The organism is Pseudomonas sp. AC242, from assembly GCF_979258655.1.
This window is the reverse complement of sequence record NZ_OZ409873.1, coordinates 5,014,133-5,129,475: the sequence shown is the minus strand read 5'-3', so window position 1 is coordinate 5,129,475 and position 115,343 is coordinate 5,014,133. Positions and strand designations below refer to the sequence as shown.

General features: G+C 58.8%; 95 protein-coding genes, 3 tRNA genes and 2 rRNA genes (1 of these 100 cut by a window edge). 45 read left to right on the top strand and 55 right to left on the bottom strand.

All coding sequences use genetic code 11. The features are described from left to right. Positions 1–158 precede the first annotated feature (158 nt). The 8 genes from ACZZ0A_RS23045 to ACZZ0A_RS23010 form a co-directional block, all read right to left on the bottom strand. Positions 159–788 (bottom strand): glutathione S-transferase, encoded by a 630-nt coding sequence (locus ACZZ0A_RS23045; RefSeq protein WP_123375961.1) that lies wholly within the window; start codon positions 786–788, stop codon positions 159–161. Positions 789–997: 209 nt separating this feature from the next. Further along, the gene (locus tag ACZZ0A_RS23040; RefSeq protein WP_007910007.1) at positions 998–1,177 is read right to left on the bottom strand and encodes a hypothetical protein; all 180 of its coding nucleotides are present in this window, start codon (positions 1,175–1,177) and stop codon (positions 998–1,000) included. Further along, complete coding sequence (locus tag ACZZ0A_RS23035; protein WP_150693795.1) at positions 1,174–2,304, bottom strand: PepSY-associated TM helix domain-containing protein; 1,131 nt, start codon at positions 2,302–2,304, stop codon at positions 1,174–1,176. The genes ACZZ0A_RS23040 and ACZZ0A_RS23035 overlap by 4 nt, the downstream gene beginning before the upstream one ends. Positions 2,305–2,378: 74 nt before the next feature. Further along, entirely contained in the window at positions 2,379–4,805 is a 2,427-nt protein-coding gene (locus tag ACZZ0A_RS23030; protein ID WP_463543774.1) for a TonB-dependent siderophore receptor, read from the bottom strand. Between the two features lie 231 nt (positions 4,806–5,036). Then, positions 5,037–6,011 (bottom strand): FecR domain-containing protein, encoded by a 975-nt coding sequence (locus ACZZ0A_RS23025; protein WP_007910012.1) that lies wholly within the window; start codon positions 6,009–6,011, stop codon positions 5,037–5,039. Then, the gene (locus tag ACZZ0A_RS23020) at positions 6,008–6,484 is read right to left on the bottom strand and encodes an RNA polymerase sigma factor (RefSeq protein ID WP_007910013.1); all 477 of its coding nucleotides are present in this window, start codon (positions 6,482–6,484) and stop codon (positions 6,008–6,010) included. Before ACZZ0A_RS23020 ends, ACZZ0A_RS23025 begins: the two co-directional genes overlap by 4 nt. A 338-nt stretch (positions 6,485–6,822) precedes the next feature. Further along, positions 6,823–7,530, bottom strand: coding sequence for a 3'-5' exonuclease (locus ACZZ0A_RS23015; protein WP_123375963.1), 708 nt, complete (start codon positions 7,528–7,530; stop codon positions 6,823–6,825). Continuing rightward, on the bottom strand, positions 7,527–9,461 hold the full coding sequence (locus tag ACZZ0A_RS23010) for a putative nucleotidyltransferase substrate binding domain-containing protein (RefSeq protein ID WP_414915571.1): 1,935 nt from the start codon (positions 9,459–9,461) through the stop codon (positions 7,527–7,529). Before ACZZ0A_RS23010 ends, ACZZ0A_RS23015 begins: the two co-directional genes overlap by 4 nt. Before the next feature lie 257 nt (positions 9,462–9,718). Here ACZZ0A_RS23010 and ACZZ0A_RS23005 point away from each other — a divergent pair, with 257 nt between their 5' ends. Further along, positions 9,719–10,165 carry a response regulator gene (locus tag ACZZ0A_RS23005; protein WP_007910016.1) on the top strand — a complete coding sequence of 149 codons (447 nt, stop codon included), beginning with the start codon at positions 9,719–9,721 and terminating at the stop codon, positions 10,163–10,165. Positions 10,166–10,358: 193 nt separating this feature from the next. On the opposite strand, the gene ACZZ0A_RS23000 is transcribed toward ACZZ0A_RS23005, so the two are convergent. Then, positions 10,359–12,536, bottom strand: coding sequence for a malate synthase G (locus tag ACZZ0A_RS23000; protein ID WP_414915569.1), 2,178 nt, complete (start codon positions 12,534–12,536; stop codon positions 10,359–10,361). A 504-nt stretch (positions 12,537–13,040) separates the two neighbouring features. Between ACZZ0A_RS23000 and ACZZ0A_RS22995 the strand changes: the two genes are divergently transcribed. Beyond that, entirely contained in the window at positions 13,041–13,559 is a 519-nt protein-coding gene (locus tag ACZZ0A_RS22995; RefSeq protein WP_007910018.1) for a glycine cleavage system transcriptional repressor, read from the top strand. Between the two features lie 223 nt (positions 13,560–13,782). On the opposite strand, the gene rarD is transcribed toward ACZZ0A_RS22995, so the two are convergent. The 5 genes from rarD to ACZZ0A_RS22970 all read right to left on the bottom strand — a co-directional run bounded on the left by rarD (position 13,783) and on the right by ACZZ0A_RS22970 (position 19,636). After that, entirely contained in the window at positions 13,783–14,670 is an 888-nt protein-coding gene (rarD, locus tag ACZZ0A_RS22990; protein ID WP_007910020.1) for an EamA family transporter RarD, read from the bottom strand. A 160-nt stretch (positions 14,671–14,830) separates the two neighbouring features. Next, positions 14,831–15,805 (bottom strand): serine/threonine protein kinase, encoded by a 975-nt coding sequence (locus tag ACZZ0A_RS22985; protein ID WP_463543773.1) that lies wholly within the window; start codon positions 15,803–15,805, stop codon positions 14,831–14,833. Between the two features lie 170 nt (positions 15,806–15,975). After that, a complete protein-coding gene (locus ACZZ0A_RS22980; protein WP_463543772.1) occupies positions 15,976–17,877 on the bottom strand; it encodes a PhoX family protein in 1,902 nt (633 codons plus the stop codon). A gap of 70 nt (positions 17,878–17,947) precedes the next feature. Continuing rightward, positions 17,948–18,712, bottom strand: a complete 765-nt coding sequence (locus ACZZ0A_RS22975; protein ID WP_095112728.1) for a TOBE domain-containing protein — start codon at positions 18,710–18,712, stop codon at positions 17,948–17,950. A 189-nt stretch (positions 18,713–18,901) separates the two neighbouring features. After that, positions 18,902–19,636: a phosphoribosyltransferase family protein gene (locus tag ACZZ0A_RS22970; RefSeq protein ID WP_463543771.1), complete on the bottom strand. Its 735-nt coding sequence runs from the start codon at positions 19,634–19,636 to the stop codon at positions 18,902–18,904. 91 nt (positions 19,637–19,727) lie between these two features. On the opposite strand from ACZZ0A_RS22970, the gene bioB reads away from it, so the two are divergent. The 10 genes from bioB (at position 19,728) to ACZZ0A_RS22920 (ending at position 32,125) form a co-directional block, all read left to right on the top strand. Continuing rightward, a complete protein-coding gene (gene bioB, locus ACZZ0A_RS22965; protein ID WP_007910031.1) occupies positions 19,728–20,783 on the top strand; it encodes a biotin synthase BioB in 1,056 nt (351 codons plus the stop codon). Between the two features lie 130 nt (positions 20,784–20,913). Further along, a complete protein-coding gene (gene bioF / locus ACZZ0A_RS22960; protein ID WP_463543770.1) occupies positions 20,914–22,092 on the top strand; it encodes an 8-amino-7-oxononanoate synthase in 1,179 nt (392 codons plus the stop codon). Next, entirely contained in the window at positions 22,085–22,816 is a 732-nt protein-coding gene (locus ACZZ0A_RS22955; RefSeq protein WP_463543769.1) for an alpha/beta fold hydrolase, read from the top strand. The genes bioF and ACZZ0A_RS22955 overlap by 8 nt, the downstream gene beginning before the upstream one ends. Next, the gene (gene bioC, locus ACZZ0A_RS22950; RefSeq protein WP_007910042.1) at positions 22,809–23,618 is read left to right on the top strand and encodes a malonyl-ACP O-methyltransferase BioC; all 810 of its coding nucleotides are present in this window, start codon (positions 22,809–22,811) and stop codon (positions 23,616–23,618) included. Before ACZZ0A_RS22955 ends, bioC begins: the two co-directional genes overlap by 8 nt. Next, a complete protein-coding gene (gene bioD / locus ACZZ0A_RS22945) occupies positions 23,615–24,295 on the top strand; it encodes a dethiobiotin synthase (protein ID WP_007910044.1) in 681 nt (226 codons plus the stop codon). The genes bioC and bioD overlap by 4 nt, the downstream gene beginning before the upstream one ends. Before the next feature lie 107 nt (positions 24,296–24,402). Next, positions 24,403–24,699, top strand: a complete 297-nt coding sequence (locus ACZZ0A_RS22940) for a hypothetical protein (RefSeq protein ID WP_007910046.1) — start codon at positions 24,403–24,405, stop codon at positions 24,697–24,699. Positions 24,700–24,974: 275 nt separating this feature from the next. Further along, a complete protein-coding gene (locus ACZZ0A_RS22935) occupies positions 24,975–26,780 on the top strand; it encodes a phenylacyl-CoA dehydrogenase (protein WP_095112722.1) in 1,806 nt (601 codons plus the stop codon). Between the two features lie 192 nt (positions 26,781–26,972). Continuing rightward, entirely contained in the window at positions 26,973–28,262 is a 1,290-nt protein-coding gene (locus tag ACZZ0A_RS22930; RefSeq protein WP_007910051.1) for a GGDEF domain-containing protein, read from the top strand. A gap of 91 nt (positions 28,263–28,353) precedes the next feature. Beyond that, positions 28,354–30,150 carry an acyl-CoA dehydrogenase C-terminal domain-containing protein gene (locus ACZZ0A_RS22925; RefSeq protein ID WP_463543768.1) on the top strand — a complete coding sequence of 599 codons (1,797 nt, stop codon included), beginning with the start codon at positions 28,354–28,356 and terminating at the stop codon, positions 30,148–30,150. Between the two features lie 196 nt (positions 30,151–30,346). Next, on the top strand, positions 30,347–32,125 hold the full coding sequence (locus tag ACZZ0A_RS22920) for an acyl-CoA dehydrogenase C-terminal domain-containing protein (RefSeq protein WP_007910055.1): 1,779 nt from the start codon (positions 30,347–30,349) through the stop codon (positions 32,123–32,125). A gap of 227 nt (positions 32,126–32,352) precedes the next feature. On the opposite strand, the gene ACZZ0A_RS22915 is transcribed toward ACZZ0A_RS22920, so the two are convergent. Then, a complete protein-coding gene (locus ACZZ0A_RS22915; protein WP_463543767.1) occupies positions 32,353–33,267 on the bottom strand; it encodes a LysR family transcriptional regulator in 915 nt (304 codons plus the stop codon). A gap of 169 nt (positions 33,268–33,436) precedes the next feature. On the opposite strand from ACZZ0A_RS22915, the gene ACZZ0A_RS22910 reads away from it, so the two are divergent. From ACZZ0A_RS22910 to ACZZ0A_RS22895, 4 genes are all read left to right on the top strand, one after another. Beyond that, positions 33,437–34,720, top strand: a complete 1,284-nt coding sequence (locus tag ACZZ0A_RS22910) for an aspartate aminotransferase family protein (protein ID WP_463543766.1) — start codon at positions 33,437–33,439, stop codon at positions 34,718–34,720. A gap of 253 nt (positions 34,721–34,973) precedes the next feature. Then, on the top strand, positions 34,974–35,330 hold the full coding sequence (locus ACZZ0A_RS22905; RefSeq protein WP_095112718.1) for a type II toxin-antitoxin system RelE/ParE family toxin: 357 nt from the start codon (positions 34,974–34,976) through the stop codon (positions 35,328–35,330). Next, positions 35,323–35,643: a helix-turn-helix domain-containing protein gene (locus ACZZ0A_RS22900; protein WP_007910062.1), complete on the top strand. Its 321-nt coding sequence runs from the start codon at positions 35,323–35,325 to the stop codon at positions 35,641–35,643. Before ACZZ0A_RS22905 ends, ACZZ0A_RS22900 begins: the two co-directional genes overlap by 8 nt. Positions 35,644–35,752: 109 nt before the next feature. After that, entirely contained in the window at positions 35,753–35,911 is a 159-nt protein-coding gene (locus ACZZ0A_RS22895; RefSeq protein ID WP_003228885.1) for a YqaE/Pmp3 family membrane protein, read from the top strand. Between the two features lie 111 nt (positions 35,912–36,022). Here the strand turns inward: ACZZ0A_RS22895 and ACZZ0A_RS22890 are convergent, their stop codons facing one another. The 17 genes from ACZZ0A_RS22890 to rpsU all read right to left on the bottom strand — a co-directional run bounded on the left by ACZZ0A_RS22890 (position 36,023) and on the right by rpsU (position 58,233). Next, positions 36,023–37,834, bottom strand: coding sequence for a S9 family peptidase (locus ACZZ0A_RS22890; RefSeq protein ID WP_463543765.1), 1,812 nt, complete (start codon positions 37,832–37,834; stop codon positions 36,023–36,025). Then, entirely contained in the window at positions 37,800–38,960 is a 1,161-nt protein-coding gene (gene pqqE / locus ACZZ0A_RS22885) for a pyrroloquinoline quinone biosynthesis protein PqqE (RefSeq protein ID WP_447787346.1), read from the bottom strand. The genes ACZZ0A_RS22890 and pqqE overlap by 35 nt, the downstream gene beginning before the upstream one ends. After that, positions 38,932–39,207, bottom strand: a complete 276-nt coding sequence (gene pqqD / locus ACZZ0A_RS22880) for a pyrroloquinoline quinone biosynthesis peptide chaperone PqqD (protein WP_007910068.1) — start codon at positions 39,205–39,207, stop codon at positions 38,932–38,934. Before pqqD ends, pqqE begins: the two co-directional genes overlap by 29 nt. Next, entirely contained in the window at positions 39,204–39,956 is a 753-nt protein-coding gene (pqqC, locus tag ACZZ0A_RS22875; protein WP_007949605.1) for a pyrroloquinoline-quinone synthase PqqC, read from the bottom strand. Before pqqC ends, pqqD begins: the two co-directional genes overlap by 4 nt. Before the next feature lie 134 nt (positions 39,957–40,090). Then, the gene (gene pqqB / locus ACZZ0A_RS22870; RefSeq protein ID WP_077574781.1) at positions 40,091–41,002 is read right to left on the bottom strand and encodes a pyrroloquinoline quinone biosynthesis protein PqqB; all 912 of its coding nucleotides are present in this window, start codon (positions 41,000–41,002) and stop codon (positions 40,091–40,093) included. An 81-nt stretch (positions 41,003–41,083) separates the two neighbouring features. Further along, positions 41,084–41,158 (bottom strand): pyrroloquinoline quinone precursor peptide PqqA, encoded by a 75-nt coding sequence (gene pqqA / locus ACZZ0A_RS22865; RefSeq protein ID WP_003422658.1) that lies wholly within the window; start codon positions 41,156–41,158, stop codon positions 41,084–41,086. A 156-nt stretch (positions 41,159–41,314) separates the two neighbouring features. Then, positions 41,315–43,729, bottom strand: coding sequence for a pyrroloquinoline quinone biosynthesis protein PqqF (gene pqqF / locus ACZZ0A_RS22860; RefSeq protein WP_463543764.1), 2,415 nt, complete (start codon positions 43,727–43,729; stop codon positions 41,315–41,317). Positions 43,730–43,767: 38 nt separating this feature from the next. After that, positions 43,768–44,562, bottom strand: a complete 795-nt coding sequence (locus ACZZ0A_RS22855; RefSeq protein ID WP_463543763.1) for a carbon-nitrogen hydrolase family protein — start codon at positions 44,560–44,562, stop codon at positions 43,768–43,770. 12 nt (positions 44,563–44,574) lie between these two features. Continuing rightward, positions 44,575–46,257 (bottom strand): flavin monoamine oxidase family protein, encoded by a 1,683-nt coding sequence (locus tag ACZZ0A_RS22850; RefSeq protein WP_463543762.1) that lies wholly within the window; start codon positions 46,255–46,257, stop codon positions 44,575–44,577. Between the two features lie 223 nt (positions 46,258–46,480). After that, positions 46,481–46,942, bottom strand: a complete 462-nt coding sequence (locus ACZZ0A_RS22845; protein ID WP_007910086.1) for an Lrp/AsnC family transcriptional regulator — start codon at positions 46,940–46,942, stop codon at positions 46,481–46,483. A 145-nt stretch (positions 46,943–47,087) separates the two neighbouring features. Then, entirely contained in the window at positions 47,088–48,182 is a 1,095-nt protein-coding gene (ptaA, locus tag ACZZ0A_RS22840) for a pyoverdine biosynthesis transaminase PtaA (protein ID WP_007910087.1), read from the bottom strand. 176 nt (positions 48,183–48,358) lie between these two features. Further along, entirely contained in the window at positions 48,359–49,459 is a 1,101-nt protein-coding gene (locus ACZZ0A_RS22835; protein ID WP_463543761.1) for an acyltransferase family protein, read from the bottom strand. Positions 49,460–49,690: 231 nt separating this feature from the next. After that, a tRNA-Ile gene (locus ACZZ0A_RS22830) sits at positions 49,691–49,767 on the bottom strand. 15 nt (positions 49,768–49,782) lie between these two features. Next, positions 49,783–53,529 (bottom strand): bifunctional diguanylate cyclase/phosphodiesterase, encoded by a 3,747-nt coding sequence (locus ACZZ0A_RS22825; RefSeq protein ID WP_095112714.1) that lies wholly within the window; start codon positions 53,527–53,529, stop codon positions 49,783–49,785. Between the two features lie 126 nt (positions 53,530–53,655). Continuing rightward, positions 53,656–55,500, bottom strand: a complete 1,845-nt coding sequence (gene rpoD, locus ACZZ0A_RS22820; protein ID WP_007949604.1) for an RNA polymerase sigma factor RpoD — start codon at positions 55,498–55,500, stop codon at positions 53,656–53,658. A gap of 67 nt (positions 55,501–55,567) precedes the next feature. Next, a complete protein-coding gene (gene dnaG, locus ACZZ0A_RS22815; RefSeq protein ID WP_007910094.1) occupies positions 55,568–57,532 on the bottom strand; it encodes a DNA primase in 1,965 nt (654 codons plus the stop codon). A gap of 485 nt (positions 57,533–58,017) precedes the next feature. Then, positions 58,018–58,233, bottom strand: a complete 216-nt coding sequence (rpsU, locus tag ACZZ0A_RS22810) for a 30S ribosomal protein S21 (RefSeq protein ID WP_002551877.1) — start codon at positions 58,231–58,233, stop codon at positions 58,018–58,020. A gap of 199 nt (positions 58,234–58,432) precedes the next feature. Between rpsU and tsaD the strand changes: the two genes are divergently transcribed. Then, positions 58,433–59,458: a tRNA (adenosine(37)-N6)-threonylcarbamoyltransferase complex transferase subunit TsaD gene (tsaD, locus tag ACZZ0A_RS22805; protein WP_007910097.1), complete on the top strand. Its 1,026-nt coding sequence runs from the start codon at positions 58,433–58,435 to the stop codon at positions 59,456–59,458. A 23-nt stretch (positions 59,459–59,481) separates the two neighbouring features. On the opposite strand, the gene plsY is transcribed toward tsaD, so the two are convergent. Further along, positions 59,482–60,051 (bottom strand): glycerol-3-phosphate 1-O-acyltransferase PlsY, encoded by a 570-nt coding sequence (gene plsY, locus ACZZ0A_RS22800; protein WP_463543760.1) that lies wholly within the window; start codon positions 60,049–60,051, stop codon positions 59,482–59,484. Positions 60,052–60,125: 74 nt separating this feature from the next. On the opposite strand from plsY, the gene folB reads away from it, so the two are divergent. Further along, the gene (gene folB, locus ACZZ0A_RS22795) at positions 60,126–60,482 is read left to right on the top strand and encodes a dihydroneopterin aldolase (protein ID WP_007910104.1); all 357 of its coding nucleotides are present in this window, start codon (positions 60,126–60,128) and stop codon (positions 60,480–60,482) included. After that, a complete protein-coding gene (gene folK / locus ACZZ0A_RS22790) occupies positions 60,473–60,988 on the top strand; it encodes a 2-amino-4-hydroxy-6-hydroxymethyldihydropteridine diphosphokinase (protein ID WP_007910111.1) in 516 nt (171 codons plus the stop codon). The genes folB and folK overlap by 10 nt, the downstream gene beginning before the upstream one ends. Positions 60,989–61,077: 89 nt before the next feature. On the opposite strand, the gene ACZZ0A_RS22785 is transcribed toward folK, so the two are convergent. The 11 genes from ACZZ0A_RS22785 to ACZZ0A_RS22735 form a co-directional block, all read right to left on the bottom strand. Continuing rightward, positions 61,078–62,301: a multifunctional CCA addition/repair protein gene (locus ACZZ0A_RS22785; protein WP_095112711.1), complete on the bottom strand. Its 1,224-nt coding sequence runs from the start codon at positions 62,299–62,301 to the stop codon at positions 61,078–61,080. Between the two features lie 63 nt (positions 62,302–62,364). Beyond that, on the bottom strand, positions 62,365–63,927 hold the full coding sequence (locus tag ACZZ0A_RS22780) for a SpoVR family protein (RefSeq protein ID WP_007910113.1): 1,563 nt from the start codon (positions 63,925–63,927) through the stop codon (positions 62,365–62,367). Then, positions 63,924–65,195, bottom strand: coding sequence for a YeaH/YhbH family protein (locus ACZZ0A_RS22775; protein ID WP_007910114.1), 1,272 nt, complete (start codon positions 65,193–65,195; stop codon positions 63,924–63,926). Before ACZZ0A_RS22775 ends, ACZZ0A_RS22780 begins: the two co-directional genes overlap by 4 nt. 121 nt (positions 65,196–65,316) lie before the next feature. Continuing rightward, complete coding sequence (locus tag ACZZ0A_RS22770; protein ID WP_007910115.1) at positions 65,317–67,239, bottom strand: PrkA family serine protein kinase; 1,923 nt, start codon at positions 67,237–67,239, stop codon at positions 65,317–65,319. 297 nt (positions 67,240–67,536) lie between these two features. Further along, positions 67,537–67,866, bottom strand: a complete 330-nt coding sequence (gene glpE / locus ACZZ0A_RS22765) for a thiosulfate sulfurtransferase GlpE (protein ID WP_016983139.1) — start codon at positions 67,864–67,866, stop codon at positions 67,537–67,539. Between the two features lie 33 nt (positions 67,867–67,899). Further along, positions 67,900–68,781 carry a symmetrical bis(5'-nucleosyl)-tetraphosphatase gene (locus tag ACZZ0A_RS22760; RefSeq protein ID WP_007910125.1) on the bottom strand — a complete coding sequence of 294 codons (882 nt, stop codon included), beginning with the start codon at positions 68,779–68,781 and terminating at the stop codon, positions 67,900–67,902. Next, positions 68,781–69,161, bottom strand: a complete 381-nt coding sequence (gene apaG, locus ACZZ0A_RS22755) for a Co2+/Mg2+ efflux protein ApaG (RefSeq protein WP_007910127.1) — start codon at positions 69,159–69,161, stop codon at positions 68,781–68,783. The genes ACZZ0A_RS22760 and apaG overlap by 1 nt, the downstream gene beginning before the upstream one ends. Before the next feature lie 113 nt (positions 69,162–69,274). Beyond that, entirely contained in the window at positions 69,275–70,093 is an 819-nt protein-coding gene (gene rsmA / locus ACZZ0A_RS22750) for a 16S rRNA (adenine(1518)-N(6)/adenine(1519)-N(6))-dimethyltransferase RsmA (RefSeq protein ID WP_463543759.1), read from the bottom strand. Next, positions 70,090–71,079, bottom strand: a complete 990-nt coding sequence (pdxA, locus tag ACZZ0A_RS22745) for a 4-hydroxythreonine-4-phosphate dehydrogenase PdxA (protein WP_463543758.1) — start codon at positions 71,077–71,079, stop codon at positions 70,090–70,092. The genes rsmA and pdxA overlap by 4 nt, the downstream gene beginning before the upstream one ends. Next, entirely contained in the window at positions 71,076–72,392 is a 1,317-nt protein-coding gene (gene surA / locus ACZZ0A_RS22740) for a peptidylprolyl isomerase SurA (RefSeq protein ID WP_045121567.1), read from the bottom strand. Before surA ends, pdxA begins: the two co-directional genes overlap by 4 nt. Continuing rightward, the gene (locus ACZZ0A_RS22735) at positions 72,373–75,168 is read right to left on the bottom strand and encodes an LPS-assembly protein LptD (RefSeq protein WP_463543757.1); all 2,796 of its coding nucleotides are present in this window, start codon (positions 75,166–75,168) and stop codon (positions 72,373–72,375) included. The genes surA and ACZZ0A_RS22735 overlap by 20 nt, the downstream gene beginning before the upstream one ends. A 130-nt stretch (positions 75,169–75,298) precedes the next feature. Here ACZZ0A_RS22735 and ACZZ0A_RS22730 point away from each other — a divergent pair, with 130 nt between their 5' ends. Genes ACZZ0A_RS22730 through ACZZ0A_RS22720 form a run of 3 tightly spaced genes read left to right on the top strand, consistent with a single transcriptional unit; the run spans position 75,299 to position 77,755 of the window. Beyond that, on the top strand, positions 75,299–76,318 hold the full coding sequence (locus ACZZ0A_RS22730) for an aminoglycoside phosphotransferase family protein (RefSeq protein WP_414915554.1): 1,020 nt from the start codon (positions 75,299–75,301) through the stop codon (positions 76,316–76,318). Further along, positions 76,315–76,986: an N-acetylmuramate alpha-1-phosphate uridylyltransferase MurU gene (murU, locus tag ACZZ0A_RS22725; protein ID WP_007910138.1), complete on the top strand. Its 672-nt coding sequence runs from the start codon at positions 76,315–76,317 to the stop codon at positions 76,984–76,986. The genes ACZZ0A_RS22730 and murU overlap by 4 nt, the downstream gene beginning before the upstream one ends. Before the next feature lies 1 nt (position 76,987). Then, positions 76,988–77,755, top strand: a complete 768-nt coding sequence (locus tag ACZZ0A_RS22720; RefSeq protein ID WP_007910140.1) for a TerB family tellurite resistance protein — start codon at positions 76,988–76,990, stop codon at positions 77,753–77,755. Positions 77,756–77,877: 122 nt separating this feature from the next. On the opposite strand, the gene ACZZ0A_RS22715 is transcribed toward ACZZ0A_RS22720, so the two are convergent. Further along, the gene (locus tag ACZZ0A_RS22715) at positions 77,878–78,867 is read right to left on the bottom strand and encodes an alpha/beta hydrolase family protein (RefSeq protein WP_095112707.1); all 990 of its coding nucleotides are present in this window, start codon (positions 78,865–78,867) and stop codon (positions 77,878–77,880) included. Between the two features lie 73 nt (positions 78,868–78,940). On the opposite strand from ACZZ0A_RS22715, the gene ACZZ0A_RS22710 reads away from it, so the two are divergent. The 10 genes from ACZZ0A_RS22710 to trpE all read left to right on the top strand — a co-directional run bounded on the left by ACZZ0A_RS22710 (position 78,941) and on the right by trpE (position 91,496). Next, entirely contained in the window at positions 78,941–81,337 is a 2,397-nt protein-coding gene (locus tag ACZZ0A_RS22710) for a PAS domain-containing sensor histidine kinase (RefSeq protein ID WP_007910147.1), read from the top strand. Between the two features lie 84 nt (positions 81,338–81,421). Then, positions 81,422–82,051, top strand: coding sequence for a response regulator (locus ACZZ0A_RS22705; protein ID WP_007910149.1), 630 nt, complete (start codon positions 81,422–81,424; stop codon positions 82,049–82,051). A 348-nt stretch (positions 82,052–82,399) separates the two neighbouring features. Continuing rightward, complete coding sequence (locus tag ACZZ0A_RS22700) at positions 82,400–83,524, top strand: ABC transporter ATP-binding protein (RefSeq protein ID WP_007910151.1); 1,125 nt, start codon at positions 82,400–82,402, stop codon at positions 83,522–83,524. A gap of 48 nt (positions 83,525–83,572) precedes the next feature. Next, the gene (locus ACZZ0A_RS22695) at positions 83,573–84,616 is read left to right on the top strand and encodes an ABC transporter substrate-binding protein (protein WP_038363355.1); all 1,044 of its coding nucleotides are present in this window, start codon (positions 83,573–83,575) and stop codon (positions 84,614–84,616) included. A 200-nt stretch (positions 84,617–84,816) separates the two neighbouring features. Then, positions 84,817–86,064 (top strand): ABC transporter permease, encoded by a 1,248-nt coding sequence (locus tag ACZZ0A_RS22690; protein WP_273916165.1) that lies wholly within the window; start codon positions 84,817–84,819, stop codon positions 86,062–86,064. A gap of 12 nt (positions 86,065–86,076) precedes the next feature. Then, positions 86,077–86,901 carry an ABC transporter permease gene (locus ACZZ0A_RS22685; protein WP_008084123.1) on the top strand — a complete coding sequence of 275 codons (825 nt, stop codon included), beginning with the start codon at positions 86,077–86,079 and terminating at the stop codon, positions 86,899–86,901. Between the two features lie 289 nt (positions 86,902–87,190). Beyond that, positions 87,191–88,339: an iron-containing alcohol dehydrogenase gene (locus ACZZ0A_RS22680; protein WP_007918817.1), complete on the top strand. Its 1,149-nt coding sequence runs from the start codon at positions 87,191–87,193 to the stop codon at positions 88,337–88,339. A gap of 114 nt (positions 88,340–88,453) precedes the next feature. Beyond that, positions 88,454–89,128 carry a ribulose-phosphate 3-epimerase gene (rpe, locus tag ACZZ0A_RS22675; RefSeq protein WP_007918813.1) on the top strand — a complete coding sequence of 225 codons (675 nt, stop codon included), beginning with the start codon at positions 88,454–88,456 and terminating at the stop codon, positions 89,126–89,128. After that, the gene (locus ACZZ0A_RS22670; RefSeq protein WP_095112703.1) at positions 89,125–89,943 is read left to right on the top strand and encodes a phosphoglycolate phosphatase; all 819 of its coding nucleotides are present in this window, start codon (positions 89,125–89,127) and stop codon (positions 89,941–89,943) included. The genes rpe and ACZZ0A_RS22670 overlap by 4 nt, the downstream gene beginning before the upstream one ends. 71 nt (positions 89,944–90,014) lie before the next feature. Further along, on the top strand, positions 90,015–91,496 hold the full coding sequence (trpE, locus tag ACZZ0A_RS22665; RefSeq protein ID WP_095112702.1) for an anthranilate synthase component I: 1,482 nt from the start codon (positions 90,015–90,017) through the stop codon (positions 91,494–91,496). Between the two features lie 100 nt (positions 91,497–91,596). On the opposite strand, the gene estP is transcribed toward trpE, so the two are convergent. After that, on the bottom strand, positions 91,597–93,504 hold the full coding sequence (gene estP, locus ACZZ0A_RS22660; RefSeq protein WP_007918807.1) for an esterase EstP: 1,908 nt from the start codon (positions 93,502–93,504) through the stop codon (positions 91,597–91,599). A gap of 408 nt (positions 93,505–93,912) precedes the next feature. On the opposite strand from estP, the gene ACZZ0A_RS22655 reads away from it, so the two are divergent. The 4 genes from ACZZ0A_RS22655 to ACZZ0A_RS22640 all read left to right on the top strand — a co-directional run bounded on the left by ACZZ0A_RS22655 (position 93,913) and on the right by ACZZ0A_RS22640 (position 97,235). Next, entirely contained in the window at positions 93,913–94,506 is a 594-nt protein-coding gene (locus ACZZ0A_RS22655; protein WP_007918806.1) for an aminodeoxychorismate/anthranilate synthase component II, read from the top strand. Between the two features lie 9 nt (positions 94,507–94,515). Further along, positions 94,516–95,565, top strand: coding sequence for an anthranilate phosphoribosyltransferase (gene trpD, locus ACZZ0A_RS22650; protein ID WP_007918805.1), 1,050 nt, complete (start codon positions 94,516–94,518; stop codon positions 95,563–95,565). After that, on the top strand, positions 95,562–96,398 hold the full coding sequence (gene trpC / locus ACZZ0A_RS22645) for an indole-3-glycerol phosphate synthase TrpC (protein WP_463543756.1): 837 nt from the start codon (positions 95,562–95,564) through the stop codon (positions 96,396–96,398). Before trpD ends, trpC begins: the two co-directional genes overlap by 4 nt. A 135-nt stretch (positions 96,399–96,533) precedes the next feature. Continuing rightward, the gene (locus ACZZ0A_RS22640; RefSeq protein ID WP_007918880.1) at positions 96,534–97,235 is read left to right on the top strand and encodes a lipoate--protein ligase family protein; all 702 of its coding nucleotides are present in this window, start codon (positions 96,534–96,536) and stop codon (positions 97,233–97,235) included. Positions 97,236–97,244: 9 nt separating this feature from the next. On the opposite strand, the gene crp is transcribed toward ACZZ0A_RS22640, so the two are convergent. Beyond that, positions 97,245–97,889: a cAMP-activated global transcriptional regulator CRP gene (gene crp / locus ACZZ0A_RS22635; protein WP_007918881.1), complete on the bottom strand. Its 645-nt coding sequence runs from the start codon at positions 97,887–97,889 to the stop codon at positions 97,245–97,247. A gap of 236 nt (positions 97,890–98,125) precedes the next feature. Here crp and ACZZ0A_RS22630 point away from each other — a divergent pair, with 236 nt between their 5' ends. Together ACZZ0A_RS22630 and speD are read left to right on the top strand one after the other, a co-directional pair. Next, the gene (locus ACZZ0A_RS22630; RefSeq protein WP_003228794.1) at positions 98,126–98,548 is read left to right on the top strand and encodes an OsmC family protein; all 423 of its coding nucleotides are present in this window, start codon (positions 98,126–98,128) and stop codon (positions 98,546–98,548) included. A 237-nt stretch (positions 98,549–98,785) separates the two neighbouring features. Next, positions 98,786–99,580: an adenosylmethionine decarboxylase gene (gene speD, locus ACZZ0A_RS22625; protein ID WP_007918883.1), complete on the top strand. Its 795-nt coding sequence runs from the start codon at positions 98,786–98,788 to the stop codon at positions 99,578–99,580. Positions 99,581–99,691: 111 nt separating this feature from the next. Here speD and coq7 read toward each other — a convergent pair whose 3' ends face one another. The 6 genes from coq7 to hemJ all read right to left on the bottom strand — a co-directional run bounded on the left by coq7 (position 99,692) and on the right by hemJ (position 104,269). Continuing rightward, positions 99,692–100,339, bottom strand: a complete 648-nt coding sequence (gene coq7, locus ACZZ0A_RS22620) for a 2-polyprenyl-3-methyl-6-methoxy-1,4-benzoquinone monooxygenase (RefSeq protein WP_007918889.1) — start codon at positions 100,337–100,339, stop codon at positions 99,692–99,694. 200 nt (positions 100,340–100,539) lie between these two features. Then, positions 100,540–100,878, bottom strand: a complete 339-nt coding sequence (locus tag ACZZ0A_RS22615; protein WP_003228789.1) for a histidine triad nucleotide-binding protein — start codon at positions 100,876–100,878, stop codon at positions 100,540–100,542. A gap of 81 nt (positions 100,879–100,959) precedes the next feature. Then, positions 100,960–101,748, bottom strand: a complete 789-nt coding sequence (locus tag ACZZ0A_RS22610) for an SDR family NAD(P)-dependent oxidoreductase (RefSeq protein WP_095112697.1) — start codon at positions 101,746–101,748, stop codon at positions 100,960–100,962. 61 nt (positions 101,749–101,809) lie between these two features. Further along, entirely contained in the window at positions 101,810–102,760 is a 951-nt protein-coding gene (locus tag ACZZ0A_RS22605; RefSeq protein WP_007918894.1) for a DUF805 domain-containing protein, read from the bottom strand. Between the two features lie 78 nt (positions 102,761–102,838). Continuing rightward, positions 102,839–103,807 carry an NAD(P)H-dependent flavin oxidoreductase gene (locus tag ACZZ0A_RS22600; RefSeq protein WP_095112696.1) on the bottom strand — a complete coding sequence of 323 codons (969 nt, stop codon included), beginning with the start codon at positions 103,805–103,807 and terminating at the stop codon, positions 102,839–102,841. A 33-nt stretch (positions 103,808–103,840) separates the two neighbouring features. Continuing rightward, a complete protein-coding gene (gene hemJ / locus ACZZ0A_RS22595; RefSeq protein WP_007918898.1) occupies positions 103,841–104,269 on the bottom strand; it encodes a protoporphyrinogen oxidase HemJ in 429 nt (142 codons plus the stop codon). A 133-nt stretch (positions 104,270–104,402) separates the two neighbouring features. On the opposite strand from hemJ, the gene argC reads away from it, so the two are divergent. Both argC and erpA read left to right on the top strand, forming a co-directional pair. Further along, on the top strand, positions 104,403–105,437 hold the full coding sequence (argC, locus tag ACZZ0A_RS22590; protein ID WP_007918900.1) for an N-acetyl-gamma-glutamyl-phosphate reductase: 1,035 nt from the start codon (positions 104,403–104,405) through the stop codon (positions 105,435–105,437). 168 nt (positions 105,438–105,605) lie between these two features. Next, positions 105,606–105,956, top strand: coding sequence for an iron-sulfur cluster insertion protein ErpA (gene erpA / locus ACZZ0A_RS22585; RefSeq protein ID WP_007918905.1), 351 nt, complete (start codon positions 105,606–105,608; stop codon positions 105,954–105,956). A gap of 73 nt (positions 105,957–106,029) precedes the next feature. Here the strand turns inward: erpA and ACZZ0A_RS22580 are convergent, their stop codons facing one another. Together ACZZ0A_RS22580 and ACZZ0A_RS22575 are read right to left on the bottom strand one after the other, a co-directional pair. Next, on the bottom strand, positions 106,030–107,121 hold the full coding sequence (locus ACZZ0A_RS22580) for an anhydro-N-acetylmuramic acid kinase (protein ID WP_095112695.1): 1,092 nt from the start codon (positions 107,119–107,121) through the stop codon (positions 106,030–106,032). A 3-nt stretch (positions 107,122–107,124) separates the two neighbouring features. Then, positions 107,125–108,543 carry a peptidoglycan DD-metalloendopeptidase family protein gene (locus ACZZ0A_RS22575; protein WP_095112694.1) on the bottom strand — a complete coding sequence of 473 codons (1,419 nt, stop codon included), beginning with the start codon at positions 108,541–108,543 and terminating at the stop codon, positions 107,125–107,127. Between the two features lie 212 nt (positions 108,544–108,755). Here ACZZ0A_RS22575 and tyrS point away from each other — a divergent pair, with 212 nt between their 5' ends. The 5 genes from tyrS to ACZZ0A_RS22550 all read left to right on the top strand — a co-directional run. Next, positions 108,756–109,955, top strand: coding sequence for a tyrosine--tRNA ligase (gene tyrS, locus ACZZ0A_RS22570; RefSeq protein ID WP_463543755.1), 1,200 nt, complete (start codon positions 108,756–108,758; stop codon positions 109,953–109,955). A gap of 496 nt (positions 109,956–110,451) precedes the next feature. Continuing rightward, positions 110,452–111,988: ribosomal RNA gene (locus ACZZ0A_RS22565) — 16S ribosomal RNA — on the top strand. Positions 111,989–112,069: 81 nt separating this feature from the next. Then, positions 112,070–112,146, top strand: a tRNA-Ile gene (locus ACZZ0A_RS22560). Between the two features lie 30 nt (positions 112,147–112,176). Beyond that, positions 112,177–112,252, top strand: a tRNA-Ala gene (locus ACZZ0A_RS22555). 247 nt (positions 112,253–112,499) lie between these two features. Continuing rightward, positions 112,500–115,343 (top strand): 23S ribosomal RNA (locus tag ACZZ0A_RS22550) (it continues 50 nt past the right edge of the window). Together the 16S and 23S rRNA genes with 2 tRNA genes alongside form the textbook arrangement of a ribosomal RNA operon.

Here is a 115,343-nt window from a genome sequence, read left to right as displayed (position 1 = left end):
ACGCGGATTATCGGGTTTTTGCCTGTGGAACCGAGTGGGTGCCATCGCTGGCAAGCCAGCTCCCACAATGAGTTCGGTGATGACATAAATCCCCGATCTACCACAAATCCTGTGGGAGCTGGCTTGCCAGCGAAGAGGCCGGAACAGGCGCCGCCGATTTAAGGCTTGGGCATCGTGGCGATCATGGACGGTCGCTGACTCACCTCAAAGTACCAGTTGGCCAGTTGCGGGTTGGCATCACGCCAGCCCAGGTCCGGGAAACGCAGATCGAGATAACCCAGCGCACACGCCACGCTGATCGCCGCGACATCGAAATGGCTGGTCAGCTCGGCAATGGCATCTTTTTCCAACACCGCGAGGGCACGGCGGATCTTGTCGCGCTGCGCTTCGAGCCATTCGTCCCAATGTTTTTCCGGCGCGCGCAGGACCATTTCATAACGCACCATCACCGACGCATCCATGATCCCGTCGGCCATCGATGCCAGGGTCAGACGCCGCCAGCGAGCCGCGCCTTCGCGGGGGATCAGCGGATTGCCGACGTGCTGCTGGTCGAGGTATTCGAGGATCACCCGGCTGTCATGGATGACGTTGCCGTCGGCCAGACGCAGGGCGGGAATCTTGCCCAGCGGGTTATCGGCATTGAGCTCGGCACTCGGGCTGACCGGGCTGAGCACACAGTCTTGCAAGGCGACGCGATCCTGCTGGCCGGTTTCGTGCAGCAACACCATCACTTTGCGCACAAACGGAGAGAGCGTGTTGTGGTACAGGGTCATGCTGGGGGCAGACATTGGCAAACCTCGGTAATCGTCGAAGAGCAGGTGGTTAGCCTAGTCAGAACCGCGATGGCTGGCGAGGGAATTTATGGCGCCCATCCGGCCGCCATCGCTGGCAAGCCAGCTCCCACAGGTTTTTGCAGTGAACACACATTTCAGGCCCAGCAGAGATCCTTGTGGGAGCTGGCTTGCCAGCGATGAGGCCATCACCGACAGCACAAAAACTACCTGCGCAGCAACAATCCCCTGATCGCCAGAAATGCCGGAACACCCAGCCCAACCCAGCTCAACACATCCCAAATCCCATCCCCAAGCAACGCCGCAAACAACCCCGCTGCACTCAGCAACGCAATCACGATCGGCGTGCTGAACACCTTCCAGAAATTCGACTGACGCGGCTTCATGCAGACGCCTCCGCCGTTTCCAGCAGGGGTTTGGCCGCTTTGCGCCGCACCACCCACAGATAAACGCCACTGCCGAGCACAATGATCGTCAACACATCGAGCGTGGCCCAGAGGATTTTCATCGGCATGCCGCCGTAATCACCGAAGTGCAACGGTTGCGACATGCCCATGGCGTCCATGTACCACGGCCGTTCGGCCACGGCGGTAACCTGCAGAGTGGTCGCATCGATCAGCACCGGCGTCAGCAGATGCGAGGTCAGGTGCGTGCCGCCCTTCATGAACACCGAGTAATGGTGTTCGCTGGAAAAGCGTGTGCCGGGAAAGGCAATGAAGTCCGGTTTCATCTCCGGCGCAACTTCAGCAGCGATATCGAGCAAACGCGTGGCCGGCGCCAGGTGCGTCAGCGGTGGCGCATCGCGGTAAGGTTCGATCAGCGCAGTCAGTGCGTCATTGCGCCAGGCGGCGATCAGCAGGTCGGCGCAGGCGCTGATCACACCGGTCACGCCGACCACCAATGCCCAGGTCAGGGTGACCACGCCAATCAGGTTATGCAGGTCGAGCCAGCGCAGCCGTGTCGACTTGTCCTGACGCACCGTGCCGAACTTTAAACGGCGCATGAACGGCAGGTACAGCACCGTCCCGGATACGATGGCCACGACAAACAGCAGCCCCATGAACGCCAGCAGTAATTTGCCCGGCAGCCCGGCGAACATGTCGACGTGCAGGCGCAGGATAAACAGCATCAAGCCGCCATTGGCCGATGGGGTTTCCAGCGCTTCACCGGTACGTGCGTCGAGCATGAAGGTGTGCGACGAGTTCGGTTCAGTGCCGGCGGTTTTCGCCATGATCGTCAGTACGGCATTCGGCTCATCGTCATCGAAACCGAAGTACTGCACGACGTCATCGGGACGATGTTTTTCTGCGGCCTCGACCAACTGCGCCAGATTCAGCCGCGGGGTGTCGGCCGGCATCTCGCGCACTTCGGGCGCATCGCCGAGCAGGTGCTCGATCTCGTGATGGAAAATCAGCGGCAGACCGGTCAAGGCCAGCATCAGCAAAAACACGGTACAGACCAGGCTGGTCCAGGTGTGGATGAACGACCAGCGACGAATTGTTTTACTTTTCATTTCATGACCTTCAAAAACACCAAAGCCGTCCACGAAGGACGGCCTGGTCACAGGGCCTGTTTCAGCTCAGTTGCTTACCACTTGTAAGTGGCGCTGGCGACGACACTGCGCGTGTCGCCGTAGTAGCAGTAGAAGCTGTCGCAGGTGGAAATGTATTCCTTGTCGAACAGGTTGGTTGCGTTGACCGCCAGCGACGCGCCTTTGAGGCTGTTGTCCAGACGGCCGAGGTCGTAATGCACACTTGCGTCGAACACGGTGTAGGCGTCCGCTTTGCCCAGCCAGGTATTGGCCTTGTCGCCGTAGGTGTTGCCGGTGTAACGCACGCCACCGCCAATGCCGAAGCCGTCGAGGACGCCGGCGTGCCAGGTGTAATCGGTCCACAGCGACGCTTGCTGGTTCGGCATCAGTTGCAGGCGATTGCCCTTGTCGACGCCATTCTGCACTTCGGATTTGGCCAGGGTGTAGGCAGCGATGACTTTCAGGTTGTCGGTGACGTCGGAAACCGCTTCCAGCTCGAGGCCTTTGACTTTCACTTCGCCGGTCTGACTGGTGATCGACACGTTGTTGACGAAGGTGTTAACCGAGACGTTCTTCTGGGTGAGGTCGTACACGGCGGCGGTCAGCAGGGTTTTGCTGCCCGGTGGCTGGTACTTGATGCCCAGTTCCCACTGCTTGCCTTCGGTCGGTTTGAGCGAACCGGTCGAGGTGGCGTCGGCGCCCGTGGTCGGCTGGAAGGATTCGGCGTACGACAGGTACGGCACGAAACCGTTGTCGAAGACATAACTGAGCGCTGCGTTGCCGCTGAAGGCCTTGTCACGCTGGGTGTTGGTGGCATCGCCCTTGTTGATGAACTTTGTGCTGGTGTGCACCCAGTCTTCACGGCCGCCGAGGGTCAGGCGCCACTGGTTGAGGGCCATCTGGTCCTGGATGTACAGGCCGGTCTGGTAGGTTTTCTGGTCGTAATCGTAAAACGCCGTGGAGCGCGCTGGACGTACGATTGGCTGGCCGTAGATCGGGGTGATCACGTTGGTGGTCAAACCGTCGCCGAAGATCGAGGTGTAGTTGGTGTTGCTGCGCTGATGATCCAGGCCCAGCAGCAGGGTGTGGCGGATGTCGCCGGTGGCGAAGTCGGCCTGGAAGTTGTTGTCCACGGCGAACTGACTGATGTCTTCTTCGACGCTGGTGCTGGTGCGCCCGACGTTGCCTTGATCATCCACTTCGGTGAACGGGTAGGAACCCGGCGTCAGCGACTGGAACGACAGATCCGACTTGGTGTAGCGCAGGTTCTGCTTGAACTGCCAGACATCGTTCAGACGATGTTCGAAGGCGTAGCCCAGCGCGTAGTAGGTGCGATCGTAATATTCCCAGTCCGGATCACCCAGATTCTTGTGGTGGGAGATATCGCCGAACGGTGACTTGATCTTGGTGCCCTGCACCGGCAGGAACTGGCTGGTGATGCCGGTATCGTCGCGGGTGAACTGGCTCAGCAGGGTGAGCTTGGTGTCGTCGTCGATGTTCCAGGTCAGGCTCGGTGCGATGTTGTAGCGCTTGTTGTCGACGTGATCGACCTGCGTGCCGCTGTCGCGCACCACACCGCTGAGACCGTAGAGAAACTGGCCGGCGTCATCGATCTTGCCGGTGCTGGCGAAGTTGATCTGACGGTGGTTGTCGCTGCCGTACTGCAGCTGGATTTCGTTGCTGGCTTCGGCGCTTGGACGACGGCTGACCATGTCCAGCAAACCGCCCGGCGGAGTCTGGCCGTAAACCGAGGAGGCCGGGCCGCGCAGCAGGGCGAGGCGATCGAGGTTCCAGGTTTCCTGTTTCGGGTTGGCGTACACGCCTTTCGGCAGCGGCAGGCCATCGAGGAACTGGGTCGGTTCGAAACCGCGCACACGCAGCCAGTCGGCGCGGGTGTCGCTGCCGTAGCTGCTGGCGGTGATGCCCGGCATGTAGCGCACCGCGTCGTCGAGACTGTGCACGCTGCGGTCGTCCATTTGCTGGCGAGTCGCGACGGAGATCGAACGCGGCGCTTCGACCAGTGCGGTGTCGGTCTTGCTGCCGGCGGCGGTGCGGGTGGCGGTGTAGCCTTCAACCGGGCCCCAGGCGCTTTCGAAGTTCTCCACACCGATGACGGAAGTTTCCGGCAGGGCCAACGTCCCTTCAGGCACGGCGACCAAGGTGTAAGTACCGGTATTGCTTTGCTCCAGTTGCAAACCGGTGCCACGCAGGGCCGCGCGCAAGGCACCGGCCGCGTCGTATTGGCCGTTCACCGGTGCCGAGGTCTTGCCTGCGGCCAGCGACGGATTCAGCGACAGCGCGATGCCGCCCTGGCTGGCGATCTGGTTCAAGGTGGTCGACAGTGGCGCCGCCGGCAGATTGTAGGCGCGCACGCTGGACGCTTGTTCAGCGGCGAGCAACGGACTGCTGATCAGCGGCGCGCTGAGCGCGATAGCGACGGCCAGCAGACTGGGGCGCAACAAGGTGTCTAGCGAACGGGACATACGGCGGCTCCTGAATGGAAATATTTCTCAATTGCCTGTGTGCCGGATGAAAAGCGAAAAGTGATAGGGCTGGATGAAAATAATTTCGATTAACTGAAAGTGGAGGCTGTAGGGGCCTCATCGCTGGCAAGCCAGCTCCCACAGGTTTCAGTGCTGTTCACAAAATTGCTGCTCACCGCAGATCCCTGTGGGAGCTGGCTTGCCAGCGATGGCGGCCGCTCAGACACCGCATTACTCAGGCTTGATATCGGCCTTCGCGACAGTGACCCAATACGGCGTATGCCGCTCGATCTGCACCGGCAGGGTCGGCAGCAATGCGCTCAGGGCCTTATCGGTGTCATGCAGCGGAAAGCTGCCAGTGATGCGCAGGTCCGCAACTTCCGGCGCCACGCCCAGATGCCCACGACGATAACGCCCGAGCTCATGCACCAGATCGCCAAGGCGCGCGTTATCCACCACCAACATGCCACGCGTCCAGGCATCCGCGCCGGGATTGAGCGCGACGATCGAACCCAATCCATCACTGCGCAGCAGCACTTGCTGGCCTTCATGGAGGATTTGCTCTTCAGGATTGGATTGCGGGTGCGCCGCGACCGCCGACTGCAACACGCTCAGGCGCGTGCCTTCGTCTTCACGCTTGACCAGAAACCGCGTACCCAAGGCGCGCATGCTGCCTTCGCGGGTTTCGACGATAAAGGGACGCGCATCGCCATGACCGGTCTCGACGAGAATTTCGCCTTCCTGTAACACGATCAATCGGCGCTTGTCATCGAACCGCACATCCACCGCACTGTGGGTGTTCAGATTCAGCACCGTGCCGTCAGCCAGACGCACGGTGCGCTGTTCACCAGTCGCGGTGCGTTGATCGGCAAGCCAGTAATCCAGCGGCAGAAACCGTTCACTGGCGAACAACCCCAAACCTACAATCACTACAACGCTGGCCAACCCACTGCCAAGCTTGCGCACGCGCCGGCGAATGCCTTCGCGCGACTGTAGCAAGGCACTGCGTGCCGGGCCTTTAGCCACGCTGAAACGCTGATCGAGCATGCCCAGTTGTCGCCACGCCCGGGCGTGTTCTTCATGGGCCGCATGCCATTTGGCAAACTCCTCGCGCTCTAGCGGGCTGCTCGAGTCGAGGGTCAGTTGCCAGGCAATCGCCGCGTCCAGGACATGCGCCGGTACGGGGCTGGAACTGGCCGGACTCATGTCGGCTCACCGTACAGGGCGATGTAGCACTGACGAATGCCTTGCGCCAGATACTGACGCACACGCGGCACCGAGACGCCGAGCTTGTCGGCGATCTCGGCATGGCTGAGGCCATCGAGACGGTTATAAAGGAAAGCGGCGCGGGCCTTGGTCGACAGTTTGCCGAGCAAGCGGTCGATGGCTTTGAGGTCTTCGAGGATCATTTGCTGTTCTTCCACCGACGGTTGCTCGCCTTCGGGGATCAGCATCAACTCGGTGAGGTAGGCCTGTTCCAGGGCCGCGCGACGGAAGTAGTCGAACAGCAGACCTTTGGCGATCGCCACCAGAAAGGCCCGCGGCTCGCGCGGTGTCAGCATTTCGTTGCGACCGAGCAGGCGCACAAAGGTGTCCTGACTCAGGTCCTCGGCACGCTCTGGGCACGCCACATTGCGTCGCAGCCAGGCCAGCAGCCAACCACGATGGTCGCGATACATCGCACCGACGAGCTCACTGTGAGGGCTTGGGACTGACGACACCGGACATCACCGATTGGGAAATGTTAACTAACGCGAATTGTTCGCGATTGTGGCAGAGGTGGGAATGGTTAGCAATTGGCCACTGGTCAGGTGGGCATGTAAAGGCAGACCCCCTCACCCTAGCCCTCTCCCGGGGGGAGAGGGGACCGATTGGGGGATATTCAGGAGATACACCGACCTGAACGATTTTCAGTGAATCCACAATCAACTCGGTCTTTCAGGTCGATGAAAAGCCCGAGACACCTCAGTCGGCCCCCTCTCCCTCCGGGAGAGGGCTGGGGTGAGGGGCTTTTGATTTAAAACGAAGGCGCCTGCTGCCTACGCTTCCACTGACTCAACCGCTGCTGCAAATTCAACGGACTATGAATTTGCTGCCCCCGCGCCCGGCTGAACAGAATCAACGCCAGTTCCGCCGTCGCCAGCGCATCGGCACTCGCGTTATGCCGCTCGAACACCTCAAGCTTGAACCAGTCGATCCACTCATCCAGCCCGGCCTCACGAATGTGCGCCTGCGGACACACCAGCGGTGCAATGTCGGCGACATCAAGAAACACCTGCTGCAACTTGTGCCCCAGATGCTCCTTCAACGCGCGCCCGAGCATGTGCTGATCAAACGGCGCATGAAACGCCAATACCGGGCTGTCGCCGATAAATTCCATCAGTTCGAGCAACGCCTCGGCCGGCTCACTGCCCGCCGCAATCGCATTCGGCCCCAACCCGTGAATCAACACGCTGGGGCTGAGCTTCAATTCGCGACATTGCAACGTGCGTTCGAACTGCTGGCTGAAATCGATCGCGCCGTCCTCGATCACCACCGCGCCAATCGACAACACTCGGTCTTTGCTCAGATTCAGCCCGGTAGTTTCAAGATCCAGCACCACCCAGCGCTGTTCGCGCAGTGTGCATTCGCTGAGCTGTGTAATCGTTGGCAACTGAGCCAGACGCTGCTGGAAATCCACCGGCACCACCGCACTCGCCGGGCGCAGCCACGAAAACAGGCTCATAGCTGATACCGCAAGGTCAGGCTGCTTTGCAGGCGCTGCGCCTGACGCAAGGATTCACGCAGGATGCGCCGGTCCAGGTGATTGAGGCTGTCGGGGTCTACGCGGTTGGAATAGGGCAGATTCTCGCGGGTCTGCAACTGATGCTGCTGCATGCGCGTTTGCTGAATGAAGTGATACGCCTCTTCATACGCCGCGCCGTCCAGCCGTTCGATCACTTCTTTCTCGACCAACTGACGGAAGCGTTCGAGGGTGTTGTTGGCGTCGATACCGTTAGCCAGCGCGAGCAGTCGCGCGCCATCCACGAATGGCGTCAGCCCCTGCACCTTCAGATCCAGCGTGGCTTTCTCGCCATTCTTGCGCGCCAGCACAAACTCGCGGAAACGTCCCACCGGTGGACGATTGCGCAGGGCGTTCTCGGCCATCATGCGCTGGAACAAACGGTTGTCGCCGACTTGGTCAAGAATGCCCCGGCGCAACTGTTCGCAGCTTTTTTCATCGCCCCAGACCACGCGCAGATCGAAATAGATGCTCGACCCAAGAAGATTTTCCGGCGTCGCCTCGCGAATGAACGCCGCAAAACGCCGCGCCCATTCTGCCCGCGACAGACACAGTTCGGGGTTGCCGGCCATGATGTTGCCCTTGCACAGGGTGAAACCGCACAGCGCCAGGCTGTGGTTGATCTGCTGGGCAATCGGCAGCAACTTGCCGCGAATCTCTGCCGCATGTGCTGCGTCCCGCGCGTCGAACAGAATGCCGTTGTCCTGATCGGTGTGCAGCGTCTGCTCGCGGCGACCTTCGCTGCCGAAACACAGCCAACTGAACGGCACGCCGGGATCGCCTTTTTCGGCGAGGGTCAGTTCGATGACGCGGCACACGGTGTGGTCGTTGAGCAGGGTGATGATGTGGGTGATCTGCGTCGAGGACGCTCCGTGGGCGAGCATGCGTTCGACCAGTTGGCCGATCTCGCCGCGCAGGCTCACCAGTTGTTCGACGCGCTGGGCGCTGCGAATCGTCCGCGCCAGATGCACCAGATCGACCCGTTGCAGGGAAAACAGATCGCGCTCGGAGACCACGCCGCACAGGCGCTGATCCTTGACCAGGCAGACATGCGCGATGTGCCGTTCGGTCATGGCAATCGCCGCATCGAACGCACTGTGATCCGGCGAAAGATAAAAGGGCGAAGGCGTCATGTGGCGCTCGATGGCTTCGCCGAAATCGCCAATACCGGCGGCCACCACATGACGCAGATCGCGCAGGGTGAAAATGCCCAACGGCGCCTTGTGTTCATCCACCGCAACGATGCTGCCGACCTGCTGCTCGTGCATCAACTTCACCGCTTCGCGCAATGGCGTGTCCGGGCCGCAGGTCACCGGGTGACGCATCGCCAGTTCGCCGAGTCGGGTGTTCAGCGAGTACTGCGTGCCGAGGGTTTCCACGGCTTTTTGCTGCACTTGCTGATTGACCTGATCAAGCAGGCTGCTGACCCCGCGCAAGGCGAAATCACGGAAGGCGTTGGACAGGGCGAACAGTTTGATGAACGCCAGTTTGTTCAGTTGCAGGCAGAACGTATCTTCGCCGGCCAGGTGTTCGGTGCGCGTCGCGCGTTCACCGAGTAGTGCGGCCAACGGAAAACATTCGCCGGTGGTGATTTCAAACGTGGTCTCGGTGCCGGGTTTGGTGATGTGCTGACGTTCGCCGACCACCCGACCTTGTTTGACGATATAGAAATGTTCGACCGGGCCGTCGGCGGGTTTGATGATGCTCTCGCCCTGGCCGTAGAAACGCAGCTGACATTGCTCCACCAGATAAGCCAGGTGGGCGTGTTCCATCTGATTGAAGGGCGGGAAGCGCTGAAGGAATTGCAGGGTGCCCTGAATGTTCTGCAATACCGCGGTTTTCCCTGCCTGGGTGAAGGCGTCCGCTTTACTCATAACCATTACCGCAGTCTTTTCGAATTGTTGTTGTCGGATCGTTCTGGCCATGGTCGACCCCTGCGGGCGGGGTGCCCATTGGACGTAAGTCTAGGTTTTGCCACCATTGGCGCAGTTTCGGAGATGCCCTACGCAAACAGTCGGAAATTCCCTGGTTTGCCCCCTTGGAAAAAAATCCGACGAAGTGCACATTGAAGCTCTGCCCAGCGATGTCTGACCACTTGCCAAGGGACTGTTTTGAATATTTAGAGAGCGCCATGTCCGACCACGATATTTTGAGCGATGCCGAGCGAGAAGCGCTCAGTGCAGTCATGCTCGAACCTGACCTGCCACCTCAGCGTGTATTGATCGTTGATGACGACAAGGACGCCCGGGAGCTGTTGTCGGAGATTCTCGCGTTGGATGGCATTCGTTGCATGACCGCAGCCAGTGGCGAGACGGCGCTGAAGATGCTCGAAGAAAAGCCTTCGATCGGGCTGGTGATCACGGATCTGCGCATGGGCAATGTCGACGGCCTCGAGCTGATCCGTCAGGTGCGTGAGTCGGTGAGGGCAGCGATGCCGATCATCATCGTGTCCGGCGATGCTGATGTGAAAGACGCGATTGCGGCGATGCATTTGAGCGTGGTGGATTTTTTGCTCAAGCCGATTGATACGGGCAAGTTGTTGGCGTTGGTGAAACATGAATTAGGTATCGAACCCTAGGACCTGCCGCTCTTTCGCTGATCGTTCCCACGCTCTGCGTGGGAACGCTTCCACGGACGCTCCGCGTTCGGCTTTGGAAGGGACGCAGAGCGTCCCAGGCTGCATTCCCACGCGGAGCGTGGGAACGATCAACCAAACAAAAAAGCCCTGATCTCTCGATCAGGGCTTTTTCATGTCCGGCATTCAGCGCAAGTTACAAGCCGTTGGCCTTCTTGAACTCGCGACGACGACGGTGCAGCACCGGCTCGGTGTAGCCATTCGGCTGCTTGGTGCCTTCAACCACCAGTTCGACCGCCGCCTGGAAGGCGATGTTGCTGTCGAAGTTCGGTGCTAGCGGACGGTACAGCGGGTCGTTGGCGTTCTGACGATCCACCACCGGCGCCATGCGCTTGAGGCTTTCCATCACTTGCGCTTCGGTCACCACACCGTGGCGCAGCCAGTTGGCGATGTGCTGGCTGGAGATACGCAGCGTGGCACGGTCTTCCATCAGGCCGACGTCGTTGATGTCCGGTACTTTCGAGCAGCCAACACCCTGGTCAATCCAACGCACCACGTAACCGAGAATGCCCTGGGAATTGTTGTCCAGTTCGTTCTTGATTTGCTCTGGCGTCCAGTTCGGGTTGACCGCCAGCGGGATGGTCAGGATGTCGTCCACCGAAGCACGAGCACGTTTGGCCAGTTCGGCCTGACGGGCGAACACATCAACCTTGTGGTAGTGCAGCGCGTGCAGTGCAGCGGCGGTCGGCGACGGTACCCAAGCGGTGTTGGCGCCGGCCAATGGATGCGCGATTTTCTGCTCAAGCATCGCCGCCATCAGATCCGGCATGGCCCACATGCCTTTACCGATTTGCGCACGACCTTGCAGGCCGGTGCTCAGACCAATATCGACGTTCCAGTTTTCATAGGCGCCGATCCACTTCTCAGCCTTCATGTCGGCCTTGCGCACAACCGGGCCGGCTTCCATGGAGGTGTGGATTTCGTCGCCGGTACGGTCGAGGAATCCGGTGTTGATGAACACAACGCGCTCGCTGGCCGCTTTGATGCAGGCCTTGAGGTTGACCGTGGTACGGCGTTCCTCGTCCATGATCCCGACTTTCAGCGTATTGCGCTTCAGGCCCAGCACGTCTTCGATGCGGCCGAACAGCTCGTTGGTGAACGCTGCTTCTTCCGGGCCGTGCATCTTCGGTTTAACGATGTACACGGAACCGGTGCGGGTGTTGCGACGCGAGGTGTTGCCGTTGAGGTTGTGCATCGCCGCGAGGCAAGTGACCAGACCGTCGAGGATGCCTTCCGGCACTTCGTGGCCGTCTTTGTCGAGGATCGCGTCGATGGTCATCAGGTGACCGACGTTACGCACGAACAGCAGCGAACGACCGTGCAACGTCACTTCACCGCCATTCGGCGCGGTGTAGGTGCGATCCGGGTTCATGGTGCGGGTGAAGGTCTGACCGCCCTTGGACACGGACTCCGACAGGTCGCCCTTCATCAGGCCGAGCCAGTTGCGGTAGATCACCACTTTGTCGTCAGCATCGACGGCGGCCACCGAGTCTTCGCAGTCCATGATGGTGGTCAGGGCCGCTTCCATCAGGATGTCTTTGACGCCGGCCGGGTCGGTCTGGCCAACCGGGGTAGTAGCGTCGACCTGGATTTCGAAGTGCAGACCGTTGTGTTTCAGCAAGATGGCGATTGGCGCGTTGGCGTCGCCCTGGAAACCGATCAGCTGAGCGTCATCGCGCAGGCCAGTATTGCTGCCGCCCTTGAGGGTGACCAGCAGTTTGCCGTCAGCGATTTTGTAGGCGGTCGAATCAACGTGGGAGCCAGCCGCCAATGGCGCAGCTTCGTCGAGGAACGCACGGGCGAAGGCGATGACTTTGTCGCCACGCACCTTGTTGTAGCCTTTGCCTTTTTCCGCGCCACCGTCTTCGCTGATCGCGTCGGTGCCGTAGAGGGCGTCATACAGCGAACCCCAGCGGGCGTTCGAGGCATTGAGAGCGAAGCGGGCGTTCATCACCGGCACAACAAGTTGTGGGCCGGCGGTGCGGGCGATTTCATCATCGACGTTTTGTGTCGTTGCCTGGAAATCAGCCGCTTCTGGCAGCAGATAACCGATTTCTTGCAGGAAGGTTTTATAGGCCACGGCGTCGTGCGCCTGACCGTTGCGTTCCTGATGCCAGGCATCGATACGAGCCTGGAAGTCATCGCGTTTGGCGAGTAGGGCTTTGTTCTTCGGCGCCAGGTCATGAATGACCTTGTCGGCACCTTCCCAGAACTTGTCGGCGGTGAGGCCGGTACCGGGAATGGCTTCGTTGTTCACGAAGTCGAACAGGACTTTGGCGACCTGCAGGCCACCGACTTGAACGTGTTCAGTCATTGCTTGCCTCACTCTGCTCAGCTATTTCGCTTTTCAGCTCTTCAATTTGACAATGAAGCCTCTGGCCATTTAAACCACAAACCTGCCGACCAGTACATGCCATTGCGGGCGGCTGGGCTGGGACCAATCAACGGCTTGGGGGCCTTGCTGACGGGGCTTTCAGGGTTGCGAACAGGCCTTGGGCAGACATCGATCCAGCGTTATGTAGTGCGCGCTGCGGCATACTACATGATGAGTTGCGCTTGTGAAAATCAGACTAATTACGTCGTTCTGCGACCTCATGTCGCATTGCGGTCACATCGCGGAACGGGATGTTCTCAAAAAACCATTGGATTGTTCCAGCTAAATATAAAAAGTTGTACACATAAATGGTATTTGGCTGCTATGGCAGCGGTTTATGTGGGAGCGAGCCTGCTCGCGAAAGCGTCGGTCGCCTCAACGCAAATTCGACCCTTGCCTATACTTCCCCTTCTATAACAAAAGTCATGACAAGAGGGCGACGCCATGGACCATCTCGTACTCACCGTATTCGCCCCGGACAAGCCCGGGCAGGTCGAGCGTATCGCCCAATGCATCGCCGAGCATGGCGGTAACTGGCTGGAAAGCCGCATGTCGCGGATGGCCGGGCAGTTTGCGGGCATTCTTCGGGTGGGCGTGCCAGCGGAGGCTTACGACGAATTAGTCGATTCCCTACAAGCACTGTCGACGCATGGCATCCGCGTATTGATTGCCGAGAGTGGTATCGAGCAGTCCTGCACCTGGAAACCGATCGCCATGGAGTTGGTGGGCAATGATCGTCCCGGCATCGTGCGCGACATCACCCGGCTGTTGAGCGAGCAAGGCGTCAACCTTGAGCGGCTGGTGACGGAAGTGCGCCCGGCACCGATGAGCAGTGAACCGCTGTTCCACGCTGAGGCGATTCTTGCAGTGCCACTGACCTTGTCGCTCGACGTCTTGCAGTCGCGCCTGGAAACCCTGGCCGATGATCTGATGGTCGAACTGGTGTTACGCACAGACGTTTAAACGCTGACCGGGTTATCCAGTTTAAACGTGCACCTGCCTGTGGATAACCTGTAGAGACTGCCCGCATCGCCAGGCCCGCCGTGGCTTTGCTGGAGTTGATCAAAAAACCGCCAACATTCAGTGACTTGCACACAAACGGCGGGGATCACGCTGTGGATAACCTTGGGAAGGAACGATGCAGGCCACGAGAACCGTGGCCTGCGAGGCTTTGTACGTTTTTTGATCAGCTGCGCCGGCGCAAACTGATCACGGCATCGACGCTGTAAACGGCCAGACCGGCCCAAATGAAGATAAACGCGACTAACGTGCTCGACGACAAGTGCTCACCGAACAGCAACACCGCTTGCAGCAGCACCAGGGTCGGCGCCAGGTATTGCAGGAAGCCGATGGTGGTGTAAGGCAAGTGGCGCGTGGCGGCGTTGAAGCACACCAGCGGCACCAATGTCACCGGACCGGCCGCCACCAGCCACCAGGCTTGGGACGTGGTCCAGAACTCCGGTTGAGCGCTGGTCGCGGTCTGGTTGAAGAGCAGCCAGGCAATCGCGATCGGCACCAGCATCCAGGTTTCCACCACCAGCCCCGGCAACGCTTTGACTGGCGCCTGTTTGCGGATCAGACCGTAGAAGCCGAACGTCAGCGCCAGCACCAGCGACACCCACGGCAGACTGCCGACCTGCCAGACCTGTTGCGCTACACCGACCGCTGCCAGACCGACCGCGATCCACTGCATCCGGCGCAAGCGTTCGCCAAGAATCAACATGCCCAAGAGCACGTTTACCAACGGGTTGATGTAGTAACCGAGACTCGCTTCAAGCATGCGCCCGTTGTTTACCGACCACACGTAGGTGAGCCAGTTGGCCGCGATCAGCGTTCCGCTCAAGGCCAGAATCGCCAGTCGCTTGGGATTGTCGAGCAACTCGCGCAACCAGCCCGGGTGTTTCCACACCATCAGCAACAGCGCACCAAACAGCGCCGACCACAACACCCGATGGATGATGATCTCGACCGCCGGAACCTCGGCGATGGCTTTGAAGTAGATCGGGAACAGGCCCCAGATGATGTAGGCACTCAGGCCCAGAATGTACCCGCGACGCGGGTTGGCGGCTTGCATGCAGAATCCTTGCTTAGGCAGCTAACAAAGGAGGGATTGTAAGGAGGTTGTATAGATGTGTCGTGTCAGAAAGCGAAAAGATCGCAGCCTTCGGCAGCTCCTACAGGGGAATGCGATCCATGTAGGAGCTGCCGAAGGCTGCGATCTTTTGATCTTTAATTCAGAACAACTTCAAAGGTTCTTCGTTAAGCGCGGACAGCTGCTCACGCAACGCCAGCACCTGATCACCCCAATAACGCTCGGTGCCGAACCACGGAAAGCTGTGCGGGAACGCCGGGTCATCCCAGCGCCGCGCGAGCCAGGCGCTGTAGTGCATCAGACGCAAGGCGCGTAGCGGTTCGATCAGCGCCAGCTCACGCGGGTCGAAGTCGTGAAACTCGTTGTAGCCATCCATCAACTCCGACAACTGCCCCAGGCATTCCTGGCGATCACCGGCGAGCATCATCCAGATGTCCTGTACCGCCGGGCCCATGCGGCAGTCGTCGAGGTCGACGATGTGGAACATTTCGTCGCGGCACATCATGTTGCCGGGGTGGCAGTCGCCGTGCATGCGGATGTTCTGGTGTGGCGTGTTGGCGTAGGCATCTTCCACGCGTTTAAGCAGGTCGCGGGCGACGGACTCGTAGGCCGGCAGCAGGCTTTTCGGAATGAAGTTGCCTTCCAGCAAGGTGTTCAGTGAGGCGTGGCCGAAGTTCTGCACGGCGAGGGCTTCACGGTGTTCGAACGGCTTGGTCGCGCCGACCGCGTGAATGCGCCCGAGCAACTGGCCGAGGCGATACAGCTGATCAAGATTGCCCGGCTCCGGCGCACGGCCGCCGCGCCGCGGGAACAGGGTGAAGCGGAAACCGGCATGCTCGTGCAGGGTTTCGCCGTTATGGATCAGCGGCGCCACGACCGGAATGTCGACGTCGGCCAGCTCGAAGGTGAACTTGTGTTCTTCGAGGATGGCTTCTTTGGTCCAGCGCTGCGGGCGATAGAACTTGGCGATCAGCGGTTCGGAGTCTTCGATGCCGACCTGATAGACGCGGTTTTCGTAGCTGTTGAGCGCCAGAATGCGTGCATCACTGAGGAAGCCGATGCTTTCAACGGCATCGAGCACGAGGTCGGGGGTGAGGGTTTCAAACGGGTGGGCCATGCTGACTCCTGCGCGCAGCAGGCTGCCGCGTCCGGCCCAGCATGGTAGCGCAGATGGCAGCGTGGGAGTTGGTTGGTGTCTGTGCTGACGCCATCGCGAGCAGGCTCACTCCTACAGGGGAACGCACGCATTCCAAATGTAGGAGTGAGCCTGCTCGCGATGAGGGCCTGTCAGGCGCCGACGATTCCACCATCCTCGCGAGTAATCGCCATCACCGAAGACCGCGGCTTGCCATTCGGCAAATGCTCAGGGAAGGTCGAACCACCGTTCTCCCCCGGATGCTGAATCCCGACAAACAGGGTTTTCTGATCCGGCGAGAAGCTGATGCCCGTCACTTCACAACCAATCGGCCCGACCATGAACCGACGAATTTCACCGGTCTTCGGATCGGCGCAAAGCATCTGGTTATTGCCCATCCCTGCAAAGTCCCCAGCGTTACTGGAGTCGCCATCGGTGAGAATCCACAAGCGCCCGGCCTTGTCGAAGCCCAAGCCATCCGGGCTGTTGAACATGTTCTGCGGGGTGATGTTTTTCGAGCCACCCTTCGGCGTTCCGGCATGTACGCCCGGATTGCCGGCGACCACAAACAGATCCCAGGCAAACGACTTCGACGCGTGATCGTCGCGGTCGGTGCGCCAGCGCAGGATCTGCCCGTAGACGTTCTTCTCGCGCGGGTTCGGTCCGCCCACCGGTTGCCCGTCCTCGCCGCGCTTGGCGTTGTTGGTCAGGGTGCAATAGACCTGGCCGTCCTTCGGGCTGACGACGATCCATTCCGGACGGTCCATGCGCGTTGCGCCAACCACGCTGGCGGCAAGGCGCGCATGGATCAGCACTTCAGCCTGATCGGCAAAGCCGCTGCTGGCGTCGATGCCGTTTTTGCCGTGGGTCAGCTCGATCCACTGGCCATGGCCTTTCGGGTGATCGGGGTTGCTGTCGCCGTTGTCGAATTTCGCTACGTACAAGGTGCCGTGGTCGAGGATGTCGCGGTTGGCCTTGGCGTTGCGGTGGTTGATGCGGTCGCGGCTGACGAATTTGTAGATGAATTCGCCACGCTCGTCGTCGCCCATGTAGACCACGGCGCGACCGTCGTCGGTCTCGGCCAGGGCGGCGTTTTCATGTTTGAAGCGGCCCAGTGCCGTGCGTTTGACCGGAGTCGATTGCGGATCGAACGGATCGATCTCGACCACCCAGCCGTGACGGTTGAGTTCGTTGGGGTTTTTTGCCATGTCGAAGCGCGGATCGTACGGGTGCCAGTTGATCTCGCGGCTGGCGACCGAGACGCCGTAGCGCTTTTGCGCCGGGTCGAACTGCTGCTGGGCGTTGCTGCTGCCGAAGCAGTCGGTGAAGTTTTCTTCACAGGTCAGATAGGTACCCCACGGCGTTTTACCGTTGGCGCAGTTCTGGAACGTGCCGAGGACTTTTTTGCCGTGTTTGTCGGCCGCGGTTTTCATCAGGTCATGACCGGCCGCCGGGCCGCTGATGCGCAGCGGCGAGTTGCCGTGAATGCGGCGGTTGTAACGCGAGCCTTGAACGAACTGCCACTGACCGTTCTTGCGCTGCACTTCGATCACCGACACGCCTTCGCAGGCCAGTGCCTTGCGCACGTCTTCGGCCGATTGCGGCATGCCGCCGTGCGGGTAGAGGTAGCGGTAGTTGGTGTATTCGTTGTTGATCGCCATCAACGCGCGATTGCGGTCGTCGGGGAAGGCGAACAGGCTCATGCCGTCGTTGTTGTCGCCGAACTGCACTTCCTGTGCGGCGGCGGTGCCGTTGCCGCTCGGGTCGAAGGCCGGGCCATTTTTCTGCAATGGCTGGCCCCAACTGATCAGCACAGAAGACTTGTAGCCTTTGGGCAGCGTGATGACATCGGTGGTCGCAGCGGGAATGCTCTCGAAACCGAGCAGGCGGCTGTTGCCGGCGCTGACGCCGGTGGCCAGCGCGCTGCGGCTCAACAGACTGCCACCGAGGAACATCGCCGCGCCGCACAGCGCACCGGCGCCGATGAAACCACGACGGCTGAGGCCGACCATCTTTTCCAGATCAGTGGATTGGTTTTCTTCTAATAGGCTCACATCAGGCTCCCTGCTTGGTTTTGGCAGCTACCTTAATGAGCGTCGATGACGCTTTCGTTGCAGCGCCTGATTACAGCGGCGTGCCGATCAGCACATTGGACGGCGAAAACTGCACCTGCACCGGTTGCTCGACGGTCAGCCCGCGCGTGCGCAAATCGAGCGGCTCAGCCAAGGCGCAGAGAGTATGGCCGTTGGGCAGGGTAATCCGTACTTCGCTGGGGCCGTCCTCGGCGTCGAGAATCGCTTCGATAGTGCCCTTCAGAAGATTGTGACCAGACGTTGCAGATTGCTCGGTGCCGAGCAATTCCAGCCAGCCGGCCTTGATCAGCGCCACCACTTCGGTACCGGTTTGTAGTTCCAGATGCACGGTGCTGTCGTGGGTGATCTGCGCGTCGAGGCACAGCCCTTCGGCCAGTTCGAGGCGGATCAGGTCATTGCGGCCCTGCGCTTCGATCGCCACGACTTTGCCGTGCAACTGGTTGCGCGCGCTGGTTCTGAGCATCAAGCGACCGAGCAGGTCGAGGTCGCTGGCATCTTCCGCTGCCTCCAGCACCTGGGCCTGCAAGGCCTGAAGCTTTTGATACAGGCGCAACACGCGCTCGCCTTCGCTGGAGAGTTTCGCACCGCCCCCACCCTTGCCGCCGACGGCACGTTCGACCAGTGGTTTTTGCGCCAGGTTGTTCAGCTCATCGATGGCATCCCACGCGGCTTTGTAGCTCAGGCCTGCGCTCTTCGCGGCGCGGGTGATCGAGCCCTGTTCGGCGATGTGTTGCAGCAGGGCGATGCGCTGCGGACGGCGGACGATGTGCTGGGACAACAGGGACGGCATGGACATGGATGGGGTGCTTTTTTGCTGTGGCGGTGGACGTGGAAGTTGGCCGCTCGCAACGCGAGAGTCAAGCCGAACCCAAATCCATTGTAGGAGTGAGCCTGCTCGCGATGGCGGTGGATCAGTCAGCATAAATGTTGGCAATGATGACGCTATCGCGAGCAGGCTCATTCCCACAGGGGGATTGTGTCGACTTCAGCCTCCAGGCTTTGGCGTGCGCGCCAGGCAATAGACATCGACCCGCGCGGCGCCAGCGTTCATCAGCAACCGGGCGAGAGCCTGTGCGGTAGCGCCGGTGGTCAATACGTCATCAACCAGCGCGAGATGTCGGTTTTTTACCTGCGCATCCGGCATGAGGTCGAAGGCATTGCGCAGATTACGTTTACGCGATTTGGCGTCGAGCGACTGCTGGGCATCGGTGTCCTTGACTCGGCGCAGAACCGTTTCTTCACACGGCAGATCCAGCGACTCACTCAACCACCGCGCAAACATAGCTGCCTGGTTGAACCCGCGTTGACGCAGGCGTTTATTCGCCAGCGGTACCGGCAACAACGCATCTGGCCTCGGCAAACCCTCATCGAAGCGATGTTGCAGGTATTGCCCGAGAACGTCGGCGAGCAGGTGGCCAAACGGCCATTTTGCGTTGTGTTTAAAGCGCGTAATCAAACTGTCGACGGGGAAGCCATACTGCCACGGCACCACCACCTGTTCGAACGCCGGCGGCTCTAGCAGGCACTCGCCGCAGGTCAGGCCCGCGGCGAGGAGTGGCAAGGCGCAGGTCTGGCAGTGGTCGCCGAGCCAGGGCAGATCAGTTTCGCAAGCCATGCAAATTGGCATTTCTGCTTCTGCCGGCTCATCGCAAAGCAGGCAGGTTTGTACATTATTTAAACAGATGTAAACCGGTCCTTCGTATCGTGGTTGACAGCGCATGACTCTTCCTTAAATATGCCGAACATCCGTGTCGCGCCTGTGGGTATTCCGTTCCCGCAGCCGCCAGCCAAGCATAACCAAGGAACTACCCATGAGCGCGAGCACCACTGCCACCCTGCGTCACGACTGGTCTCTGGCCGAAGTCAAAGCACTCTTCGTACAGCCATTCAACGACTTGCTGTTCCAGGCGCAAACGGTGCACCGCGCACATTTCAACGCCAACCGCGTTCAGGTTTCGACCCTGCTGTCGATCAAGACCGGTGCCTGTCCGGAAGACTGCAAGTACTGCCCGCAGTCCGGTCACTACAACACCGGCCTGGAAAAAGAAAAGCTGATGGAAGTGCAGAAGGTCCTCGAAGAGGCAGCACGCGCCAAGGCAATCGGCTCGACACGTTTTTGCATGGGCGCGGCGTGGAAGCATCCGTCGGCCAAAGACATGCCGTACGTGCTGAAAATGGTTGAAGGGGTAAAGGCCATGGGCCTGGAAACCTGCATGACTCTTGGCCGTCTCGACCAGGACCAGACCGAAGCACTGGCCAAGGCCGGTCTCGATTACTACAACCACAACCTCGACACGTCGCCCGAGTTCTACGGCAGCATCATCACCACCCGTACTTACAGCGAGCGTCTGCAGACCCTGGCTTACGTGCGTGAGTCGGGAATGAAGATCTGCTCCGGCGGCATCCTCGGTATGGGTGAATCGCTGGATGACCGCGCCAATCTGCTGATCCAGTTGGCCAACCTGCCGGAGCATCCGGAATCGGTGCCGATCAACATGCTGGTGAAAGTCGCCGGTACGCCACTGGAAAACGCCGAAGACGTCGACCCGTTCGACTTCATCCGCATGCTCGCCGTGGCGCGCATCCTCATGCCGCAATCCCACGTGCGCCTGTCCGCCGGCCGCGAAGCGATGAACGAGCAGATGCAGGCCCTCGCATTCTTTGCTGGGGCCAACTCGATTTTCTACGGCGACAAGTTGCTGACCACCGCCAACCCGCAGGCGGACAAGGACATGCAACTGTTTGCGCGTCTGGGTATTCAGCCGGAAGCCCGCGAGGAGCATTCCGACGAGGTGCATCAGGCCGCGATCGAGCAGGCGCTGGTGGAGCAGAAGAGCAGCGAGCAGTTCTACAACGCCGCCGTCTGATCGCCATACGGATTCCATGTAGGAGCTGCCGAAGGCTGCGATCTTTTGATCTTGTCTTTTAAAAAACAACATCAAAAGATCGCAGCCTTCGGCAGCTCCTACACAGTCATTTTTCAGATGTGAGGCCTGCATGTCTTTCGATCTCGCCGCACGCCTTGCTGCCCGTCGTGCCGAAAACCTCTATCGCCAGCGACCGCTGCTCGAGTCCCCGCAGGGGCCGCAAGTGGTGGTCGACGGCAAACCGCTACTCGCGTTCTGCAATAACGATTACCTCGGTCTGGCCAATCACCCGCAAGTGATCGAAGCCTGGCGCGCCGGCGCTGAACGTTGGGGTGTCGGTGGTGGCGCCTCGCATCTGGTGATCGGCCACAGCGGCCCGCATCACGCACTGGAAGAAGCGTTGGCCGATCTCACCGGGCGTCCGCGTGCGCTGTTGTTCACCACCGGCTACATGGCCAATCTCGGCGCCGTCACGGCGCTGGTCGGGCAGGGCGATACGGTGCTGGAGGATCGGCTCAATCACGCCTCGTTACTGGATGCGGGTCTGTTGTCCGGCGCGCGTTTCAATCGCTATCTGCACAACGACGCGGTGAGCCTGGCCAAACGTCTGGAGAAAGCTACCGGCAATACGTTGGTCGTCACCGATGGCGTGTTCAGCATGGACGGCGACCTCGCTGATCTGCCGGCATTGGCCCGCGAAGCCAAGGCCAAAGGCGCGTGGCTGATGGTCGATGACGCTCACGGTTTCGGGCCGCTGGGTGCAAATGGCGGCGGGATTGTCGAGCATTTCGGTTTGAGTCAGGAGGACGTGCCGGTGCTGGTCGGCACCCTCGGTAAAGCGTTCGGCACCGCTGGCGCGTTCGTCGCGGGCAGCGAAGAGCTGATCGAAAGCCTGATCCAGTTCGCCCGTCCGTATATCTACACCACCAGTCAGCCACCGGCGCTGGCCTGCGCAACGCTGAAAAGTCTGGAGCTGCTGCGCACTGAGCATTGGCGTCGAGAACATCTACAAACGCTGATCCGTCAGTTCCGCCATGGCACCGAGCAGATTGGCCTGGAGTTGATGGACAGCTTCACGCCGATTCAGCCGATCATGATTGGCGATGCCGGGCGCGCCGTGCGGCTGTCGCAGATGTTGCGCGAGCGCGGCCTGATGGTCACGGCGATCCGCCCACCGACCGTGCCCGCCGGCAGCGCTCGCTTGCGCGTGACCCTGACCGCTGCCCACAGCGAGGCGCAGGTGCAGCTATTGTTAGAGGGACTGGCCGATTGCTTTGCCCAATTGTCGTCGGAGCCAAGCCATGCGTGATCGCCTGATTCTGCTGCCCGGCTGGGGCCTCGGTGTGTCGCCGATGGAGCCTCTGGCTGCGGCGTTGCAGGGGCTCGATGAACATCTGAAAGTCGACATCGAGCCGCTGCCGGAGCTGGATTCCAGCGATCTGCAAGACTGGCTCGAGGAACTCGATGAAAACATTCCTCAAGACGTCTGGCTCGGTGGCTGGTCGCTGGGCGGCATGCTTGCGTCCGAACTGGCGGCGCGCCGCGGCGAGCGTTGCTGCGGGTTGCTGACGCTGGCGAGCAATCCTTCTTTTATCGCCCATGAACAATGGCCGAACGCGATGCCGGGCGAAACGTTCGATGTGTTTCTCGCCGGTTGCCAGGCCGATCCGCGGATGACCCTCAAACGTTTTTCGCTGCTCTGTGCTCAGGGGGCGCAGGATCCGCGCGGCCTGTCGCGATTGATGTTGGGCGGCGCACCGCACACTGCGCCGACTGCATTGATGGCGGGACTGGAATTGCTCGCGCAGATGGACACACGCGAAGCCCTGCAAGCATTTCGCGGTCCGCAATTTCATCTGTTCGCGGGACAGGATGCCCTGGTCCCGGCGGAAGCGGCGGGGGCGTTGTTCGCCCTGTTGCCGGATATCGAAATAGGTCTGATCGAACAGGCCTGTCATGCGTTTCTTCTGGAAGCCCCCCACGGACTGGCGGGCGCTATCCAGGCTTTTCTACACGAGTGCGGTGATGACTGATTTGTCTCTTGTGCTGCCTGGCGGCTTGCCTGACAAGCGTCAGGTCGCAGCCTCTTTTTCTCGCGCGGCGGCCAGTTACGACAGCGTCGCCGAGTTGCAACGTGATGTCGGTACACAATTGCTGCAGCGCTTGCCGGTGGATTTCGTACCGGCGCGCTGGCTGGATCTGGGCTGCGGCACGGGGTATTTCACCCGGGCGCTGGCCTCGCGTTTTGTTGAAGGCCATGGTCTGGCGCTGGATATCGCCGAAGGCATGCTTGAGCATGCGCGGCCACTGGGCGGTGCCGAGCATTTCATTGCTGGCGACGCGGAGCGGCTGCCGCTGCAGGAGTCGACCTGCGACCTGATTTTCTCAAGCCTCGCGGTGCAGTGGTGTGCGGATTTCGATGCAGTGCTCAGCGAAGCTTTTCGCGTGCTGAAACCGGGTGGGATTTTTGCGTTTGCTAGTCTTTGTGTAGGGACGTTGTTTGAGTTGCGCGACAGCTGGCGGCAAGTCGACGGGCTGGTGCACGTCAACCGCTTCCGCGAGTTCGCCCGTTATCAGCAATTGTGTGCGGCCAGTGGCTTGCGCACGCTGAGTCTGGAGAATCAACCACACGTGCTGCATTACCCGGATGTGCGCAGCCTGACCCATGAATTGAAAGCCTTGGGCGCGCACAATCTGAACCCGGGGCGGCCGGGCGGTTTGACCGGACGGGCGCGGATTCTCGGTTTGGTTGAAGCTTACGAGCAGTTCCGTGAGGCGTCGGGGTTGCCGGCGACTTATCAGGTGGTCTACGCCGTGTTGGAGAAACCCGTATGAGCGCAGCCTATTTCATCACCGGAACGGATACCGATGTCGGCAAGACCACCGTTGCCGCCGGGTTGCTGCATGCAGCTCGTTCGGCGGGCTTGAGTACGGCGGCGGGCAAACCGGTGGCGTCCGGGTGCGAAGTGACGCCCAAGGGGTTGCGCAATTCCGATGCGTTGGCGCTGTTGGCCGAATGTTCGCTGCCGCTGACTTATCAACAGGTCAATCCGGTAGCGTTCGAGCCGGCGATTGCTCCGCATCTGGCAGCGCGCGAGGCCGGTGTAGCGTTGACCGTGCAATCGTTGCTGGCGCCGATGCGTGAGATTCTGGCAATGAATGCCGATTTCACCTTGATCGAAGGCGCGGGCGGCTGGCGAGTGCCGCTGGCGGATCAGGATAATTTGTCGGATCTGGCGATTGCCTTGAAACTGCCGGTGATCCTGGTGGTAGGCGTGCGGCTGGGTTGCATCAGTCATGCCTTGCTGACGGCGGAAGCGATTGCTCGTGATGGGCTGCAGTTGGCCGGGTGGGTGGCGAATATCATCGATGCGAAGACTTCGCGGCTGGAAGAAAACCTCGCGACGTTGGCCGAGCGGATTCCGGCGCCGTGCCTGGGGCGCGTGCCGAAACTCAAGGCCTTGAGTGCAGAGGCGGTGGCCGATCATTTGCAACTGGATCTGCTCGACTAAGCTTTTCTCTATGGGCAGGCACTGTGCCATTAGTGTTTTTGACGGGTGTTTTTCTGACGCCTCTGCTTCAATGGCGCCATTGATCCTTCCCAAGGATGAGAACCGTTATGGAAATCTCCGGTAACACAGCTTTTTATGCAGGTCTGAGCTCCATTCAGAGCGGGCAGAACCGCGTCGATCAGGCGGCCAGCCAGATTGCCAATAATACGATTGAACGCTCGGTGACCAGCCAGTCGTCCGAAGTGCAGGTTGACCGTCTACGCGGTGTCGATCGTGCCCAGCAATCGGATCTGGCCAGCAATATGGTCGAGATGTCTCAGGGCAAGATCCAGGCGGAGCTGGGTGTGAAGGTCGCCAAAGCCTCCGACGAAGTGCTCGGTACGATCATCGACACCTTCGCCTGATTTTTCTGTCTTCTGCACGCTGAACGCCGCGACCTGTCGCGGCGTTTTTCATGGTAAGTCCTTCTCCCTCAACTAATCTTTTTTCAGCACCCGTGACTCGTGCGAGCTCATGGCGGTTTGCTGTGCCCTGCGTTTGAAAATTCTGATGACGAACGGCAAAAGATCGATGCTTGACAAGATTTCGGCGTAAACGTATGTTTCAAACAACTGTTTGACCGTCACAACAAATCAACACGGTCGTTCATTCCCGGTTACATCAGCAGAGGTTTATCGCTATGCCTGACTACAAGGCCCCCTTGCGTGATATTCGCTTCGTTCGTGACGAACTGCTCGGCTACGAAGCGCACTATCAGAGCCTTCCGGCTTGCGCAGACGCAACTCCGGACATGGTTGACGCCATTCTCGAAGAAGGCGCCAAGTTTTGTGAGCAGGTACTGGCACCGCTGAACCGCGTGGGCGACCTCGAAGGTTGCACCTGGAGCGAGTCCGGCGTGAAAACCCCGACCGGCTTCAAAGAGGCTTACAAGCAATTCGTCGAAGGCGGTTGGCCAAGCCTGGCCCACGACGTTGAGCACGGCGGCCAAGGCCTGCCGGAGTCGCTGGGTCTGGCCGTGAGCGAAATGGTTGGCGAAGCCAACTGGTCGTGGGGCATGTACCCAGGCCTGTCGCACGGCGCGATGAACACCATCTCCGAGCACGGCACTCCAGAGCAGCAAGAAGCCTATCTGACCAAACTGGTTTCCGGCGAATGGACCGGCACCATGTGCCTGACCGAACCGCACTGCGGCACCGACCTGGGCATGCTGCGCACCAAGGCCGAACCTCAGGCCGACGGCTCCTACAAAGTTTCCGGCACCAAGATCTTCATCTCGGCCGGTGAACACGATATGGCCGACAACATCGTCCATATCGTACTGGCCCGCCTGCCGGACGCACCGGCTGGCACCAAAGGCATCTCGTTGTTCATCGTTCCGAAATTCATGCCGAATGCTGATGGCACCGTCGGTGCACGCAACGCAGTGAGCTGCGGTTCGCTGGAACACAAGATGGGCATCCACGGCAACGCTACCTGCGTGATGAACTTCGACGGCGCCACCGGTTACCTGATTGGCCCGGCGAACAAAGGCCTGAACTGCATGTTCACCTTTATGAACACCGCACGACTGGGTACCGCGCTGCAAGGTCTGGCCCACGCCGAAATCGGTTTCCAGGGCGGTTTGAAATACGCTCGCGATCGTCTGCAAATGCGCTCCCTGACTGGCCCGAAAGCGCCGGACAAAGCTGCTGACCCGATCATCGTGCACCCGGATGTACGCCGCATGCTGTTGACCATGAAGGCGTTCGCCGAAGGCAACCGTGCGATGGTGTACTTCACCGCCAAACAGGTCGACATCGTCAAATACGGCGTCGATGAAGAAGAGAAAAAGAAAGCTGACGCACTGCTGGCCTTCATGACTCCGATCGCCAAAGCGTTCATGACCGAAGTCGGTTTCGAATCCGCTAACCACGGCGTACAGATCTACGGCGGCCACGGCTTCATCGCCGAGTGGGGCATGGAGCAGAACGTTCGCGACAGCCGCATTTCGATGCTGTACGAAGGCACCACCGGTATCCAGGCACTCGACCTGCTGGGCCGTAAAGTGCTGATGACTCAAGGCGAAGCCCTGAAAGGCTTCACCAAGATCGTCCACAAGTTCTGCCAGAACAACGAAGGCAACGAAGCCGTTGCAGAATTCGTCGCACCGCTGGCCGCGATCAACAAGGAATGGGGCGAGCTGACCATGAAGGTCGGTATGGCCGCCATGAAAGATCGCGAAGAAGTCGGTGCGGCTTCCGTGGACTACCTGATGTACTCCGGTTATGCCTGCCTGGCTTACTTCTGGGCCGACATGGCGCGTCTGGCTGCTGAAAAGCTGGCCGAAGGCACCGGCGACGCGGCGTTCTACACCGCCAAGCTGCAAACCGCGCGCTTCTACTTCCAGCGCATTCTGCCGCGTACCCGTACCCACGTGGCCACCATGCTGTCGGGCGCCAACAACCTGATGGACATGAAAGAAGAAGACTTCGCACTGGGCTACTAAGTCTTAGCGCGGTCTTTTGAAAACCGCTGCTCCTGTTAGGGGGCGGCGGTTTTTTTGTTAGTGAATCGCTCAGATAGTCGGGCTTCCGGCCGTTAAAGAGACAGTGTGTGATCTGGGTCACATTGTGTGGGCTTGGCCGCACTTTGCAGGCACAATGCCATCTCTTTGATATGACGGGTCGGAGCTTTACCCTTGCCGCGTTCTTCCGCTGTACGTTTCAGCCATTTCCTACCTTCACTGCTGTTGTTACTTGCGGGGTTGGCGGCTGCGTACGTCAAAGACCTCAGCGTGTTCTTCACGTCGCTGTTCAACGTGTTGCCGACTTTGGTGCTGTTGCTGGGCGGCGCTTATTGCGCGGTTTACCGGCGTCAGCGCGAACTGTTTCTGATGCTCACGGTGTACATCGCCTACTTTTTGCTCGACACCCAGACCGACTATTACCGCGACAACGGCAAGGTCCGCGAAGACGCTGCGGTGGTCTTCCATCTCGTCTGTTTATTGCTGCCGTTGTTGTTTGGGCTGTTTGCGGCGTGGCAGGAGCGCACGCATCTGTTTCAGGACATGGTCGCGCGCTTCGCCGTTTTGCTGGCCTTCGGCAGCGTGGCGCTGGGACTTGAACAAAGTTATCCCCAGGCGCTGCTGATCTGGCTGTCGGAGATCCGTTGGCCGGCGCTGCACGGCGCGTGGATGAGTCTGATTCAGCTGTCCTATCCGGTGTTTATTTCGGCGTTCCTGCTACTGGCCTGGCAATACTGGCGCAATCCGCGTCCGCTGCATGCGGCGCAATTGGTTGGCCTGCTCGGCGTGTTCTGGATGCTGCCGAAAACCTTCATCCTGCCGTTCACCCTGAACATCATGTGCAGCCAAGTGATGTTGATGATCGCCGCAGCGGTTGCGCACGAGGCTTATCAAATGGCCTTCCGCGACGAACTCACCGGTCTGCCGGGCCGTCGCGCGCTCAACGAACGCATGCAACGCCTTGGTCGCAACTACGTATTGGCGATGAGTGACGTCGATCACTTCAAAAAATTCAACGACACCCACGGCCACGATGTCGGTGACCAGGTACTGCGATTAGTCGCCAGCAAACTGTCGAAAATCAGCGGTGGCGGTAGGGCGTATCGCTATGGCGGTGAGGAATTCGCCTTGGTGTTTGCAGGCAAAACCCTTGAGGAGTGTATGCCGCACCTTGAGGTGATCCGCGAGTCGATTGCGTCCTACAACATTCAGCTGCGAAATCAGGAAAACCGCCCGCAGGATGATCAGCAAGGTCGTCAGCGCCGCGCCGGCTCGGGTGCCTCCAGTGTGTCGGTGACGGTGAGCATCGGCGTCGCTGAACGAGTGGAGCAACGCAACCCGGAACAAGTGCTCAAGTCTGCCGACGAGGCACTCTACGCCGCTAAAGGCGCGGGGCGTAATTGCGTGATGGCCTACGGACAAAACCGCCGTGGCGCGGTGCGCATGGACGCTGCCGCAGGTTGAGTGATGACGGCGCATTCAGCGTCTGCACAGTGATTGTGGGGTGTGGGGGCCGGCAGGTAGGTTGGAGAAAACTGCTGACGGAGAAGCCACCATGCCTGAGTACAAAGCTCCCCTGCGCGACATGCGCTTTCTGATCGACCACGTCTTCGACTTTCACAGCAACTACGCCGCCCTCGGCGCCCACGACGCCAGCCCGGACATGATCAACGCGATCCTTGAAGAAGGCGCGAAGTTCTGCGAGAACGTTCTGGCGCCGCTCAATCGCAGCGGTGACGAAGAGGGCTGCCATTTCGACAACGGTGTGGTGACAACGCCTACAGGCTTCAAGCAAGCCTTCGCACAATATGTCGAGGGCGGCTGGCACGGTCTGGCGGCGGATCCGGCTTATGGCGGGCAGGGCTTGCCGAGTTCGCTGGGGCTGGTGATCAGCGAAATGGTCGGCTCCAGCAATACCTCTTGGGGCATGTACCCGGGTTTGACCCACGGCGCGATGTCGGCGATCCACGCTCACGGCAGCGCTGAGCAAAAAGACACCTACCTGAGCAAACTCACCGCCGGCCAGTGGACCGGCACCATGTGCCTGACCGAAGCCCACTGCGGCACCGACCTGGGCATCATCAAGACCCGCGCCGTGCCTCAGGCCGACGGTAGCTACGCGGTCACCGGCAGCAAGATTTTCATCTCCGCCGGCGAGCACGACATGAGCGATAACATCATCCATCTGGTGTTGGCCAAGTTGCCGGATGCGCCGGCCGGGACCAAAGGGATTTCGCTGTTTATCGTGCCGAAATTCTTGCCGGATGCGGCGGGTGAGGCAGGCGAGCGCAACGGCGTGTCCTGCGGTTCGATCGAACACAAGATGGGCATCAAGGCCTCGGCCACTTGCGTGCTCAACTTCGACGGCGCCAAGGGTTACCTGATCGGCGAGCCGAACAAGGGCCTGAACTGCATGTTCACCATGATGAACCACGCACGGCTCGGTACCGGGATGCAGGGTTTGTGTTTGGGTGAAGCGAGTTTCCAGGGCGCCATCAAATACGCCAACGACCGCTTGCAGATGCGTTCACTGACGGGCGCCAAAGCCCCGGACAAAGCCGCCGACCCGATCATCGTCCACCCGGACGTGCGGCGCATGTTGTTGACCATGAAAGCCTTTAACGAAGGCAATCGGGCGCTGACCTACTTCACCGCGCAGTTGCTCGATGTCGCGCATCTGAGCACTGATGTCGAAGCACGGCAGGAGGCCGAGGATTTGTTGGCGTTCCTCACGCCGATCTGCAAAGCGTTCATGACCGACACTGGCCTGGAAGTGACCAACCACGGCATGCAGGTATTCGGTGGCCACGGCTTCATTCGTGAATGGGGCATGGAACAGTTGGTTCGCGACTGTCGGATCGCGCCAATCTACGAGGGCACCAACGGTATTCAGGCGCTGGACCTGCTCGGGCGCAAGGTGTTGGGCAGTCAGGGTAAGTTGCTGCGCGGTTTCACCAAAATCGTCCATAAGTTCTGCGCGGCCAACGCTGAGCACCCGCAGCTGGGCAGTTTCGTTGCGCAGCTCAATGAGCTGAACCAGCAGTGGGGCGACCTGACCATGAAGATCGGCATGGCGGCCATGAAGAACCCGGATGAAGTGGGCGCGGCGTCGGTGGATTACCTGATGTACAGCGGTTACATCATTCTCGGTTATCTGTGGTTGCGCATGGCGTTGGTGGCGCAGGCGCAGCTGGAGTCGGGCGAGGGTGAGGCGGATTACCTGCGCGGGAAATTGGCGACGTGCGAGTTCTACTTCAAGCGTTTGTTGCCGCGTACGGCGGCGCATCGGGCGGCGATCGAGGCGGGGAGTGATTGCCTGATGAAACTGTCTGCGGAGTTGTTTGCACTTTAGAGAAGATAAAAAGATCGCAGCCTTCGGCAGCTCCTACAGGGAATCGGGCGTTGTCGAGGCTGCGATTTTTTGTGGTGACTAAAAATAACAAATCAGTCACCGGTTGACCCTATGTGTCGCAAAAGTTGTTGAGGTACACTCGGGCTCAGAAAACATCATTCCACGAATCACCTGTTTAGATCTTGCGAGGTTTGCCATGGCTGACTACAAAGCGCCGCTGCGCGATATGCGCTTCGTCCTCAATGAAGTGTTCGAAGTCGCCAAACTCTGGGCCGAACTGCCGGCGCTGGCTGAGACTGTCGACGCCGAAACCGTTGAAGCCATTCTCGAAGAGGCCGGCAAGGTCACCAGCAAAAGCATCGCGCCGCTGAGCCGTGCCGCTGACGAAGAAGGCTGTCACTGGGCCGACGGCGCCGTCACCACTCCAGCCGGTTTTCCACAGGCTTATCAGACTTACGCCGAGGGCGGCTGGGTTGGCGTCGGTGGCGATCCGCAATACGGCGGCATGGGCATGCCCAAAGCCGTATCGGCGCAGGTTGAAGAAATGGTCAACTCCGCCAGCCTGTCGTTCGGTCTGTACCCGATGCTGACCGCTGGCGCCTGCCTGTCGATCAACGCCCATGCCAGCGAAGAGCTGAAAGCCGCGTACCTGCCGAACATGTATGCCGGCGTCTGGGCCGGCTCCATGTGCCTGACCGAGCCGCACGCCGGCACCGACCTGGGGATTATTCGGACAAAAGCCGAGCCTCAGGCCGACGGTTCCTACAAAGTCAGCGGCACCAAAATCTTCATTACCGGTGGCGAACACGATCTCACCGAAAACATCATTCATCTGGTGTTGGCGAAACTGCCGGACGCCCCGGCGGGTCCGAAAGGCATTTCGCTGTTCCTGGTGCCGAAGTTCATGGTCAATGCCGACGGCAGTCTGGGCGCACGCAATCCGGCGAACTGCGGTTCGATCGAACACAAGATGGGCATTCAGGCGTCCGCGACCTGCGTGATGAACTTCGACGAAGCCGTGGGTTATCTGGTTGGCGAGCCGAACAAAGGCCTGGCCGCGATGTTCACCATGATGAACTACGAGCGCCTCGGCGTCGGCATCCAAGGCCTGGCCACCGGCGAGCGTTCGTATCAGAACGCCGTTGAATACGCCCGCGACCGTCTGCAAAGCCGTTCGCCGACCGGCGCGCAGAACAAAGACAAAGTCGCTGACCCGATCATCGTCCACCCGGATGTGCGGCGCATGCTGCTGACCATGAAAGCCTCGAACGAAGGCGGCCGTGCGTTCTCCACCTACGTGGCGATGCAACTCGACACCGCCAAGTTCAGCGAAGACGCCACCACCCGCAAGCGTGCAGAAGATCTGGTCGCGTTGCTGACGCCGGTAGCCAAGGCATTCCTCACCGACCTGGGTCTGGAAACCACCGTGCACGGCCAGCAGATTTTCGGCGGCCACGGCTACATCCGCGAATGGGGCCAGGAGCAACTGGTGCGCGACGTGCGTATCACTCAGATCTACGAAGGCACCAACGGCATTCAGGCGCTGGACCTGGTCGGTCGTAAGATCGTCGGCAGCGGCGGCGCGTTCTACAAGCTGTTCGCCGACGAGATCCGCCATTTCACCGCGACAGCCAGTGCCGATCTGGGCGAATTCACCAAACCGCTGAACGATGCCGTCGACACGCTCGACGAGCTGACCTCGTGGTTGCTGGATCGGGCAAAAAACAACCCGAACGAAATTGGCGCGGCTTCGGTCGAATATTTGCAAGCATTCGGATACACGGCGTATGCCTACATGTGGGCATTGATGGCCAAAGCTTCGCTGGGCAAAGAAGCGCAAGACGATTTCTATGCCAGCAAACTGGGCACTGCGCGCTTCTATTTCGCCCGCTTGCTCCCGCGGATTCACTCGTTGAGTGCGTCAGTAAAGGCCGGTAGCGAGTCGCTGTTCCTGCTGGATGCAGCGCAATTCTGATGCGATGACGTCATGTAAGCATTCTCTTACATGACGTGCTGCTGTTCTCCCATAGGCGAAGATTGGATCCACAGCTAATCTACATTTCATGGACGTCGCGCAGGAAGCGCAAAGCAACAACACGGACACGTAGGATTCTGCCAGGGTGGCGGAGTGAAATGGATGTCAGGGAAACAGTCTGCAAAGCCCCGCTTCGGCGGGGTTTTCTTTTGCCTGAAGAAAAGTGCTCAGACCAAAGGGTCGAGCGGCGGCTTTAATTCTCGCTCCATCACTTCTTCCAGCAACGTCCGCAACAGCGCCAAAGAGGCCTGCTGGCGCTGCACATCGCGACACACCAGGCCAACCTTCAGCGGCACGCGCGGTTCGCTCAGCGGTTTCCACAACAGATCCTGATCGTCGTATTCCTTCTGCGAACGCCCCGGCAGCACTGTCGCCAGTTTGGTGTGTGGAAGGCTGTCGAGAATACCCACCATATTGTTCAACTCGGCTTGTACCTGCGGACGGCGCCCGAGGGCGGTCAGTTGCGCCTGCCATATCTGGCGGATCTGGAACTCTTCGCCCAGCAGCAACATCGGCAATTCGGCAGCCTGACGCATCGAGACTTTCTTGAATTCACGCAATGGATGATCCGCCGGGATGACCAGCGTCAGCTCATCTTCGTAAAGCATCACACCGTGCAGGCCCGGTTGGCGCGGCGGCAGGTAACTGATGCCGATGTCCAAAGAACCGTTGAGCAGCCGCCGTTCGATCTCAAGTCCGGTCAATTCATAGATCTGCACCACCAGATGTGGCTGTGCCTTGCGCACCCGCTCAAGCATTTGCGGGACCAGACTGGTGTGCACCGTTTGCAGCACGCCGATCGCCAGCGTGCGCAAGGCCTGGCCCTTGAAGTTGCCCAGCGCCTCGCGCGCCCGTTGCAAGCCATCGAGCAGCGGCAACGCATGGTTGTACAACGTGTGCGCGGCGAGGGTCGGCAGCAGGCGCTTGCTGCTGCGCTCGAACAAGGTGACGTCGAGGTTCTGTTCGAGCTGGCGGATCTGCTGCGACAGCGCCGGTTGCGAGATCGACAGGCGTTCAGCCGCCCGGCCGACATGACCTTCTTCGTAGACCGCGACGAAATAACGCAGTTGTTTGAAATCCATAAGTAATGCTTATCGAAAATGCTGGTAAATCGAAATGGCCCGAAGCCGTCAGTAAGCCTAGTCTAACCGCATTCACAAGGCTTGCAGGGCCAGAAAGCGCGATGAATAGCGATCGCTTCGACAGTGTTTGCATAGGCAGTTCAAAAAACCTCGAACGAGGATTTTTTCAATGAATCTGTTCAGTTTGCGGCGGCAGGCGCCAAGCCTTGATGACCTCGCTTTCGAGGCCAACCCTTCAGACATCAGCGAAAGTCTCAGCGCCGAGCGCCTGATGCCTAGCGTCGAACGGCCGCAACAGGTGTTTGTCCGTGGTCAGGGGTCGTGGCTGTGGGGCAGTAACGACCGCGCGTATCTCGACTTTTCTCAGGCCGGCGGCGCCAACAGCCTCGGCCACAGCCCGTCGGCGCTGGTCAAAGCCATCAGCAGTCAGGCGCAGGCGCTGATCAATCCCGGCTTCAATCTGCACAATCGAGGCATGCTCAGCCTTGCCGAGCGTCTGTGCGCCGCTACCTCCAGCGATCAGGCCTACCTGCTCAACAGCGGCAGCGAAGCCTGTGAAGCGGCGATCAAACTCGCGCGCAAATGGGGGCAGCTGCATCGCGGCGGCGCCTCGCGGATCATTGTCGCGAAGCAGGGTTGTCACGGTCGCAGTCTGGCGACGATTTCCGCCTCCGACAGCTGCAACCTGCACAACCGTTTTGCGCCGTTGCTGCCGGGGTTTGATCTGGTGCCGTTCAACGACTTGCCGGCCCTGCACGCCGCGGTCGATGCGCAAACCGTCGCGATCATGCTGGAGCCGATTCAAAGCGATGCCGGCGTTATTCCGGCCACTGAACATTACCTCAAGGGCGTCGAACGACTCTGTCGTGAACTGGGCATTCTCTTGATCCTCGACGAAGTGCAAACCGGCATCGGCCGCTGCGGCGCTCTGCTCGCGGAACAGTCCTACGGCGTGCGCGCCGATATCGTCGTGCTCGGCAAAGGACTTGGCGGCGGTGTGCCATTGGCGGCGCTGCTGGCGCGGGGCAAAGCGTGCTGTTTCGAGGCCGGCGAACTGGGCGGCACCCATCACGGCAATGCATTGATGACGGCGGCCGGTCTGGTAGTGCTCGACAGCGTGCACGACCGCAGTTTCCTCCAGCAGGTCAACGACAACGGCCAGTACCTGCGCGAAGGCCTGGTCCGATTGGCACACCGCTATTACCACGGCGAACTGCGCGGTCAAGGCCTCTTCTTCGGACTGACCCTGTCAGACGATTCCGCAGAGGCCGTGGTCCACGCCGCCCTGCACGAAGGCCTGCTGCTCAATGCGCCGCAAGCCAACTGCCTGCGTTTCACCCCGGCCCTCACCGTCAGCAAAACCAACATCGATGAAATGCTCCTGCGCCTAGGCCGCTCCTTCTCGCGAGTGCGCACCGCGCAACTGCAATGCCGCAAAGGGATTGCCGTCTGAGCTGAAGTTTCCCACCCGATTTCCAGAACCGTCTCGCGGTATAACGCACGCCCCACGCCTGATTCTTTTGGCGTGGGGCGTTTTTTTTGTGGCCGGGTTTTGCAGATGGCGTTTAGTGCTTGAGAGTTCGTTGTGCGAATGGTTTTTTAGAAAGTCCCTGCAGGGAATGCGGGGGCAGACCGATCGATATTTTCGAGACGGATGGCTTTGTAATCTATACCACTGGGTGGTATGTTTTTTGGAAGGGATACCGATGTCATTCAGGCTGTTCAAAACCAAGGGTTTTGCGATACGAGCCGGCAAGGCTTGGATCAGCGACGCGGAGCTCCGGGAAGCATTTTGCGAGATGCTTGAAGGTCAGGCTGACGATCTTGGTGGTGGCGTCTGGAAGAAGCGGTTGAACGCCAACCGTCATCGTTCGATTGTTTTGGCTAAGGGCGGGCGTTACTGGATCTATCAAGTGCTGTTCGCCAAGAAAGATCAGAGCAACATCACAACATCCGAATTGAAGGATTTACGAAAGTTAGCCAAAACCTATGCTCAACTGACCGAGGAGCAGATCCGGGATTTGTTGGCAATGAAGGAGTTTGTGGAGATATTTCATGAGTAAGAAATTCAAAAGTGAAGTTTTTGAATCGATACACGAATCAGCCAGCGCTCTACTGGCTGTCGGAGCAATCAGCAAGGCAACAATGCGGGAGTTTGATGAGTCGTGTCTGGCAACGGTTCCTGAAGCGATCCCGGCGGAACAGATCAAGGCTCTGCGCGAACGCAATAACGTCAGCCAGCCGGTATTCGCTCGCTACTTGAACACTAGCGCGTCGACAGTCAAACAATGGGAGTCGGGAGACAAACACCCCAGCGGAATGGCGCTGAAGTTACTGAGCATCGTGCAGAAGCACGGACTGCAAATTCTTAGCTGAGCTATCAGTTTGATACCGACACTGTGATTAGCACTGAACCCTGACGAACGGCGCGGGTCGATTAGCTTGTATGGCTCAAATGAGCCAACCCCCACACAGGAGCTGCCCCATGGATTTCATTCGCATCATCATCGCTATACTGTTGCCACCACTGGGCGTGTTTCTGCAGGTCGGATTTGGCGGGGCGTTCTGGTTGAACATTCTGCTGACGTTGTGCGGGTATATTCCGGGGATCGTGCATGCGGTGTATATCATCGCCAAGCGCTGAGTCAGCGGCATAAACCTGTAGGTGCTGCGCCACGCTGCGATCTTTTGATTTTAATTCGAGGATCAGGATCAAAAGATCGCAGCGTGCCGCAGCTCCTACAGGAAGAGGGTTTCAGTCTGTAAATCCCATCACCCGCCGATAGAACTTCCACTCCTGCTCCAGCGCATGCGCCTGATTGGCGGCGAGGCGGAAGCCGTGGCGTTCGTCGGGGTAGTAATGCGCTTCGACCGGGACGCCGTTTTGCTCCAGCGCCGTGACCATGTCGCGGGTCTGTTGCGGGACAACGACGGCGTCCAGTTCACCTTGAAAGAAGATCACCGGTACGCGGATGTTGTTTGCGTGCAACAACGGCGTGCGGGCGGCGTAGCGTTCGGCGTCTTGCTCGGGATCGCCGATCAGCCAGTCCAGATAATCACCCTCGAATTTGTGCGTTGCCCGAGCCAATGCAACCGGGTCGCTAACGCCGTACAAACTCGCTCCGCCGCGGAAGACGTGTTTGAACGCCAGCGCACATAACGTGGTGTAGCCGCCTGCGCTGCCACCTCGAATGAATGCGCGTTCACCGTCGATCAAACCCTGTTCGGCGAGATAACTCACCGCCGCACAAGCATCCTCGACATCCACCTCGCCCCAGCTCAGATGCAGTGCCTGTCGATATTCCCGGCCATATCCACTGCTGCCGCGATAGTTGAGATCGGCGACGGCGAAGCCGCGTTGCGTCCAGTATTGAATGCGCGGGTCGAGCATCGGATAGCAGGCTGACGTCGGGCCACCGTGGATGAATACTACCAACGGCGGTTTCGTCTCACCGCTCATGGCAGGGTAGAAAAAACCGTGAGCCTCACCCGAGCCACTCGGGTAACGCAGGGTTTGCGGGCGACTGATGCGTTCGGCAGGCAGGGGCGCTACGCCACCGGCCAACACCTTCACTTCGCGCGTGGTTCGATCAATGGCGATGACCGCCGAAGGACTGATCGGCGAGGCGGCGATGCAGTAGATAAATTGCGCATCCAAAGCCAAATGCCGGAAACGACTGTAGTCACCGGTGAGGTCGTCATCGCCTAATGTCAGACGGCCAAAGCCGCCTTCACTCCAACTGGCTAAAACCGAATCTTCAACAGGCAACCAAGTGCAGCCGCCCAATTGCCAAGGCGCCGGAGCGTGATCGGCTTGCGCAGCGGGTAATGGCGCCAAACCGTCGGAAGTCTCAGCCCATGGCTGCCAGAATCCACCACGATCGGTCAGGCAACAAAGGCGATTGTCGGCATCGAATCGAGGTTGTTGGATCGACTCTTCAAGCTCGACACCAGCGACACATTGCGGCGAACCAAATGCACCGTCAGTCAAACGCTCGGCCACCATCAACCGAGTCGACGTCCACGGCTGATGCGGCCGACTCCACTCGATCCAGGCCAAACGCTGGCCATCCACACTGAGGATTGGCGCCGCATAAAAATCCGCGCCTTCAGCCAATAAATGCCGCGTCCCGTCAGCGAGACCGATTGCTACCAGCCGATGCTGATCTTGCTGTTCTTCGACCGCCAGCACCTGGCCGGAAGCAAAATGCAGATCGCCATAACGGCACTCGCCCGACGTCAATGCTTCAGGCTCGCCATCGAGATTTTGGCGATACAACTGCTGATCCGCCTCAGCAACGAAAACCACCCCGTTCGGCGTCAGACAAAACGCACCACCGCCATATTCGTACACCCGACTGCGCACGCTGAAACCGTCTGGCGTAAGACAATTCGCCATGCCATCGCGCCAATGCCAGATCCGGCACGCGGCATCCTCCGGTCGATATTCATTCCAGAACAACCCGTTGGCGCCGAGCTGCAACTCGGCGAAGTCCATACCGGCAGCGACGGCTTGCGAGGCGCTGAAAGGCTCAGCCCTTGGCGATGAGGCGCGAGTTTCGTTCATTGCGGAAGGCCAGTTGTTCGATGGTTTGGGTGGCGGTCTCGGCTTCTTCGCGGGCCTTGAGAATCACACCGTGATGTTCGGACTTGCTGCACACCGGGTCGGCATTGCTCGCATCGCCGGTGAGCATGAACGCCTGGCAGCGGCAGCCGCCGAAGTCTTTTTCTTTCTCGTCACAAGAGCGGCACGGCTCGGGCATCCAGTCGTAACCACGGAAGCGGTTGAAGCCGAACGAGTCGTACCAGATGTGTTGCATGCTGTGATCGCGCACATTGGGAAACTGCACCGGCATCTGTCGGGCGCCGTGGCAGGGCAGCGCGGTGCCGTCCGGGGTGACCGTCAGAAAGATACTGCCCCAGCCGTTCATGCAGGCTTTCGGGCGTTCTTCGTAGTAATCCGGGGTGACGAAAATCAGTTTGCACGGATGCCCTTCGGCTTCCAGCTTGGCGCGGTATTCGTTGGTGATGCGTTCGGCGCGCACCAGTTGTTCCTTGGTCGGCAACAGGCCGACACGATTGAGCTGCGCCCAACCGTAAAACTGGCAGGTGGCGAGTTCGACAAAGTCGGCTTCGAGCGCTATGCACAGTTCGATGATGCGGTCGATCTTGTCGATGTTGTGCCGATGGGTGACGAAGTTCAGCACCATCGGATAGCCGTGGGCCTTCACTGCGCGGGCCATTTCCAGCTTCTGCGCGAAAGCCTTTTTCGAACCGGCGAGCAGGTTGTTCACTTGCTCGTCGCTGGCTTGGAAACTGATCTGGATATGATCGAGGCCGGCCTTCTTGAAGTCGCTGATTTTCTGCTCGGTCAGGCCGATGCCGGAGGTGATCAGGTTGGTGTAGAAACCCAACTGCCGCGCTTCATGAATCAGCTCGGCGAGATCCTGACGCACCAGCGGCTCGCCGCCGGAAAAACCCAGTTGCGCCGCGCCCATCTCCCGCGCCTCGCGGAACACCTTGATCCATTGTTCTGTGGTCAGTTCTTTGCCCTGCTCGGCGAAATCCAGCGGATTGGAGCAGTACGGGCATTGCAGCGGGCAGCGGTAGGTCAGCTCGGCGAGCAGCCACAGCGGCAGGCCGATTTCAGGCTTGGCCGGCAGATCAGGCAAGTTCGATCCAGTGCTGCGCACGGGCAACCTCCATGAATTGCTCGATGTCATCACCGAGCTCAGGCACGCCGGGGAACTGCTCGTCGAGTTTGGCGATGATCGCCGCGACATCGCGTTCACCGTCGATCAGCCCACCGATCAGCGCGGCGCTGTCGTTGAGTTTGATCATGCCTTCGGGGTAGAGCAGCACGTGACCTTTCTGCGCCGGTTCGTACTGGAAGCGGTAGCCGGGACGCCAGGTCGGGACTTTGCTGCGGTCGAAACTCATAAGGTGATTCCTTTATGCCAGACGCGTTGTTCGGTGACGCTGTGATACGGCGGGCGGTTCAGTTCGTAGGCCATGCTCATGGCATCGAGCATGCTCCAAAGAATGTCCAGTTTGAACTGGAGAATTTCCAGCATGCGCTCCTGGCCTTCACGCGTCTTGTAGTGCTCAAGCGTGATTGCCAGACCGTGCTCGACATCACGCCGTGCCTGACCGAGGCGGGTGCGGAAGTATTCGTAACCGGCCGGGTCGATCCACGGGTAATGCTGCGGCCAGCTGTCGAGGCGCGACTGGTGGATCTGCGGTGCAAACAGTTCGGTCAACGAGCTGCTGGCGGCTTCCTGCCAACTGGCGCGGCGGGCGAAGTTGACGTAGGCGTCGACGGCAAAGCGTACGCCGGGCAATACCAGTTCTTGGGAGCGCAGTTGATCCGGATCGAGACCGACCGCTTGACCGAGGCGCAGCCAGGCTTCGATACCGCCGTCTTCACCGGGAGCGCCGTCGTGGTCGAGCAGGCGCTGAATCCATTCGCGGCGGATTTCCCGATCGGGGCAATTGGCGAGGATCGCCGCGTCCTTCAGGGGGATGTTCACCTGATAGTAGAAGCGGTTGGCGACCCAGCCCTGAATCTGTTCGCGAGTTGCTCGGCCTTGGTACATCGCCACGTGGTAGGGGTGGTGGATGTGGTAGTAGGCGCCTTTGGCGCGCAGGGCCGCTTCGAATTCGGTGGGGGACATTGGCGTGTCAGTCATGTCTGTTCTCCGGGAACAACCGTTGGATTCTGTGGTGTCTGTCAGGACGTCATCGCTGGCAAGCCAGCTCCCACAGGTTTTGTGTACACCACAGAACCTTGTGGGAGCTGGCTTGCCAGCGATGGGGCCATCCGCTACAGCACAATACTCATGCCGTCATACGCCACTTCAACATCACGCCGCGCCAACTCGGCACGCTCCGGCGAATCCTCATCGAGAATCGGATTGGTGTTGTTGATGTGGATAAGCACCTTGCGCTGCTCTGGCAGTTGTTCCAGCACTTCGAGCATGCCGCCAGGCCCGTTCTGTGCCAGGTGACCCATCTCGCGACCGGTGCGCGTGCCGACGCCACGGCGCTGCATTTCATCGTCATCCCACATCGTGCCGTCGACCAACAGGCAATCACTGCCCGCCATGATCTCCAGTAACGGTGCGTCGACCTTGCCCAGCCCCGGCGCGTAGAACAGCTTGCCGCCGGTGTTCAGGTCTTCAACGATCAAACCGATGTTATCGCCCGGATGCGGATCGAAGCGGTGTGGCGAATACGGCGGCGCCGCGCTGCGCAACGGCAGCGGAGTGAAGCGCAGGTTCGGGCACGCCGCCACGGTGAAACTTTGGTCGAGTTCGATGCGGTTCCAGTCCAGTCCACCGTTCCAGTGGGTGAGCATCTTGAACAGCGGAAAACCAGTGCTCAGATCTTCATGAACCATGTCCGTGCACCAGACCTGATGCGGGCAGCCTTCGCGCAGGCTGAGCAGGCCGGTGGTGTGGTCGATCTGGCTGTCCATCAGGATGATCGCGCTGATGCCGGTGTCGCGCAGGGCCCGGCCCGGTTGCATCGGGGCGAAGCTTTGCAGTTGCGCGCGGATGTCCGGCGAGGCGTTGCACAACACCCAGTTCACGCCGTCGTCGGAAATCGCGATGGACGATTGGGTGCGGGCCTTGGCATTCAGGCTGCCGTCGCGAAAGCCTGCGCAATTGACGCAGTTGCAGTTCCACTGCGGAAAACCGCCGCCAGCGGCCGAACCCAGAATCTGGACGAACATGAACACTCCATCATTTCAACGCGGAAAATAAAACGCCTCGGCGAGCCGAGGCGTTGCACTGCAATTCTACGTAAGCAGAACTCAGCGGCTGGCGAAGTACATGGTGACTTCGAAGCCGATACGCAGGTCGGTGTAAGCCGGTTTTGTCCAGGACATGGTGTGTCTCCTCAGGGTGGGTGGGATAGCGCTGTCCATAGTTATAGTCCACGGCAGCGCAAAGATGTTCCAAATAGTTAGGCTGCTATGTTACTCAAAATTTCCGGGTAAATGCCCGTGAATCTTTGAGAAAGCTCCTTGCAGCCTTGGTAATGATCAATTTGCTGCTTGCCATGAGGTCTCGGGTGCCGGATCGCTGGCGAGGCAGAGCCAGCCGCCTTCGACGTTGCTCAAGCGCTGCGCAGCGCTGAGCAATGTCTGGCGATCCAGTTGGCCGATGGCGGCGATCAATTGCTCAAGATAATCCGACGAGTGACCTGCAAGCCTGGCCTGCCAAAGCAGTTCGGCGGCGTCTTTGCTGGACAGGTTGGCGTCGTCGAATTGATCAGCGAGGCTCTGGCGTTGTTGCTCGAAGCTCGACTCATCATTCTTTTCGACCAGCATTGGCAGGCTTTCGAAGAACTGCCGAATGTGGCCGAGCAGTTCCACGGGTGGGGTGTTCGGGGATTGCACGCCGAACAGCATGGCCGTCTGGCCGTGAATCTGGCGCAGTGCGCTGAAAACTGCATAACCCAATTGCAATTCGACCCGCAGGCGCTGGTAGAAAGGTGTCTGGCACAACTGCGCCAACAGCCGCCACGCGGCTTCGTCGGCGAGGCTGCGGCTGGCAGTCGGGCAGAACAGCAGCAAGGCGTATTCGCTGGAGGCGGTATCGATATGTCGCCAGTGTTTTTGCGCGGTGATCGTCGTCGGCGCTGGCAACTGATTGTCCGCAATCCCGGGAATCCGGCTCAGGGCCAAGCCCATGGCAGATTGAGTCTGTTGATTCAGGCCCAGGGCGAGGCCGTCCCAGCGTGAAGTTGTCCACAGGTGTTGGGCGTCGTCGCCGGTTTTGGCTGATTCCAGCGTCTGTTCCGGCAACGTTTTCAACAGTTGGCGGATGGGGTTCAACGGCGCTTGCGGTTCACTGCGCGGCGAATCGGGGTCAACTTGCGTCAGAGATTTCAGCGCATGTTCAAGGACGCTGGGCATTGGCTCTTGCAGCCCGGTGAGTTTCAGCAGCCATTGATTGCCAGAGGCGCTGAAAGACAGGTCGACGCCGGCTTCTCGGGCGTCTTGCTGCGTTTGCCGAAGACTACGCTGCAACCTCGATTGCAGATCAGCGCTGGCTGCAACTTCCACCTGCCAGCGCAGATAAACTGCGCCTTCATCCGTGTTGTCCGGCAACGCCTGACTGAACTGCATCGGCGAGCGTTCACGACGGCCGCGCGAACGATCCTGAGCGAACGTGCGCAGCCCTCGGTGGGCACTGGTCTGGCCGCGAATCAGCCCGGCGTTGGCCAAGGGTTCGCTGGCTCTCAGAAAAGGATTGGCAGCAGGCAGGCTCCAGTGATCGCTGAAGTTATCCACAGTGCCGATTTCGCTGAGAATCTGTGTAAGGGCTTTAACGCCGGAATCAGACAACCCGACTTCCAACGCTTCACTATCGAGCCGCGCCAGTTGCAGCGCGCCGCTGACTTGTTGCTGACGCTGAAGCAGCGCCGCGTATTCTTTTTGCAGTGGCGCCCAATCTTGTTGAGCAAAGAAACTCATCCAATCCAGCACCCGCTCGGCAATGGCGTTTAACGATTCGAACGCTGCGCTGAACTCCAGATGCAGCAACGCTTGGCTGGCAAAGTGATAGACCGGCGCAGCTTTTAATCCATCAGCCAGATTCTGCTGCTGCAAATGCGCCAGCAAGCCTCCGGGTTTGGCGCTGTTCAACCAATGGCAAAGGAATGCCAAAGCCTCGCCAGACGACTCAGGCAAGGCATCGAACGCAAACATCAGGTTGCCGCGTCGCTCAGCCACCTGTTGATAACTTTTTACCGCCAGCGGTATGGATGCCGCCTGCGCAACTTTATCCCCAGCTGGCAAATCCGCTGCAAATTGTTCAGCCAGTGCTTTCAGTTCCTCAAGACTCTGCGGTCCGACCAGACTCAGCGTCATCTGCCCAGTCCGATAAAACTGCTGGTGGAAGTCTTTCAACGCCTGTTGAAACGCAGATTGTTCGACTGGCAGGCTGTCGCGATTCCCCGCATGAAATCCGCGCAACGGATGATCTGCCGGTAAACCTTCGTACAAGGAAAACTGCTGCTGCGCCGCAGAATCCTGCGTCCATGCGACAAATTCTGCCTGCAACACTTCCCGTTCCCGCAACTGATCGTCCAGATTCATACGCGGCTGAGCGAGCATGTCTGACAGACGCTCCAGCCCGTCGCTGAATGAGCGCGTCGGCAATTCAAAGAAAAGGTCAGTAGTACGTTCGCGCGTGCTGGCATTCACTTGCCCACCATGACGCTGTACGTAGGCCATCAGCCCATCGCCGGCAGGAAAACGCTCGGTGCCGAGAAACAGCAAGTGCTCCAGAAAGTGCGCCAGTCCCGGCCATGCCAGCGGCACATCATGGCTACCGACAGCCACGCGCAATGCAGCGGCACTGCGCTTCAGCCCGGGCACATGACGCAGGGTCACGCGCAAGCCGTTGGCCAGGGTTTCAGAGTGGAGGCGGGGGTGAGTCGGCGCAGGCATGGGCACTTCCAGAACAGTGAAGTGCCAATGCTAGCGGATTAGCGCTGGTTGAGCGCGTCGTAAAGTTCGGGGCGACGGTCGCTGAGGTAGCGATTGGCGGCGCGGGAGTCGAGCATCAACTGTCGATCGAGCTTGCCGATGATCAGCGTTTCGTCGAGTCCGGCCTGAGCGATGCGGCTGCCATCCGGTGCGGCGATGCTGCTTTGCCCGCAGTAATGGATGTCACCTTCGTGGCCGCAGTAGTTGGCGTAAGCCACGTAGCATTGGTTTTCGAAGGCGCGTGAACGCACGGTGACGTCAGCGACAAAATCAAACGGGATCATGTTCGCCGTCGGCACCAGAATCAATTCGGCGCCGGCGAGCGCCAGACGTCGGGTGTTTTCCGGAAACTCCAGGTCGTAACAAATCAGGAAACCGAGCTTCCAGCCGTTGAGTTCGACGATGGGAAAATCATCATTGCCGGGGCTGAACATCGAGCGATCCAGATCACCGAACAGATGCGTCTTGCGGTAATTGCACAGGCGCTCACCGCTCGAATCGATCAACTGCACCGCGTTGTAAATCTGCCCGTCGGCGGTGCGCTCCGGATAACCGTAAGCAATCGCCAGACCCGCAGCCTTGGCGATCCGGCCGATCTGCTGCGCCCATTCACCGTTGTAGACCTCGGCCAAGGTGCTGACCGCTTCGGCGCCGATGTTGTAGCCGGTCATGAACATCTCCGGCAGCACCAACAGGTCGGCACCCTTGGCCTCCATCGCCAGTTGATGCAGGCGTTGCAGGTTGGCGGCGGGCTCCAGTGGCAGCGGTGGACATTGGTAAAGGGCTACACGCATCAGGAATTCCTCTTACTCGGGCAGGGCGATAGGGCCGATGTCTTTGAACACATCACCCGGGCCCGGGTTCGCTTTATGTGTCGAACCGCCGAAATGCTTCATGATCCCCCACACCGCGTTGAGCGACGTCTGCACTGCGCCTTCGACCCATGCCGGCGTCCACGAAACATCGTCGCCAGCGATAAAAATCCCGCGCTGCTCGGCTGGCATTTCGTCCTGCATGAAGTGCGCGTACATGCGCTGGTTGTAGCGATAGTGGCCGGGCAGGGCGCCTTTGAATGCACCGAGGAAATGCGGGTCGGCTTCCCACGACACGGTGATCGGATCGCCGATGATCCGCGCAGCGATGTCGACTTTCGGGTAGATCTTTTTCAACGCATTCAACGCAAGCTCAACGCGTTTTTCCACCGGATGCGGCAGCATCTTCAGCGCGTCGCTCATCCACGAATAAGACAGGCAGATCACGCCCGGTTTGTCGTCGCCATTGTCGAACAGGTAAGTGCCACGGGTCAGGCGATCGGTGAGGGTCATGCTCATCAGGTCGCGGCCGGTTTCCGGGTCCTTGTCCTTCCAGAACGGCCGGTCGACCATCACGAAAGTCTTCGACGATTGCATGTAGCGGGTGCGGTCGAGGGCCATCCACATTTTCTGCGAGAACAGGCTTTCGTCGCATTCGATCTGGGTGGTCAACAGCCAGCTCTGACAAGTGGTCAGCACGGCGGCGTATTCGCGGGTGTCGCCATTATTGTCGGTGACCGCGAAACGACCATCCGCCGCGTGGGCAATTTTCTTCACGCCGGAGCGCGGCGCACCACGGTGCAGGGATTTCAGGCTGGTACCTTCAGGCCAATGCACGCAACGTTCCGGCACATGCCGCCAGATGCCCTGCGGTACTTGTTCGACGCCGCCGACCACCAGATGCTGATGATCGTCGCAGTTGGTCATCACCACGCGGAAGATTTCCAGCATCGAGTTAGGAAAGTCCGAATCCCAGCCGCCGGTGCCGAATCCGACTTGGCCGAACACTTCGCGATGATGGAACGACAGTTTGGCGAAGGCTTCCGAGGTGGCGACGAAGTCATAAAACGTGCGGTCGTCCCACAGCGGCACCAAGGTATTCCACAGCTCTTTCAGGCGCGGCACATCGCGGTCGCGAATAGCTTGCTGGATATCGGCGAACTGCGAACCGGCCTCCAGCGCATCCGCCCAGGCGTCAGCCACTTCCTGGAACAGTGCAGGAAGATCCGCCAGTTTTTGTGCGTAATGGGTTTTGCCTTCCAGGTCGATCACCGTGCTGCCAGAGGCCGGCGTCAGCGGGTTCGGGAAAGGTTTGGTTTCGAGGCCGAGCTTGTCGACGTAGTGATAAAACGCGGTGGAAGACACCGGGAAACGCATGCCGCCCAGTTCAGCGACGATGCCGTCGGTGCCGTTGAAGGCCTGCGAGCGCAGACGGCCACCCAGTTTCGATGCTTCGTAAACCACCGGTTTCAGGCCGAGCTTCATCAACTCGTAAGCGGCCACCAGGCCGGCGATGCCTGCGCCGACGATCGCCACTTCAGCGCCGTGATTGTGCTCAGGAATGCTGCCGAGACCGGCCGGGTGTTCGATCCAGTCGTCAAACGCGAACGGAAAGTCCGGACCGAAAATGGTGACTGGTTTCTTACCGTCTACAGGATGGCGATTGTTCTTGTTCATGGCTGACCTTGATGGCGACCCGACGCAGGATGCGCGTCTGAGTATAGGAAAAGTTGCCAGCCATTCTAGGGAGCGTAGAACACGTTAATAAGACGCAAAGTGTCGTCGTTTTGCCAGATTAGCGATCAATATGACGAGCAGTGGCTACACACCGACCAAAATTTGCGAGAGAGCCTGCTCGAGAAGAAGCTCTGAAATCCACCCGAGAAGCCCGATCAAAATCTTAAACCGGCTGCCCCCGATCAATCTTGCTACTCAAAATGATCGAAGTCGTGGTCTTCTCCACCCCGTCCACGCTGCCAATCTGATCGAGTAACTGATCCAGTTGCTCCGGCGAGTCCGTACGCAACCACGCCACATAATCAAACTCGCCACTCACGGCACACAGTTGCTGCACCTGTGCCATCGCACTCAACCGGCGCAACACCTCTTTGCCTGAGCGCGGCTGCACCTTGATCCCGACATACGCCTGCAACCCGCCATCGACCACCCGCTGACCCAGGCGTACGCCATAGCCGGTGATCACTTTGGCTTTTTCCAGGCGCGCCAGACGCGACGTCACGGTGGTGCGCGCAATGCCCAATTGCCGGGCAAGCATGGCCACGCTCTCACGAGCATTGATCTGCAGGGCAGCGATCAACTGACGATCGATTTCATCAAGCACGGGCGGGCGGATGTCTGGCAAGGGGCGGCTCCATTGGCGCGGATCGGTGGTTGGCGCATGTTACAGGCTCAATTGCCGGGACGCTTGCAGGCGATGATTGGGTTTCATCCGCATGTCGAGGCTATTGTCCTGCTGAAACCTGACCGTTGATTCGAGCCCGTGTTTCTTACGCCAGTACCTTGGCAAATGCCTCCCGGAATCGGCGCATGTCATCGTCCGTGCCGACACTCACTCGAACCCAGGTCGGCCATTCTTTCCATACGCGACCGACATGAACGTGGCGCTCGGCCAATGCCTTTACCACGGCAGCCGCAGGGCGTCTGACATCAATCATGAAGCAATTGGCCTGGGACGCTGTGCAACGAAAACCTCGCGCACTCAGCCAGGCGATGGTTTCCTCTCGCAGACGCGTGTTGTTCTGTTTCCTTTGCGCCAGCAACGAAGCGTCCTCAAGGCTGGCGATTGCTCCCAGCAAAGAAGAAGCGGCCGGGACGTTGTAGTTGCCGAACACTTCCAATTGTTCCAACAGCGCAGGGTTACCTACTGCGATGCCGAGCCTTGCACCCGCCATGCCGTAGATTTTCGAAAAGGTACGCAGCACCAGCAGGTCGGGGTGATCCTTGACCAGTGGGATGCAGGTGATGGCCTGCGAGAAATCGATGTAAGCCTCATCCACCAACAGAATCGAGCCTTTGGGTTTGTCCTTCAACGCGCGTTCAATATCGCTGCGGGCAGTGAGGGTGCCGGTCGGATTATTTGGATTGCAGATGTAGATCAACCCCGGCTGATGATCGGCAGCCAGCATGCGCGGCAGGTCGTGAGCATGCTCAGCGTTCAGCGGTACTTCGTGGACAGCGACATTTCTACCGCGCGCAGCCTGGACGGGATCTTCATAGGACGGTGCGGCAACCACCAGACTTCCCTGTTGCGTGAAGGCATGCACGGCGTGCTGCAGGGCCTGCTTGGAGCCGCTGTAGGTCTGCACGAAATCTTCGGGAATGCCTTGCTGGCGGGCAAACAGTGCATTGAGCCGGTACTGGATCTTGTAGGGATAACGTCCCGACAGGGCGATACCTTCCTGCATCGCTTGTCGAGCAGCCGTCGAGGGTCCCCAAGGGCTTTCGTTGAAGTTGATCAGCACCTCGTCAGAAGTTGCCGCTACAGAGGCTGTTTCAATTTGAGCCTGAGCCCAAGGATTGTGCGCCAGCAGTGGCAGTGTCGCGGCAAATCCAACGAATGAGCGTCGAGTGACATCAACCATGAGAACTCCCTTTTCGGATCATCAGATGCGCCACTGCTGTGTGGCCCCTTTAATGAAGTAACGAAATGGTTAATGGTTGATTTACCGTTGAGGCACTGTGAAAAGCGATGGCACACTCAGCCCTGAAATAGATCTATGCAGTTTTCTGGATACAAGGCGTTTGCCATCTGCACTCTTCAGAGGGTCTTTGCGTTTTCTAGTGAACGTGGCAAAGGCCTTCTGGCTCGACGAGATACCTGCATTACGCGGCGCTCGACAAGTTGGTAACTGACGAATGAAACGAGAATGACCGCACTATAAGAAATGGTCCAGAAAAGTATGGCGCTCCACAGCCCGCCGTTGGAGTAACCGAGCATGCTCCAAATACGACCGCAGACACTTAATGTGAGGATGTGCGACAGATACATTGAATAGGAAATGTCGCCGATAAATGCTAACAGGCGAGGAGCGTGTTTTTTGCTTATGACTTTTTGCAAGGCACAAGCCAATAACAATAGAGCGTAGCCACCGCCGACCAGGAATGCCCTTTTCAGTGATATCGCCTGAATAACATCAGCATTGCCCACTGTTTTATCGAAAAACGCGTAGAGCAGACTGCTCATCCCCACCGCTGCAAGTAACACGGGGGGTATCGTTTTCAGGCCGCGTTGCGCAAGCTTCAGATAAGCGACGCCCGACAGCGCGCCGAGTATGAATTCGATTGAAAATTCGTGGGTGATAATCCGCAGATAAGGAGCGCCCGTTGTGGTCATGAAAAAAGAAGCGAAGACAATTGCAAGCAACCACACGAGCAAGGCAGCCGAAACGTACTGTACTGGCAGCTTCAATATCAAGGCGAAGACCAGGTAAAACCATATTTCATGCGTGAGTGACCACGCAACCATCACCAGGGGAGCTGACTCTTCAGGTAGTAATAGAAAGGACGAAAGGATATTTGAATGGCCGCTCTGAGAGTTGTTTACCAGTTCTGGCCTGATGATGAAGACCAATAGGACTGCCAGAAAATAAACCCAGTAGGTCGGGTAGATTCGAAGAAAGCGGCCCTTGAGAAAGTTTAATGTCTCGCCGCGCAGCCCAAATTTTTTGCGAAAGGCGATGATCATTACGAAGCCACTGAGTGCGAAGAACAGGTCGACGCCTGTTTGTCCGAATACAAACAGCTCGGGAATGATCAACTCACTCTGTAGGTATTTTGTATTGATAAAAATAGAATGGAACGCAACAACCAGAAGAGCCGCCAGGCCTCTAGCAGCTTGTAGCGAGGTAAGTTTATGCACCTGATTTCGTCCTTCGAACTGGCTAGACATCCTGTGTTGGCAGTTTGAAAGTAACGCATCTTTGACGCAAGGGCGAAGCGCGGAAACTGCCATTTGCCATACGGCAATCGATTTCAAAAAATTGCAACGTTACGGCGGGTGTTGAGTGAGGCGGATGCCGTTCTGCTTCGACACTTGGCCCGCTCTCGCGCCAGAAACGCGAAAGCCGCGCATTTGCGCGGCTTTCAGGTTTGGTGGGCCCACACGGACTTGAACCGTGGACCAAAGGATTATGAGTCCTCTGCTCTAACCAACTGAGCTATAGGCCCTCAGTAGGTCGCGGATTATAGCGACGGTTTCTCGGCTGTGCTATCCGAATAATCCGATACGGTTACACGAAGAAACGTCGCGGCGAATTCTTCCGGTGGTAGCGGCAGGCTGACGATGTAGCCCTGGATCTGTTCGCAGCCTTCGGCGGCGAGAAATTGTTGTTGTGCCTGGGTTTCCACGCCCTCGGCGATGACCGTGAATTGCATGCTCCGCCCGAGTGCGATGATGGCCCGGACAATCGCCGCATCGTGGGGGTCGTCGGGCAGTCCGCGAACGAATGACTGGTCGATCTTGAGGATGTCCAGCGGCAGGCGTTTGAGGTAACTGAGCGAAGAATATCCGGTGCCAAAGTCATCGATCGCCAGTTGCACGCCGAGGTGTTTGAGCTGGTGCAACACCGCCAGCGCCTCTTCGGCCTGACTCATGATGAAATTCTCGGTAATTTCCAGTTGCAGTAAGTCTGGCTGGAGGCGGTTGTCCTTGAGCAGTTGTTCGATGCGTCCGAGCAGATTCGGCTGACGCAGCTGTGCGCCGGCGAGGTTCACCGACAGCGGGCCGAGGCTGTCGTAGATCTGATTCCATTCGAACATTTGCCGGCACGCGGTCTCGAGCACCCAATCACCGATCTGCAGGATCATGCCGTTTTCTTCGGCCAGCGGAATGAAGTGCTCTGGCGGTACTTCGCCGAAAGTCGGGTGACGCCAACGGATCAACGCTTCGGCACCGACCAGACGATGGTCATCGAGGCTGATTTTCGGTTGGTAGTAGAGGAACAGTTCGTCACGCTCAATGGCGCGGCGCAATTCGTGTTCCAGCGCTATGCGCTCGCTGGCCTGGGCCGTGAGGTCGCGGGTGTAGCTTTCGACACGATTGCGGCCCTTGGCCTTGGAGCGGTACATCGCCGCGTCGGCGTTTTTCACCAGTGTGGCGACGTCGTTGCCGTCCCGAGGATAGAGACTGGTGCCGATGCTGGCGCTGATGAAAAACTCATGCTCGCCCGCCTGGAACGGTGCACCGAAGCAGTTGAGCAGTTTGGTGGCGATGTTATCCGCGTCGCTGGCCTGTTGCAGGCCGGGTAACAGAATGATGAATTCGTCGCCGCCCAGGCGCGCCACGGTATCGATGTCGCGCAGTTGCTCTTTCAGGCGCACGGCGATGCCCTTGAGCAGCAGGTCGCCGACCGGATGGCCGAGGCTGTCGTTGATATGTTTGAAACGGTCGAGATCGAGAAACAGCACGGCACCCTGTCCGCCGTTTTCCTGCTGACTGTTCAACGCCATCAACAAACGGTTTTCGAACAGCGTGCGGTTCGGCAGACCGGTAAGTGGGTCGTGGTGCGCCTGATAGTCGAGCTTGGCTTGTGCATGCTTGAGGCTGGAAATGTCGGCAAACACCGCGACAAAGTGAGTAATGAACTTGTCGCGATTGCGTACGGCACTGATGGTCAGCCAGCTCGGGTACAACTCGCCGTTCTTGCGCCGGTTGGAGATCTCGCCTTGCCAGTGTCCTTCGTCGGTCAATTGGTGCCACATTGCCGCGTAGAACGCGCTGTCGTGCAGGCCGGAGGCAAGCAGGCGCGGTGTATGCCCGAGCGCTTCGCTTTCGCTGTAGCCGGTGATTTCGGTGAAGGCGCGGTTGACTGCGCTGATGTGCTGTTGGGTGTCGGTGATCAGCACGCCCTCGGCGGTGCTTTCGAACACGGTGGCGGCCTGTTGCAGTTTTTCCTGCATCAGATGGCGCTCGGTGATGTCGCGGGCGATGGTCAGCATGCAGTCTTCTTCACCGATCGGCAGCGGACGGCTGGACACTTCGCAGAGGCGAATCTGCCCGTCACTGCGACGGATATGGCAGGTGAAGTCACGCACGAAGCCATCGCGATGCAACAGGTCGAGCATCTGTTTGCGCTCGTTGAGGTTCACCCAGATGCCCAAATCCAGCGCCGAGCGATCCACCGACATGGCGCTATTGAAACCGGTGATGCGGCTGAAACCTTCGTTGACCTCCAGCAGCAGGCCATCGCTCTGGCGTGACAACAACAAACCATCCGGCGAGGCATGGAAGGCTTTGGCGAACTTCTCTTCGGAGGTTTGCAGTTGCTGCTGGGTTTCCTTGAGCTGAGTGATATCACGCACGACGACGACCAGGGCTGGCGTTGTGTCCAGATCGAAGGGTTCGGCGGAAATCAGACCAGTAAACAGTTGGCCGTTGTTGCGGCGAAAAGGCATCTCCAGATTGCGAATACTGCCCGCCTGCAAACGTTGCAGCAGTCCCGGACCGACGCCGGGAATTCCCCAGATATTCAGGTCGGTGGCCGTTTGCCCAAGCACTTCCTCGGCTTTCAGCCCGATCTGTTCTTCAAATGCCTCATTGACCTCCAGCAGGCAACCATCGGACAGCCGTGCAATGACCAGGATGTCCGGGCACTGCTGGAAGACCGAAGCGAATTTTTGCTCCGAGAGCCGCAGCGCCTCTTCTGTGCGCTTGATTTCGCTGATGTCGATCATCAAACCACGCATCACCGGCTCGTGACCATGTTCGATCAGACTGACGATGTCGCGTACCCACAAACAGCGGCCATCCGCGGTGATCACGCGATAATCGACGATGTGATCGCGACCCTCGCGCAGTGCTTCTTTGCAGTAACTCTGCGTACGGGTCAGATCGGCCGGGTGAATGATGTTGTGCCAGAAACCGGGGATCAGCCAGTGCGATTGTGGATAGCCGAGCAAGTCTTCGGCGTGGGGCGAGACATAGCTGTAGGTGAAGTCGCTCATCCGCGCTTCCCAGGCGATGGCCGACAGGCTCTCGACCAGGCCGCGGTAGTGATACTCGCTGCTGCGCAGTTCCTGTTCGAGGTCGATGCGTCGGGCGATTTCCGAGCTCAGGCGTCGGTTGATGCGGATCACCACGGCGAGGATCGTCACCAGCAGCAACAGCCCGGGCAAGCCGTAGATCAGCAGGTCCGACCAGAATGTCCGATGATCAAGGACGTTGCCGACCCAATGCTCCTGAATGCTGCTGATTTCATCAGGGCTCATGTCCGCGAGGACTTTGTCGAGAATCCCCACCAATACCTTGTTGTCGCGGGGTACGGCCATCGCCAGTTGGTAGCGATATGGGGTTTCGCCGCTGACGTACAGGCCGTCGAGCTTGAGCTGGCGCAGGCTCCAGACGCTGGACGCGAGGTCACCGACAACGGCGTCCACTTCGTCGGTCGCCAGCGCCTGCAATGCCGAGCTGACATTGGGCATGGCGACCAGATTCAGATCGGGGTGGTGAGTGCGCAGCAGTTCGTGGGGCGCGTAGTTCTCCACTACGGCGATCTTCAAACCGTACAGGTCGTCGAGCTTGCGTGGTTGCGCGCCGCCGATATGGGCAAGGATGACAATCGGGAAATCAAGATAAGGGCGGGTGAACGACAGGTAGGTCTGGCGCTCCGGGGTGGACATGATGCCGGGCAGGAGGTCGATCTTGCCCGATTTGACCTGTTCGAGCACCACCGTCCAGCTCACCGGTTCGATGGGCGTCAATTTGATCGCCAAGCGTTGGCGAATCACGTCGATATAGTCCGCCGCCAGGCCCTGATAACGGTTCTGGTCATCGCGAAATTCAAAGGGCGGCCACGACGCATCGACACCCAGGCGCAAGTCCGGGTGAGCCGCCAGCCAGCTACGTTCTTCATCGGTCAGAGTCAGCGCGTCAGCCGTTGCGGTCCAGATCATCAGTGACAGCAAAAAAAGCACGGACGCCAATCTGGGCATAACGCTCTCGTTATGGCTCGGGGATGATTGTTTCGAGTGTAGACGGGGTATGCGGGGGAGGGGCGTTGCGAAGGATTTAATCTGCCATATAAACAAAACCCCCGGCCTGGGCCGGGGGTTCTGGTATCACTCGTCGAGGAAGGAGCGCAGATGCTCGCTTCGCGTCGGGTGGCGCAGCTTGCGCAGCGCCTTGGCTTCGATCTGACGGATCCGCTCACGCGTTACGTCAAACTGTTTGCCCACTTCTTCGAGTGTATGGTCGGTGTTCATGTCGATACCGAAACGCATGCGCAGTACTTTGGCTTCACGGGCAGTGAGGCCGGACAGCACTTCGCGAGTCGCTTCTTTCAGGCTCTCAACAGTGGCGACATCGATTGGCGACTGCATCGTCGAGTCTTCGATGAAGTCACCCAGATGGGAGTCTTCGTCATCACCGATCGGGGTTTCCATGGAGATCGGCTCTTTAGCGATCTTCAATACCTTACGGATCTTGTCCTCAGGCATTTCCATGCGTTCGCCCAGCTCTTCCGGGGTCGGTTCGCGACCCATTTCCTGCAACATCTGCCGGGAAATGCGGTTGAGCTTGTTGATCGTCTCGATCATGTGCACCGGAATACGGATGGTGCGGGCCTGGTCGGCGATCGAGCGAGTGATCGCCTGACGGATCCACCAGGTGGCATAAGTCGAGAACTTGTAACCACGACGGTATTCGAACTTGTCCACCGCTTTCATCAGACCGATGTTGCCTTCCTGGATCAGATCGAGGAATTGCAGGCCGCGGTTGGTGTACTTCTTGGCGATCGAGATCACCAGACGCAGGTTGGCTTCAACCATCTCTTTCTTCGCGCGGCGGGCCTTGGCCTCACCGATCGACATGCGACGGTTGATGTCCTTGATTTCTGCGATGGTCAGACCGGTTTCGGTTTCCAGCGCGATCAGTTTCTGCTGGCAACGAATGATATCCGGCTGCACGCGACCGATGGCTTCGGCGTACTTGCTCTTGCCTTTGGCCAGGGCGTCGGACCAGCTTTCGTCGACCTCGTTGCCGGGGAACTGACGCAGGAAATCAGCGCGTGGCATACGTGCATCACGTACGCACAGTTGCATGATCGCGCGCTCTTGCTGACGCAGACGATCCAGGGCACCACGAACACGCTCGACCAGGCCTTCGAATTGCTTCGGTACCAGTTTGATCGGCATGAACAGCTCGGCCAGTGCCAGCAACTCGGCAATCGCTGCCTTGTTGTTGCGACCGTGCTTTTTCAGCGCCTTGCGGGTGATTTCCATCTGGTCAGCCACGGCGCCAAAGCGCTGGGCAGCGATGACCGGATCCGGACCGCTTTCGGCTTCTTCTTCGTCATCGGAAGATTCGGCTTCATCGTCATCGGTTTCGTCGTCGGCCTTCGCCGCTTTCGCTTCGACCGGTGGCGGCACCTCGGCAGGCGGCGCAATGCCGTCGTCCGGGTCGATATAACCGCTCAGGACGTCGGACAGGCGACCACCTTCGGTGGTGACGCGAGTGTACTCGGAGAGAATGTGGTCAACCGTGCCAGGGAAGTGCGCGATTGCGCTCATCACTTCACGGATGCCCTCTTCGATACGCTTGGCGATTTCGATTTCGCCTTCACGAGTCAGAAGCTCGACCGTACCCATTTCACGCATGTACATGCGCACTGGGTCAGTGGTGCGACCGATATCGGTCTCCACCGCGGCCAACGCAGCCGCTGCTTCTTCCGCAGCGGCCTCGTCGGTATCGGCGTCGGCCAACATAAGGGCGTCCGCATCCGGAGCACTCTCGTGTACGGGGATCCCCATGTCGTTAATCATGCGGATGATGTCTTCCACCTGCTCTGGATCTGAAATATCCTCGGGCAGGTGGTCGTTGACCTCGGCGTAAGTCAGATACTTCTGCTCACGACCCAGTTTGATCAACTCAATAATACGAGACTGCTGTTGCGCTTTTCCGGACATAACACCCTATCCACTGAAGGTCTTGGCGGGCAAAAAACAAGCCGAGGATTATACCTGAGCTATGACCTCACGCGCCAGTTGAGGTCGGGTTTGATGCGGAAACATTGCGACTTAAAAGGTCGCGCAGTTGATTTTTCTCTTCAACGCTCAGTTCGCTTTGACGCGCTTTCCTGAGCAACTGTTCCAGATTTCGCTCGCGTTGGCGGGCTGACAAGCTAGTAATGGTGTCGAAAAACTGTTGTTCAAGGTTATCTCCGTCAATCAGCCATTCCTTTTCTGCCAGTGCCTTGAGCAAGCGTCCCTGTTCAGTGCCGTGCCATCGCGCGATCAACTGAAATGAGTTTAGCTTGGGATTCTTCTGTACAGCTTCGAGCAGCGCCACAAGTAACTGGGCGTTGGTCTGATTCTCGTCCGCTATGTGCCCGGCATCTTCGACGCGCTCGGCCAATTGCGGGTGATGGAGCAGTGTGCGCAGGGCGGTCAGGGTCGGCGACTCGACGCCAATCGGCGTGCGCGGGCGTTGCTGATCGCGATCACCGCCACGCTTGCCGTTTTTGTCCCAGGGCTTCTTGTCCCACTTTTTGCCGCCAGCGCCGGGTTTCTTCGGCGTCCACTCCTGCTGCGGCACATACATGTCCTGTGCCTGCGGCTGATGGTAGTCGCTGTAGTCCGGCATTGCGTCGTAATCGATGCCCGGATCGTAGGCGGGCGGCGCTTCCTGCGGCGCACTTTGTGCGAGTTGGCTGACGGTTTCACTGCTCAGGCCGGTAATTTCGCTCAGGCGTTGACGCATCAGGATGCGCAGGTTGGCGCCCGGCACTTTGTCGATCAACGGTGCGGCAAGGGTGGCCATATGGGCCTTGCCTTCGAGCGAACGCGGATCGGCTTCTTCAGTCAGTTGCTGGAAAAAATAGTCCGCCAGCGGTTGAGCATGCTGATTGATCCTTGCTTTGAACGCGTCAGTGCCTTCGGCGCGCACCAGGGTGTCCGGGTCTTCGCCTTCGGGGAGAAACAGGAATCGCGCCCGGCGCCCGTCTTGCAGGCTCGATAGCGTTGCTTCCAGGGCTCGCCACGCAGCGTTGCGGCCGGCTTGGTCACCGTCGAAGCAGAAGAGTACGTTCGGCACTACCCGGAACAGGCGCTTCAAGTGTTCTTCGCTGGTCGCAGTGCCCAGCGTCGCGACGGCATTTTTCAACCCCTGCTGGGCGAGAGCAATGACGTCCATATAGCCTTCGACGACGATGATTTCGTCGAGGTTGCGGTTGTTCTTGCGTGCTTCATAGAGGCCGTAGAGTTCCTGGCCTTTATGAAAAACCGGGGTTTCCGGTGAGTTCAGGTATTTCGGCTTGTCGTCGCCGAGTACGCGGCCGCCGAAAGCGATGATGCGCCCACGGGTATCGCGGATCGGGAACATCACGCGATCGCGGAAGCGGTCATAGCGTTTGCCGGTTTCAGCGTTCTCGATCAGCAGGCCGGCGTCGATCATGGCCTTCTGCTGCAGGGTGTCGCTGCTCAAGTGCTTGAACAGGTTGTCCCAGCCGGGCGGCGCAAAGCCGAGCCCGAAATCCCGGGCGATCTCGCCAGTCAGTCCGCGGCCCTTGAGGTAATCCACTGCGGCTTTGCGCGAAGGATGACTCTTGAGCGCCTGACGATAAAAATCGGCGGCAGCGCTGAGCAGCGGATACAACGGCGAATCGGTCGGCTGGCGCGGTTTGTGCGGGCGACCGCTTTCTTCGCGGGGGATTTCCATGCCGGCGGCTTTCGCCAGATCTTCAACGGCCTGGGGGAAATCCAGGTTGTCGTGATCCATGAGAAAGCCGAGGGCGTTACCGCCGGCACCGCAGCCGAAGCAATAGTAGAACTGCTTGTCGGGGCTGACGCTGAAAGACGGGGTTTTCTCTTTGTGGAACGGGCAACAGGCGGTGTAGTTCTTGCCGGCCTTCTTCAATTGCACGCGCGAACTGACCACGTCGACAATGTCGGTGCGGTTCAGCAGGTCGTCAATGAAGCTCTGGGGAATCAGCCCGGCCATGGCGTTCTCGTCGTCTGCGCTGTAATAAGTCCGATGCGTAAGGCTGGCGGACGCGGGTCATTGTTTGAAGCGCGCAAAATATGCGGCTCGACCGGTGTCGTCTGCGTAATCGCTGTCGGGAATTGTATCTGCCGAAAATCCACTGACGTTAGTACTCATCAGCCTTCGACTATTTGAAAGTGTTGCGCTGAATCCGCTGACGGCCGGTTAAGGGCCTCGGATAGCTCAATAAAGCGGGCACGCATGCAGGTGCCTTGGGCTGATCGTCGTGAGAGGAATCAGTGGGTGTGCTCGTCAGTAGCCTTGAAAGGCTCGTCAGAAAAGACGTGCACCGCTGGCAAAAGAGCCAGGTCTGACGCGTGAAGCAGATTTGTCTCGGTCGCGTGTGCGGCTTCGACGGTGAAGCATCAAGCGTTTTACGCAAATGCCATTAGCCCGGCTGAGAGCCGGGCTTAGGCAAGAAGCTTGCTACGAACGTCTGTGTATTAGTACAGACGAACGGCGCGGCGCTGTTCGCGCTGAACTTTCTTGGCGTGACGCTTAACAGCGGCTGCTGCTTTGCGCTTACGCTCAGAAGTTGGCTTCTCGTAAAATTCGCGGCTACGAACTTCAGCCAGTACACCGGCTTTTTCGCAGGAGCGCTTGAAACGACGCAGAGCTACGTCGAAGGGTTCGTTCTCTTTAACTTTGACGGCTGGCATCCAGAGCTACCTTCATTCATTACCGGGGTCAACATCCTCGCGGCAAAAGAGCACTTGAAGACGTCGGTTTTTAAGGGTTGCGGATGTTAACCCCTCATCGCTCGGAATGCAAAGCCTCTGATCGAAAACCGCTGGTCGGGGCATCACGCGGCGACTATTATGCGCGCCTTCGAATTCAGCCTAAACAAGGCGCAAACCCATGCTAGTACTGGGATTAGAAACCTCCTGCGACGAAACCGGCGTCGCATTATATGACAGTGAACGCGGCTTGCTGGCCGATGCATTGTTCAGCCAGATCGACCTGCACCGCGCCTATGGCGGCGTGGTGCCGGAGCTCGCCTCGCGTGACCACGTCAAACGCATGCTGCCCTTGATTCGTCAGGTGTTGGCCGAGGCTGACTGTGTGCCGACCGAGATCGATGCGATCGCCTATACCGCGGGTCCCGGGCTGGTTGGCGCGTTGCTGGTCGGTGCTTCCTGCGCTCAGGCGCTGGCCTTTGCCTGGGGCATTCCGGCACTCGGAGTGCACCACATGGAAGGGCATTTGCTGGCGCCGATGCTGGAGCCAAAACCGCCGGAGTTCCCGTTCGTCGCTTTGTTGGTCTCCGGAGGTCACACGCAACTGGTTCAGGTCGATGGCATCGGTCAATACAGCCTGCTTGGCGAGACGCTCGACGATGCCGCTGGCGAAGCGTTCGACAAGACTGCAAAGATGATGGGCCTCAATTATCCGGGCGGACCGGAAATCGCCAAGTTGGCGGAGAAGGGCGTCGCCGGACGTTTCACCTTTCCGCGTCCGATGTGTGATCGCCCGGGTCTGCAATTCAGCTTCAGTGGCCTGAAAACCTCTGCACTCAACGCCTGGCAGCAGTGCGTCAGCGCCGGAGACGACAACGAGCAAGCCCGTTGCGACATCGCGCTGGCGTTCCAGCAGGCCGTGGTGGAGACTTTGACCATCAAGTGCAAGCGAGCCCTGAAACAGGCGGGCATGAAGCGTCTGGTGATCGCTGGCGGCGTCAGTGCCAACAAGGCCTTGCGTGTTTCGCTGGAGAAGATGCTCGGCGACATGAAGGGCGATGTGTTTTACGCCCGCCCGGAGTTCTGCACCGACAATGGCGCAATGATCGCGTTCGCCGGTTGCCAGCGCTTGCAGGCCGGTCAGCAGGAAAGTCTGGCGATCAGCGTGCAGGCGCGCTGGCCGATGGAGCAATTGTCGCCGCTGTGATGAGAGGCGCTCACGGGCGCCATTTAAAAATGCCGTTCGCGCCCGGCAAACAGGTCGCGTAGATTGCCGCGGTGGCGCCAGACGATCAGCAGTGTCAGCGCGCTCATTGGCAACAGCGCCTCCGGTTCCTGCCAGGCCAGCAACGGCAGGGTCAGCGGCGTGGCAATCAGCGCGGCCAGCGAGCTGGTACGGGTCAGGTAGAACGTCAGCAGCCAGGCGCACACGGCCAACAGCGCAGCGGGCGGATACAGGCCCAGCAACATGCCGGCGGCGGTGGCAACACCTTTGCCGCCACGGAAGCGGAAATACAGCGGGAACAGGTGACCGATCACGGCATACACGCCGATCCAGGCTTGATCCTGCAACGAAAGGCCCGCAGCCGAGGCGATCAGCACCGGCACCAGGCCTTTGCACAGATCACCCAGCAGGGTCAGGATCGCCAGTTTGCGACCGGCCAGGCGCAGCATGTTGGTGGCACCGGCATTGCCCGAGCCACTCATTCGCGGATCCGGGTTACCGGTCAGGCGGCTGAGCAAAATGGCGAAGGACAGCGAGCCGAGCAGGTAGGCGAAAGTCGCCAGTAACCAAAACATGCTAACTATTCCGGGCGAGGACGCCCTGATTCTAACGGCGCATTGCGCCCTTGTCGTGCAGCGGAGAGAAGTGCTTGGACAGAGTGTTTATCGAGGGCCTGGAAGTCGACACCGTGATCGGTGCCTACGACTGGGAGCGCGGCATCCGACAGTGCCTGCGACTTGATCTGAGCTTCGCCTGGGACAATCGCCCGGCCGCCGCCGGTGATGACCTGACCCTGGCGCTTGACTACGCCAGCGTGTCCAGCCGAATTCAGGCGTTTGCCGAGCAGGCGCAGTTCCAGCTGGTCGAAACGTTCGCCGAGCGCCTTGTCGAGGTGCTGATGAATGAATTCAAGATTACTTGGGTTCGTCTGAAGTTGACCAAGCCAGGCGCCGTACCGGCTGCCAAAGGTGGCGTGGGTGTGGAGATCGAGCGCGGATGTCGCTGACTCAGGTCTACCTCGGGCTCGGTAGCAATATCGAGCGCGAAACCCATTTGCGCGCCGGGCTCGATGCTTTGGCGACGTTTCTGGTGGATATCCGCTGTTCGGCGGTGTTCGAGAGCGCACCTGTGGGGATCAAGAGCGGGCCGTTCTTCAACTTCGTGGTGTCGGCGTATACCGATCTGCCGTTGATGGAGCTGGACCGACGCTTGAAATTCATCGAGGCGGATAATGGCCGTTATGCGCCGGATCGCAAGGGGTTGCCGCTGGATATCGACGTGCTGCTGTATGGCGATCTGGTGGGGAATTTCGACGGTCTGGTTTTGCCGCGGGCCGAGATTCTGAAAAACGCGTTTGTGCTGTGGCCGTTGTCGCTGATTGCACCGGATCGCGTGCATCCCGGTGTGGGAAAAAGCTTCGCCACGTTGTGGGCTGAGGCGCAGATTGATCAGGTGCTGGCGCCGGTGGCGTTCGAATGGCGGGGTGAGCAACTCACGCCTGAGAACCTTTAAAGCAAAAGATCGCAGCCTGCGGCAGCTCCTACAGGAGAAACATAATCCCGTGTAGGAGCTGCCGCAGGCTGCGATTTTTTGATCTTGCTTCAAGCGTTCTCTTTGTAGGCTTTCAGCGCTTTTAGCCGTTCACGCTTGAGCGCTTCGCCCAGTTCCGGCCCTTTGAATCCCTTCTCCAGCAACGGTTGCACCGCAACTTCCCGCGCTGCCTTTGCCGCACCGCGCAAGTAATCCGCCTGTGGGTAACTTCTCTGCTCCAGCCCTTTACGGCCTCGGGCGTCCATTTCGCATGCGGCGATAAATTCTTCAAAGCGCTGCGGCCGGCGATACACGTCAAAACTCTGCAACAACTCCAGTAACGTCGAAGCCTTCAGCTCCAGGGCGCGGTGCCCGTGGGTGTGGTACTTGCCAACCAGCAACGCCAATTCCTGGCAATCCTTCGGCGCCTTGAAGCGCTCGTTGACCGCTTTGATCAGCTTCAACCCCGTGTGCTCATGGGCGATATGTCGTGGCCATTGATCTTCCGGGGTCAAGCCTTTGCCAAGGTCGTGCAAGAGGCAAGCCCAACGAACCGTCAGCGGTTGTTTGTGCAGCGCCGATTGCTCCAAAACGCTCAGCGTGTGCAGGCCGGTATCGATTTCCGGGTGATGCGCTTCCGGCTGTGGCACACCAAAAAGTGCGTCGACTTCCGGCATCAATACCTTCAACGCGCCACAGTCGCGAAGCACCTGAATGAACACCTGCGGCTGTTCTTCCAACAGTGCACGGGAGATTTCTTTCCAGCTGCGTTCGGCGGTCAGCGCCTCCAGTTCTCCGGATTCGCTGAGCTGTCGCATCAGTTCGAGCGTTTCGGGTGCCACGGTGAAACCGAGTCCGGCATAACGCGCAGCGAATCGGGCTACGCGCAAGACACGGAGGGGATCCTCGGCGAACGCCGGAGATACATGGCGCAGAATTCGGGCTTGAAGATCGCGCTGGCCATGGTACGGATCAGTCAGATTGTGCTGATCGTCCTCGGCCATGGCGTTGATGGTCAGGTCGCGACGAATCAGGTCTTCTTCGAGCGTCACTTCAGGGCTGGCGTGAAAGGTGAAGCCGCCGTAACCGCGACCGCTCTTGCGTTCGGTGCGGGCGAGGGCATATTCCTCGCCGCTTTTTGGGTGAAGAAACACCGGAAAATCTGCGCCGACCGGGCGGTATCCCTGGGCGAGCATTTCTTCCGTGGTAGCGCCGACCACCACCCAATCGATGTCAGTAACCGGTTTGCCCAGCAAGCGATCACGTACTGCGCCGCCAACCTTGAAAATCTGCATAAAAAACCTCCGTTAGCCCGACAGGATAACCCTTGCGTCGGACTTTCGGAGGCCGGAAGCGGATCAAAGATGAATGACGGCCAGATCCAGTCGACCGTAATCCCCTTCGCTGTGTTCACTGCGTGGCGGAACGTGATGGGTTTTCATGATCTGGTCGCCTTGCAGGGTTTCCAGATGAATGTCGAAGCCCCACAGGCGATGCAAGTGTTTGAGCACTTCTTCGGTGGAGTCGCCCAATGGTTTGCGGTCGTGCTGTTGGTGACGCAAGGTCAGTGAGCGATCACCGCGTCGATCGATGCTGTAGATCTGCACGTTCGGCTCACGATTGCCGAGGTTGTACTGCGCAGCAAGGGTTTCGCGAATGATCCGGTAGCCGGGTTCGTCATGAATCGCAGGTACCAACAAGTCGTCCTTCTGATCGTCATCCATGATGCTGAACAGTTTCAGGTCACGGATCACCTTTGGCGACAGATACTGCAGGATGAAACTCTCATCCTTGAAGCTGCTCATGGCGAATTTGATGGTCGACAGCCAGTCACTCCCGGCAATTTCCGGGAACCAGTGACGATCTTCTTCGGTAGGTTCTTCACACATGCGCCGGATGTCCCGATACATCGCGAAGCCCAGCGCGTAGGGGTTGATCCCGTTGTAGTAGGGGCTGTCGAAACCCGGTTGAAACACCACGCTGGTGTGCGACGTCAGGAACTCCATCATGAAGCCATCGGTGACCAGCCCTTCATCGTAGAGGTCGTTCATCAGCGTGTAGTGCCAGAACGTCGCCCAGCCTTCGTTCATCACCTGGGTCTGACGTTGTGGATAGAAATACTGAGCGATCTTGCGCACGATCCGCACGATTTCACGCTGCCACGGCTCCAGCAACGGCGCATGTTTCTCGATGAAATACAGGATGTTTTCCTGCGGCTCGGCCGGGAAACGCGCGTTGTCCCTGTCGCTGTACTTGTCTGCGCCTTTGGGAATGGTGCGCCACAGATCGTTGATCTGTTTCTGCAGGTGTTCTTCGCGATCTTTCTGCCGCCGGCGCTCCTCTTCGGCGGAAATTGGATACGGACGTTTGTAGCGATCGACGCCGTAGTTCATCAACGCATGGCAGGAGTCGAGCAGGTCTTCCACTGCATCGATGCCATGGCGCTCTTCACACTGCATGATGTACTGCTTGGCGAACACCAGGTAATCGATGATCGAACTCGCGTCGGTCCAGGTGCGGAACAGGTAATTGCCCTTGAAGAAGCTGTTGTGGCCGTAGCACGCGTGCGCCACCACCAGCGCTTGCATGCAGATGGTGTTTTCCTCCATCAGATAGGCAATGCACGGATCGGAGTTGATCACGATTTCGTAGGCCAGGCCCATCTGCCCACGGCTGTAGGATTTTTCGGTGCTGAGAAAATGTTTACCGTAAGACCAGTGGTGATAGCCCAGCGGCATGCCCACCGAGGCGTACGCGTCCATCATCTGCTCGGCGGTGATCACTTCGATCTGGTTGGGGTAGGTATCCAGCGCATAGCGGGCCGCGATCCGGGCAATTTCGCGGTCGTAGGTCTGGATCAGCTCGAACGTCCATTCGGAGCCGGTGGAAATGGGTTGGCGCTTCTGCTCTTTGGCGGTCATGTCACTAACCTGCGCTGGAAGAGTTCACGGAAGACCGGATAGATATCCCCGGCCGAGACCAGTTGCTGCTGGGCAAAAGTGTCAGAGAAAGCTTCGGCGATGCGTTCGTACTCGTACCACAAGGCCTGATGTTCGCGCGGGGTGATCTCCACGTAAGTGTAGTACTGCACAAACGGCATGATCTGGTTGATCAGAATGTCACGGCAGATCGGCGAATCATCGTTCCAGTTGTCGCCGTCGGAAGCCTGCGCCGCGTAGATGTTCCATTCATTGCTCGGATAGCGCTCGGCCATGATCTCCTGCATCAGCTTCAGGGCGCTGGAAACGATGGTACCGCCGGTTTCTCGTGAGTAGAAAAACTCCTCTTCATCGACTTCCCGGGCACTGGTGTGATGGCGGATGAACACCACGTCGATCTTGTCGTAGTTCCGTTTCAGGAACAGGTACAACAGGATGAAAAAGCGTTTGGCAATGTCCTTGGTCGCCTGGGTCATGGAGCCGGAGACGTCCATCAGGCAGAACATCACCGCTTTAGAGCTGGGGTTGGGCTGTTTGATCAGCAGGTTGTACTTCAAGTCGAATGTATCGAGAAACGGTACGCGATGAATGCGCGCGCTGAGTTTTTCGATTTCCGCCTCGAGTTCCTGAATATCGCCGAAGTTGTCCGGCTCTTCGCGTCTCAGCCGTTCAAGTTCTTCTTTGACTTCGCGCAGTTTCGCCCGGCTGCTGCCGGATAGAGCGATACGCCGTGCGTGCGCCGAGCGCAAGGTGCGGATGATGTTGATGCGTGACGGGTTGCCTTCGTTGCTGATCCCGGCGCGCACGGTTTTAAAGGTGTCGGTGCCGCTGAGGTTGCGTTTGACCAGGTTCGGCAGCTCAAGGTCTTCGAACATGAATTCGAGAAATTCTTCCTGGGTGATCTGGAAGACAAACTCGTCCATGCCCTCGCCGGAATTGCCGGCCTTGCCCGGGCCGCGTCCGCCGCCACCTCCCGGCGGGCGGGCGATATGTTCGCCAGCGGTGAATTCCTTGTTGCCGGGATGAACCACGGTCTGCTTACCGCCACGGCCGTGGTGAAGCACCGGTTCGTCGATATCGCGACCGGGAATACTGATCTGCTCACCGTGCTCCATATCGGTAATGGAACGCCGGCTGACCGCCTCTTCGACAGCCTTCTTGATGTGGTCACGGTAACGCCGCAGAAAACGCTGGCGGTTCACCGTGCTCTTGTTCTTGCCATTGAGACGTCGGTCGATCACATAACTCATAGGAAGCCCTCCGGGCAGCTTCAAGTTGTGAGCTTCAAGCTGCAAGTAAAAGCAGGTTCCCGGGCATCAGTGGGTTACGCGCTTTGTTCTTGCAGCTTGTAGCTAGAAGCTTGCAGCTGCTTCACTGCGACTTCCGTACCCGCAGGTACCATTCGGAAAGAAGCCGTACCTGTTTGTCGGTGTAGCCGCGTTCGACCATTCGAGTGACGAAGTCGTTGTGCTTTTGCTGATCCTCTTTGCTGGCCTTGGCATTGAAGCTGATGACTGGCAGCAGATCTTCGGTGTTCGAGAACATTTTCTTCTCGATGACCACCCGCAGTTTTTCGTAGCTGAGCCAGGTCGGATTCTTGCCGTTGTTGTTGGCCCGGGCGCGCAGGACGAAGTTGACGATTTCATTGCGGAAATCCTTCGGATTGCTGATGCCGGCCGGTTTTTCGATTTTCTCCAGTTCTTCGTTCAGGGCGACGCGGTTGAGGATCTCGCCGGTTTCCGGATCGCGGTATTCCTGATCCTGAATCCAGAAGTCCGCGTAGAGCACGTAGCGGTCGAAGATGTTCTGGCCGTACTCGCTGTAAGACTCGAGGTACGCGGTCTGGATCTCCTTGCCGATGAATTCGATATAACGCGGTGCCAGGTATTCCTTCAGATAGCGCAGATAGCGCTCGCGGGTTTCGGCCTGGAATTGTTCCTGTTCGATCTGTTGCTCAAGTACGTAGAGCAGGTGCACCGGGTTGGCGGCGATTTCATGCGGATCGAAGTTGAACACCTTGGAGAGAATCTTGAAGGCGAAGCGGGTCGACAGACCGTTCATGCCTTCATCGACACCGGCTGAGTCGCGGTATTCCTGAATCGACTTGGCCTTCGGATCGGTGTCTTTGAGGTTTTCGCCGTCGTAGACGCGCATTTTCGAATAGATGTTAGAGTTTTCCGGCTCCTTGAGGCGTGACAGCACAGTGAACTGCGCGAGCATTTTCAAGGTGTCCGGCGCGCAATGCGCCTTGGCCAGGGAGCTGTTGAACAGCAATTTGTCGTAGATCTTCACCTCGTCACTGACGCGCAGGCAGTACGGCACTTTGACGATGTAGATCCGGTCGATGAACGCTTCGTTGTTCTTGTTGTTGCGGAAGGTGTGCCATTCCGATTCGTTGGAGTGGGCGAGCAGGATCCCGGTGAACGGAATCGCGCCGAGACCTTCGGTACTGTTGTAGTTGCCTTCCTGAGTCGCGGTCAGCAACGGGTGCAGCACCTTGATCGGTGCCTTGAACATCTCGACGAATTCCATCAGGCCCTGGTTGGCCCGGCACAGCGCACCGGAATAGCTGTAAGCGTCGGCGTCGTTCTGTGGGTATTCCTCGAGTTTGCGGATGTCGACCTTACCGACCAGCGCCGAGATGTCCTGGTTGTTCTCGTCACCCGGTTCGGTTTTGGCCACGGCGATCTGGTTGAGGATCGACGGGTACAGCTTGACCACGCGGAACTGGCTGATATCGCCGCCGAACTCGGCCAGGCGTTTGGTGGCCCATGGCGACATGATGGTGTTCAGGTAGCGCCGTGGAATGCCGAAGTCTTCCTCGAGGATCGCGCCATCTTCGGTGGCGTTGAACAGACCCAGTGGCGATTCGAATACCGGCGAGCCCTTGATCGCATAGAAGGGCACTTTTTCAATCAGTTGTTTCAGCTTCTCGGCCAGCGACGATTTACCACCGCCGACAGGGCCGAGCAGATAGAGGATTTGTTTCTTCTCTTCCAGGCCTTGGGCGGCATGGCGGAAATACGAGACGATCTGGTCGATGCATTCTTCCATCCCGTGGAAGTCTTCAAAGGCCGGATAGCGGCGGATCACCTTGTTGGAGAAGATGCGTGACAGCCTCGAATTGGTCGAGGTGTCGAGCAGTTCCGGTTCGCCGATGGCCAGCAATAGACGCTCGGCAGCGGAAACGTAGGCGCTACGGTCTTTCTTGCACAGCTCCAGGTACTCTTGCAGCGAGAGTTCTTCCTGGCGTGTGGACTCGAAGCGTTGTTGGAAGTGGCTAAAGATACTCATGACGTCACCTCGCTCGATACGTGGAGCCGACGCCGGATCACTCAGTCGATGCTGGCAAGCAGCCGCAGTAGCAGCTGATTGTTTACCCCCCAGAACACTTTCACGATCGACAATCGTGAAAGTCACTCCCGATGACCCGTGCGCCGGTGTACCGGCTCTCCCCTGATTTGGATGGCCTGGGCTTAAGGATAGTTGGGAATTCGGGAGGTAAAGGCGAGATACGTAATTAGTTGTGGCAAGACCGTTCGTCTGCCCGCGCAGGCCCACGGCAGCCGGGGCCTGCGCGTGACAAAAAAATTATTCGGCGGTGCCTTGGGCCGTTTCCGCAGGATAAGTCGTACGCCACAACTCAAAGCCACCGTCCATGCTGTAGACGTCGGAGAAGCCTTGGCTGATCAGGTACGCCGCTGCGCCCTGGCTGGAATTGCCGTGATAGCAGACGACCACGGTCGGTGCATCAAGGTCGGCGCCTTGAATAAAGGCGTGCAGCGAATGATTGTCCAGATGCTTCGAGCCGCTGATGTGCAGGGCGGCAAAAGTCGCCGGGTCGCGCACGTCGACCACGACAGCACCTTGTTCACGCAGGGCCTGGGCCTGTTCCGGGGGGATTCGTTTGAATTCGCTCATGGCGGGTTCCTGTTGCTCGGCTGAAAGCGCAGTCTAACGCGGGACGCTGACTGGCGAAGTTTCGGAGATAAGTGGTGCGACGGTCGGGGCGAGGCCGCCATGTTCATCGCATTTGCACGACAGGCGTTCACCGCTGTCGACGTTCATCAGGGTCAGGCTGCCGCCCCAGACACAACCGGTATCCAGCGCCGAAATACCCGGTTCATGGATATTGCCCTCGAGTGCCGCCCAGTGGCCGAAGATGATGCGCAAGCCTTTGGTCTTGCGGTCCCGGTGCTGGAACCACGGTTTGTAGCCGGGCGGGGCGGTGTCGAGGCCTTCCTTGCTCTTGAGGTCGAGCTTGCCTTCGGCGGTGCAGAAGCGCATCCGCGTGAAATAGTTGGTGATGACGCGCAGACGGGCTACGCCCTTGAGGTCGTTGTCCCACTTCGCCGGCTCGTTGCCGTACATGCCGTCGAGGTAGGCAGGCAACATGTTGTCGTCACGCAGGGCGGTCTCGACTTCGTCTGCGCACTTCAAGGCCCGGCGCAGCGACCACTGGGGTGGAATGCCAGCGTGGACCATGGCGACATCGCGCTGCTCGTCGTAGTGCATGAGCTTTTGTTGCCGCACCCACTCCAGCAGTTCGGCGCTGTCCGGCGCTTCGAGAATCTCGCGCAGGGTATCGGACTTCTTCAGGCGCTCGATGTTTCTAGCCGCAGCCAGCAGGTGCAGGTCGTGATTGCCCAGAACGCAGACCAGCGACTCGCGCATGCCATATAGAAAGCGCAGGGTTTCCAGCGATTGCGGGCCACGGTTGACCAGATCGCCGACCAGCCACAGACGATCGAGTGTCGGGTCGAATGCCACTTGCTTGAGCAGGCACTTGAGCGGTTCGAGGCAGCCTTGCAGGTCGCCGACGGCATACGTCGTCATCAGTGCAAGGCTCCGGGCACCGCCAGACGGAAAGGTTTGATGATGGCGTCGAAATGTTTGCCATCGTCGGCAACCATTTCGTAGGTGCCCTGCATGGTGCCGACCTTGGTGGTCATCACTGTGCCGCTGCTGTAAGTGTGGCTCTGGCCGGCATCAATCAACGGTTGCTGACCGACCACGCCTGCACCGCGCACTTCTTCGACATGGCCGTCACCGTCGGTGATTACCCAATGCCGCGACATCAGGCGTGCGGGTTGCTCGCCATTGTTCTGCACGGTGATGGTGTAGGCGAAGGCGAAGCGGTCGTGCTCGGGTTGCGATTGGTCTGCCAGATAGCGGGTAACGACGCTGACATCGACCTGGTAACGGGAATCGGACATGCAAGAGGCCTTAAACGAAGCGGAACGCGGGGCGTAGCTGATGGGGAGTCAGTCTAGGCAAGTATCGGGCAGTAAACCAGAGTGGCGTCCTGCCCGATAGCGTTCATCGTTTATCAGTCAGCGGCGGGGGAGGCCGGAACCTGAATGGCGAGCTGGTCGGCGAGGCGTACGAACGCGGCCAGATCCAGTTGCTCCGGACGCAGGCTGCCGTCGACGCCGGCGGCTTCGATTTCAGCGTTGCTGAGCAATTGCTTGAGGGTGTTGCGCAAGGTTTTGCGGCGTTGGTTGAACGCTTCGCGCACCACGCGCTCCAGCAGCTTGTGATCCTTGGCCGGGTGCGGCAGTACGGCGTGAGGCACCAGACGGACGATCGCCGAGTCGACTTTCGGCGGAGGATTGAACGCGCCCGGGCCAACGTTGAACAGGTGCTCTACACGGCAGTGGTACTGAACCATGATCGACAGGCGACCCCAGTCACCGCCACCCGGGCCTGCGGCCAGACGCTCGACCACTTCTTTCTGCAGCATGAAGTGCATGTCGCGAATGATGCCGGCGTTGTTCAGCAGGTGAAAAATCAGCGGCGTGGAAATGTTGTACGGCAGGTTGCCGACCACTCGCAGGCTGTTCGGCGCCGCATTGAGCGTGTTGAAGTCGAACTTCAGCGCATCGCCCTGATGCAGGTTGAAATTGCTCTTGCCGGCAAGCTGCTGGTTGAGGATCGGGATCAGGTCCTTGTCCAGTTCCACCACGTCGAGTTGCGCGCCGGAACTGAGCAGGCCGGCGGTCAATGCGCCCTGGCCCGGGCCGATTTCCAGCAGGCGATCTTCAGACTTGGCGCTGATGGAGCGCAGGATGCGGTCAATAACGCCGGCATCGTGCAGGAAGTTCTGGCCAAAGCGTTTGCGCGCCTTGTGTTGGTATTGCTCGGTCATAAACGGGTCTCGGCCATCTGGTAGGCGGTTTCCAGGGCGACTTGCAGGCTGCCGGTGTCGATCTTGCCGCTGCCGGCCAGATCCAGGGCGGTGCCGTGGTCGACCGACGTGCGGATGATCGGCAGACCCAGGGTCACGTTGACGGCAGCGCCGAAGCCTTTGTACTTGAGCACAGGCAGGCCCTGGTCGTGGTACATCGCCAGCACTGCGTCGCAGTGCTCCAGATATTTGGGGGTAAACAGAGTGTCGGCAGGCAGCGGGCCACGAAGGTCCATGCCCTCGCCGCGCAGGCGCTCTAATGTCGGTTCAATGATGTCGATTTCTTCATGGCCCAGGTGGCCGCCTTCACCGGCGTGCGGGTTGAGCCCGCAGACCAGGATGCGTGGCTGGGCGATGCCGAATTTGTGTTGCAGGTCGCTGTACAGAATCCGCGTCACGCGCTCCAGCCGTTCTGGTGTGATCGCGTCGGCAATCTCGCGCAGGGGCAGGTCAGTGGTGACCAGTGCCACGCGCAAACCACGCGTGGCGAGCATCATCACCACTTGGGCGGTATGAGTCAGGTCGGCGAGGAATTCCGTGTGCCCGGAAAAGGCGATGCCTGACTCGTTGATCACGCCCTTGTGCACAGGGGCGGTGATCATCCCGGCGAAGTCGCCGTTGAGGCAACCGTTGCCGGCGCGGGTCAGGGTTTCGAGGACGAACGCAGCGTTGGCCTTGTCCAGTTGCCCGGCAACCACGGGGGCGCTGAGCGGCGTATCCCAGACATACAGGCTGTTGGCGGGCGCCGGAGCGTCCGGCCAGTGATCAGGCGCAACATCCAGCAAAGTGACAGCCAGCCCCAGCTGCGCGGCCCGCTCAAGGAGCAAGTCGCGGCTGGTGATGGCAATCAGGGGATGTGGCTGGGCTTGCGAGGCGAGCAGCAGGCACAGGTCGGGACCGATGCCGGCTGGTTCGCCGGGTGTCAGCGCGAAACGCTGGGGTTTCACTGCGCTGCCTGGTCTGCACCAGGGAGTTTGATCTCTACGTACGCTTCGTCACGGATCTGACGCAGCCAGGTTTGCAGCTCTTCGTCGTATTTGCGGTTACGCAGTACGGTCATGGCTTGCTGCTCACGGGCCTGTTCAGTGCTGTCGGTGGCGCGACGGCCAAGGACTTCGAGAACGTGCCAGCCATATTGGGTCTGGAACGGCTTGGACAGCTGACCTTGTGGGGTCTTGGCCATCACTTCGCGGAATTCCGGAACCAGTGCGTTCGGGTCGATCCAGTTCAGGTCGCCGCCGTTAAGCGCCGAGCCTGGGTCTTCGGAGTAACTTTTGGCCAGAGTGGCGAAATCTTCGCCGGCCAGAATGCGCTCGTACAAGGATTGAACCAGCGCCTTGGTCTTCGCTTCATCGCGAATCGGGCTCGGCTTGACCAGAATGTGACGTACATGCACTTCATCGCGCATCTGCGCTTCGCCACCGCGTTTTGCCAGCAGCTTGAGGATGATGAAGCCACCCGGTGTGCGGGCAGGTTGAGTGATGTCGCCGACGGCCATGCTGCTCAACTCGCGGTCGAACGGCGGTGGCAGTTGCGCGGCTTTACGCCAGCCCATGTCGCCGCCTTCCAGCGCGTTGTCGCTGCCGGATTTGGCAACGGCCATCTGGCCGAAGTCAGCGCCTTGCTTGAGCTGCTGGTAAACCTCCATGGCCTGACGGGCTGCACTTTGAATGGCTTCAGAGTTGGCGCTTTCCGGCGTCGGGATCAGGATGTTGGCCAGGTGCAGTTCTTCGGACAGTTGCATTTTGCCCAGGTCGGAGGCGAGGAAGTTTTTCACTTCCTGTTCGGAAACCTGAATGCGTTCTGCCACGCGACGCTGACGCACACGGCTGATGACCATCTCGCGCTTGATCTGCTCACGGGCGTCGTCATAGTTCAGACCGTCGCGAGCCAGGGCGGAGCGGAACTGCTCAACAGTCATGTTGTTGCGCTGAGCAATGGTGCCGACCGCCTGGTTCAGCTCTTCGTCAGTGATGCGGATGCCAGAGCGTTCGCCAATCTGCAGTTGCAGGTTTTCGACGATCAGGCGCTCGAGCACCTGTTGATCCAGTACGCCAGGAGGCGGCAGGCCACCGCCACGCTTGGCGATGGTCTGTTGAACTTCGTGGACACGTTGGTCCAGTTGGCTCTGCATGACCACGTCGTTGTCGACGATCGCTACCACTTTGTCGATGGATTGAACTGCGGCGTTAGCCGCAGTACCCAGGAACAGCGCGCCCAGCATCAGCGGGCGCAGACAATCAGAAAGCTTGGTCTTCACGTTCACGATAACCTTGAATGCCTTTGTCGAGGAAGCTCTCTACCTTGGCGCCGGTGAGGCCGCCGAGTCCCTTCAGAACAATTTGGAGGAAGACGCCATGGTCGCCTTTTTCGTTTTGCGGAGCATCCTGGCTGAACTCGTCATAGGAAACCCAGTAACGGTTGATCAGGCGCAACTTCCAGCAGCAGTTGTCGTACTCGAAACCACCGAAGGCTTCCAGGGTACGGTTGCGGTTGTAGTCGTACTGCCAGCGGCTGATCGCGTTCCACTGCGGAACGATCGGCCAGATGACCGAGAAGTCATGCTGCTGGATCTTGTAGTAGTCCTTCACATAGCCAGCTGTGCCAGGTGTGCCGTAGTCGCCACCCATCTGCCACTTGCCCGTTGTCTGGTCGTAGCGGATCTGGTCGTTGCGATAGCGATAGCCGGCGTTGATAACCTTGTTCGGGTTGTCTTCAGGCTGATAGTGGAACATCGCACTGCCGGAACGCGGGCTGCGGCTGTCCGGATCCCAGTTGTAGTCGGCAGTGGTGCGCCAGTCGCGGTTCCAGCGATATTCGTATTCAAGCGCATACGGAGACACATTGGAGTGCGCGTCGTCACGGGTTTTCGCGTCGATACCTGGCAGTTGAACTTCACGATCCTTGAAGTACAGGGCCTGGCCGACACTGATGCGTTGACGCTCGAACCCGTCGTCTTCGATCCAGCGGCTGGTCACGCCCAGCGACAGTTTGTTCTCGTCGCCGACACGGTCGGAGCCTGCGAAGCGGTTATCACGGAACAGCGACGCATAGTTGAAGGTGTATTCGCTGGTGTCGAACACCGGGATATCGTTCTGGTCTTTCTCGGGTACATAGAGATAGAACAGGCGCGGTTCCAGGGTCTGGCGATAGTTCTTGCCGAAGAACGACGTGTTGCGGTCGAAGTACAGGCCGCTGTCGATACTTGCGATCGGGACGCCACGGTTTTGCGAGCTGCTGTACTTCTCACCCAGCGCCGAAGCGCCGTTGCGGTTAGTCACCAGGTCGTCTTTACCTTGTCCGTCGAGATCCAGATCGTACTGGGTGTACTGATACTTGAGCGATGGCTTCAGGAAGCCATAGGTCCAGTTCATCGGCAGGCTGACACCCGGTTTCAGGTTCAAACGATCGCCGTTGGCGCGAGCCAGGCCTGCTACGTTGGTATCAAGGCGCGATGATGAATTGCCATTTTCATCGATGAAATTGCCGGTTTTCAGATCACGATCAAACCGCACCAACTCGGTCTCGTAATCGAAGTCCAGGCCTTGCGGATGATACGGCAGCTGACCATTGAAGGTGATCTGCGGCAGGCGGCCATACGGCGTGATGCTCGCAACGGTCGCCAATTGGTACTGCTGGGCATTCAAGCGAGCGGTGTAGCTGTCACCCCGATAGCTGATCGAACCTTGCTGGTTCACGAAGTCGCTGGACTTCACGCCAATCTGATCGGTCTGCAGATCCTGGAAGTAATACGGATCGCTGATCTTGGTGTAGTCGACTTCAGTGAACACACGGGAGTCGAGACCGCCCTTGTGCTGCCAGTTGTACATGTAGCGGGTTTTTTCGTAGTCGGTCTGCTTGCTGCGCTCGGTATCGTCATCGTTCAGATACGCGGCACCGAACTGACCTTCACTCGACTTGGTCAGGTAACGGAATTCGCCTTCCACCAGCATGCCGCGCTTGCTCATGTAGCGCGGGTACAACGTGGCGTCGTAGTTCGGCGCCAGGTTGAAGTAGTACGGCGTGACCAGCATGAAGCCGGTGTCGCTGCCGCTGCCGATGGTCGGCGGCAGGAAGCCCGACTGACGACGGTCGTCGATCGGGAAATAGATGTACGGCGTGTACAGAATCGGAATGTCTTTAACGCGCAACGTCACGTTGGTCGCGGTACCGAAACCGGTGGCCGGGTTCAAGGTGATGTTGTTGCCCTTGAGCTGCCAGGCATTGCTGTTCGGTTCGCACGTGGTGTACGTGCCGTCCTTCAAGCGAATGATCGCGTTCTCGGCACGTTTGGCGTACAGCGCATTACCGCGGATACGCGATTTGTGCATCACGTATTCGGCGTTGTCGACTTTCGCTTCACCAGTGTCGAGCTGCACGTCGGCGTGGTCGCCGACGATCAGCGCACCGTTGTCGCGGATGCGTACATCGCCATTGAGTTCGGCGCGGCTCTCGGCCTGATACAGGCTGGCCTCGTCGGATTCGACCTGCATGCTGCCCTGACGCAGAACGACATCGCCGGCCAGCGTACCGACTTGATCATCGGTGTTATAGCGCGAGGCTTTTGCGCCGATAAAGGTCGGTGCATCGCTTTTATTCGTCTTGTCATTCATGCCAGGACGAATCGGTTCGATATAGGCACCAGAGCAGTAAGGCCCGGTCTCGGCCAATTGAGCGGCGGTGAGCTGCTCGCGCGGAACCCAGTCGAGGTGACTGAAGTCTTCGCTACGGGATTTCAGACCGCGGCCCTTGGCTTCGGTGACCAGCGCCGTTTTAGGGGCTGTGTCGGCAACCGAACCGTTCTCGGTCGCGGCTTCGCCGGTAGCGCTGACGGCACTGCCGTCATGCACTGGGCGCGGCGGCAACGCAGCAGCGGTTGATTTGGGCGCACAGGCCCAACCACCCGAAGCCGAGACGGAGCAGTCATACTGCTCGGCGGCAACAACGAATTGACTGGCCAGAGGTTGCATAGCCAGCAGACTGCCGGTTACCAACAACGGAAATTTTTTACGAAACGCGGGGGATTTCAATGCCATCTTATTAGTCCGGGCTTCCTGCGTGCCATCTGCCCGCGGTGTGGGCCGCACGCCTCTCGATGGTCTGAAAAAGATGCTGGATAATAAAGCATGACCCGCTTGACGGCTAGCGCCGTCGGAGACCCTTGCAATGCCTGACCAAGATGTACGCTTGCAACACCTGAAAGTTTGGCTCGATGAGCAGTTGGCAATCCTGTTTGCAGATCAGGGCTGGGGCACCGTGCCCCCGGCCACGTTGACCGCGGCCAGCAGCGACGCGAGTTTCCGCCGCTACTTCCGCTGGGAAGGCGAGGGTCGCAGCTTCGTCGTGATGGACGCGCCGCCGCCCCAGGAAAACTGCAAACCGTTCGTGGATATCGCTTTTTTGCTGGCGAAATCCGGAATAAATGTGCCGAAAATTTATGCCGAGGACCTTGAGCGTGGATTTCTTTTGCTCAATGACCTGGGTAACAAGACCTATCTCGACGTGATCGATGGCGAAAATGCCGACGCATTATTCAGTGATGCCCTGCAAGCGCTGCTGGCTTTTCAGCAATTGCCGATGGTCGCACCGTTGCCGAGCTACGACGTTGCCTTGCTGCGCCGAGAGCTGGAACTGTTCCCCGAGTGGTACGTGAAGCGTGAACTCGGTGTCGAATTCGACGCGACCCAGCAACAGCAGTGGCAGCAGGTCAGCGATCTGCTGATCGACAGCGCACTCGCGCAGCCCAAAGTGCTGGTGCACCGCGACTACATGCCGCGCAACCTGATGCTCAGCGAGCCGAACCCCGGTGTGCTGGATTTCCAGGATGCGGTCTACGGCCCGGTGACCTACGACGTGACCTGTCTGTTCAAGGATGCCTTTCTCAGCTGGCCTGAAGAGCGTGTGCGCGGCTGGCTGGAAAGCTACTGGCAGCAAGCCTCGGCACTGAATATCCCGGTGCAGCCGGACTTCGAAGACTTCCTGCGCGCCAGTGACCTGATGGGCGTACAGCGCCACCTGAAGGTCATCGGCATCTTCGCGCGCATTTGTCATCGTGATGGCAAGCCGCGTTATCTGGCCGACGTACCGCGCTTCTTCTCTTATATAGAGGCGGTGATTGCGCGTCGTCCTGAATTGGCAGAACTGCAAGCGCTGTTCACCAGCCTGCGGGGTGGAGCAACAGCATGAAGGCAATGATTCTGGCGGCAGGCAAAGGCGAGCGCATGCGCCCGCTGACCCTGACTACGCCGAAACCACTGGTGCGTGCCGGCGGTGTCCCACTGATCGAATATCACCTGCGGGCTCTCGCTGCCGCAGGGTTCAACGAGATCGTGATCAATCACGCCTGGCTCGGTCAGCAGATCGAAGATTATCTGGGCGACGGCTCGCAATTTGGCGTGAGCATTCAGTATTCGCCGGAAGGTGAGCCACTGGAAACCGGCGGCGGGATTTTCCGTGCGCTGCCGTTGCTCGGCGATGATGCGTTTCTGGTGGTGAACGGTGATATCTGGACCGATTACGACTTCAGCGTCCTGCACCAGCCGATCAACGGGCTCGCGCATCTGGTACTGGCGGACAATCCGGCGCACCACCCGCGCGGTGATTTCACACTGGTCGACGGCGAAGTGCACGACGGTCAGCCGGACGCTGCGACCCTGACTTACAGCGGCATTGCCGTATTGCATCCGCAACTGTTCGACGGCTGTACCGACGGTGCCTTCAAACTGGCGCCGCTGTTGCGTAACGCCATGGCGGCTGGCGAAGTCACGGGCGAACGTCTGAAAGGTCACTGGGTGGACGTCGGCACGCACGAGCGTCTGGCCGAAGCTGAAGCATTGATAGAAGCGAGTCGCTGACATGTTGTGGCCAGGGACTCTGATTGGAGCCGGAGCGGGTTTTGCGATTGCCAGCATTCCGGGGGCCATGCTTGGGGCATTGTTGGGACAGGCGCTGGATCGGCGCCTGCACTTGCAGAGCTGGGGGCATTTGCGCGAAAAACTCGGCGGTCGGCCGATGTTGCGCAATGACGAATTGTTGTTTGTGCTGCTCGGGCGCCTGGCCAAAAGTGACGGTCGGGTCACTGACGGGCATATCCAGCAGGCGCGTAACGAAATGCGTGCGCTGGAAATGAGCGAGCCGGCTACGCGTCGGGCGATTGCCGCGTTCAATCGCGGCAAGTCCGGCAGCGACAATCTGCGCGGTTATCTACGGCGCCTGAGTGCGCAGCCGCATGCCGCCGAAGGTGTGTTGCGCGCCTGTTGGCGGATGGTCTGGGCCGATGGTCGCGCGGGTGTCAGTGAGCGTGAACTGCTGGCGCAATGGGGCAAGTGGCTGGGCTGGACAACGCATCAGGTGCAGGCACTGGCCAATGATTACGAACCGGGCAAACGACCGATCGTCAGCGCTGCTGTGAGTTATCAGGAGGCGATGCGTTTATTGGGCGTGTCGGCGTCCAGTGAACCGGCGCAGATCAAGCGCGCCTATCGGCGCCTGCTCAGTCGTCATCATCCGGACAAGATTGCCGGGTCGGGGGCGACGCCAGTGCAGGTGCGTGAAGCCACCGAAAAAACCCGTGAGCTGCACAACGCCTACACGTTGATTCGTGAGCGGCGGGATTTTCGCTAACCGTTAGATGTGTAGCGACTGCGCTGGCCTCTTCGCGAGCAGGCTCGCTCCCACCATGGACTGTGTACGCAGATCCATGTGGGAGCGAGCCTGCTCGCGAAGGGGGCGACTCGGTCTTTCTGTCAGTCCGTGTTCTGCGGGTTCAGCCAGCCACGCACCCGGCGGAACAACTGTTCCTGTTCAGCCTTGTTATCCGGCAAAGCCTTGAGCGCGACCTGGCTGAACGCCGAGGTCTTCAAACGCTTGCTCGCCTGCATGCGCTCCAGCGCGGCGTTGCGATCCAGCGGCTTGTCCATATAGAAAATATCGGCGGTCGGCAGCTTCAGTGTCGGCGTCACTTCGGCCAGTGGCGGTTTGGCCTTGGCTGGCATCTGCGCATCGACCATGACGAACTTTTCTACCTGCGCCGTTTGTTTCTCGCTCAGGTATCGCGCGGCCCAATAGGCGCCAGTGCCGTGCCCAAGCACGACAATGCTGCGTGCGCTCTGCTGCTCGGCGTAAGCAATCGCGGCGTCGATGCGCGCGAAGATGCGTTCGGCGTCGGCCTTGGATTGCTCTTCAGTGGTTTCAGCGACCACCTGATCCGCCACTTCTGCTTCACCGCCAGCGGCTTGCTCGATCGGCTGCGCGGTGGTGGAGTCCTTGCTGCCGGACTCCGGGGCTTTCGGCACAGCGGGTGCCTCGACCACGCGCGGTGCAAAGGCGTCGCTTTGCAAGTCGGGCAGCGTAATACTCAGGCTGCTCCATTTTGCATCCGGCAGTTTGCGCCGCAACGGGCCGATTGCCTGCGGCCAGTCAGCGGTTTCGCCGGTGCCGGGGACGATGATCACTGCGCCTTTCGGTTCGGCAGTGTTGGCCGGTTTCCACAGGGCGAGGAAGGTGTCGGTACCGGCCTGCAACTGTTGCTGTTCTTGCGCCGGGACTTTACGTTCCAGTGCGGCGGCCTCTTCCTGACTACGCTCAAGCAGTGGCTGGCGTTCGGCCGGTTTTTCTTCGGCCGGTTTTTCCGCTGTGGCGGCGGGTGCCGGATCGGCGGCTTCGACGGAAAACGCACAAGGCAGGAGCAGCGACAGGCACAATGCTGGCATTGCCAGGCGGTAGACAGAGGGCATCGGTTATTCCAGGCCAGAAAGTATCCCGGCAGCCTAATGGGTTGGTCAGAATTTGTCAGTGTATGAGACTTCAATGAAGCGATTTTGCTGCCTGTGGGTTATCGGCTGTTTGTGGTTTCCCTTGATGGGCTGGGCGGCGCCTGCGCCGCCTTCTCATCTCGCACAGTTGTCGGCAAGCCAGCAGCAATGGCTGGCGCAACACAATGAATTGCGCGTCGGCCTGGTGTTGCAAGCCCCGTATGCGCAATACGACCGGCGCTTGCAACGGCTGTCGGGGGCCAACGTCGAGCTGATGAAGTTGCTGGCCAAGGTGCTCAATGTCGAACTGAGCTGGCGCAATTTTCAGGATCTCGCGCAATTGGACGCCGCCATGCGCGAGGGCGAGATCGATATCGCTCCGGGCCTGAGCCAGACCCCGAGTGCCCTGCGTCTGTGGCAGTTCTCTGATCCGTACATGCGCGTGCCGCAACTGGTGGTCAGCGACCAGAAGGCCAGTGGTGTGGTCGATCTGGAGAAGCTCGACAGCCAGATCCGCGTCGCCGTGCGCATGCCCAGCAGCACGGCTGATTACCTGCGCGGCAACTACCCCCATCTGAATCTGCAAGGTGTACCACTGGAGCGTCAGGCCTTGCAGTTGCTGTTGAGTCAGCAGGCCGCCTACGCCGTGGTCGATGAGGCGCAACTCGGGCGCTTGTCGGTAGAGCCTGAGTTCGCCGGGCTGGTGGTGGTCGGCGATATCGGCCTGCCACAACTGCTGCGCGTCGGCTCGCGCCGCGATTGGCCAGAGTTGGCCGGCATCCTTCAAAGTGCGCTGCGTGCAATCCCGGCCAAGGATCTGGAGCAGTTACACAACCAGTGGCTGCAACCGAAATATCCGCGACTCTCGGAGTCGCCGGGGTTCTGGCAAAACCTCAGCTTGTTGTTTGCAGTGATGCTGCTCAGTTGTGTCGCGATCGTGTTCTGGCAGCGTCGCCAACAGCACAGCCTCGAACAGCGATTGCTGGCCGCCCGGGAAGACATCGCCTTGCGCGCGGCCAACGAAGAAGCGCTGCGGTTGACGCAGTTCTCCATCGACCAAAGCACCGTCGGCATCCTTTGGGTCAACTGGGACAGCCATGTGCGCTACGCCAATCGCGCGGCGGAAATCATGCTCGGTTATCCCTCGGGCGGACTGATCGAACGGCCATTGATCGACTTCGAACCGGGTCTGCACATGGACCGCTGGCTCAATCTGTGGAAGCGCGCGCGGGCCAGTGAAGAAGGTCCGCTGAGTTTCGAAACCAGTTGCGTGCGGGCTGACGGCAGTATTTTGCCGGCGGATGTCTCGCTGAGTTTCCTGCGCTTTCGCGACAGTGAATACCTGGTGGTGTACCTCACCGACGTCACCGAGCGCCGTCGCGCCCTCGCCGCGTTGCAGGAAAGCGAGGCGCGTCTGCAAGGCATCGCCGCCAACGTGCCGGGATTGGTGTTTCGTCTGGAGCGCGCGCCGGTGACCGGGCAGATCGACTTTGCCTACATCAGCGAGGGCAGCGAAAGCCTGGTCGGTTACGCCCCGGCCACCATAGCCCATCGCGACATGGGTCTGCGCAGCCTGGTGCATCCCGACGATAAGGCGAGTTATCACCGCACTCAGGATCAGGCTCTGGACACCGACAGTGACTGGTCGTGGCAGGGTCGGATCCTCACGCGTCAAGGCCAGCAGCGCTGGGCCGAGATCAAGGCGATCACCCGGCAACTGGAGGATGGCGCCTATGTCTGGGACGGCATCGTCTGGGACATCACCGAGAGCAAGCGTATCGAGCTGGAACTGGCGGCCTCCCGTGAGCAACTGCGCGAACTGTCGGCGCACCTTGAGAGCGTGCGTGAAGAAGAGAAGGCGCGCATTGCCCGCGAGGTTCACGATGAACTGGGGCAGATGTTGACCGTGCTGAAGCTGGAAACATCGATGTGCGAGTTAGCCTACGCGCAACTCGATCCGGGGTTGAACGAGCGGTTGAACAGCATGAAACGCCTGATCGCTCAGTTGTTCCAGTTGGTGCGCGACGTGGCCACGGCGCTGCGACCGCCGATTCTCGATGCCGGGATTGCCTCGGCGATCGAGTGGCAGGCGCGGCGCTTCGAGGCGCGTACGCTGATCCCGTGTCTGGTGCAGGTACCGGATAATCTGCCGGTACTCAGTGATGCCAAGGCAATTGGCTTGTTCCGGATCTTGCAGGAGGCGCTGACCAATGTGATGCGCCATGCTCAGGCGCATACTGTGGAACTGACGTTGGCGCTGGAAGGCGATGAGTTATGTCTGACGGTCAGTGATGATGGCGTAGGATTTGTTCCCGCCAGCGGTCGACCGACTTCGTTTGGCCTGGTCGGCATGCGTGAGCGGGTGCTGATCATGGGCGGGCGGTTGGTGCTGGAGAGTGAGCCGGGGGAGGGCACCAGTCTGAATGTTTGGGTGCCGGTGAGTGAGGTTTGAAGATATGTGGTGTTTGGGCTGACGCTTTCGCGAGCAGGCTCGCTCCCACAGGGATTGCTGTGTACCTGAAATCTGGAGAAAAACGTGATCCGTGTACTGGTAGCCGAAGACCACACCATCGTCCGCGAAGGCATCAAGCAATTGATTGGCCTGGCCAAGGATCTGCAAGTAGTGGGCGAGGCGAGCAATGGCGAGCAATTGCTTGAGGCCCTGCGCAGCGTGCCATGCGAAGTGGTGCTGCTGGACATCTCCATGCCCGGGGTCAATGGCCTGGAGGCGATCCCGCGAATCCGTGCGCTGAACAATCCACCGGCGATCCTGGTGCTATCTATGCACGACGAAGCGCAGATGGCTGCGCGGGCGCTGAAGGTCGGCGCCGCCGGGTATGCGACCAAGGACAGTGACCCGGCGCTGTTGCTCACCGCCATTCGCAAAGTCGCGGCGGGTGGGCGATACATTGATCCGGATCTGGCGGATCGCATGGTGTTTGAAGTCGGCCTGACCGATGCACGGCCGCTGCATTCGTTGCTGTCCGAACGCGAGTTCTCGGTGTTCGAACGCCTGGCCCAGGGCGCCAACGTCAACGACATCGCCCAGCAACTGGCGCTGAGCAGCAAAACCATCAGCACCCACAAGGCGCGGCTGATGCAGAAGCTCAACATCACCTCGCTGGCCGAACTGGTCAAATACGCGATGGAACACAAACTCCTCTAAATGCACCACAAAACTCTGTGGGAGCTGGCTTGCCAGCGATGAGGGCATGTCAATCACATCAATGTCGGCTGATCCACCGCTATCGCTGGCAAGCCAGCTCCCACAGGTTTCGTTGTTTAACCCTGGATTGTGAGCATATCTGTTAGCGACAGGCGCTTTTGCTTGTTCTTGCAGCTTGCAGCTCAACCCTCGCCACTGCCTTATCCATTAGCGCCATCCTTGTAGGGCAATCCCTACCCCCAACCTTCCATCCGGCTGAGGCGATTCTCTCCTGCGCCCCGATTTGCGCGCCTGTCAGCAGCCACTAGGCTTAACCCACAAGCAGTCATCAACAACAAAGGTGTGGGTATGAGCCAGGTCGATACAAACGCAGGGGCCAGTGATGTGCTGGTCAGCTTTCGTGGAGTGCAGAAGAGCTACGACGGCGAGAACCTGATCGTCAAAGACCTCAACCTGGACATTCGCAAAGGCGAATTTCTCACCCTGCTCGGGCCGTCCGGTTCCGGCAAGACCACCAGCCTGATGATGCTCGCCGGTTTCGAAACGCCGACCGCTGGCGAGATCCTCCTGGCCGGGCGTTCGATCAACAACGTGCCGCCACACAAGCGTGATATCGGCATGGTGTTCCAGAACTACGCGCTGTTCCCGCACATGACCGTCGCCGAAAACCTCGCGTTCCCGCTGAGCGTGCGTGGCCTGAATAAGAGCGACGTCAACGACAAGGTCAAGAAAGTCCTCAGCATGGTCCAGCTCGATGCGTTTGCCTCGCGCTACCCGGCGCAGTTGTCCGGTGGTCAGCAGCAGCGTGTGGCGCTGGCCCGCGCGCTGGTGTTCGAACCGCAACTGGTGCTGATGGACGAACCCCTCGGCGCCCTCGACAAACAACTGCGTGAACACATGCAGATGGAAATCAAACACCTGCACCAGCGCCTCGGCGTAACCGTGGTCTACGTGACCCACGATCAGGGCGAAGCGCTGACCATGTCCGATCGCGTTGCGGTATTCCATCAGGGCGAAATCCAGCAGATCGCCCCGCCGCGCACACTTTACGAAGAACCGAAAAATACCTTTGTTGCCAACTTCATCGGTGAAAACAACCGCCTTAACGGTCGCCTGTTGAGCCAGAACGGCGAGCGTTGCGTGGTCGAGTTGGGCCGTGGCGAAAAGGTCGAGGCGCTGGCGGTCAACGTCGGCCAGACCGGCGAACCGGTGACTTTGTCGATCCGTCCGGAGCGCATCAGTCTCAACGGTTCCAGCGATCAATGCGTTAACCGCTTCTCAGGGAGGGTGGCGGAATTCATCTATCTGGGCGACCACGTCCGGGTTCGCCTGGAAGTCTGCGGCAAGACCGACTTCTTCGTGAAACAGCCGATTGCCGAGCTCGATCCAGCGCTCGCGGTCGGTGACGTGGTTCCGCTTGGCTGGCAGGTCGAGCACGTACGCGCACTCGATCCTCTTCTAGAGGCGAACTGATCGCCCCGGCAATACCAACACCAACCCTGCACGTGGAGAGAACAATAAATGTTGAGATCCCTGAAGTTCACCGCCCTGACCCTGGGCCTGATGGGTGCGGCCAGCGCGATGGCCGCCGGCCCGGATTTGACCGTGGTGTCGTTTGGCGGGGCGAACAAGGCCGCGCAAGTCAAAGCCTTCTATGCACCGTGGGAAGCGGCGGGCAACGGCAAGATCGTCGCTGGCGAGTACAACGGCGAAATGGCCAAGGTCAAAGCCATGGTCGACACCAAGAGCGTGTCGTGGGACTTGGTCGAAGTTGAATCGCCAGAGCTGTCCCGTGGCTGCGACGAAGACATGTTCGAACAACTCGACCCGGCGCTGTTCGGCAAGACTGAAGACTACGTCAAAGGCGCGATTCAGCCGTGCGGCGTGGGCTTCTTCGTTTGGTCGACCGTACTGGCTTACAACGCCGACAAGCTGAAAACCGCCCCGACCAGTTGGGCGGATTTCTGGGACACCAAGAAATTCCCGGGTAAACGTGGCCTGCGCAAAGGCGCCAAGTACACCCTCGAATTCGCTTTGATGGCCGATGGCGTAGCGCCGAAAGACGTCTACAAAGAGCTGGCGAGCAAGGGCGGCCAGGATCGCGCGTTCAAGAAGCTTGATGAGCTGAAGCCAAGCATTCAGTGGTGGGAAGCCGGCGCGCAACCGCCGCAATACCTCGCTTCCGGTGACGTGGTGATGAGCTCGGCTTACAACGGTCGCATCGCGGCGGTGCAGAAGGAATCCAACCTGAAAGTGGTGTGGAACGGCGGCATCTACGACTTCGACGCCTGGGCCATCCCGAAAGGTCTGGACGCCAAACGCGCGGAAGCGGCGAAGAAATTCATCGCCTTCTCGGTACAGCCGCAGCAGCAGAAGACCTACTCGGAAAACATCGCCTATGGCCCGGCTAACACCCAAGCCGTACCGCTGCTGGCCAAGGACGTCCTCAAAGACATGCCGACCACCCCGGAAAACATCGCCAACCAGGTGCAGATCGACGTCAGCTTCTGGGCTGACAACGGCGAGCAACTGGAGCAGCGCTTCAACTCCTGGGCTGCGAAGTAACCCGAGCATACGGGCCGACGGCTTTCCGGATGATCGTTCCCACGCTCTGCGTGGGAACGCCGCCCGGGACGCTCCGCGTCCCCGTGTGACGCAGAGCGTCACTGGATTCATTCCCACGCAGAGCGTGGGAACGATCAGTAGCAAAAGTTCGAGGTGGTATTCACCACCTCTGTAACGATCAAAGATTTGCGGAGTACGTCATGGCCATCGCCGTTCCCCTGAACGAGGGCAACAGCCCCACCTTGAAGCAGAAGCTCAAGCGCGCCGAGCGGGTCAACCGCTGGAAGGCTCAAGCGCTGATTGCGCCGCTGGTGCTGTTTCTGTTGCTGGTGTTTCTGGTGCCGATCGTGGCGCTGCTCTACAAAAGCGTCGGCAACCCCGAAGTGGTCGGCGGCATGCCGCGCACCGTGGCGGCCATCGCCAGTTGGGACGGCCGCGGCCTGCCCGCTGAACCGGTCTACAAAGCCGCCGGCGAAGACCTCGCCGAAGCGCGCAAAAACCAGACGCTGGGCGATCTGTCCAAGCGCTTGAACATGGAGTTGGCCGGCTATCGCAGCCTGTTGACCAAAACCGCCCGGGCGCTGCCATTCGCCAGCGAACCGGCCTCTTATAAAGAAGCGCTGGAAGCACTCGACGAACGTTGGGGCGACCCGGCCTACTGGCAAGCGGTCAAACGCAACACCAGCAGCATCACCCCGTATTACCTGCTGGCGGCGGTCGATCACCGTATCGACGACCTCGGCGAAGTCGCCCCGGCCACTCCGGATCAGGCGATCTACCTCGACATCTTCGCCCGCACCTTCTGGATGGGCCTGGTCATCACCGTGATCTGCCTGGTGCTCGCTTATCCATTGGCCTATCTGCTGGCGAACCTGCCATCGCGGCAAAGCAACCTACTGATGATTCTGGTCCTGCTGCCGTTCTGGACGTCGATTCTGGTGCGCGTCGCCGCATGGATCGTGCTGCTGCAATCGGGTGGTCTGATCAACAGTGGCCTGATGGCCATGGGCATCATCGATAAACCGCTGGAACTGGTGTTCAACCGCACCGGCGTGTACATCTCGATGGTGCATATCCTCCTGCCGTTCATGATCCTGCCGATTTACAGCGTGATGAAAGGCATCTCGCCGACTTACATGCGTGCAGCGATTTCCCTCGGCTGCCACCCGTTCGCCAGTTTCTGGCGGGTGTACTTCCCGCAGACCTATGCCGGCGTCGGCGCCGGTTGCCTGTTGGTGTTCATCCTCGCCATCGGCTACTACATCACCCCGGCGCTGCTCGGCAGCCCGAACGATCAAATGGTCAGCTACTTCGTCGCCTTCTACACCAACACCAGCATCAACTGGGGCATGGCCACCGCGCTGGGCGGGCTGTTGCTGCTGGCGACCGTGGTGCTTTATCTGATTTACAGCTGGCTGGTCGGCGCCAGTCGCCTGCGCCTGAGCTAAGGGGAATTCGAGATGCTGAGTCCTTACATGTCGCCCATTGAACGGGTGTGGTTCTACAGCCTGCGGATCCTCTGCGGCCTGATTCTGTTGTTCCTGATTCTGCCGGTGCTGGTGATCATTCCGCTGTCGTTCAACTCGGGGAGTTTTCTGGTCTATCCGCTGCAGGGCTTTTCGCTGCAGTGGTACCACGACTTCTTCGCTTCGGCGGAATGGATGCGTGCACTGAAGAACAGCATCATCGTCGCCCCGGCGGCGACGGTGCTGGCGATGATCTTCGGTACGCTGGCGGCGATCGGTCTTACTCGCGGTGACTTCCCCGGTAAAGCGCTGGTAATGGCGCTGGTGATTTCGCCGATGGTGGTGCCGGTGGTGATCATTGGTGTGGCGAGTTATCTGTTTTTTGCGCCGCTGGGTTTGGGTAACAGCTTCTTCTCGCTGATTGTGGTGCACGCGGTGTTGGGTGTGCCGTTTGTGATCATCACGGTGTCGGCGACGTTGCAGGGGTTTAACCATAATCTGGTGCGGGCGGCGGCGAGTTTGGGTGCATCGCCGTTGACTGCGTTCCGTCGGGTGACCTTGCCGCTGATTGCGCCGGGGGTGATTTCCGGGGCGCTGTTTGCGTTTGCGACTTCGTTTGATGAGGTGGTGGTGACGTTGTTTCTTGCCGGGCCTGAGCAGGCGACGTTGCCTCGACAGATGTTTAGCGGGATTCGTGAGAACCTGAGTCCGACGATTGCGGCTGCGGCTACTTTGCTGATTGCCTTCTCGGTCATCTTGCTGCTGACGCTGGAATGGCTACGTGGCCGCAGCGAAAAACTGCGGACTGCTCAGGTTTAAGGGCCAGATCAAGAGCTTACCCCCTCACCCCAGCCCTCTCCCCCAGCGGGGGCGAGGGGGAAAGGGAGCAGATATTCGTGCTGTTCAAGGCCTGAGTTCGACTCGGTAATTCAGGTCGGTGTACTTCGAGAGTACAACTCGGTCAGTCCCCTCTCCCACTGGGAGAGGGTTAGGGTGAGGGGCTCTTGCTCTTGCCCTCGATAGGTCATTCACCAGATGAATAGCAGACAACCCCAAATCCCCAGCTAATCTTGTGCCCAGCTCCCACATCTATAAGAGGCTGCGCACGATGAGTCTGTCCCAGTTCAAAATCGCTCACAAACTGATCACCGGCGCCGCTGCCATCGAGCAACTGGCCGCCGAACTCACACGCCTCGACATCGACAACCCGCTGATCGTCACCGACGCAGCCTTGGTCAAATCCGGCACGGTAGAGCTGGCGCTGGTGCAACTCGGTGGGCGCGACTACGAGATTTTCGACCGCGTTTTGCCAGACCCGGAAATTGCCATCGTCGAAGACTGCATGCGTGTTTACCGCGAAGGCGGGCATGACGGTTTGATCGGCCTCGGTGGCGGCAGTGCCATCGACATCGCCAAAAGTGTCGCCGCCTACGCCGGTTACCACGGCGCGCTGGAGGACCTGTTCGGCGTCGACCAGGTGCCGCGCAAAGGCCCGCCGCTGATCGCCATCCCGACCACCGCCGGCACCGGTTCCGAAGTTACCAACGTCGCGATCCTCTCGGACAAAGTCGCGCAGTTGAAGAAAGGCATCGTCAGCGACTTTCTATTACCGGACGTGGCGCTGGTCAGCCCGCAGATGACCCTGACCTGCCCGCGCAGCGTCACCGCCGCCAGTGGTGTCGACGCGCTGGTGCACGCCATCGAATCCTATCTGTCGGTGAATGCCTCGCCGATCACCGACTCGCTGGCCATCGGCGCCATCAAGCTGATCGCCAACGCGTTGCCCAAGGCCTACGCCAACGGCACCAACCTGCAAGCCCGCGAAGACATGGCCACCGCCAGCCTGATGGCCGGCATGGCGTTCGGCAATGCCGGGGTCGGCGCGGTGCATGCGCTGGCGTATCCGCTGGGCGGGCGTTTCAACATTGCCCATGGCGTCAGCAATGCCTTGCTGCTGCCGTATGTCATGACATGGAACAAGATGGCCTGCGTCGAACGCATGCAGGATATTGCCGAAGCCATGGGGGTGAAGACTGCTCATCTGAGTGCCGCCGAAGCAGCGGATAAAGCCGTGCAGGCAATGAGCGATCTGTGCGCAGCCGTGGAAATTCCGGCCGGGCTGCGCAGTTTCGGTGTGCCGGAAGAGGCAATCCCGGCGATGGCCGTGGAAGCGGCGGGCATTGAGCGGCTGATGCGCAACAATCCGCGCAAACTCAGCGCTGGGGACATCGAGAAGATCTACCGCGCGGCGTATTGAGTCAGCGCCGGTCCTCCGTCATGGCACAACCCAATCATCGCGGTCACGGTGCGCGCTTGGAAACTTGAGGTATACAATGCGCGCCATCGTGATTTAGCTCAGAAAAGGTGCGTCATGCAGCCCTTCGTAATTGCTCCGTCGATTCTCTCCGCCGACTTCGCCCGCCTCGGCGAGGAAGTAGACAACGTTCTTGCCGCTGGCGCCGACTTCGTCCACTTCGACGTCATGGACAACCACTACGTGCCAAACCTGACCATCGGTCCGATGGTCTGCGCGGCATTGCGCAAGTACGGCGTCACCGCGCCGATCGATGCGCACCTGATGGTCAGCCCGGTGGATCGTATCGTTGGCGACTTCATCGAAGCCGGCGCCACCTACATCACCTTCCACCCGGAAGCCACGCTGCACGTTGATCGTTCGCTGCAACTTATCCGTGAAGGTGGCTGCAAATCCGGTCTGGTGTTCAACCCGGCGACGCCGCTGGACGTGCTCAAGTACGTGATCGACAAGGTCGACATGGTCTTGCTGATGAGCGTCAACCCAGGCTTCGGCGGGCAGAAATTCATTCCCGGCACCCTCGACAAACTGCGCGAAGCGCGAGCGATCATCGATGCCTCGGGCCGTGACATCCGTCTGGAAATCGACGGTGGCGTCAACGTCAACAACATCCGCGAAATCGCCGCGGCGGGCGCTGACACCTTTGTTGCCGGCTCGGCGATCTTCAATGCGCCGAACTATCAGGAAGTCATCGACAAGATGCGCTCCGAACTGGCGCTGGCGCGCCCATGAGCGGGTTTGAGCAGCTGTTCCCGGGGAAACTGCCACGGCTGGTGATGTTCGATCTGGATGGCACACTGATCGACTCGGTTCCAGACCTGGCAGCGGCGGTGGACACCATGCTGCTCTCACTTGGCCGCCAACCTGCGGGCATCGAATCGGTGCGCGAGTGGGTGGGCAACGGCGCGCCGGTCCTGGTGCGCCGCGCCTTGGCCGGTGGCATCGATCATTCGGCGGTGGATGACGTTGAGGCCGAGCATGCACTGGAAGTGTTCATGCAAGCCTACGGCGCCAGCCATGAGCTGACCGTGGTCTATCCCGGCGTGCGCGACACCCTCAAATGGCTGCACAAGCAGGGCGTGGCCATGGCGCTGATCACCAACAAGCCGGAGCGCTTCGTCGCGCCGTTGCTGGATCAGATGAAAATCGGCCGCTACTTCAAGTGGATCATTGGCGGCGATACCTTGCCGCAGAAGAAACCGGATCCAGCCGCGCTGTTTTTTGTAATGAAAATGGCCAACATTCCGGCCTCGCAATCGTTGTTCGTCGGCGACTCGCGCAGCGACGTGCTGGCGGCGAAAGCGGCGGGGGTCAAATGCGTAGCGCTGAGTTATGGCTACAACCATGGCCGACCGATTGCCGAAGAATCACCGGCGCTGGTGATCGACGATCTGCGCAAGCTAATTCCCGGTTGCCTCGGTTCGGCCGCTGAGATAACGTTGCCCGACGCTGCTCAATCCCATTCTGGAAACGCCATCGTGGTGGTCACTCGCAAACTCTGGATGAAAGTCATCAAGGCCTTGGCCCGCTGGCGTTGGCGCGCCTGACTTGTTCCTGGCCGGCCTGCCGGCGCGTTTGCATACCTGACTGATTTGCCCCTCACACCACGAGGCACCTTATGATCCGCGAAGAATTCCTGCGCTTGGCCGCTGACGGCTACAACCGCATTCCGTTGGCCTGCGAAACCCTGGCCGACTTCGACACGCCGCTGTCGATTTACCTGAAACTGGCCGACCAGCCCAACTCCTACCTGCTTGAATCGGTGCAGGGCGGCGAGAAGTGGGGCCGTTACTCGATCATCGGCCTGCCGTGCCGCACCGTGCTGCGGGTTCACGACCATCACGTCAGCATCACCGTTGATGGCGTTGAAACCGAAAGCCACGATGTTGAAGACCCGCTGGCCTTCGTTGAAACCTTCAAGGCGCGCTACAACGTGCCGACTATCGCCGGTCTTCCGCGTTTCAACGGTGGTCTGGTCGGATACTTCGGGTACGACTGCGTGCGTTATGTCGAGAAGCGCTTGGGCAAATGCCCGAACCCGGATCCGCTGGGTGTGCCGGACATTCTGCTGATGGTCTCCGACGCGGTCGTGGTGTTCGATAACCTCGCCGGCAAGATGCACGCGATCGTCCTGGCCGACCCTGCGCAGGCGGATGCCTTCGAACAAGGTCAGGCGCAATTGCAGGCATTGCTGGAAAAACTGCGTCAGCCGATCACCCCGCGCCGTGGCCTGGATTTCAGCAAGCAGCAGGCGGCTGATCCGGTATTCCGTTCCAGTTTCACTCAGGACGATTACGAAAAAGCCGTCGACACCATCAAGGAATACATCCTGGCCGGTGACTGCATGCAGGTCGTGCCGTCGCAACGCATGTCGATCGACTTCAAGGCTGCACCCATCGATCTGTACCGCGCCCTGCGTTGCTTCAACCCGACGCCTTACATGTACTTCTTCAATTTCGGCGACTTCCACGTCGTTGGCAGTTCGCCGGAAGTGCTGGTGCGGGTTGAAGACAATCTGATCACCGTGCGCCCGATTGCCGGTACTCGCCCACGTGGCGCCACCGAAGAAGCCGATGTGGCGCTGGAAGAAGATCTGCTGTCGGACGACAAAGAGATCGCCGAGCACTTGATGCTGATCGATCTGGGCCGTAACGATACCGGTCGTGTTTCGGAAATCGGCTCGGTGAAGCTCACCGAGAAAATGGTCATCGAACGTTATTCCAATGTGATGCACATCGTCTCCAACGTTACCGGCCAGTTGAAGGCCGGGTTGACGGCGATGGACGCACTGCGGGCGATTCTGCCGGCGGGCACCTTGTCGGGTGCGCCGAAGATTCGCGCGATGGAAATCATCGACGAACTGGAGCCGGTCAAGCGTGGTGTGTACGGTGGCGCGGTCGGTTATTTCGCCTGGAACGGCAACATGGACACTGCAATCGCGATTCGCACGGCGGTGATCAAGAACGGCGAGCTGCACGTGCAGGCCGGTGGCGGCATCGTTGCCGACTCGGTGCCGGCGCTGGAATGGGAAGAAACCCTGAACAAACGCCGTGCGATGTTCCGCGCCGTCGCCCTGGCCGAGCAAACCCCGGAAGCCTGAGTCCACACAAAACCCTTGTAGGAGTGAGCCTGCATTTTGATCTGTGTTCGGCAATAAAAAAGCGGCGCCTGCGAGGGCGCCGCTTTTTTGTGCCAGGGGTTTAAAAGTCCAGCACTACCCCGACGTTAACGCCCTGCTGGGTAAAATCATCATCCTTGCGCAACGAATAACCGCCACGCAGCGCCAGATCCGCCGTGAGTTTGTGGCTCACACCCAGACTCAAGCGGTTCAAATGACTTTGCGGCGTATAGCCCTCAAGTGTGAAGTCGTTGGCCGGCAAGGTATTGAGCGCGATGTTGACCTTTTGTACGTCATCTTCGTATTCACGCTCGTGGGCGTATTCGCCGAACACCTGGGTTTGCGGAGTAATGTTGTACTTGCCCTGCAAGCCCAGCCCCAGGCGTTTCGAGTCGCGGGTCTGATCATCGAAGGTCAGCGCCGTGGCGCGATTGCTCTTCTCGGAGTAGCCATCGACATCAACGCTGGCGTAATCGGCGCTGACGAATGGCGACAGGTGCCACTCGCTGCCCGGCTGGGCAATGTCGTAACCGACACGCGCGCTGAAGGCCCAGAGGCTGCCGTCAGTGTCGCCTTTCTCCGCACCTTCGCTGGCGCCCAGATCAAACTTGCGCTTGAGGTTGTCGTAGTCGAGTTTGCCACCGGTCAACGCCGCGTCAGCCCACCAGCGGTTTTGCTGGTACTGGGCAAATGCCGTGGCCATGTAGCTGTTGAGTTTGTAGTCCGAATCGTTATGACCGGCCTCCAGATTCTGCCGGTAGAAACCGCCCGCCACACCGACGCGCCAGGCTTCATTCAAGCGATAGCTGCCACCGACGTTGAGGTTGTATCCGCTGCCATCAGCGCTGGCGCCGCTGCTTTGGCTGTCGACATCCAGATGCTGGCCGCCCGCCGAGACAATGGCGCGCCATTGACCGACCGCTTGCCAATTCTCCCAATCCGCCTGCCATTGGTTGCGCAGTTCATCCTGATGCGCGCGCACTGTGGCGTGGGCCATTTCTGGTAGCAGCGTCAGTTCCCACGGCGCGGCGAGCAGGGAGTAGGCGTAATCGGAGATCAGTTTTTGTCCGGCCTCGGTTGGATGCACGCCGTCGTTGTAGATCAGCTTGCTCGGATCGGGTGTCGCGCTGTTGATCCCGTAACGGGCGTTCTCGGTGCAGCTATTGCCGCTGAAGCAGGTCGCGGTCAGGTTCTGATCGGTCGCGAGGCCAAAGCGCCCAGGATCGGCGAACACTTCCGAGAGCAGTACCGGAATGTTCAGCGGAATGATTTCGGCGTTGATGCCTTGCAGGCGTGTGACCAACTGACTGTTGAACTGGGTGGCGAGTTGACTGCTGAAGGTTTGCAGTGGCGTACCGTTGATCGCTGGCGTCAGGCCAACATCAGGCAACAGCCAGACCATCACGTATTTGGCACCGGCGGTTTGCAGGGTTTGCACGCTGTCGGCCAGCCGATCGGCGGCGGCGTTGGCTTGCGGCAGGCTGAGAATTCGTCCTTGCAGGAAGTCGTTACCGCCGCCGGAAATGTAATACAGCGCATTCGGGTCGGCGCGGAAGCCGTTTGAGGGCAGGTAACCGGCACGGGTGCGTTCACCGGTGGCGGATTGCGTCGTGATCGAGTCGAGGATCTGGTCGGTGCGATAACCGCCAACCGCCCAGTTGTTGCCGTCCGGCTGGCCGTTTTCGGCGCGCACGGCGGAGCTGGAAGAGGCTGTCTGGTCTGGCGAAAAGCCAAGGCGTCCGCCGAGCAACTGCGTGGAGTTCAATGAATACAGTTCCCCGCTGCCATCCTGATATACCGGCCCGGTCCGGTTGGTGTAACGCTCGGTGGAGCCGGCCGGTCCGCCAGTGTCGGTGAAGGTGCCGGCATCATTGAGGCTGTCGCCAAACACAATGAAACTGGAATAAGGATTGGGCGCTGCGTTGGCCTGGGCGCAGGCCAGTGCGAGCAGGCAGCCGGCCAGCGGTACAAACAACGTCTGTTTGATCATGAGCAAGTCCGTTTATTTATTGTTGTAGGTGAACGAAACGACAGTACCAAAAACTTCCGGCGTTTTGCCATCGGTCGCGAATCCTCCCCTGGATTTATTCCCCAAAGCCCCGGCCATATTGCACGCCCCGCCCAGCTAAGTTACTGTGCTGGAACGTATGAACGAGACCTTCCCCGTGTTGATCACCAGCAAACTTCTGGATCAAGTCATCAAGGCACACGCCCGCTGGCGTTGGCGCGCCTGAATCTTTTCTGCCGGCCCCGCCGGATCTGTATCGCTTTGCCTTCCTTGCCTGTTTGAAATGCCGCTGTGCCGACGCGTCTATCTGCGTCCGACATCGTGCAGCGCCCTGCGGGCAAGTGATCTGAAGGCTGTTTTCAAATCAGAATTCAAGAGGTTCGAAACGCCATGTTGCTGATGATCGACAACTACGACTCCTTTACTTACAACGTTGTGCAATACCTTGGCGAATTGGGTGCCGACGTCAAAGTCGTGCGCAACGACGAATTGACCGTCGCCGAAATCGAAGCACTCAAGCCTGAGCGCATCGTGGTGTCCCCAGGCCCGTGCACGCCGACCGAGGCCGGTATCTCCATCGAAGCCATCAAGCACTTTGCCGGCAAACTGCCAATCCTCGGCGTCTGCCTGGGTCACCAGTCCATCGGCCAGGCTTTTGGCGGCGATGTAGTGCGCGCGCGTCAGGTAATGCACGGTAAGACTAGTCCGGTATTCCACGAGGACAAGGGCGTTTTCGCTGGCCTGAACCATCCGCTGACGGTCACCCGTTACCACTCGCTGATCGTCAAGCACGACACGTTGCCCGATTGCCTGGAACTGACCGCATGGACCCAGCACGATGACGGTTCGGTCGACGAAATCATGGGCCTGCGTCACAAGACCCTGAACATTGAGGGCGTACAGTTCCACCCCGAGTCGATCCTGACCGAGCAGGGTCATGAACTGTTTGCCAACTTCCTCAAACAAACCGGCGGCACGCGCTAAGGACTTCCCATGAATATCAAGACAGCCCTGAGCCGTATCGTCGATCACCTCGACCTCAGCACCGATGAGATGCGCGATGTGATGCGCGAAATCATGACCGGCCAATGCACTGACGCGCAGATCGGCGCGTTCATGATGGCCATGCGCATGAAGAGCGAGAGCATCGACGAGATCGTTGGCGCGGTGTCGGTGATGCGTGAGCTGGCCGATCAGGTTGAACTGAAGACCCTCGACGGCGTGGTCGATGTGGTCGGTACCGGCGGTGACGGTGCCAATATCTTCAACGTGTCGACGGCTTCTTCGTTTGTTGTTGCCGCTGCCGGTTGCACTGTCGCCAAGCACGGCAACCGCGCAGTCTCGGGCAAGAGTGGCAGCGCCGACTTGCTGGAAGCTGCCGGCATCTATCTGAACCTGACGCCGGTGCAGGTCGCGCGTTGCATCGACAACGTCGGCATCGGTTTCATGTTTGCCCAGACTCACCACAAAGCCATGAAGTACGCCGCCGGCCCGCGCCGCGATCTCGGCTTGCGCACACTGTTCAACATGCTCGGCCCGCTTACGAATCCGGCCGGGGTGAAACATCAGGTGGTGGGTGTGTTCACCCAGGCACTGTGCCGGCCATTGGCCGAAGTCTTGCAACGCTTAGGCAGCAAGCATGTGCTGGTGGTGCATTCGAAGGACGGCCTGGACGAGTTCAGTCTCGCCGCACCAACCTTTGTGGCGGAACTGAAGAACAACGAAATCACCGAGTATTGGGTCGAGCCAGAAGATCTCGGCATGAAGAGCCAGAGCCTGCACGGTCTGTCGGTCGAAGGCCCGGAGGCGTCGCTGGCACTGATCCGCGATGCTCTCGGCAAGCGCAAGACCGAAAACGGTCAGAAAGCCGCCGAAATGATTGTGCTCAACGCCGGTGCCGCGCTGTACGCCGCCGACGTGGCGAGTAGTTTGAAACAGGGCGTCGAGCTTGCGCACGACGCCTTGCACACCGGTCTCGCTCGGGAAAAACTTGAGGAGCTGGGTGCCTTTACCGCGGTATTCAGAGTGGAGAATGAGGGATGAGTGTACCGACGGTTCTGGAAAACATTCTGGCGCGTAAAGTCCAGGAAGTCGCCGAGCGTAGCGCTCGCGTCAGCCTGAGCGAGCTGGAAAGTCTGGCCAAGGCGGCCGATGCACCCCGTGGTTTCGCCCAGGCATTGCTGGCGCAGGCGAAGAAGAAGCAGCCTGCGGTGATTGCCGAAATCAAAAAGGCCTCGCCGAGCAAAGGCGTGATTCGCGAGAACTTCGTTCCGGCCGACATCGCCAAAAGCTACGAGAAGGGTGGGGCGACCTGTCTTTCCGTACTGACCGATATCGATTACTTCCAGGGCGCCGATGCGTACCTGCAACAGGCTCGTGCCGCGTGCAGCCTGCCGGTGATCCGCAAGGACTTCATGATTGATCCTTACCAGATCGTTGAAGCCCGTGCGCTGGGCGCCGACTGTTTGCTGTTGATCGTCTCCGCACTGGATGACGTGAAAATGGCCGAGCTGGCCGCCGTCGCCAAAAGCGTCGGTCTCGATGTGCTGGTCGAAGTACACGATGGCGATGAGCTGGAGCGCGCGTTGAAAACCCTCGACACACCACTGGTCGGGGTCAACAACCGCAATCTGCACACCTTCGACGTCAGCCTGGAAACCACCCTCGACCTGCTGCCGCGCATTCCGCGCGATCGTCTGGTCATTACCGAGAGCGGTATTCTCAATCGCGCCGATGTCGAATTGATGGAAATCAGCGACGTCTATTCGTTCCTCGTCGGTGAAGCGTTCATGCGTGCGGAAAATCCGGGCACTGAACTGCAGCGTCTGTTCTTCCCGGAGCGAGGCGTGTCGATCAGCGGTTCGACCCTCGACTGATTCGCTCCAGACCGAGTCGACGCCATCGCGAGCAGGCTCACTCCTACAGGGGAACGCGTTCCAATTGTAGGAGTGAGCCTGCTCGCGATGAGGTACTAGAAATCCCCAAAGATTCCAGATCTGCCGGAGCCTTCCATGTCGCTGCCAACCCCCCTGACCATCGAAGCCGGCCTGCAAGCCGAACAGGATTTGCTGGCCTCGGTCTGCGCCGGCGACTCTGAATTCGGCCTGCTGTTCTGGCAACCCAGCGATCGCGCCCTGGTCATGCCGCGCCGCCTCAATCGTCTTCCCGGTTTCGACCGTGCCTGCGAAGTCTCTGCCGCCGCTGGCTGGCCGGTGCTCTTGCGCGAAACTGGCGGCGAGCCCGTCCCGCAATCGGCCGCCACAATCAATATCGCACTCGTCTATGCGCCACCGCGCAGCGAAGGCGATCTGAACCGCATCGAAACCGGCTACCACCGTCTCTGCGATCCGATCTGCCAGTTGCTCGACGAGTTGGGTGGCGCATCATCATTGGGCGAAATCGATGGCGCATTCTGCGACGGTCGCTTCAACGTCAACCTCGATGGCCGCAAAATGGTCGGCACGGCCCAGCGCTGGCGCCAAAGCCAGGGCGGACAGCGTCCGGTCGGTCTGGTACACGGTGCGATGCTGATGGATAACGAGCGCGAGTCGATGGTTGCGGCGGTCAATCGCTTCAACGAAGCATGCGGCCTGGAGCAACGGGTGCGGGCTGAAAGCCACATTGCCCTGCATGAGAAATTCAACGCGCCACAGGCCTTGGCGCGTCTCGATGAGTTGTTTCGTCTGATGCTGGCGCAGATCTACAGCGCCTGATATTCGGGCTTACCGCGTACCGTAGACCACCATGGTCTTGCCTTTCACATCGACCAGGTTGCGTTCCTCAAGATCCTTGAGCACGCGACCGACCATCTCCCGCGAACAACCGACAATCCGGCCGATTTCCTGACGGGTCACCTTGATCTGCATGCCGTCCGGGTGCGTCATCGCGTCCGGCTGCTTGCACAACTCCAATAGGCAGCGGGCTACACGACCGGTCACGTCGAAGAACGCCAAGTCGCCAACCTTGCGCGTGGTGTTGCGCAGGCGTTGTGCGATTTGTCCGCTAAGCACGTAAAGAATGTCCGGGTCTTGCTGCGACAATTCGCGGAACTTGGCGTAGCTGATTTCTGCAGTTTCGCATTCAACCTTGGCCCGCACCCAGGCGCTGCGTTCCTGTTCCTGTCCCGCCTGCTCGAACAGGCCCAATTCGCCAAAGAAATCCCCGGCATTAAGGTAAGCGATGATCATCTCGCGGCCGTCGTCATCCTCGATCAGGATTGTCACCGAGCCCTTGATGATGAAGTACAGCGTGTCCGAGCGATCGCCCGCACAGATGATATTGCTTTTGGCCGCATGGCGACGGCGCTGACAATGCATCAACAGCTTGTCGAGGTTCTTGATTTTGGGTGTGGGGGTAATAGCAACCATGGTTGTATCCCGAAAAGACTGCACGGTGATGTTTGATTTTTTTATGAGGCGCTGAAGGCGGTCGCTACACAGCCGGCATGGGCGCCAGCGAATTGGCGCCAGCTTAACAGACACTTCGTCGCAAATTCGAGAAATTACCTACAGGGCAGAAGCATCTGTCCTAGGAACGTGGCTCGCTGTCCGGGCAAAGCCCTGTGCTAAGCTGGCGACCCTTTTTTTACAGTGGAGTCTGGGCGATGAAGGCACGCATCCAATGGGCTGGCGAAGCCATGTTCCTCGGCGAATCCGGTAGCGGTCATGTCGTGGTGATGGACGGTCCGCCGGACGCCGGTGGTCGTAATCTGGGTGTTCGCCCGATGGAAATGCTCCTGCTGGGCGTGGGCGGTTGCAGTAACTTCGACGTGGTCAGCATTCTGAAGAAGTCCCGCCAGGCTGTTGAAAGCTGCGAAGCCTTTCTCGAAGCAGAGCGCGCGACCGAAGATCCGAAGGTGTTCACCAAGATCCACATGCATTTCGTGGTCAAGGGTCGTGGTCTGAAAGAAGCCCAGGTCAAACGCGCGATCGAGCTGTCCGCCGAGAAGTATTGCTCGGCCTCGATCATGCTCGGCGCCGCTGGCGTGGCAATCACTCACGATTACGAAATCGTCGAACTCGGTTGAACCGACATTCAACTATCATAAAAGCAGTGCAGACTCTGGCGATCCCTCGCTGACGTCTGCATAATGCGCCACTTTTTTCAGGGCAGTGATCGGTCAGCCGACGGATCAGCCGCCTGAACAGATAACCAAAATCGCCATCGCGAAGAGGTGTTAACCGTCCTACGCAGGTGCGTTGTTCGCACTTGACGGGCATGCTTGATCACGCGGCCGGGCCGCATACATAGAGAGTTTTTAACGGTGAAAAGCAAACTCAAGCTCCACGGGTTCAATAACCTGACAAAGACCTTGAGCTTCAACATCTATGACATCTGCTACGCGGAAACCCCGCAAGACCAGCAGGCTTACGTTGAGTACATCAATCAAGAGTACAACGCGAAACGCCTGACGCAGATTCTCACAGAAGTTGTCGAGATCATTGGTGCCAACATCCTGAATATTGCCAGTCAGGACTATGAACCTCAGGGCGCCAGCGTCACGATTCTGATTTCTGAAGAGCCGGTAACCCCGACTGAAAGCCAGATCGAAGAATCGCCGGGCCCGTTGCCCGAAATTATCCTGGCCCACCTCGACAAGAGTCATATCACGGTGCACACCTACCCGGAAATCCATCCGGACGACGGTATTGCAACTTTCCGTGTGGACATCGATGTGTCGACTTGTGGTGTCATTTCACCGCTGAAAGCGCTCAATTTCCTCATTCACCAGTTCGATTCGGACATCGTGACTGTGGATTACCGTGTGCGCGGCTTCACCCGTGACGTTGAAGGCAACAAGCACTTCATCGACCACGAGATCAATTCGATCCAGAACTACTTGTCCGAAGACACTCGCGACGCGTACCAGATGACCGACGTGAACGTGTACCAGGAAAACCTGTTCCACACCAAAATGCTGCTGAAGAACTTCGAACTGGATAACTACCTGTTTGGCGACGCCACCAGCAACCTGTCTGCGGAGCAACGCGCTCAGGTGACCGACCGGGTGAAACACGAAATGCTCGAAATCTTCTACGCGCGCAACATGCCGACCTAAGATTCCCGGGCACAAAAAAAGGCGACCTTTCGGTCGCCTTTTTCATTCCTGGCACGAACCCCTGTGGGAGCGAGCCTGCTCGCGAAGTTGCCCTCTGCAGCAATACCGTTCTCAGATCCGATAAGTACTCTTGGTCATCACCTTGGCCAGAATACTCATCCCGAATTTCACCGGTGCCGGAAAACGGAACCCACCAGCCTCCAAAGCACTTTCGGCATGATGTTCTTCATCAATGCGCATCTGCTCGAGAATCGCCCGGGATTTCTCGTCCTCGGCCGGCAGTTGTTCCAGATGTTCATTCAGATGTTTGCACACCTGATGCTCGGTCGCCGCGACAAACCCGAGGCTGACCTTGTCGCTGATCAACCCGGCTACCGCGCCAATACCGAACGACATACCGTAAAACAGTGGATTCAAAACGCTGGTATGGCTGCCCAACTGATGAATGCGCTGTTCGCACCACACCAGATGATCAATCTCTTCTTCGGCCGCGTGCTCCATGGCTGCGCGCACCTGCGGTAGCTTGGCGGTCAGCGCCTGCCCCTGATACAGCGCCTGGGCGCAGACTTCACCGGTATGGTTGATGCGCATCAGACCGGCGACGTGGCGGGTGTCTTCGTCGCTCATTTGCGTATCCGGCTGCAGAATGGCTGGCGACGGACGGTACGGCTGGCCGCTGAAGGGCAGCAGGGTACGCATCGCGGCATCGGCTTGCAGCAGAAGACGGTCAATCGGCGAGTAGTGACGTTGGGTAGTCATGCTGACCTCCGGGAAGAATCTCGGCGACCAGTTTAACCGAATCGGCCGAGGAAGGTTTGCGCTGGGTCATCAGTCACACTGGATGTGCTTTTTGCTTTATGTAGGAGCCGCCGAAGGCTGCGATCTTTTGATCTTGTTTTTGATACTCGAAGATCAAAAGATCGCAGCCTTCGGCAGCTTCTACACAGGTTTGCTGGATATTAGCCCGGTGGCCAGTTCATCTGACGCTGACCGAGGACGTGCATATGAATGTGGTAGACCGTCTGGCCACCCTTCTCGTTGCAGTTCATCACCACGCGGAAACCTTCTTCGCAACCCAGCTCCAGCGCCAGACGCTGTGCAGTGAACAGAATATGCCCGGCCAGTGCCTTGTCGTCTTCGGTCAGGTCATTGAGGGTGCGCACCGGTTTCTTCGGGATCACCAGGAAATGCACCGGTGCCTGAGGGGCGATGTCGTGAAACGCCAGAACCTGGTCGTCTTCGTAAATGATCTTGGCCGGGATCTCCCGGTTGATGATCTTGGTGAACAGAGTATCCACTGCTGTTTTCTCCGTTGTTTGGGCTGGTCTGAGTGTACGCAGGGCGGCTTATCCCGCCCAGTGTTTTACCTGTAGGGCATTTCAGCGCGGGCAGTAAGCCTTGTTGACCATGCCGACAATGGTGCGATTGAGCCAGCGCGAACCGAGTCGCGGCAAAAAGGCGAACCAGCGGTTGCGGCGCCCCGGGATGATGATCGCCCGGTTCTTGTCGAGGGCGCGCACGGTGTACAGCGCAACTTCCTCCGGGCTCATCAGCAATTTACTGTCTTTGATTTTGTCGCTGTTGAGTTGCGCCGTGCGGAAAAATGCCGTGCGCGTCGGGCCGGGGCAAAGCACTGAAACCTTCACAGCACTTTGCTTGAGTTCTACTCGCAAGGCTTCGGAGAAGTGCAGAACATAGGCTTTGCTGGCGTAATAAGTGCTCATCCACGGGCCGGGATTGAACGCGGCCACCGAAGCAACGTTGAGAATCTGCCCGCCACCCTGCAGCGCCATGCTGTTGCCGATCGCGTGGCACAGGCGGGTGAGGGCGAGGATGTTCACTTCGATCAGGTCCTGCTCGGTCATCCAGTCCTGCGCGAGAAACGGGCCGCAGGTGCCAATGCCTGCACAGTTCACCAGCAAGTCGATCTGCCGGTCGCCTTCTTCCAGCTCCAGCAAGAAACCGGACAAGCGCAGCGGCTCGCCCAGATCGCAGGCGCGGAACAGCACCTCGACGCCAAAACGCTGGGTCAATTCGAACGCAATGCTTTCCAGCTGATCACGCTGTCGGGCCACCAGAATCAGGCTGCGGCCGCGCCGGGCCAGCGCTTCGGCCATGGCCAAGCCAATGCCGCTGGAAGCGCCGGTGATCAGTGCGTAACGGGTCATGCAATTCTCCATCGCAACAGCTCCGCGCCAGCGACGCGGGTGTCACGGCGGGGAGCGCTGTTCATTCTTTCGCAGAGTCTACAGGGGCCTGCGCCGCTTCGGCTGCTTCGTCGGCGGAATCCACGGGTGATTCGACTTCTACTTCGACTTCATCGGTGGTCACCGAGCCACTTTCGTAGCTGCTTTCCAGGTTGCTTTCGTATTCCTGCTGGATCGCCGAGATCCCGCCCAGCATTCCACCTGCAAAAATCAGCGCGAAGAACACGATCCACAGGGAGCACAGCACTTTTACTGCGGTACTGTTTGCCGGAGGGGGAGGGCCATAGCGATTGGCGCCGGTGTTGCCCGGTACGACCATGATCACCAGCGGGAAGAAGCTGCCCACAAAGGGTACAAGGTTCAATAGCCAGAGCCAGCCCGACCAGCCGATATCGTGCAGACGCTGAACGCTGAACAGAATGCTGACAATCAGGAAAGCGATAAACAGGAAAAACGCGAAGATCCCGCCGATGATCAGGCCGGTAGTGGAATCACCGCTGACCAGCCCCAGAGCCAACAGGGCGAACACGCCGACAATGGGCAATGTCACCAGACTCAGCACCATTGTCCAGGCCAGAAAACGCAGGCGTCCGATCCGCCCTTCGACGCTGAACGGCTTGAGCGTGGCGAACTCCGGCAGATTTTCACCGACGTTGGCGCGAGGTGCCGCGTAAGGCGAGTCAGGTTCGGCAACAACCTGAGCCTGCTCATGGACATCGGCCAGATTCAGCTCAATGGCTGTTTCCGTTTCGATTCGCGCAGCAATCCCGGTTTTGTTCAGTGCCTGCAGGTACGTTTGAGCATCACTGTGGGAGAGTTCGCGCTTGAGTGCGACGACGCTGCCGTTAAAAAGGCGCTCAATCGCGGTCACATCGCTTTTGAACAGATCCGCCAGATTGAGTTTGGCAGTGGTGATATCGACACCGGGCTGTAGAGCACCGTCGAACACGATCTTGTAACGGGGTTCGCTCATGGCCGAGGCATCCTTGTCGCGAATGAATTGAAAGGTCAGCAGTGTAAGGCCAGTCCATTGGGGCCGGCCTGGTTTTTCTTAGCGTGGCCAGCGTTTCGGCAATTGTGCCGCGCGTTCCTGTGCCTGGCGATACTCGGCATCCAGTCGTGCGATCAAATCATCCACGCTCGGCAGATCATCGATCTGCCCTACGCCTTGACCGGCAGACCACACGGTTTTCCAGGCTTTGGCTTCATCACTGATCGGCTTGAGCTTGTCACCAAAATTCACTTCGCCTTTGCCTTGCAGAGCCGCCATATCGAAGCCGGCCGCCTCCAGACTCTGGCGCATAAAACTCGCCGGTACCCCCGACACCGCTGGAGTATGGATGATGTCTGCAGCCTTGGCTGTCAGCAGCATCTCCTTGTAGGCGTCAGGCGCATGACTTTCGGTGGTGCCGATAAATCGCGTACCGAAGTAGGCCAAATCCGCGCCGAGCAGTTGCGCGGCGAGAATCTCATGCCCGTGGTTAAGACATCCTGCAAGCAGCAGGGTTTTATCGAAGAACTGGCGGATCTCTGCGATCAGCGCGAATGGGCTCCAGGTCCCGGCATGGCCCCCGGCGCCCGCAGCAACGGCGATCAAGCCGTCGACACCGGCCTCGGCCGCTTTCTCTGCATGCCGGCGAGTGGTGACGTCATGGAAGACCAGACCGCCGTAGCTGTGTACCGCATCGACCAATTCCTTTACCGCGCCGAGGCTGGTGATGACGATCGGCACTTTATGTTCGACGCAGATATTCAGGTCCGCCTGCAAGCGCGGGTTGCTGTTGTGCACGATAAGGTTCACTGCATAGGGGGCCGGACTCTCCAGTGTCGCCAGTCCCGCTTCGATCTGTTCCAGCCAGGCCTTGAACCCGCTACTTTCACGCTGGTTCAGCGCCGGGAAGCTGCCAACGACGCCATTACGGCAGCAGGCGAGTACCAGTTCCGGGTTGGAAATCAGAAACATCGGCGCGGCCACCACGGGCAGACGCAGACGTTGTTCGAGCAAAGCGGGCAGCGACATTATGGATACCCCAAAGATCTGTAGTTGTTGAAGTTAGAACGGCTTGACCACGACCAGAATTACGATAGCCAGCAATATCAGAACCGGTACTTCATTGAACCAGCGATAAAAGACATGGCTGCGGGTGTTCTCGCCACGGGCAAAACGTTTTACCTGCGCGCCGCACATGTGGTGGTAGCCGATCAGCAAGACGACAAGGGTCAGCTTGGCGTGAATCCAGCCGCCCATGCTGAAGAGGCTCGGGTTCAGATAGATCAGCCAGCCGCCGAAGATCAGCGTGGCGATCATCGCCGGGCCCATGATGCCGCGATACAGCTTGCGCTCCATGACACTGAAGCGCTCTTTGCTGATCGTGTCTTCGCTTTGCGCGTGATACACGAACAGACGCGGCAAGTAGAACAGCCCGGCAAACCAGCAAACGACGCTGACAATGTGAAACGCTTTTACCCACAGATAGAGCATTTTTAGTTATTCCTAATTCACGGTAAGCCGGATAGTAGAGGCTTGAGCGTCCGCACGTCACCTTGACGGTTGTCGCAGACGTGCGCGGCCCCTATTATCGACGGCTTTCCAGTGGGTTCTTTGAGGGCAGGTTATGGTCAAGGTCGGTATTGTCGGCGGCACGGGGTACACCGGTGTCGAACTGCTGCGTCTGTTGGCGCAGCATCCGCAAGCAGAAGTGGTTGTGATCACTTCCCGATCCGAGGCCGGGCTGGCCGTGGCTGACATGTACCCGAACCTGCGCGGTCACTACGACGGCCTGGCCTTCAGCGTGCCGGACATCAAGACCCTCGGCGCTTGCGACGTGGTGTTCTTCGCCACGCCGCACGGTGTGGCTCACGCATTGGCCGGTGAATTGCTGGCGGCGGGCACCAAGGTCATCGACCTGTCGGCAGACTTCCGTCTGCAAGACGCTGAAGAGTGGGCCAAATGGTACGGCCAGCCGCACGGCGCGCCTGAATTGCTGGACGAGGCGGTTTATGGCCTGCCGGAAGTCAATCGCGAGCAGATCAAGAAAGCTCGCCTGATCGCTGTGCCAGGTTGCTATCCAACCGCGACGCAGCTGGGTTTCCTACCGCTGCTTGAAGCTGGACTGGCCGATACTTCGCGTCTGATCGCCGACTGCAAATCCGGTGTCAGTGGTGCCGGTCGTGGTGCGGCTGTAGGCTCGTTGTACTCCGAGACGTCGGAAAGCATGAAGGCCTATGCGGTAAAGGGTCACCGTCACTTGCCGGAAATTCGCCAAGGTCTGCGTCGCGCAGCGAGTAAGGACGTTGGCCTGACCTTCGTTCCGCACCTGACCCCGATGATCCGTGGCATTCACTCGACGCTCTACGCGACCGTGGTTGATCGCTCGGTGGATCTGCAGGCGCTGTTCGAAAAGCGTTATGCCAACGAACCGTTCGTCGATGTAATGCCTGCCGGCAGCCATCCGGAAACCCGTAGTGTGCGTGGTGCCAACGTTTGCCGTATCGCCGTTCACCGTCCGCAGGATGGCGATCTTGTGGTCGTACTGTCGGTGATAGACAACCTGGTCAAAGGCGCGTCGGGTCAGGCGGTGCAGAACATGAACATTCTGTTCGGGCTGGACGAGCGTTTCGGCCTGTCCCACGCCGGTATGCTGCCGTAACACTTTAAGCCGCACAGCGAAAAGGCCCGTCAAGCGGGCCTTTTTGCATTGTGAACAGCTCGTCGGCTTTATTGATATACCGTAACAATAGTTGACCGATTTTCTAGGACAAGCGGATAATGCGCGTCATCACGCATTATGGCGGCGTAACGCCGGGAGATAGTCAGCATGAGCGTCGAATCCTTCACCCCCACGGCTTTGCAATTCACTCAAGGTGCTGCGCACAAGGTGAAGAGCCTGGTCGATGAAGAGGGGAATGATCGCTTGAAGCTGCGCGTATTCGTTACGGGCGGCGGTTGTTCAGGGTTTCAATATGGTTTCACCTTCGATGAAGACGTGGCCGATGACGACACGATCGTTGAGCGCGAAGGCGTGAGTCTGGTGGTTGATCCGATGAGCTTCCAGTACCTGGCCGGTGCTGAAGTGGATTACCAGGAAGGTCTGGAAGGTTCGCGCTTCGTGATCAAGAACCCGAATGCCACCACAACCTGTGGTTGCGGGTCTTCGTTCTCGATCTGATCGCTCTTCGTTACAGACAACAAAACGCCGCAGGGCCTTACGGTTCTGCGGCGTTTTGCTGTGTGCGAGTTGATCAGGCTGGATAGATGGCGCCAAGTATCCGCAGACCGCGTGCGCCGGTGACGCTTGGGCGGTTGGCGGCGATCCCTTCGAGGCAGCAATGGGCCAGCCATGCGAAAGCCATCGCTTCTACCCAGTCCGGATCAACGCCGTGAGTCTGGGTGCTGGCTACCGTCGTGTTGGGTAGCAGTTCGGCCAAGCGTTTCATCAGTGTGCTGTTGTGTGCGCCGCCGCCGCAGACCAACAACTCTTGGGTGTCGGATTGAGCGCTGTGCAGCGACTCGACGATGGTCAGCGCAGTCAGCTCAAGCAACGTGGCCTGCACGTTTTCCGCAGCGAAGGCTGGGAGCCGTGACAGATGTTGCTCCAGCCATGGCAGGTTGAATACTTCGCGGCCGGTACTTTTTGGGCCCTTGGTAATAAAGAACGGATCGCTGAGCAGTGCTTCCAGCAACATCGGTTCTACCGTACCGGTTTTTGCCCATTCGCCATTACGATCATAGTTTTCACCACGCTGCTGCTGAATCCAGGCGTCCATCAGCACATTCCCAGGGCCGCAGTCGAAACCGGCTACAGGCTTGGTCGGCTCTATCAGACTCAAATTGCTGAAACCGCCGACATTCAAGACGGCCTGATTGCCGGTACGCTCTTTGAACAAAGCTTCATGGAATGCAGGAACCAACGGAGCACCTTGGCCGCCAGCTGCGACATCGCGGCTGCGGAAGTCGCTGACGACAGTGATATCGGTCAGTTCGGTCAGCAGGGCCGGGTTGCCGATCTGCACGGTGAAGCCGCGCGCCGGTTCGTGGCGAATGGTCTGGCCGTGGCTGCCAATCGCTCGAATGTCTTGGGGTTTGAGTTGTTGCTGAGCGAGGAGGGTGTGAATGCCCTGCGCAGCGAGCGTCACCCAGTTCTGTTGGGCAATCGCCGAGCGGGCGATTTCGTCAGGGCCGCTGGCGCACAAGCCGAGCAGCTCGGCGCGCAGGGATTCAGGCATGGGAATGTAGTGCGTGGCGATCAAGTTGATCGCCGAGGACTGTTCGATCAGGGCAATGTCCAGACCGTCGAGGCTGGTTCCGGACATTACGCCGATATACAGGGCCATGACTTAACGCTTGCTCGAAGCCAGCATGGTGGCCTTCTCTTGATCCATGCGTGCCATGAGCGGTTGGCTCTGTGCGAGGAAGCGAGCGCGTTCGGCTTTGGCGATCGGATCGGCCATTGGCAGTTTCTGGCCCAGTGGATCGACGTGAACGCCATTGACCTGGAATTCGTAATGCAAGTGCGGGCCGGTGGACAGGCCGGTAGTGCCGATGTAACCGATCACTTGGCCTTGCTTGACGGTACCGCCGGTTTTCACGCCTTTGGCGAAGCCTTGCATGTGGCCGTAGAGGGTACGGTAAGTGTTGCCGTGCTGAATGATCACGGTGTTGCCGTAACCGCCACGGCGGCCGGCCAGCAGTACTTTACCGTCGCCGGCAGCCTTGATCGGCGTGCCGCGTGGCGCTGCGTAGTCGACACCTTTGTGGGCGCGGATCTTGTTGAGGATCGGGTGCTTGCGGCCCATGGAGAACTTCGAGCTGATGCGGGCGAAGTCCACCGGCGTACGGATGAACGCCTTGCGCATGCTGTTGCCATCAGCGGTGTAGTAGCTGCTGTTGCCTTGCTTGTTGGTGTAACGCACGGCGGTGTAAGTCTTGCCGCGGTTGGTGAAGCGTGCGGACAGGATGGGGCCAGTGCCGACGGCTTTGCCGTTGACCACTTTCTGCTCGTAGATCACGTCGAATTCGTCACCCTGACGGATGTCCTGAGCGAAGTCGACGTCGTAGCCGAAGACACTGGCCATATCCATGGTCAGGCTGTGCGAGAGGCCGGCACGGGCCGCTGATTGCGAGAGTGAGCTATTGATGACGCCGTGCACGTAAGCGGTACGAACGGTTGGTTTTGCGGTAACCCGGTTGAAGGCATAACCCTTGTCATTCTTGGTCAGGGTAATGGTTTCGACGTCGCTGACCTTGCTGTGCAAGCTGGTCAGCTGTCCTTCAGGGTTCAATTCGAATTCGAGTTTTTGGCCGTGTTTAAGCTGGCTGAATTGTTTGGCTTGCTTGTCGCTGGCCAGGACTTCGTGAACGGAGGCGGCAGGCAGGCCGACCTTTTCGAACAGGGTCGACAGCGTATCGCCCTTGGCAACGATGACTTCACGGTGGCCAGGTGACTTTGGCTTTTCGGCGGCTGGCGCAGGTGCTGCTTCGGCGGTTTGCGGGGTGTTTTCGTTACTGTTTTCGATTTGAGCAAACGGCGAAGTTACTGGCTCATTTGTGGCTTGAGTCGCATCAGCTGCGTCTTGATCTTGTGTCAGTTGTTCAGCAGGACTTTCCAGTTCAAGGCTCAGGGTCGTCTTTTTGGCTTCTACATCACTGGAAGGAAATACCAGGAGAGCCAGGCTGAGAAGGGCGGCGATTCCACTTGCGGCGAGCAGGTGGGTCTTCGGGTAAAGCGGAGGCGCTTTAGACGGTTCTGTGGTCATAGGTAATTTTGACTTTGAAAAATGATGAATTGGAAAAGATGAATGACATGATGAAGATGAAATAACTGTATAAAATATAACCAAATCATCTCTGAAGCAAGTCTACAGACAGCACGTCTGTGGATTGGTGTCCGTGCGCCGGGCAAAACTTGTAATTGGTGCGCGATCTTGTATGGTTGGTTCCCTTTGAATCTGAGCCTTGCGGGTCTGTTATGAAGTCGGTTGAAGAGCAGCTAGCGCTGATTAAACGTGGTGCGGAAGAACTGTTGGTCGAGTCCGAGCTGATCGAGAAGCTCAAGCGCGGCCAGCCGCTGCGGATCAAGGCTGGTTTTGACCCGACCGCTCCGGATCTGCACCTGGGGCATACCGTGCTTATTAATAAGCTGCGCCAGTTCCAGGAGCTGGGGCATCAGGTAATCTTCCTTATAGGTGACTTCACCGGGATGATCGGTGATCCGAGCGGCAAGAGCGCCACTCGTCCTCCGCTGACTCGTGAGCAGGTTCTGGAAAACGCCGAGACCTACAAGACTCAGGTGTTCAAGATTCTTGATCCGGCGAAAACTGAAGTTGCATTCAACTCCACCTGGATGGATCAGATGGGGCCGGCGGACTTCATTCGTCTGACTTCACAGTACACCGTCGCGCGCATGCTTGAGCGTGATGACTTCGACAAGCGCTACACGACTAACCAGCCAATCGCGATTCACGAGTTTCTCTATCCGCTGGTTCAGGGTTACGACTCGGTGGCCCTGCGCGCGGATGTGGAGTTGGGTGGCACTGATCAGAAGTTCAACTTGCTGATGGGGCGCGAGCTGCAGCGCGGTTATGGTCAAGAGGCTCAATGCATTCTGACCATGCCGCTGCTTGAGGGGCTGGATGGCGTGAAGAAGATGTCCAAGTCATTGGGCAACTACGTCGGCATTCAGGAAGCGCCGGGCGTCATGTACAGCAAGCTGGTTTCGATTCCGGATGCGTTGATGTGGCGTTACTTCGAGCTGCTCAGCTTCCGCTCGATGGATGAGATCAATGCGTTACGTGCCGATGTAGAAGCGGGCGCCAATCCGCGCGACGTCAAAATCAAGCTGGCTGAAGAGATCGTTGCGCGCTTCCATGGTGAAGAGGCAGCGGCCAACGCTCATCGTGCGGCGGGTAACCGTATGAAGGATGGTGAGTTGCCGGATGATCTGCCGGAGGTCGAACTGGCTTCTACTGAAGATATGCCGATCGCGGCTGTCCTTAATAAGGCAGGCCTGGTGAGGAACTCGGCGGCGGCGCGCGATCTGCTGGCGTCTGGTGGGGTGCGCATTGATGGTGAAGTGGTTGATCGCTCCTTTATATATGTACTGGGCGCGACCCACGTTTGCCAGGCAGGCAAGAAGGCATTTGCACGCATCACTCTGAAATCTGAGTGATTCTGAAAATAAGTGTTGACGGCGAATTTTAGATGTCTATAATTCGCCCCACTTCCGGCGCAGTCGAAACGGAAAACTCCTTGAGATTCAATGAGTTATGCAGGTTTCGGCAGTGAGTTGCTTCAGTTCATCGAAGCCGAAAGGAAGTTGAAAAAGAGGTGTTGACAGCAGCGTGTAACGCTGTAGAATTCGCCTCCCGCTGACGAGAGATCGGAAGCGCAAGTGGTTGAAGTTGTTGAAGAATTCTTCGAAAACTTCTGAAAATAATCACTTGACAGCAAATGAGGCTGCTGTAGAATGCGCGCCTCGGTTGAGACGAAAGATCTTAACCAACCGCTCTTTAACAACTGAATCAAGCAATTCGTGTGGGTGCTTGTGGAGTCAGACTGATAGTCAACAAGATTATCAGCATGACAAGTTACTCCGCGAGAAATCAAAGATGTAACCAACGATTGCTGAGCCAAGTTTAGGGTTTCTTAAAAACCCAAAGATGTTTGAACTGAAGAGTTTGATCATGGCTCAGATTGAACGCTGGCGGCAGGCCTAACACATGCAAGTCGAGCGGATGAGAGGAGCTTGCTCCTGGATTCAGCGGCGGACGGGTGAGTAATGCCTAGGAATCTGCCTGGTAGTGGGGGACAACGTTTCGAAAGGAACGCTAATACCGCATACGTCCTACGGGAGAAAGCAGGGGACCTTCGGGCCTTGCGCTATCAGATGAGCCTAGGTCGGATTAGCTAGTTGGTGAGGTAATGGCTCACCAAGGCGACGATCCGTAACTGGTCTGAGAGGATGATCAGTCACACTGGAACTGAGACACGGTCCAGACTCCTACGGGAGGCAGCAGTGGGGAATATTGGACAATGGGCGAAAGCCTGATCCAGCCATGCCGCGTGTGTGAAGAAGGTCTTCGGATTGTAAAGCACTTTAAGTTGGGAGGAAGGGCAGTAAATTAATACTTTGCTGTTTTGACGTTACCGACAGAATAAGCACCGGCTAACTCTGTGCCAGCAGCCGCGGTAATACAGAGGGTGCAAGCGTTAATCGGAATTACTGGGCGTAAAGCGCGCGTAGGTGGTTCGTTAAGTTGGATGTGAAATCCCCGGGCTCAACCTGGGAACTGCATTCAAAACTGTCGAGCTAGAGTATGGTAGAGGGTGGTGGAATTTCCTGTGTAGCGGTGAAATGCGTAGATATAGGAAGGAACACCAGTGGCGAAGGCGACCACCTGGACTGATACTGACACTGAGGTGCGAAAGCGTGGGGAGCAAACAGGATTAGATACCCTGGTAGTCCACGCCGTAAACGATGTCAACTAGCCGTTGGGAGCCTTGAGCTCTTAGTGGCGCAGCTAACGCATTAAGTTGACCGCCTGGGGAGTACGGCCGCAAGGTTAAAACTCAAATGAATTGACGGGGGCCCGCACAAGCGGTGGAGCATGTGGTTTAATTCGAAGCAACGCGAAGAACCTTACCAGGCCTTGACATCCAATGAACTTTCCAGAGATGGATTGGTGCCTTCGGGAACATTGAGACAGGTGCTGCATGGCTGTCGTCAGCTCGTGTCGTGAGATGTTGGGTTAAGTCCCGTAACGAGCGCAACCCTTGTCCTTAGTTACCAGCACGTAATGGTGGGCACTCTAAGGAGACTGCCGGTGACAAACCGGAGGAAGGTGGGGATGACGTCAAGTCATCATGGCCCTTACGGCCTGGGCTACACACGTGCTACAATGGTCGGTACAAAGGGTTGCCAAGCCGCGAGGTGGAGCTAATCCCATAAAACCGATCGTAGTCCGGATCGCAGTCTGCAACTCGACTGCGTGAAGTCGGAATCGCTAGTAATCGTGAATCAGAATGTCACGGTGAATACGTTCCCGGGCCTTGTACACACCGCCCGTCACACCATGGGAGTGGGTTGCACCAGAAGTAGCTAGTCTAACCTTCGGGAGGACGGTTACCACGGTGTGATTCATGACTGGGGTGAAGTCGTAACAAGGTAGCCGTAGGGGAACCTGCGGCTGGATCACCTCCTTAATCGACGACATCAGCTGCTCCATAAGTTCCCACACGAATTGCTTGATTCATTGAAGAAGACGAAAGAAGCAGCCCGAAATTGGGTCTGTAGCTCAGTTGGTTAGAGCGCACCCCTGATAAGGGTGAGGTCGGCAGTTCGAATCTGCCCAGACCCACCAATTTTGTGTGGGAAACGCCTGTAGAAATACGGGGCCATAGCTCAGCTGGGAGAGCGCCTGCCTTGCACGCAGGAGGTCAACGGTTCGATCCCGTTTGGCTCCACCACTACTGCTTCTGAAGTTTGAAAGCTTAGAAATGAGCATTCCATCGTTGTGATGATGAATGTTGATTTCTAGTCTTTGACTAGTTCGTTCTTTAAAAATTTGGGTATGTGATAGAAAGATAGACTGAACGTTACTTTCACTGGTAACGGATCAGGCTAAGGTAAAATTTGTGAGTTCTCTTAGTTGAGAAATTCGAATTTTCGGCGAATGTCGTCTTCACAGTATAACCAGATTGCTTGGGGTTATATGGTCAAGTGAAGAAGCGCATACGGTGGATGCCTTGGCAGTCAGAGGCGATGAAAGACGTGGTAGCCTGCGAAAAGCTTCGGGGAGTCGGCAAACAGACTTTGATCCGGAGATGTCTGAATGGGGGAACCCAGCCATCATAAGATGGTTATCTTGTACTGAATACATAGGTGCAAGAGGCGAACCAGGGGAACTGAAACATCTAAGTACCCTGAGGAAAAGAAATCAACCGAGATTCCCTTAGTAGTGGCGAGCGAACGGGGACTAGCCCTTAAGTGGCTTTGAGATTAGCGGAACGCTCTGGAAAGTGCGGCCATAGTGGGTGATAGCCCTGTACGCGAAAATCTCTTAGTCATGAAATCGAGTAGGACGGAGCACGAGAAACTTTGTCTGAATATGGGGGGACCATCCTCCAAGGCTAAATACTACTGACTGACCGATAGTGAACTAGTACCGTGAGGGAAAGGCGAAAAGAACCCCGGAGAGGGGAGTGAAATAGATCCTGAAACCGTATGCGTACAAGCAGTGGGAGCCCACTTTGTTGGGTGACTGCGTACCTTTTGTATAATGGGTCAGCGACTTATTTTCAGTGGCGAGCTTAACCGAATAGGGGAGGCGTAGCGAAAGCGAGTCTTAATAGGGCGTCTAGTCGCTGGGAATAGACCCGAAACCGGGCGATCTATCCATGGGCAGGTTGAAGGTTGGGTAACACTAACTGGAGGACCGAACCGACTACCGTTGAAAAGTTAGCGGATGACCTGTGGATCGGAGTGAAAGGCTAATCAAGCTCGGAGATAGCTGGTTCTCCTCGAAAGCTATTTAGGTAGCGCCTCATGTATCACTGTAGGGGGTAGAGCACTGTTTCGGCTAGGGGGTCATCCCGACTTACCAAACCGATGCAAACTCCGAATACCTACAAGTGCCGAGCATGGGAGACACACGGCGGGTGCTAACGTCCGTCGTGAAAAGGGAAACAACCCAGACCGTCAGCTAAGGTCCCAAAGTTATGGTTAAGTGGGAAACGATGTGGGAAGGCTTAGACAGCTAGGAGGTTGGCTTAGAAGCAGCCACCCTTTAAAGAAAGCGTAATAGCTCACTAGTCGAGTCGGCCTGCGCGGAAGATGTAACGGGGCTCAAACCATACACCGAAGCTACGGGTATCACCTTCGGGTGATGCGGTAGAGGAGCGTTCTGTAAGCCTGTGAAGGTGAGTTGAGAAGCTTGCTGGAGGTATCAGAAGTGCGAATGCTGACATGAGTAACGACAATGGGTGTGAAAAACACCCACGCCGAAAGACCAAGGTTTCCTGCGCAACGTTAATCGACGCAGGGTTAGTCGGTCCCTAAGGCGAGGCTGAAAAGCGTAGTCGATGGAAAACAGGTTAATATTCCTGTACTTCTGGTTATTGCGATGGAGGGACGGAGAAGGCTAGGCCAGCTTGGCGTTGGTTGTCCAAGTTTAAGGTGGTAGGCTGAGATCTTAGGTAAATCCGGGATCTTAAGGCCGAGAGCTGATGACGAGTGTTCTTTTAGAACACGAAGTGGTTGATGCCATGCTTCCAAGAAAAGCTTCTAAGCTTCAGGTAACCAGGAACCGTACCCCAAACCGACACAGGTGGTTGGGTAGAGAATACCAAGGCGCTTGAGAGAACTCGGGTGAAGGAACTAGGCAAAATGGCACCGTAACTTCGGGAGAAGGTGCGCCGGTGAGGGTGAAGGACTTGCTCCGTAAGCTCATGCCGGTCGAAGATACCAGGCCGCTGCGACTGTTTATTAAAAACACAGCACTCTGCAAACACGAAAGTGGACGTATAGGGTGTGACGCCTGCCCGGTGCCGGAAGGTTAATTGATGGGGTTAGCTAACGCGAAGCTCTTGATCGAAGCCCCGGTAAACGGCGGCCGTAACTATAACGGTCCTAAGGTAGCGAAATTCCTTGTCGGGTAAGTTCCGACCTGCACGAATGGCGTAACGATGGCGGCGCTGTCTCCACCCGAGACTCAGTGAAATTGAAATCGCTGTGAAGATGCAGTGTATCCGCGGCTAGACGGAAAGACCCCGTGAACCTTTACTATAGCTTTGCACTGGACTTTGAATTTGCTTGTGTAGGATAGGTGGGAGGCTTTGAAGCGTGGACGCCAGTTCGCGTGGAGCCATCCTTGAAATACCACCCTGGCAACTTTGAGGTTCTAACTCAGGTCCGTTATCCGGATCGAGGACAGTGTATGGTGGGTAGTTTGACTGGGGCGGTCTCCTCCTAAAGAGTAACGGAGGAGTACGAAGGTGCGCTCAGACCGGTCGGAAATCGGTCGTAGAGTATAAAGGCAAAAGCGCGCTTGACTGCGAGACAGACACGTCGAGCAGGTACGAAAGTAGGTCTTAGTGATCCGGTGGTTCTGTATGGAAGGGCCATCGCTCAACGGATAAAAGGTACTCCGGGGATAACAGGCTGATACCGCCCAAGAGTTCATATCGACGGCGGTGTTTGGCACCTCGATGTCGGCTCATCACATCCTGGGGCTGAAGCCGGTCCCAAGGGTATGGCTGTTCGCCATTTAAAGTGGTACGCGAGCTGGGTTTAGAACGTCGTGAGACAGTTCGGTCCCTATCTGCCGTGGACGTTTGAGATTTGAGAGGGGCTGCTCCTAGTACGAGAGGACCGGAGTGGACGAACCTCTGGTGTTCCGGTTGTCACGCCAGTGGCATTGCCGGGTAGCTATGTTCGGGAAAGATAACCGCTGAAAGCATCTAAGCGGGAAACTTGCCTCAAGATGAGATCTCACTGGAACCTTGAGTTCCCTGAAGGGCCGTCGAAGACTACGACGTTGATAGGTTGGGTGTGTAAGCG

Coding starts and splice junctions, on each gene's coding strand:
- ACZZ0A_RS23045 (WP_123375961.1), bottom strand. CDS start 788: ATGTCTGCCCCCAGCATGACCCTGTACCACAACACGCTCTCTCCGTTT.
- ACZZ0A_RS23040 (WP_007910007.1), bottom strand. CDS start 1,177: ATGAAGCCGCGTCAGTCGAATTTCTGGAAGGTGTTCAGCACGCCGATC.
- ACZZ0A_RS23035 (WP_150693795.1), bottom strand. CDS start 2,304: ATGAAAAGTAAAACAATTCGTCGCTGGTCGTTCATCCACACCTGGACC.
- ACZZ0A_RS23030 (WP_463543774.1), bottom strand. CDS start 4,805: ATGTCCCGTTCGCTAGACACCTTGTTGCGCCCCAGTCTGCTGGCCGTC.
- ACZZ0A_RS23025 (WP_007910012.1), bottom strand. CDS start 6,011: ATGAGTCCGGCCAGTTCCAGCCCCGTACCGGCGCATGTCCTGGACGCG.
- ACZZ0A_RS23020 (WP_007910013.1), bottom strand. CDS start 6,484: ATGTATCGCGACCATCGTGGTTGGCTGCTGGCCTGGCTGCGACGCAAT.
- ACZZ0A_RS23015 (WP_123375963.1), bottom strand. CDS start 7,530: ATGAGCCTGTTTTCGTGGCTGCGCCCGGCGAGTGCGGTGGTGCCGGTG.
- ACZZ0A_RS23010 (WP_414915571.1), bottom strand. CDS start 9,461: ATGAGTAAAGCGGACGCCTTCACCCAGGCAGGGAAAACCGCGGTATTG.
- ACZZ0A_RS23005 (WP_007910016.1), top strand. CDS start 9,719: ATGTCCGACCACGATATTTTGAGCGATGCCGAGCGAGAAGCGCTCAGT.
- ACZZ0A_RS23000 (WP_414915569.1), bottom strand. CDS start 12,536: ATGACTGAACACGTTCAAGTCGGTGGCCTGCAGGTCGCCAAAGTCCTG.
- ACZZ0A_RS22995 (WP_007910018.1), top strand. CDS start 13,041: ATGGACCATCTCGTACTCACCGTATTCGCCCCGGACAAGCCCGGGCAG.
- rarD (WP_007910020.1), bottom strand. CDS start 14,670: ATGCAAGCCGCCAACCCGCGTCGCGGGTACATTCTGGGCCTGAGTGCC.
- ACZZ0A_RS22985 (WP_463543773.1), bottom strand. CDS start 15,805: ATGGCCCACCCGTTTGAAACCCTCACCCCCGACCTCGTGCTCGATGCC.
- ACZZ0A_RS22975 (WP_095112728.1), bottom strand. CDS start 18,712: ATGTCCATGCCGTCCCTGTTGTCCCAGCACATCGTCCGCCGTCCGCAG.
- ACZZ0A_RS22970 (WP_463543771.1), bottom strand. CDS start 19,636: ATGCGCTGTCAACCACGATACGAAGGACCGGTTTACATCTGTTTAAAT.
- bioB (WP_007910031.1), top strand. CDS start 19,728: ATGAGCGCGAGCACCACTGCCACCCTGCGTCACGACTGGTCTCTGGCC.
- bioF (WP_463543770.1), top strand. CDS start 20,914: ATGTCTTTCGATCTCGCCGCACGCCTTGCTGCCCGTCGTGCCGAAAAC.
- ACZZ0A_RS22955 (WP_463543769.1), top strand. CDS start 22,085: ATGCGTGATCGCCTGATTCTGCTGCCCGGCTGGGGCCTCGGTGTGTCG.
- bioC (WP_007910042.1), top strand. CDS start 22,809: ATGACTGATTTGTCTCTTGTGCTGCCTGGCGGCTTGCCTGACAAGCGT.
- bioD (WP_007910044.1), top strand. CDS start 23,615: ATGAGCGCAGCCTATTTCATCACCGGAACGGATACCGATGTCGGCAAG.
- ACZZ0A_RS22940 (WP_007910046.1), top strand. CDS start 24,403: ATGGAAATCTCCGGTAACACAGCTTTTTATGCAGGTCTGAGCTCCATT.
- ACZZ0A_RS22935 (WP_095112722.1), top strand. CDS start 24,975: ATGCCTGACTACAAGGCCCCCTTGCGTGATATTCGCTTCGTTCGTGAC.
- ACZZ0A_RS22925 (WP_463543768.1), top strand. CDS start 28,354: ATGCCTGAGTACAAAGCTCCCCTGCGCGACATGCGCTTTCTGATCGAC.
- ACZZ0A_RS22920 (WP_007910055.1), top strand. CDS start 30,347: ATGGCTGACTACAAAGCGCCGCTGCGCGATATGCGCTTCGTCCTCAAT.
- ACZZ0A_RS22915 (WP_463543767.1), bottom strand. CDS start 33,267: ATGGATTTCAAACAACTGCGTTATTTCGTCGCGGTCTACGAAGAAGGT.
- ACZZ0A_RS22910 (WP_463543766.1), top strand. CDS start 33,437: ATGAATCTGTTCAGTTTGCGGCGGCAGGCGCCAAGCCTTGATGACCTC.
- ACZZ0A_RS22905 (WP_095112718.1), top strand. CDS start 34,974: ATGTCATTCAGGCTGTTCAAAACCAAGGGTTTTGCGATACGAGCCGGC.
- ACZZ0A_RS22900 (WP_007910062.1), top strand. CDS start 35,323: ATGAGTAAGAAATTCAAAAGTGAAGTTTTTGAATCGATACACGAATCA.
- ACZZ0A_RS22895 (WP_003228885.1), top strand. CDS start 35,753: ATGGATTTCATTCGCATCATCATCGCTATACTGTTGCCACCACTGGGC.
- ACZZ0A_RS22890 (WP_463543765.1), bottom strand. CDS start 37,834: ATGAACGAAACTCGCGCCTCATCGCCAAGGGCTGAGCCTTTCAGCGCC.
- pqqD (WP_007910068.1), bottom strand. CDS start 39,207: ATGAGTTTCGACCGCAGCAAAGTCCCGACCTGGCGTCCCGGCTACCGC.
- pqqC (WP_007949605.1), bottom strand. CDS start 39,956: ATGACTGACACGCCAATGTCCCCCACCGAATTCGAAGCGGCCCTGCGC.
- pqqB (WP_077574781.1), bottom strand. CDS start 41,002: ATGTTCGTCCAGATTCTGGGTTCGGCCGCTGGCGGCGGTTTTCCGCAG.
- pqqF (WP_463543764.1), bottom strand. CDS start 43,729: ATGCCTGCGCCGACTCACCCCCGCCTCCACTCTGAAACCCTGGCCAAC.
- ACZZ0A_RS22855 (WP_463543763.1), bottom strand. CDS start 44,562: ATGCGTGTAGCCCTTTACCAATGTCCACCGCTGCCACTGGAGCCCGCC.
- ACZZ0A_RS22850 (WP_463543762.1), bottom strand. CDS start 46,257: ATGAACAAGAACAATCGCCATCCTGTAGACGGTAAGAAACCAGTCACC.
- ptaA (WP_007910087.1), bottom strand. CDS start 48,182: ATGGTTGATGTCACTCGACGCTCATTCGTTGGATTTGCCGCGACACTG.
- ACZZ0A_RS22825 (WP_095112714.1), bottom strand. CDS start 53,529: ATGCCCAGATTGGCGTCCGTGCTTTTTTTGCTGTCACTGATGATCTGG.
- rpoD (WP_007949604.1), bottom strand. CDS start 55,500: ATGTCCGGAAAAGCGCAACAGCAGTCTCGTATTATTGAGTTGATCAAA.
- dnaG (WP_007910094.1), bottom strand. CDS start 57,532: ATGGCCGGGCTGATTCCCCAGAGCTTCATTGACGACCTGCTGAACCGC.
- rpsU (WP_002551877.1), bottom strand. CDS start 58,233: ATGCCAGCCGTCAAAGTTAAAGAGAACGAACCCTTCGACGTAGCTCTG.
- tsaD (WP_007910097.1), top strand. CDS start 58,433: ATGCTAGTACTGGGATTAGAAACCTCCTGCGACGAAACCGGCGTCGCA.
- plsY (WP_463543760.1), bottom strand. CDS start 60,051: ATGTTTTGGTTACTGGCGACTTTCGCCTACCTGCTCGGCTCGCTGTCC.
- folK (WP_007910111.1), top strand. CDS start 60,473: ATGTCGCTGACTCAGGTCTACCTCGGGCTCGGTAGCAATATCGAGCGC.
- ACZZ0A_RS22785 (WP_095112711.1), bottom strand. CDS start 62,301: ATGCAGATTTTCAAGGTTGGCGGCGCAGTACGTGATCGCTTGCTGGGC.
- ACZZ0A_RS22780 (WP_007910113.1), bottom strand. CDS start 63,927: ATGACCGCCAAAGAGCAGAAGCGCCAACCCATTTCCACCGGCTCCGAA.
- ACZZ0A_RS22775 (WP_007910114.1), bottom strand. CDS start 65,195: ATGAGTTATGTGATCGACCGACGTCTCAATGGCAAGAACAAGAGCACG.
- ACZZ0A_RS22770 (WP_007910115.1), bottom strand. CDS start 67,239: ATGAGTATCTTTAGCCACTTCCAACAACGCTTCGAGTCCACACGCCAG.
- glpE (WP_016983139.1), bottom strand. CDS start 67,866: ATGAGCGAATTCAAACGAATCCCCCCGGAACAGGCCCAGGCCCTGCGT.
- ACZZ0A_RS22760 (WP_007910125.1), bottom strand. CDS start 68,781: ATGACGACGTATGCCGTCGGCGACCTGCAAGGCTGCCTCGAACCGCTC.
- apaG (WP_007910127.1), bottom strand. CDS start 69,161: ATGTCCGATTCCCGTTACCAGGTCGATGTCAGCGTCGTTACCCGCTAT.
- rsmA (WP_463543759.1), bottom strand. CDS start 70,093: ATGACCGAGCAATACCAACACAAGGCGCGCAAACGCTTTGGCCAGAAC.
- ACZZ0A_RS22735 (WP_463543757.1), bottom strand. CDS start 75,168: ATGGCATTGAAATCCCCCGCGTTTCGTAAAAAATTTCCGTTGTTGGTA.
- ACZZ0A_RS22730 (WP_414915554.1), top strand. CDS start 75,299: ATGCCTGACCAAGATGTACGCTTGCAACACCTGAAAGTTTGGCTCGAT.
- murU (WP_007910138.1), top strand. CDS start 76,315: ATGAAGGCAATGATTCTGGCGGCAGGCAAAGGCGAGCGCATGCGCCCG.
- ACZZ0A_RS22720 (WP_007910140.1), top strand. CDS start 76,988: ATGTTGTGGCCAGGGACTCTGATTGGAGCCGGAGCGGGTTTTGCGATT.
- ACZZ0A_RS22715 (WP_095112707.1), bottom strand. CDS start 78,867: ATGCCCTCTGTCTACCGCCTGGCAATGCCAGCATTGTGCCTGTCGCTG.
- ACZZ0A_RS22710 (WP_007910147.1), top strand. CDS start 78,941: ATGAAGCGATTTTGCTGCCTGTGGGTTATCGGCTGTTTGTGGTTTCCC.
- ACZZ0A_RS22700 (WP_007910151.1), top strand. CDS start 82,400: ATGAGCCAGGTCGATACAAACGCAGGGGCCAGTGATGTGCTGGTCAGC.
- ACZZ0A_RS22695 (WP_038363355.1), top strand. CDS start 83,573: ATGTTGAGATCCCTGAAGTTCACCGCCCTGACCCTGGGCCTGATGGGT.
- ACZZ0A_RS22690 (WP_273916165.1), top strand. CDS start 84,817: ATGGCCATCGCCGTTCCCCTGAACGAGGGCAACAGCCCCACCTTGAAG.
- ACZZ0A_RS22685 (WP_008084123.1), top strand. CDS start 86,077: ATGCTGAGTCCTTACATGTCGCCCATTGAACGGGTGTGGTTCTACAGC.
- ACZZ0A_RS22680 (WP_007918817.1), top strand. CDS start 87,191: ATGAGTCTGTCCCAGTTCAAAATCGCTCACAAACTGATCACCGGCGCC.
- rpe (WP_007918813.1), top strand. CDS start 88,454: ATGCAGCCCTTCGTAATTGCTCCGTCGATTCTCTCCGCCGACTTCGCC.
- ACZZ0A_RS22670 (WP_095112703.1), top strand. CDS start 89,125: ATGAGCGGGTTTGAGCAGCTGTTCCCGGGGAAACTGCCACGGCTGGTG.
- trpE (WP_095112702.1), top strand. CDS start 90,015: ATGATCCGCGAAGAATTCCTGCGCTTGGCCGCTGACGGCTACAACCGC.
- estP (WP_007918807.1), bottom strand. CDS start 93,504: ATGATCAAACAGACGTTGTTTGTACCGCTGGCCGGCTGCCTGCTCGCA.
- ACZZ0A_RS22655 (WP_007918806.1), top strand. CDS start 93,913: ATGTTGCTGATGATCGACAACTACGACTCCTTTACTTACAACGTTGTG.
- trpD (WP_007918805.1), top strand. CDS start 94,516: ATGAATATCAAGACAGCCCTGAGCCGTATCGTCGATCACCTCGACCTC.
- trpC (WP_463543756.1), top strand. CDS start 95,562: ATGAGTGTACCGACGGTTCTGGAAAACATTCTGGCGCGTAAAGTCCAG.
- ACZZ0A_RS22640 (WP_007918880.1), top strand. CDS start 96,534: ATGTCGCTGCCAACCCCCCTGACCATCGAAGCCGGCCTGCAAGCCGAA.
- crp (WP_007918881.1), bottom strand. CDS start 97,889: ATGGTTGCTATTACCCCCACACCCAAAATCAAGAACCTCGACAAGCTG.
- ACZZ0A_RS22630 (WP_003228794.1), top strand. CDS start 98,126: ATGAAGGCACGCATCCAATGGGCTGGCGAAGCCATGTTCCTCGGCGAA.
- coq7 (WP_007918889.1), bottom strand. CDS start 100,339: ATGACTACCCAACGTCACTACTCGCCGATTGACCGTCTTCTGCTGCAA.
- ACZZ0A_RS22610 (WP_095112697.1), bottom strand. CDS start 101,748: ATGACCCGTTACGCACTGATCACCGGCGCTTCCAGCGGCATTGGCTTG.
- ACZZ0A_RS22605 (WP_007918894.1), bottom strand. CDS start 102,760: ATGAGCGAACCCCGTTACAAGATCGTGTTCGACGGTGCTCTACAGCCC.
- ACZZ0A_RS22600 (WP_095112696.1), bottom strand. CDS start 103,807: ATGTCGCTGCCCGCTTTGCTCGAACAACGTCTGCGTCTGCCCGTGGTG.
- hemJ (WP_007918898.1), bottom strand. CDS start 104,269: ATGCTCTATCTGTGGGTAAAAGCGTTTCACATTGTCAGCGTCGTTTGC.
- argC (WP_007918900.1), top strand. CDS start 104,403: ATGGTCAAGGTCGGTATTGTCGGCGGCACGGGGTACACCGGTGTCGAA.
- erpA (WP_007918905.1), top strand. CDS start 105,606: ATGAGCGTCGAATCCTTCACCCCCACGGCTTTGCAATTCACTCAAGGT.
- ACZZ0A_RS22580 (WP_095112695.1), bottom strand. CDS start 107,121: ATGGCCCTGTATATCGGCGTAATGTCCGGAACCAGCCTCGACGGTCTG.
- ACZZ0A_RS22575 (WP_095112694.1), bottom strand. CDS start 108,543: ATGACCACAGAACCGTCTAAAGCGCCTCCGCTTTACCCGAAGACCCAC.
- tyrS (WP_463543755.1), top strand. CDS start 108,756: ATGAAGTCGGTTGAAGAGCAGCTAGCGCTGATTAAACGTGGTGCGGAA.